We start from the raw sequence: 103,292 nt of genomic DNA, 5'->3' as shown, positions 1-103,292 counted from the left end.
AAATCGCCGCTTCGCGGTCCATGATGCTTATGTCGTCTGACTATCGGGTCGGGGACCAGCCTGCCTCCCTGCAGGCTATCCCCTCCGCCCGCTTCCCTGCGGGCGGCCCCGGTCAGCCGTCAACGCCTCATCGATTTTCAGCCGGACCCAGTCATCGCGGTGACTGTTTTGTTCTCATTTCGCCGTGGTATCGCTGTAAAAGGTCATATTACCGGGAATTCATCAGCCCTTGAGGGTGAGGCCATCAGACCGCACGCCTGCCTGACCGCACTAACCGACACGCGATCGCGCTCACATTTTTCCCCTCATTCGTTATTATTGGTTTCTACAAAATAATCAGCTAACGAATCATTCAAAGAAAAATGACAAAAACAGATCAAGGGCTTAGCCCGGCGCTGATTGCGCTCATGTCCATCGCCACGGGGCTCTCCGTTGCCAATAATTATTACGCGCAACCGCTGCTTGACGCGATTGCCCGCGCCTTTTCACTCTCACCTAATCAGGCAGGATTTATTGTCACTGCCGCGCAGCTTGGCTATGCCGCTGGTTTGCTCTTTCTGGTGCCGCTGGGGGATATGTTTGAGCGCAGGCGGCTGATTGTCACCATGACGCTGCTGGCGGCGGGTGGCATGTTGATTACGGCGAGCAGCACCACGCTGGGGATGATGATTCTGGGCACCGCGCTGACGGGGCTATTTTCGGTGGTGGCACAGATCCTCGTGCCGCTGGCTGCTACGCTGGCGACGCCGGCAAAACGGGGTAAAGTCATCGGCACCATCATGAGCGGCCTGCTGCTCGGCATTTTGCTGGCCCGAACTGTCGCCGGCCTGCTGGCAGGTTTAGGGGGCTGGCGAACGGTCTACTGGGTCGCCAGCGTGCTGATGGTAATGATGGCTATCGCCCTGTGGCGTGGGCTGCCCAGAGTCAAACAGGATAACCACCTGAATTATCCGCAGCTTCTGAAGTCCATTTTTACCCTGTTTGCAAAAGAAAAGCTGTTGCGAACCCGTGCGTTACTGGGCTGCCTCTCCTTCGCCAACTTCAGCATTCTCTGGACCTCAATGGCCTTCCTGCTCGCTGCACCGCCGTTCAATTTCTCAGAGGGCGTTATTGGCCTGTTCGGGCTGGTTGGGGCGGCGGGTGCGCTCGGCGCGCGTCCCTTTGGTGGTCTGGCTGACAAAGGGAAAGCCCATCTCACTACCACTGTCTCTCTCGCCCTGCTGTTTTTGTCCTGGCTGGTCATCGGCCTCGGGCAAAGTTCGGTGCTGGCGCTTATCGTCGGGATTCTGGTTCTGGATTTGACCGTACAGGGCGTGCATATCACTAATCAGACGGTAATTTATCGTATTAAACCGGATGCACGTAACCGGCTTACCGCCGGTTATATGACCAGCTACTTCATTGGTGGCGCAGCGGGATCGTTAATTTCTGCTTCTGCATGGCAACAGGCAGGCTGGACAGGGGTAAGTATCGCCGGCGGCTGTTTCGCTGCCCTGAACCTGCTGGTCTGGTGGCGAGGCTACCATCGCCAGTCAGACGCAGAATAAAATCGCGCCGCGATGGCTGCGATCACCAAAAAAGCGGGGTGTTAAGGCGCCCCGTAGTCTGTTAAGGTTAATGCACTATTTATCCCGGTGATTTTAACGTGGGTGATATTTAACACAGACTATGGATAGTTCAGCCACGAGTACGGAGTCCACTCCTCTCTCTTCCGCCACCTTTCTCGAAGGGTTCAAAGACAGCCTGCCCATCGTACTCAGTTACGTTCCCGTTGCCTTTGCATTCGGCCTGAATGCGACCAGACTGGGTTTCTCCCCCCTTGAAAGCCTCTTTTTTTCCTGCATTATCTACGCCGGCGCCAGCCAGTTTGTCATAACCGCCATGCTTGCGGCAGGCAGCTCACTCTGGATTGCCGCCCTCACGGTGATGGCGATGGACGTCCGCCATGTTTTGTATGGTCCCTCTCTGCGCAGCCGCATTCAACAGCCATTAAAAAAATCCAGAACCGCGCTCTGGGCTTTTGGTCTTACTGATGAAGTTTTTGCTGCCGCCACGGCTAAACTGGTGCGCGACAACCGCCGCTGGAGTGAAGCCTGGATGGCGGGCATTGCGCTAAGTGCCTGGCTCTCCTGGGTGGCAGGCACTTTTCTCGGTGCCTTTTCGGGTAATGGGCTGCTTGCGGGCTATCCGGCGGTTGAAGCCGCGTTAGGATTTATGCTTCCGGCCCTGTTTATGAGTTTCCTGCTGGCCTCCTTTCAGCGCACGCAAAGCCTGTGCGTCACCGCCTCCCTGCTCGGCGCGCTGGCGGGCGTCACCCTGTTTTCCATTCCGGTGGCCATTCTCGCGGGCATCGTCTGCGGTTGTCTGACTGCACTGGTGCAGGCGTTTTATCAGGGAGCCCCCGATGCGTAACGATGTTCTCCTTCTCGGACTGCTGGTCGGCTGCGTTAACTATCTGTTTCGCTATTTGCCGTTACGCTTGTATTCCGGGCAGCCCCGCCCGGGCAAACGCGGCGTCACCGGGGTGTTGCTTGACACCATCGGCATCGCCTCTATCTGCGCATTACTGGTGGTCTCAACCGCACCGGATGTTATCCATGATGGTCGCAGACTGCTGCCAACCCTGACTGGCTTCGCTGTTCTGGGACTGAGTTTCTGGAAGACGCGAAGCATCATCATTCCGACTTTACTCGGCGCCCTCGCGTACGGAATCGCCTGGAAACTGCTGACAGTCCCATAACTAAAGCAAATGTATTCGACCAAATAATACATTTACTTTATTTGTCACTGTCGTTACTATATCGACTGCAATTAATGAGGTTATGCCCAAATGGATAGTTCGTTTACACCCATTGAACAAATGCTTAAATTCCGCGCCAGCCGTTATGAGGATTTTCCTTTCCAGGAAATTCTGCTGACTCGCCTGTGTATGCACATGCAGGGAAAACTGCTGGAAAACCGCAATAAGATGCTGAAAGCTCAAGGGATTAACGAAACACTGTTTATGGCGTTGATCACCTTAGAGTCGCAGGAAAACCACAGCATCCAGCCTTCTGAACTGAGCAGCGCGCTGGGTTCTTCCCGCACCAATGCGACCCGTATCGCCGACGAACTGGAAAAACGCGGCTGGATTGAACGCCGTGAAAGCAACAACGACCGCCGCTGTCTGCACCTGCAGTTGACGGACAAAGGCCATGAATTCTTGCGTCAGGTACTGCCTCCCCAGCATCACTGCCTGCACCAACTCTGGTCCTCCTTAAGCAATGAAGAGAAGGGCCAACTCGAGAACATCACCCGTAAGCTTCTTACACGCCTTGATCAAATGGATGAAGACGGTGTCATTTTAGAGGCGCTGCGCTAAGGCTGAAGCTGCCCGACCATCCAGATTAATAAGAAGAATGCTGACAGGCCGGCACGTCATACTGCTGGCCTTTCTGACTAAAGAGGTCGGCCTGAGCCGATAAGAAAAAAATAAGATCGTGGAGAAAAACATGAGCGCAAATGCGGAGACTCAAGCCCCGCAGCAACCGGTCAAGAAGAAAGGTAAACGTAAAGGTGCCCTTCTGCTGTTGACCTTGCTCTTTATTGTTATTGCCGTGGCATATGGAATTTATTGGTTTTTGGTGGTGCGTCATTTTGAAGAGACCGATGATGCCTACGTGGCAGGTAACCAGGTGCAGATCATGGCGCAGGTATCCGGTAGCGTGACGAAAGTCTGGGCCGACAATACCGACTATGTAAAGCAGGGGGATGTTCTGGTGACTCTGGATGCCACCGATGCCCAACAGGCGTTTGAAAAAGCGCAGACGGCGCTCGCCTCAAGCGTGCGTCAAACCCGCCAGCTGATGATTAACGGTAAGCAGCTGCAGGCCAGTATTGAGCTGCAAAGAACCGCCCTTGCACAGGCGCAAACTGACCTTAACCGCCGTGTTCCGCTGGGCAGCGCTAACCTGATTGGTCGCGAAGAGCTCCAGCACGCCCGCGATGCGGTTACCAGCGCTCAGGCGCAACTTGACGTCGCCATCCAGCAATACAACGCCAACCAGGCGATGATTATGGATACCCGACTGGAAGATCAGCCTGCGGTGAAACAGGCGGCAGCCGAAGTGCGTAACGCCTGGCTTGCCCTGCAACGCACCAAAATCGTCAGCCCCATCACGGGCTATGTCTCTCGTCGTGCCGTTCAGCCTGGTGCCCAGATCAGCCCGACCACTGCCCTGATGGCCGTAGTCCCGGCCACCGGTTTATGGGTCGATGCTAACTTTAAAGAGACGCAGCTGGCCCATATGCGTATTGGGCAGACCGCAACCGTTGTCAGCGATATCTACGGCGATGACGTGAAGTACACCGGTAAAGTCGTGGGCCTGGATATGGGTACCGGCAGCGCCTTCTCGCTGTTACCCGCTCAAAACGCAACGGGCAACTGGATCAAAGTGGTACAGCGTCTGCCGGTACGTATTGAACTTGATGAAAAGCAGTTGAGCGAACATCCGCTGCGTATCGGTCTCTCCTCTCTGGTAACGGTGGACACCACTAACCGTGACGGTCAGGTGCTGGCAAGTCAGGTACGCACCCGCCCGGCTTACGAAAGTAATGCGCGTGAGCTGAATCTGGAGCCGGTTAACACGCTGATCGAAGAGATCGTGAAAGCCAACGCGGGTTAATCTGAGGTGCAAATGCAACAGAGAAAACCGCTCGAAGGCGCGCAACTGGTCATTATGACCATTGCGCTTTCCCTGGCGACCTTCATGCAGGTGCTGGATTCCACCATCGCCAACGTGGCTATCCCCACTATTGCCGGCAACCTTGGCTCATCCCTGAGCCAGGGAACCTGGGTTATTACCTCGTTCGGGGTGGCAAACGCCATCTCGATCCCGATTACCGGCTGGCTGGCGAAGCGGGTCGGTGAGGTCAAACTGTTCCTCTGGTCGACGGTCGCCTTTGCCATTGCCTCCTGGGCGTGCGGCGTGTCGAACAGCCTGAACATGCTGATCTTCTTCCGTGTCATTCAGGGGATTGTGGCCGGGCCGTTAATTCCTCTGTCACAAAGCCTGTTGCTGAGTAACTACCCTCCCGCAAAACGCTCCATTGCCCTCGCGCTCTGGTCGATGACCGTGATCGTGGCACCAATCTGTGGCCCGATTCTGGGTGGTTACATCAGCGATAACTACCACTGGGGCTGGATCTTCTTCATCAACGTCCCCATTGGCATCCTGGTGGTGGCATTGACGTTACAGTCCCTGCGTGGGCGGGAAACCCGTACCGAACAACGGCGTATTGATGGCGTAGGCCTTGCGCTGCTGGTGCTCGGGATCGGTAGTCTGCAGGTGATGCTGGACCAGGGGAAAGAGCTCGACTGGTTTAACTCGAAAGAGATAATCATCCTCACCATCGTGGCGGTGGTATCGATAAGTTTCCTGATTGTCTGGGAGCTGACCGATGATAACCCGATCGTGGATTTGTCGCTGTTCCGGTCGCGAAACTTCACCATCGGCTGTTTGTGTATCAGTCTTGCCTATATGCTCTACTTCGGCGCGATTGTGCTGTTACCGCAGCTGTTGCAGGAGGTTTATGGCTATACGGCCACCTGGGCAGGGCTGGCGTCGGCGCCGGTCGGGGTGATACCGGTACTGCTGTCACCGATCATTGGCCGCTTTGCTCATAAGCTGGACATGCGCCGTCTGGTCACCTTCAGCTTTATTATGTATGCCGTCTGTTTCTACTGGCGTGCCTACACGTTCGAACCCGGAATGGATTTTGGCGCATCAGCCTGGCCGCAGTTTATCCAGGGCTTTGCCGTGGCCTGCTTCTTTATGCCACTCACCACCATTACCCTTTCCGGCCTGCCGCCGGAGCGACTGGCGGCGGCATCAAGCCTGTCAAACTTTGCCCGAACCCTGGCAGGCTCTATTGGTACGTCGATTACCACCACGCTGTGGACAAACCGTGAGTCGTTGCACCATGCGCAACTGACCGAATCGGTTAACCCCTACAACCCGAATTCGCAGGAGGTATATAACCAACTGCAAGGGATGGGGATGTCGCAGCAGCAGGCCTCAGGATGGATAGCCCAACAGATAACCAATCAGGGGCTGATTATCTCTGCCAATGAGATATTTTGGGTGTCGGCAGGTGTGTTTCTGCTTCTGCTGGGGCTGGTATGGTTTGCCAGACCGCCGTTCGGCGCGGGCGGCGGAGGCGGTGGCGCCCACTAAGCAATCGGCAATACACGACATTGATAAGGGATCCTGGGATCCCTTTCTTTTTGCCTTTTCCCGCAGGTGGTTGTTTTATCATCACAAGCGGTGTATCTTTACGCCCGCCCCGAAATCTTCCATTCACCCTGACTGGTTCTGAGCATCGCGCTCAGGTTGTTTATCCCTCTGACGTCATCCACCCCTGTGCGGGTGATTCATATTCCACCACTTTTAACCTACTCAATCTGGCATTCGCACGCCGCGCGGGCGAACAATAATTACACAACAAATGATGGATTATCATGAATTCGCAACGAAAATACGGGAGAACCTGGCACTATCCATTCTCCCCCGGAACCACCAGCGATGACCGCATCAACGCCGACTACTGGCGTGACATTCAGGCATTGTCGTCGCTGATACATACCGAAAAGCTGGACGGCGAAAATAACTGCCTTAACCGCTACGGCGTTTTTGCGCGTTCTCACGCCGCCCCAACCCAGTCCGCGTGGACACATAAAATTCGCCAGCGCTGGGAATTGCTGAAAAACGATCTCGGTGACCTCGAACTTTTTGGTGAAAACCTCTATGCGGTCCACTCCATTGAGTATCACGCGCTTGAGCAGGACTTTTACCTGTTCGCCGTGCGCTGCCAGGACATGTGGCTCGGCTGGGAAGAGGTCAAATTTTATGCCGCGCTCTTTGATTTCCCCTGCGTGCCTGAGATGCAGGGACCGCAGCCTGGCATGGATGAGAAACGCTGGCAGCGTGAGTTTCTGGCGCTGACAACCGGCAGGGGGGCATTCGATCCCTGGGACACCCAGACCGGCATGCCCTGCACGCTGGAAGGGGTGGTCAGTCGCAACAGTGAACCATTCCCGGTGGATGATTTTGGCCACAACGTCTTTAAGTTCGTGCGCAAAAATCATGTTAAAACCTCCGAGCACTGGAAGCGCAACTGGCGGCGCGCCCGCATGGCATATGAATTTTCCGCAGGAGAGACACCATGATCTGGCAACTGAGCGACGACAAACGCTGGCCCACATTACGTCAACGTTTTAGCTTCGTGGAGGAGATGCATCAGGTACCGCAGGACCCTTACCATCATGCGGAAGGGGATGTGGGCATCCATACCGGAATGGTGATCAGTGCGTTAACGAGTATGCCTGACTATCAGCGGCTTCCCCTCCAGCAGCAGGAGATAATGTGGGCGGCGGCGCTGCTGCACGATGTGGAAAAGCGCAGCACCACTTATCAGGATGAAGCGGGGCGTATCCACTCGCCTGGGCATGCGCGAAAAGGAGAACTGACCGCGCGACAGATACTGTGGCGCGACATCCCTGCCCCTTTCGCGCTGCGTGAGCAGATTGTGGCGCTGGTCCGTCTGCATGGCCTTCCGCTCTGGTTGCTGGAACGTCCTGCGCCGGAGCGCTTGCTGTTAAGCGCTGCCATGCGCATTGACACCCGCCTGCTGGCACTGCTTGCGCGCGCTGACATGGAGGGACGTGAATGCCAGGATAAGCAGGAGATGCTCGACCGCATCGCCTTATTCGAACTCTTTTGCGAGGAGAATCAGTGCTGGGGGCAAGCTCGTATGTTTGCCTCCGACGCCGCGCGCTGGTACTACCTGACCCATGAGAACAGTCCGGCCGACTTTGTTCCCTGGGAGACGGACTCCTTTGAGGTGACGCTCCTTAGCGCGCTACCGGGTATGGGCAAAGACAGCTACATCCAGGCGCACTGTCAGGGCATGGCTGTCGTCAGCCTGGATGATATCCGCCGACGGCTGAGCGTGGATCCTGGCGATCGCACGGCAACCGGGCAGGTCGTTCAGCTAGCGAAAGAGGAGGCCCGGGTTTTGTTACGGCAGAAAACCCCCTTCGTGTGGAATGCCACAAACATCAGCCGACAGCTGCGAACTCAGCTCATTAGCCTGTTTACCGCCTACGGCGCGCGGGTAAAAATTGTCTATCTGGAGGTCCCCTGGTCGCAGTGGAAAGCGCAGAATGCCAACCGTCAGCATGCCGTACCTGAAGAGGTCATTATGCGTATGGCGGGCAAACTTGAGGTACCTCAACCCGACGAGGCGCATTGCGTGGAGTATCGGGTTACAGATGCATAAACTCAAAGCGCCTCTTCTTAAGAGGCGCTTTTTCGCTACTTCGTTTTTCCCGTCACTTCCAGAGTCAGTTCCGAGGCCACTCCGGGAGGAACCGTGCCAGGTATTCCTTTTTCACCATAGGCCAGTTGCCAGGGAACGGTAATTTTCACCTTCCCGCCAACGCCTAAACGTCTTATGCCCTGCTGCATGAGATCGGGCAACCTGCTGACCTGCCCGGTTCGCCGCTCACCTTTCGCCATTACTTTTCCGGTGCTGAGTTTCTCATTCAGCGTAAAGTGAATCACATCATCCGCAGCAAGCAATGGCCCGCTCCCTTTCCTCAGTACCTGATAGACCACACCGTTTGCGACTTTCTCGGCACCTTTTGCTTTCTCAGCCTGAGCAACGAACCTTTCGCTTTGCTGCTGGTTACTGGTGCTCTCGCGGCTGTGTTTTTCAGCCACTTTGCTGTCGAGCCTGGCCAAAAGAGTGTGAATGTCTGCTTGCGAGAGCTGTGGTCTGTTTTGTAACTCGTCCTCAATCCCCTGCACAAGCGCGTTGACCCTATACTGATACCCCGCCTCCTCAAGCACCTTTATTTCACTGCGTACCTGGGTGGCGTAATAGATACCCAGGGCATAGTTTGTCTGTGCGTTTTCGGAAGGTTTTTTCTTCATCGAGAACGACGGCGCGTTCGCTTTATCGCGTTCCGCTGAGGCTTTGATTTCGGCGTCCAGCGTTGTCAGCCGCTTCGCCATCTCTGAATTTTCATTGCGCGCCTGCATCACCGTCTTTTCCAGTTCAGCGATTTTCTGGCGCTTTTCTTCGCTGTCTTTCATGGCGTCATCGCGTGCCTGGGCAGTTCTGGCAAGTTCTGTTTCAAGCGCTTGAGTGGCTTTACTGTGGTCGGTACGCGCCACCTGCTGCTGCCTGAGCGCCGTCACTTCGCCCTGCGCCTCTTTTAAACGCTGGCTCAGCGTCGCGTGTGCCCGCGCCGCCTCCTCGTTCTGCTGCTCAAGTGCACGATTTCTGGCCTCCTGCGCGGTAGCTTTTTCCTGCAAAGCCCTGAGCCTGTCGGCCCATTCCTCCTTCCCTTTTTCTGCTTCCGCCAGTTTTGCCGTCAGCTGAACGAGGGTGTTATCACGTTCGGCAAGGGTCGCCTGTTGCTGCTCACAGACCGATCTGTCTGCCTGATGTCGGGCTAACGTTGCGGAAGTGCTCGCGACCCTGGCTTTCAGCTCTTCGACCTGGCGGTTGAGGGTGTCTATCTCTTTGTCATCACGGCGACGACTATCTGCAATCTGTTTTTCCGCAGCCAGAAGCTGCTGATGTAATTGTTTATTTTCATCCCTGAACGATGTCGCCTCCTCAGAGAGCGCCTGTGGCGGAGAAGCCAGCAGCGCCTGGTACTTTTTGTTGAGCGCGTTGAGCTGGTTCCGGGTTTTGCTGAGTTGCCGCTTAAGTTCGGTGAGCGCATGACCAGATGAGACTGGCGTATCCTTGACTGAAGCGGGTTTGATTTTACAAGTTGAGCTTTCAGTCGCAGGGGCTTTTTCTGGCGCGATCACAGGAGAAGGTGGAGGGTTATTTTGCGCAGTCGCCTCAGGCTGGTTAAACAGCGTTGTCGGTTCCGGTATTAACATCCCCTCGTGTTTAAGACGATCAATTAATAATTGCGCCTCAGCATGAATGAGGCCCGGAAATGTTGACCATAATAATATTACGATAACAGATAATAATTTTTTCATAATTTATTCAGTTCATTTGCGCGAGTTGCCATGCTCGTGAAGACTGCACTACGCACGCGAGCACAAACCAGATCTACTTTATTATTCAGTTCCATACTGATAATTTCAGCCGCGTCACCCTTGATAAATGCCTGATTCTTTTTGTAGACCTCATAATTGCTGTTAATGATGCTGAACTGTTGCTGGTAACGCCTGAAGGTGGCATGGTCGAGGGTTTTGAGGGCGGTAAACATCTGATAACACTGCAACTCCTTTTGCTTCTCCTGCTGCGCCAACGTTGTACTGGCCGGTTTGGGTTTCGTGCATCCTGCCAGTACACAAGCGAACATAATCAAACACAATCCATAGTGAAATGACCGCATAATTACCTCAAATTATTGCATTGCATTTTTTAAATTATTCAAAAAATGAATACGTTGATTCCGCAAGGGTTTCAAATGAAATTTAGAAAATCAAAAACTACCATGAGACCATAAAAATAACAACCAACCGCTAATAAATCCCCCCTCTCTACGTCGCAGAGCACAATGCTATTATTGAATTAAAAAAAGTAACCCCAAAATAATATTCCTTTCGCCAATGGGTTTATAAAAATGCTTATTAGGTTCTCACGTAATACCCCACTGACAGCGCGAGATAAGCTGCAGCCTGAGGGCTTATTGCCAGCGAAATTGTCCAAAACGCTATAGCTTCTGTCAGTTTTGCTAAAGCAGCGTGTTGTTATTCATTGCACGATGAAACAAAGACAACAGGAGCGCCACATGCTGCAGAATCCCGCACAAAAATATCAACCTCATCCACCTATTTCATTACCCGATCGCCGTTGGCCCGACAGGCAACTGACCCAGGCACCGCGCTGGCTCTCGACCGATCTTCGCGACGGTAATCAGGCTCTGGCGGAACCGATGGACAGCGAGCGAAAACTGACGTTCTGGGATCTGCTGCTCGGCTGCGGATTTAAAGAGATTGAAGTCGCTTTTCCCTCCGCCTCCCAGACGGATTTCAATTTTGTTCGTCAGTTAATTGAAGAAGATCGCATTCCTCGGGATGTCACGATTCAGGTGTTAACCCAGGCCAGAGAAGATTTGATTCACCGGACCTTCGAGTCGCTCAAGGGGGCACATAGCGCCACCATCCATCTGTATAACGCCACCGCACCGCTGTTTCGCAGGCTGGTGTTTGGGATGGAAAAAGCCGATGTGATTGCCCTTGCCGTTCGCTCCACGCGTTTGATTCGCGAGTGCTGCGAGGCCCGGCCAGAGACGCGCTGGCAGTATGAATATTCACCAGAAACGTTCTGCTTTACTGAACCAGAATTTGCGCTGGAAATTTGTGAGGCCGTGGCGGATGTCTGGCAGCCTTCCTCTTCACGACCGATGATCGTCAACCTGCCCGCCACGGTGGAAGTCAACACACCCAATGTGTATGCCGATCAGATTGAGTATTTTTGCCGTCACTTTACCCGGCGCAGGCAGGTCAGTATCAGCGTCCATCCGCATAACGACCGTGGCACCGGTGTCGCCAGCGCAGAACTGGCCCTGCTGGCAGGAGCGGATCGCGTCGAAGGGTGCCTGTTTGGTAATGGAGAGCGTACCGGGAACGTTTGTCTGGTGACCCTGGCAATGAATCTCTACAGCCAGGGCGTCTCCCCTGCGCTGGATTTCAGCAATATGCAGCAGATCGTAGAAGGGGTAGAACGATGTAATCAGCTTCCCGTTCACCCACGCCACCCCTGGGCTGGACGCCTCGCCTATACCGCCTTTTCCGGCTCCCATCAGGACGCCATCAAAAAAGGGTTTGATGCCCGTAACGCGGACGATCGCTGGGAGATGCCTTACCTGCCCGTAGACCCGCAGGATATCGGTTGTAGCTATGAAGCGGTGATCCGCGTTAACAGTCAGTCCGGGAAAAGCGGCAGCGCATGGCTCATCGAACAAAACCACGGCCTGAAGCTGCCCCGCGCGCTGCAACAGGACTTCAGCCAGTTTGTCCAGCAGGAGGCCGATGCTCACGGCAAAGAGATGACGCAAAACGCCGTGTGGCAACGCTTTCGGGAGCGCTATGGGTTAATGGCACAGCCGCCGATTGCGCTGGTAAATTATAAAAGCGAAAGCCAGGAGGACGGGCAGCTGCTGTTGCAGGCCACGGTCAGTTTTGATGGCGTGGAGCGAAGACTGGAAGGTCAGGGGAATGGGTTGCTTTCGGCCGCCGCCGGAGCCCTGAGCCAGGTGCTGAAAAAATCGTTCAGCATTAAGGATTATCATGAACATACGCTCGGTGAGCGTAGCGATAGCCGCTCCGTTGCTTATATTCACTGTCTCTTTCCCGATGGCACCGGGCACTGGGGAGTGGGCATCGATAATGATGTCGCACGCGCGTCGTTACAGGCGCTGCTTAACGCCCTAAACGGCGGACGTTAATTTTCAGGTGAGCGAAAGTACTCGCTGGGTGATATGCCCATCACCCGGCGAAACATTGCGGAAAAGGCGCTGTGGCTGCCATAGCCGAGATCGAGCGCCACGCGCAGTACGGAATGACCGAGCGCCAGCCGTACCAGCGCTTCCATCAATTTCGCCCGGCGTACCCACTCGCTGAACGTCAATCCCGTTTGCTGCTGGAAATGGCGGTTAAGCGTCTTTTCGCTGGTGCCTATAAGGCTCGCCGCGGCGGGCGCGCTCCAGGGCTGTACTATCGCATCGCGAATCTGCTGACAGAGCTTTCTCAGCGTGTCGCTTTGCGGTTCAGGTAACCAGAAGGGTAACGCCTGCATGCCGCGAATCTCATCCAGTACCAACTCATAAATTCGCTCATCGCGGCTACCGGGGCGATAAGCTTCTTCCAGAGAAAAAGCGGCCACGATCAGTTCGCGAAGCAGTGGGGTGATTTGCACAATCTGGCAGGAGGCGGGGAGATCTGCCCTGGCGAGAGGGTCAATAAACAGCGTTCGGGCTGCGACGTTGCCGGTAATGCGAATGGCATGCTGCGTGCCGGCCGGTAACCAGACACCGCGCCCCGGAGGCACCACCCAGCAGCCAGCGGCAGTCTCTACCCGCACGACGCCGGTGAGAATGTGCAGCAGCTGTGCGCAGTCATGATAATGCCAGGGTTCACTTTCACCGTGCACATAATCGCGGGCATAAGGGACGAAGGGTCGGTGCCGGAAGCTGAATGAAACGGTTGTCGTCATCGGTGTGAATAACCCGAACCTTCCCTCTCCCGCAGGAGAGGGAAAAGGTGCACTAGATGTGCAGTTCCTGCAGTTTTTCTTTTGGCAGCGCCAGCTCGTCATTGCTGTTCACGCGCACGTCGCGATCGAGAATATGACGGGCAATCTCCTGCGCTTCAGTCAGTGAGTGCATATGGTAGGTGCCGCACTGGTAAACGTTCAGCTCAGGGATCTGGTTCTGCTCTTTCACTTTCAGTACGTCGGCCATTGCCGCTTTCCACGCCTCAGCCACGCGCACTTCATCAGGCGTACCGATCAGGCTCATGTAGAAGCCGGTGCGGCATCCCATTGGCGAGATGTCGATAATCTCCACGCCGTTCCCGTTGAGATGATCGCGCATAAAACCAGCAAACAGATGCTCCAGCGTATGGATCCCTTTCTCAGGCATCACTTCTTTATTAGGCACACAAAAACGCAGATCGAATACGGTGATGGCGTCGCCATGCGGCGTGTTCATGGTCTTAGCAACACGAACAGCAGGCGCTTCCATACGGGTATGATCGACAGTGAAGCTATCCAACAATGGCATTTAGTCACCTCCACAGTGATTTTTTTAAAAATAAAATGAACTCTTTGAACGCATGCGAGTCTGAATCTATGAAAGACGCGCATTTGTTATCATCATCCCTGATTTAGAGATGAATATTTTGGCCACAGTAATGTGGCCTTTTTCTTTTCTGTCAGGCGTGTCTTGCCAGCAGTGCCTCGAATGGCTCCGTATCCGCTGCCTCAACCTCTTTCTGTCGGGACCAGGATGCTTCACACTCGTTGCGGAAATCGTCCTCGCGCAAAATCTCCAGCGGCTCTTCACGCAGCATCGAACGATATTCATCCGCCAGGGCTTTGCCCGTACCGCCGATACCTTGATCAATCATAGAACGCAGAATACGCGCCGAGAATGTCAGTTCCGGATCGTCAAAGCTTGCCACCAGCGCATCACAAACATTCTCGTAGTGATGATCACCGTCAAGTCCATCAAGGATCTGCGCAACCCGTTTCAGATCGCTAAACAGATCTTTACCGACCTGCTGAAGCGGGAACTGATCGGCTTCACACCCTATCCCCAGTGTCAGACCTGGTTTGCGTCCTTCCAGGATCACGCGGTTCCAGTTTTTACGGGTGCAGAGTAATTCATCACTGCTCATCTCAGGCGCATCGGCCAGTACACACCAGACCATGAAGAGATCCAGGAAGCGAACCTGTTGCTCATCCACGCCAATTGGCGTGAACGGGTTGATATCCAGTGAGCGTACTTCGATGTATTCAATCCCGCCGCGCTGCAACGCTTCAGAAGGCGTTTCACCACTACGGGTTACGCGTTTTGGACGAATCGGGGCGTAAAGTTCGTTTTCAATCTGCAGGATGTTGGTGTTGATTTGCAGATATTTGCCGTCTTTCTCCAGACCGAGCTTCGCGTACTCCCCGGAAGGGGTTTTAATGGCACGCTTAAGCGCCGCCACGTAGTCATCCAGATTATTAAAGGTGATGCCAAGATTACTTTGCGATTTATTGGTATAGCCAAGATCGCTCAAACGCAATGAGGTGGCGTAAGGCAGATAGTACATCCCGCCTGGCGTTTTCTCGAATGGCAGGGTCGTCGGCTTGCCCTGCAGGAAAGAGGGGCAGATTGCCGGAGATGCACCGAAGAGGTACGGGATTACCCAACCAAAACGGTAGTAGTTACGAATAAGACGGAAGTAGCCTGCCGATACGGAATCTTTGTCGGTGTCACCGCATTTCGCCTGCCAGAATGCCAGGGGCAGCGAAAAGTTATAATGTACCCCTGAAATGGTCTGCATTAACGCACCGTAACGGTTTTTCAGCCCCTCACGGTACAGTGTTTTCAGGCGACCAATGTTCGAGCTGCCATATTGTGCCAGTTCAATATTCTGGCCGTTCTCGATGTAGCACGGCATGCTGAGCGGCCACATACGCTCGTCGCCAATTTCACGCGCGGTATAACGGTGAACATCGCGCATGATGGTCAGCATATGCCTGATATCACCATCAACAGGCGTGATAAATTCCAACAATGCTTCCGCAAAGTCGGTAGTGATCCATTTATGGGTCAACGCGGAACCCAGCGCGGATGGATGACCGGTTGTTGCAAGGGTGCCATCCGCATTGACGCGAAGCGTCTCACGCTCAAGACCACGTTGAATCCCCTTCAGAGCCTGAGGATTTTTTTCCAGCCAGGACAATGCCTGCGATACGTCCGGGATCAAATTGACCTCCCGCCTGTAATAATCATTTTATTAAGCATAATTGTAATGGTTGACGATTAAAGGTCACTCACTCAGTCCAATTAGTGCCACCACGTCATACCCTGTAGCGTTACGATGGCCAGAAGCACATAGCGTATCGCCTTTCCAAGGCATAAAAAAAGTACTACTGGCCCCCAGGAGAGGCGCATCCACCCCGCCAGCAGGCACAGCAAATCGCCTAAAACAGGCATCCAGCTCAGTAACAGTGTGGCTGCACCATAGCGTCTTAGCCAACCTGTTGCTTTTTCCTGCCAGCGTGATTTTTCACGCAATGGAAAGAAACGCCCAAGAATAACGTTTGTCAGCCCTCCAAGGCTATTACCCATTGTTGCTATTAACACAAGTAGCCAGGGCTGACTGATTCCAGATAGCAGCATTGCCACCAGGACGACCTCAGAGTTGCCAGGTAATAACGTGGCGCTGAGGAAACTACTGGCGAACAATGACAAGAGTGACAACAGCTCACTCACAATAAGCGTACATCCACCGCGTCCATACCCGCTGCACGCGCAGCCTGCAGTCCAAAGTCCGCATCTTCAAAGACAACACAACGGTCAGGGGCGACACCCATACGTTCAGCGCACAGCAAAAAGGTGTCCGGGGCAGGTTTGTGATTTTTTACATCGTCTGCGGCAACGACGGTGTCGAAATAGTGACGCAGACCCAGGTGCGCCAGCAGCGCTTCTGCAATCGCCGTTTCACTACCGGTTCCTACGCCCAGCGGACGACGGCCATGCCACTCCTTCACAACCTCTATCAGCGGCAAAGGGCGTACGGTGTCGAGCAGCATCGCTTTGACCGCATCGGTTTTTTCACGCGCGAGGGCGTAAGGATCGAGATCGGCATGATTGAATTCAATAACAGATTGCGCAATACGCCATGTGGGCGAGCCGTTTAATGCCACCATCGCCTGTAAATCGTAACGCAGACCATAATGGCCCAGAACTTCATGCCAGGCTTTACGGTGCGTCGGTTCGGTATCCAGGATGGTGCCATCCATATCGAAAATCAGGCCATCATAACGTTGGTACATCGTGTTCTCACAAACCGGATAACGGAACGTTACTTTATCGTAAACAAGGATTTTTGTCGCTGTTAACGAAATGATGAAGCAGGGATGCTTTGAGAAAACATGTTGCTCACTGCAAGGCAGGTGCATGAAAGAATGAATGGGGGGGGTGGGAAAAAAGTGCAACCGGGGAGATGGTGCATCCGGGAGGATTCGAACCTCCGACCGCTCGGTTCGTAGCCGAGTACTCTATCCAGCTGAGCTACGGATGCATTGGGATTACTGCTTTACTGCTGATACCTGATGTTATTACTACGCCACATCAGATTAAAGATGGTGCATCCGGGAGGATTCGAACCTCCGACCGCTCGGTTCGTAGCCGAGTACTCTATCCAGCTGAGCTACGGATGCATCGGGATTACTGCTTTACTGCTGATACCTGATGTTATTACTAAAACAACAGCAGATAAAAGATGGTGCATCCGGGAGGATTCGAACCTCCGACCGCTCGGTTCGTAGCCGAGTACTCTATCCAGCTGAGCTACGGATGCATCGGGATTACTGCTTTACTGCTGATACCTGATGTCATTACTAAAACAACAGCAGATAAAAGATGGTGCATCCGGGAGGATTCGAACCTCCGACCGCTCGGTTCGTAGCCGAGTACTCTATCCAGCTGAGCTACGGATGCAAAATGGCGGTGAGGCGGGGATTCGAACCCCGGATGCAGCTTTTGACCGCATACTCCCTTAGCAGGGGAGCGCCTTCAGCCTCTCGGCCACCTCACCACACGCGCCTCTTACGAGTGCTTCGAAGAACTTGTTTCTGCTCATCGTCGCTGCGTGGCGCACATATTACTTTCTGGGACTTATAAGTCAAACAATTTTTCCTGCACCTGAATCGTTTGCACACTTCGCAGACAATTCGTCGGTTAAAAGCGCAAAAAGGATGTTTTATCAGCACATTTTAAGCGATGAGGTCAGTTCATAAGAGGCAAAGAAAAGTGTCGTAAAGCAGAAGATTCAGCGAGGAGAGCAAGCAAAATAGCATCAAGCAAAGGAAGTACTGGCAGAGTGTTGCGTCTCGCCGGGCGGCGAGACGCGGTAAAATCAAAAACTGGATTGTTGCGATTTTTCAGCCTGGATACGCTGGTAGATCTCTTCACGGTGCACAGACACCTCTTTAGGGGCATTAACGCCAATGCGTACCTGGTTACCCTTAACCCCTAAAACAGTCACCGTGACCTCATCCCCAATCATGAGGGTCTCACCAACTCGACGAGTCAGAATCAGCATTCTTTGCTCCTTGAAAGATTAAAAGAGTCGGGTCTCTCTGTATCCCGGCATTCTCCATCATATAACGCCAAAAAGTAAGCGATGACAAACACGTAAAGTGTAAGCAGTCACGGCATTACATTCTGTTAGATGTAAGTTTAGCCGATATACACAACTTCAACCTGACTTTATCGTTTTCAATAGCGTAGTGGCAAGAACGCCATAACCGCAAGGCTATGGCGACTGCATTCGCTTTGTAATTATTACAGCTTCGCGTCTACCCAGCTTTTCACGCTGGCAAGAGCAGCCGGAAGGGCTGCAACGTCAGTGCCACCGGCTTGCGCCATGTCAGGACGTCCACCACCTTTACCACCCACTTGCTGGGCGATCATTCCAACCAGTTCCCCTGCTTTCACGCGGTCGGTCACATCCTTAGACACACCCGCAATCAGAGAAACCTTACCCTCTGCTACCGTAGCCAGGACGATAACCGCAGAACCTAACTGGTTCTTCAGGTCGTCGACCATCGTGCGCAGCATCTTCGGCTCAACGCCCGTCAGTTCGCTGACAAGCAATTTGACGCCGTTGATCTCTTCAGCCTTGCCAGACAAGCTTGCGCTTTCCTGAGCAGCCTGTTGTTCTTTTAACTGTTGCAGCTCTTTTTCAAGCTGACGCGAACGTTCGAGCGCCGAACGTACTTTATCGCCCAGGTTCGCGCTGTCGCCTTTCAGCAGTTGCGCGATATCCTGCAGCTGATCGCTCTGTGCATGCAGCGCGGCGATAGCACCCTCGCCCGTTACAGCTTCAATACGGCGTACACCCGCTGCGGTACCTGATTCAGACACAATGCGGAACAGGCCGATATCACCGGTACGCGAGGCATGCGTGCCCCCACATAATTCGGTAGAGAAATCGCCCATGCGCAGTACACGCACGCGTTCATCGTATTTCTCACCAAACAGCGCCATCGCACCGGACGCCTTCGCGGCATCAATATCCATGATGTTGGTTTCGATGGGCAGATTGCGGCGAATTTGCGCATTGACCATATCTTCTACCGCACGGATCTCTGACGGTTTCATGGCTTCAAAATGGGAGAAGTCAAAGCGCAGCGCTTTGTCATTTACCAGTGAGCCTTTCTGCGCTACATGCGTACCGAGCACATCACGCAGTGCGGCATGCATCAGGTGAGTGGCGGAGTGGTTCAGGCGAATGCGCAGACGACGTGCTTCGTCAACTTCCGCTTTCACACCGTCGCCAACTTTCAGCGAGCCGGTAGCAACGCTGCCGATATGACCAATCGCCTGGCCATATTTCTGGGTATCACTGACGGTAAAGGCAAAACCATTCCCTTTCAGTTCACCCTTATCGCCAACCTGACCGCCAGATTCAGCATAGAACGGGGTCTCATTCAGGACGACAACCGCATCCTGACCCGCGCTCACGACGTCAACAGCTTTACCGTCCACAAACAGTGCCGTGACTTTCCCGTTCAGTTCCAGATGATCGTAACCTTTAAATTCTGAGCTGCCCTCAACGCGGATCATTGTGTTGTAGTCGGCACCAAAACCGCTGGACTCACGCGCACGACGACGCTGCTCTTCCATCGCGGCTTCAAAGCCCGCTTCGTCCACTTTGATATTGCGCTCACGGCACACGTCGGCGGTCAAATCGACCGGGAAGCCATAGGTATCGTACAGGCGGAATGCGGTTTCGCCGTCCAGAGTGTCGCCTTTCAGCTTCGACAGCTCCTCGTCCAGCAGAGCCAGACCACGCTCCAGCGTACGCGCAAACTGCTCTTCTTCGGTTTTCAGAACCTGTTCAACCTGCGCCTGCTGACGCTTGAGCTCTTCGCCTGCCGAGCCCATCACTTCCAGCAGCGGTCCTACCAGTTTGAAGAAGAACGTGTCTTTCGCGCCCAGCATATTCCCGTGACGAATAGCACGACGGATAATGCGGCGCAGCACGTAGCCACGGTTTTCGTTGGAAGGAATCACGCCATCGGCGATCAGGAAGGCACAAGAGCGGATATGGTCAGCAATGACGCGCAGGGACTTGTTACCAAGGTCGGTTGCGCCAGTCACCTCGGCAACGGATTTAATCAGTTTGCTGAAGAGATCGATTTCGTAGTTAGAGTTCACGTGCTGTAGCACGGCAGCAATTCGCTCAAGGCCCATTCCGGTATCAACAGATGGCTTCGGCAGCGGTTCCATAGTACCGTCCGCCTGGCGATTGAACTGCATGAAAACGATGTTCCAGATCTCAATGTAGCGATCGCCGTCTTCTTCCGGGCTTCCCGGAGGGCCACCCCAGATATGGTCGCCGTGGTCAAAAAAGATCTCAGTACATGGCCCGCACGGACCCGTGTCACCCATCTGCCAGAAGTTATCAGAGGCGTACGGCGCACCTTTGTTGTCGCCGATGCGGATAATACGCTCGCGAGGAATACCGACCTCTTTTTCCCAGATGTCGTAGGCTTCATCATCGGTTTCGTACACGGTAACCCACAGACGCTCTTTTGGCAGATTGAACCAGTTTTCACCAGTTAACAGCTCCCACGCGTACTGAATGGCATCATGTTTGAAATAGTCGCCGAAGCTGAAGTTACCCAGCATTTCGAAGAAAGTATGGTGGCGCGCAGTGTAACCGACGTTTTCCAGGTCATTATGTTTACCGCCCGCACGGACGCAACGCTGTGCTGTAGTCGCGCGGGAATAATTACGCTTATCGAGGCCAAGGAAAACATCCTTGAACTGGTTCATCCCGGCGTTGGTAAACAGTAAAGTAGGGTCGTTATTCGGCACAAGGGAGCTGCTGGCAACTACCTGGTGGCCCTTGCTATGGAAAAAGTCGAGAAACGCCTGACGGATCTCAGCGGTGCTCTTGCTCATAATTATCCTGGAATCAAGCTAGCGAAATGTCGTACCGGGCCACTGCCTTTTGTCAGACAGCAACCCGCTACTGGAAAAGTGGGAATAAGATAAGTTTTCTTTACTACGAAGTAAAATCCCGTATGCGCTCAATCGGCAAAATTTCGCCAGATTTCCTGAATATCTTCCAGTAAATAGCCGCGGTAGAGTAAAAAGCGTTGCACTTTTACTTTGCTGGCAAACTCGGTCGGTAAAGGCTCACCAAATTTGCGCAGCGCCTGCTCCCGGGCCCGTTCGCTCCAGTCGATATCGCAGTCGCGCATCGCGCTTTCTCCGATGTCCCGTGACAGCCCCTTCTGCCCCAGCTCCTGGCGGATGCGGGCAGGGCCATATCCTTTGCGGCTCCGGCTGGCAATAAACTGCCGGGCAAAACGTTCATCGTCGAGATAGCGGTTTTCGCTGCACCACTCGACAACCTTGTCGATATCTTCCTGGCTTACATCTACTTTTTCCAGGCCATTCTTACTGACTACCGGCGCCGTAAGTTTTCGCCGCAGCTCCGCTTCACTATGGTCGCGCATTGCCAGGATGCGCAAGGCGCGATCGAGCACACGGGCATAATCGGAGCGACGGGGTGCGTTTTCAGACATAGCTAAATCCCCGGGACGTTAAAAGCAAAAAGGGCTGCATCAGCAGCCCTTGATTGTCATTCAGATTATCAGAAATCTTCGTTGGTTTCTTCGACGTCGTCACCGTTATCGTCGACAGAAAAGTCCGGTTTATCGCTCGGATTGCTGAGCAGGATCTCACGTACTTTCTTCTCGATTTCTTTTGCCGTTGCCGGGTTCTCTTTCAGCCAGTTAGTCGCGTTCGCTTTACCCTGACCGATTTTATCGCCGTTATAGCTGTACCAGGCACCGGCTTTCTCAATCAGCTTCTCTTTCACGCCGAGATCAACCAGCTCACCGTAGAAGTTAATACCTTCACCGTAAAGGATCTGGAATTCAGCCTGTTTGAACGGCGCTGCGATTTTGTTCTTCACCACTTTAACGCGGGTTTCACTCCCCACGACGTTATCGCCCTCTTTCACCGCACCAATGCGGCGGATGTCGAGACGAACAGACGCGTAGAACTTCAGCGCATTACCACCGGTGGTGGTTTCCGGGTTACCGAACATTACGCCAATTTTCATACGGATCTGGTTGATGAAGATCAGCAGCGTGTTGGACTGCTTCAGGTTACCCGCCAGCTTACGCATCGCCTGGCTCATCATACGTGCCGCAAGGCCCATGTGAGAGTCACCGATTTCACCTTCGATTTCCGCTTTCGGCGTCAGCGCCGCCACGGAGTCGACGACGATAACGTCAACTGCGCCTGAGCGTGCCAGCGCGTCACAGATTTCCAGCGCCTGCTCACCGGTATCCGGCTGAGAACAGAGCAGGTTATCAATATCAACGCCCAGCTTACGTGCATAGACAGGGTCCAGCGCGTGCTCTGCATCGATAAACGCACAAGTTTTCCCTTCACGCTGCGCGGAAGCGATAACCTGAAGGGTCAGCGTAGTTTTACCGGACGATTCCGGCCCGTAAATTTCGACGACACGGCCCATTGGCAGACCGCCTGCACCCAGCGCGATGTCAAGGGAAAGTGAACCCGTGGAGATGGTTTCCACGTCCATAGAACGGTCTTCACCCAGACGCATGATGGAGCCTTTACCGAATTGCTTTTCGATCTGACCCAGCGCTGCCGCAAGTGCTTTCTGTTTGTTTTCGTCGATAGCCATTATTACTCCTGTCATGCAAGGTGAAGCGCTATGCTTCGCCATGAATTTCTGATCTGATGCCGCAATTATACTGTATGGTCATACAGTATCAAGTGTTTTGTAGAAAATGTTGCCAGAGCGTATTGAGCGCATAAATCGTGGCCTGACGGCGCACCGCTTCACGGTCTCCCTCAAAGCATTCGCGGCGGGTAATCCCCTGTCCGTTCACCCCGGCAAAGCCGAACCACACCGTCCCGACCGGCTTTTCCTCACTGCCGCCCTCTGGCCCGGCGATACCACTGACAGAGATAGCATAGTCGGCTCTCGCCGCCTTCAGCGCACCAATTGCCATCTCCACCACTACCGGTTCACTGACGGCTCCGTGTGCGGCCAGCGTTTCCGGCTTGACGCCGATCATCTGGGATTTGGCTTCGTTGCTGTAGGTAACAAACCCGCGTTCAAACCAGGCAGAACTGCCTGCAATATCCGTTATCACCTTCGCTATCCAGCCGCCCGTACAGGACTCAGCGGTGGTCATCGTTGCGCCACGCGCTTTTAACGCCAGGCCCACTCGCTCGCTTAAATGCATTAATTCACTGTCAGTCATGATGACTCCTGTCGTGCCAACACCGTGGCAGAAAGATAGCACTTTCACGACAAAGGTGGGGGCGAGGTGATGAATTTACGAGGGGGCTTCAGAAAAAAGCCAGCGTACGCTGGCTTTCACTAGTTATTTCATGCTGTTGGCAATGGTTTCAACATTATGGCGAAATGCCTGAGTGTAGGTCTCTGCCACCCCGCCTTTCTTGCTCAGTGCTTCCGGGTAAAGCTCGCCGCCTGGCTGCGCCCCGGTGGCGGTGGCTATCTGTTTAACCAGGCGTGGATCAAGCTGGTTTTCCATAAACCAGGTGTGCACGCCGTCCGCTTTAATCTGCTTAATGAGTCCGGCAACCTGCTGCGCGCTGGCTTCACTTTCTGAAGAGAGCCCTTGCGGTGCGAGGAAGGTCACCCCGTACGCGCGACCAAAATAGCCGAAGGCGTCATGGCTGGTGAGCACTTTTCGTTTTTCCTGCGGGATGCCGTTAAACTGGGTTTTCGCCCAGCTGTCAAGCGAGTGAAGTTGTTTGATATAGCCTTCACCCGTTGCCTTCAGCGCCGCCTGGTCCTGCGGGTCGGCTTTCACCAGCGCCGCCAGAATATTTTGTGCATACAGTGCGCCATTGGCGGCATCATTCCAGGCATGTGGATCGGTCACAGTTTGGCCATCTTCTTCCAGCGTATGGGTTTTTACCCCCTCGGAGGCCACCACAACACTCCCTTTAAATCCTGAGGCTTTGACCAGTCTGTCGAGCCAGCCCTCCAGCCCCAGCCCATTGACGACAACCACATCCGCGTTGTTCAACAGCGCACTGTCTCTGGCAGTGGGCTCAAAAGTATGGGGATCGCCGTCAGGTCCCACGAGCGTGGTGACATTGACGTGATCGCCACCGGTTTTCGCTGCGATATCGCCCAGAACCGAAAAACTGGCGACAACATTTAACGTTTTCGCCATTGCCCCTTGCGTCATCAGCCCCAACGCCAACGCCAGCACCACCCCTGTTTTTTTCATCCTGTCCCCTTGTCTGATGTTTGTGCACGCAGACTGCTGCGTGCGCCGAATAAAATTGAAAAGATAAAAATGGCGCTCGCCGTCAGCACAATCGACGGCCCCGCCGGTAGCCCCGCCCCCCAGGAGAGACTCAGTCCCAGCCAGGCGCATACTGCACCGGTAAGACCTGCAAACAGCAGCAGTCCCGGCAAAGTCCTCGCCCAGCAGCGTGCCGCCACGGCCGGTAAAATCATCACCCCCACGGCCATTAACGTGCCCAGCACCTGAAACCCGGCGACAAGGTTCAGCACCAGCAGTGCCAGAAAGAGACTGTGAAAACGGGCGGCCAGGCGTGGCGCATTAATGTCTAAAAAACGGCTGTCGAACGCCTCACTGACAAAGCCGCGATAGCACAGCGCCAGGCTTAGCAACGTCAGCGTGGCAACGCCCGCTACAAAACGCGCAGCATCGCGGTCGACTGCCAGCACCGAGCCAAACAACAGATGAAGTAAATCAACGCTGGAGCCTCGCAGGGAGACCAGGGTTACCCCCAGAGCCAGCGATGCGAGATAGAGCCCGGCGAAGCTGGCGTCTTCCTTAAGCGGCGTGCGACGGCTGATCATGCCTGCCACCAGCGCCACCACAATCCCTGCGATAAACCCGCCCAGGCTCATCGCCAGTAGCGACATACCGTTAAGCAGAAAACCTGCAGCCACACCCGGTAAAATGGCGTGCGACAGGGCATCCCCCATCAGGCTCATGCGCCGCAATTGCAGAAAAACCCCCAGTGCCGTGGTACTGATGGACAACGCCAGACAGACCATCAGCGCGCGTCGCATAAAGCCGAACTCAATAAACGGCTGGAAAAAGAGATGCCATATCATGACTGGCCCTCCTTCTGCATTGGCAGGGGCGTTGCGCCCCACCTGGCGCTGGCACCGTCAAGACGCAACGTCTGCGGGAAATAGCGGGAGACACGCTCGCTGTCATGCAGGACGGCGAGAATGGTCTGACCGTGCTGATGCATGTCCACAATTTGTTCCATCAGCACCTGGCTTGTGGCTTCATCGACCCCGGTAAAAGGTTCATCCAGCATCACCAGCGGCGCCTGTTGCAGCCACATCCTGGCGAAGAGCATGCGCTGAAACTGCCCGCCGGAAAGGGTGTCAATGGTATGGCCTGCTAAAGCCCGTATTCCGACGCGCTCCAGCGCCTCCGGAACCTGTTTACGCTCTTTCGAACTCAGCCCGCGGAACAGCGACACGCGCGGCCAGCTTCCCATGCTCACCACATCCTGTACGGTGACAGGAAAATGGGGATCCAGGCTTTGCCGCTGAGCCAGCCAGCCGATGACCGGACGTGACTCGGGCCAGCGCAGCGCACCGCTCACCGGAACAAGCAGACCTGCCAGCGTCTTCAGTAACGTGGATTTTCCACACCCGTTTGCGCCGACAATCGCCGTCATACTGCCGCGCTCTACGACACCACACAGCGAAGGGGTTACAGCCTGGCCACCGTAGCCCGCGACGACATGATCAAGCTCAATCATGGCAGCGCCACCGACCAGGCGGTTAAAAGCCAGAGCGCCAACAGCAGTAGTGTGGCAAGACCGAGGCGTACCCACGCCGAACAGGAAAAAAGCGTCATCTTCGTCTTCAATGTTTACTTTATGTTATAACATAACAATAACCAGTGAGCGGGAGGAAGTAAACGGAACTTTGTTGCAGGAGTGCGTCGAAATGTTTCTGTCCCCTCCCGCAGGAGGGGAACAGAATTAGCGGATACGCGCCAGTGAGACCGCCTGGCCAAGCTGCCAGACCGCCATTGCGTAGTGTGTGCTGTGGTTGTAACGGGTGATGGTGTAGAAGTTTGGTAAACCAAACCAGTATTCGTAACCGCTTCCGATATCCAGACGCAGCAGGCTGGCCTGTTGATGATTACCCAGCGGCTGCTGCGGCGTTAATCCGGCGGCCATCAGCTGCGGGACGCTGTACTTAGTTTTAAAACCGTTCTCCAGTCCTGGCGCCTGACCGTTTGCCAGTACCGCGACCGGATCGCCTTTCACCCATCCATGCTCTTTGAAATAATTGGCCACGCTGCCAATGGCATCAACCGGATCCCACAGATCAATATGCCCGTCCCCGTTGAAGTCCACCGCATACTCTTTGTAGGACGACGGCATAAACTGACCATAGCCCATCGCACCAGCGAATGAGCCGGTCAGTTCCAGCGGATCGTCGCTCTCATCGCGCGCCATTAGCAGGAAGGTCTCCAGCTCACCCGCAAAATAGTCGGCACGGCGCGGGTAGCTAAAGGCCAGGGTCGCCAGCCCGTCAAGGATACGGGTTTTGCCCATCACGCGGCCCCAGCGGGTTTCCACACCAATAATGCCGACAATGATTTCCGGCGGCACGCCGTAGACCATCCAGGCGCGATTGAGCGCGTCTTCATACTGATTCCAGAACGCCACACCGTTTTGCACATTGTCCGGGGTGATAAATTTGCTGCGATAGCGCAGCCAGGCGCCGTTAGGTCCGGTCGGCCCGGCGGTAGTCGGTGCCTGACGATCCATAAGGTCCAGCACATAGTTCAGGCGCCTGGCCTGAGAAAGAATTTCGTGCAGTTGCTGACGATCAAACCCGTGCTTGCTCACCATCGCATCAATAAATTTTTCAGCGGCGGGGTTATTGGCGAAATCGCCCCCCATCACGGTGACATTATGCTGCGGTTTAAGCAGGAATCCGCCGGAGGGGGCGCCTGCTGTCGGCGATGAGGCCGGTGCTTCTGTTTTCTGAGGTTTGCTGGTGCAGGCGGCAAGGAGCACCAGCGCAGGGAGAAGGGCTGCGTAACGACGCTTAAACATGAGACATCCATTTAACAAGACAATCGACCAGGAGGAATTATGGTAAAGCATGCGGCCTTCCACAAGGAAGCACCATCGTTCTCTTATTCTCTTATCTGAAAAGCGCACCCTTCTTCATCTCAACAATTCAGTGCAAGGTTAATGCACGACAACCGCGCCGATAAAAGCCCATCATTTTATTCGTGCGGCTACAGCACGCCAGGGGGCATCCAGGACAGGCGCGGCGTCACCCTGCTGGCGCTGGCGGCAAACGGGCCGGGGACAAAAATCGGGCGGTCATTATCTACCCTTTCAGCCCCAGACGCTTCGCCAGCCGGTGCAGGTTGGCAACGTCAATATCCAGCGCACGTGCACTTGCCGCCCAGTTATGCTGATGCTGCTCCAGCGCCTGGCTGATGATGCGACGCTGAAACGCCTCGGTGGCTTCGCGCAGGTTGGGTGTTTCCGGCAGAGCTTTCACCGTCGTCGTTACCAGTTCCGGCTCCTCACTGAAGGCGAAATGGTGAATATCCAGCACCACCTCATCACTGCTACGGGTGGCGCGCGCCAGCACAATCGCGCGGTGTATCGCATGCTCAAGCTCACGCACGTTGCCCGGCCAGCGATAATCCAGCAGCTGCGCCCGCGCCCGCGGGCTGAGCACCACGCGTCCCAGCCCCAGACGCAGCCGCACCTGCTCGCAGAAGTAGCCCGCCAGCAGCACCACATCTTCCCTCCGCTCGCGAAGCGGCGGCACAATCAGCGGGAACACGCTCAGGCGGTGGAAGAGATCGGCACGAAACCGCCCTGCCAGCACCTCTTCGCGCAGGTCGCGGTTGGTGGCCGCCAGTACACGCACGTCCACCCGCAGGCTGCGATCGTCACCCACGCGCTGGATGTCGCCATACTGCAGTACGCGCAGCAGCTTGGCCTGGAGTGCCAGCGACAGCTCACCAATCTCATCAAGAAACAGCGTGCCCTTGTCGGCCATTTCAAATTTACCGCTGCGGTGGCTGATGGCCCCGGTAAACGCCCCTTTCACGTGCCCAAAAAGCTCGCTTTCCGCCACGCTTTCGGGCAGCGCGGCACAGTTGAGGTAGACCAGCGCATCAGCAGCACGTGGCGAATTTTCATGAATGGCTTTCGCTACCAGCTCTTTACCGGTGCCGGTCTCCCCGCTAATCAGCACGTTTAAATCCGAGGCAGCAACGATCTCAATCTCTTTTTTCAGCTGCAGCATACCGTCGCACAGGCCAATCATCTCGGTATGGGCCACCTGCTCAAAGGTTGCCGCCGGACCGGGTGCCATATTCTGGCTTTCAAGCTGTTCAATCAGCAGCGCATTATTGAGCGCCCCGGCCGCCAGAGCGGCAATCAGGCGCAGTTCTTCATCACTGAAACTGTCGAACTGATCCGGTGCCATACCGTCCAGGGTCAGCGCACCGATCAGGCTCTGTCCGGCGAACAGCGGCAGCCCCACGCAGGCATGTACCTTGAGGCTTTCCTGACCGGGGATCAGCCCGTCGTAGGGATCGGGCAGTGAGCTGTCGGCCGGAAAACGCACCACATCCCCGGCGCGGGCAATGGCTTCAAGCCGCGGATGGCCTTCCAGGGTGAAGCGGCGCCCCAGCACATCCTGCGCCAGCCCGTCGATAGCCAGCGGAATAAACTGACGTGATTCGTAGCGCAGCAGCGCAGAGGCATCACACTCAAGCACCTGCCGCAGAGTGGTGATTAAACGCTGAAACCGGTCCGCATGACCAATTCCGCTCTGTAATTCAATGGCGATCCCCGCCAGCACATCCACTGAAAAACTCATTTTCGCCTCACTGTCATTTTGACAATGGATGGTGTCATATTGACCATAAAAATAGTAGTCATTATGACTACCCCTGTCGGGTTACTTAAATAAAAAATAAAATTTATCAGTCACATAAAAACTGGCACGCCTTTTGATATAGCTAACACAACTTCTTTCATTCCGAACAGGTAAGTAAAATGACTATTCATGTAAAAAATAACATTCACTGGGTTGGCCAACGTGACTGGGAAGTTCGCGACTTTCATGGCACCGAGTACAAGACGCTGCGCGGCAGCAGCTACAACAGTTATTTGATCCGTGAAGGGAAAAACGTCCTCATCGATACCGTCGATCACAAATTCAGCCGCGAGTTCGTGCAGAACCTGCGCGCTGAGATCGATCTGAACGCCATCGACTACATCATTATTAACCATGCGGAAGAGGATCATGCCGGGGCGTTAACGGAGCTGATGTCTTACATCCCGAACACCCCGATTTACTGTACCACCAACGCCATCGACTCCATCAACGGTCACCACCATCACCCGGAGTGGAACTTCCACACCGTGAAAACCGGTGACGCGCTGGACATCGGCAATGGCAAGCAACTGATCTTTGTTGAAACCCCGATGCTGCACTGGCCGGACAGTATGATGACCTACATGACCGGTGATGCGGTGCTGTTCAGTAATGACGCCTTTGGTCAGCACTACTGCGACGAACGTCTGTTTAATGATGAAGTTGATCAGGCCGAACTGTTCGAACAGTGCCAGCGTTACTACGCCAATATCCTGACGCCGTTCAGCCGTCTGGTAACGCCAAAAATCACCGAAATCCTCGGTTTCAACCTGCCGGTAGAGATGATTGCTACCTCCCACGGCGTGGTGTGGCGCGATAACCCCACCCAGATAGTCGAGCTGTACCTGAAGTGGGCGGCAGATTACCAGGAAGATCGCATCACGATTTTCTACGACACCATGTCCAACAACACCCGCATGATGGCGGACGCCATCGCCCAGGGCATTAACGAAGTCGACCCCAATGTGGCAGTGAAAATCTTCAATGTCGCCCGCAGCGACAAAAACGACATTCTGACCAACGTCTTCCGTTCCAAAGGCGTGCTGGTAGGCACTTCCACCATGAACAATGTGATGATGCCGAAAATCGCCGGTCTGGTGGAAGAGATGACCGGCCTGCGCTTTCGTAACAAGCGCGCCAGTGCTTTTGGTTCTCACGGCTGGAGCGGCGGCGCGGTCGATCGTCTCTCCACCCGTTTGCAGGACGCAGGCTTTGAGATGTCTCTGAGCCTGAAAGCCAAATGGCGCCCGGACTTTGACGCCCTGGAAGTGTGCCGCGAACATGGCCGGGATATTGCCCGCCAATGGGCGCTCGCTCCGCTGCCTGCGCCGGTAAAAGCCACGCCGGTTGAGGAGTCCGCCTGCGCCTGTGCTGCCAGAGCCGCTGCGGACCTCGGCCCTTGCATGCAGTGCAGCGTCTGCCAGTGGGTTTACGACCCGGCTACCGGCGAACCGATGCAGGATGTGGCACCGGGCACCCCGTGGAGTGATGTCCCGGATAACTTCCTCTGCCCGGAATGCTCTCTTGGCAAAGAGGTGTTTGACGCCCTGGCGACGGAGGTCGTATGAACGCAGGCATTGCGATTATCGGCTCGGGCTTTGCCGCCCGACAGCTGGTGAAAAACATCCGCAAACAGGATGCCGCCGTCCCGCTTACGCTTATCGCCAACGACAGCATGGACGACTACAACAAACCGGACCTGAGCCATGTGTTAAGCCAGGGCCAGATGGCAGGCCACCTCACCCGCCAGTCGGCGGGGGAGTTTGCCGAGCAGTTCAATCTGCGCCTCTTCCCGCACACCCGCATCACCTCAGTGGACGCGCAGGCGAAAGTGGTGAAAAGCGCCGACAACAGCTGGCAGTACGACAAGCTGGTGCTGGCGACCGGGGCGCGGACTTTTATACCGCCGGTGGCGGGCAGCGAACGGATGTTTACCCTCAACAGCCAGCAGGAGTATCAGGCCTGTGAAACCCAGCTTCGGGATGCAAACCGGGTGCTGATTGTCGGCGGCGGGTTGATTGGCACCGAACTGGCGATGGATTTTCGCCGGGCGGGCAAAAGCGTCACGCTGGTTGATAACGCGGCGAGCATTCTCGCCTCGCTGATGCCGCCGGAAGTGAGCAGCCGCCTGCAACACTGCCTCTCAGAAATGGGGGTTCGTGTATTGCTGAATGCACGTCTTGAGGCGTTGCGTAAGGCTCCATCAGGCATAACGGCACGCTTTGAGGATGGGCTGGAAGTTAACGTGGATGCGGTGGTCGCCGCCACCGGTCTGGTGCCGGAAACCGCGCTGGCGCGCGAAGCGGGGGCCAGGGTTAATCGGGGAATTGTGGTTGATAACGCGCTGCAGACCAGCCAGCCGGGCATTTACGCGCTGGGTGATTGCGCAGAGATCAACGGCCAGTTGATGCCGTTCCTCCAGCCCATCCAGCTGTGTGCCATGTTCCTCGCGAAGCATCTGCTCGGGGTGAATTCGCCGCTCAACCTGCCCGCGATGCTGGTGAAGGTGAAGACCCCGGCCCTGCCGCTGCACCTGGCTGGTGAGAGTGCACGTCGTGATCTTAACTGGCACATCACTACCGATGCGCAGGGGATGGTGGCAAAAGGGGTGGATGAACAGCAGATCCTGCGGGCGTTTGTCGTCAGCGAAGATCATATGAAAACCGCTTTCGCCCTGCTTAAAGCGCTGCACACGACCTCGCCGCAGCAGTGACCCCCAGCCCCAGGGCGATAGTGCCGTCGCCCTGGGGCTGGCGCTGCCATCGAGAGAAGTGACGATGACAGCTCACGAGAAGGTATTATCGGGAAAGTGTAATAAGCGAATCGCGTAATATTAATTCGCCCATAAAGGGCGGACGAAATTTAAAGTCGCCTCCGTCCAGCATGAAGATTAAACGCTCAATCGTTTCCTGAATCATTTCTGTTACCGGTATTTTTACGCTCGATAAGGCAGGCACAACATAGGGCGCAATAGCAATATCATCGAAGCCTATCACCGAAACCTTATCCGGAACCAGGATGCCGTTATCGTGTAATTTCTTGATGGCACCAATAGCCATATCGTCATTGCTGGCGACCAGTGCGGTAAAATGCTCGCCGCGCCCAAGCAGCAATTCCACTCCTGCCGCCCCACTCTGCGGTGTCCATTTTCCTTCAATAATCAATTCACTGCGAATTTTTATGTTTTTTTTCGTTAATGCGTCTTTGTAGCCTGACAGACGTTCAATTCCGGTAGGCGAATCGAGCGAACCGGTAATAAACGCGATATCACGATGACCCATCTCAATTAATCTACTCACTGCATTAAAGCTGGAGGCTTTTTGATCGCACCATACACAGTGGCTGCTGTTATTATGCAGACGGCGATTCAGCACCATTATCGGCTGCGCATGTTTTTTAACGATTGCATCCATTTCTTCAACGCTTAAAAAGCGTGGATAAATAATGATCGCGTCACATTTGAGATCGAGTAAATACTGAATAGCATCACGCTCCTCTTCGGCGCTATGTTTGCCGTCAGCAAGGATCAGCTGCCGCCCCTGGTCTTCAGTCATCCGCGCCGCATGAAACAGCAGCTCGCTGAAATAAACCCCGTGGTAGAGCGTGTTGGTCACCACCAGCCCTAGCGTCTGCGTCTTTTTGGTCGCCAGATTGCGTGCCAGCAGGTTCGGGCGGTATCCACTCTCTTCAATCGCCTGAAACACGCGGTCTTTTGTCTCCTGGCTGACGTAGCCGTTGCCCGACAGCACGCGCGAGACCGTTGCTTTCGATACCCCAGCCCGCTTCGCCACCTCAAGCATTGTGGTCATGTTGCTTATCCGTTTGATGATGATGCGTTGCAGTGTACTTCACCCGGATTGGAATGTCGTAACGCGAAAACCAACCCTCAAAATTAATGAGCGATCATCGTCACAAATTTTAAACAAGATGAAATTTTGACCTTGTTTGCTTTAAAAAAAGTAATCATGATTTTGTGGAACCGGTTTCCTATTCAGTGTTTCAGACCCCGTTCCACAATGGCGGTCTGAAGTCATACCTAATTGATAAAACAGGATATAACCCGATGTCGAAGAACTATGCGGCACTGGCTAACGCCGTTGTCAGCGCCCTGGGTGGGGTGGATAACGTTGCTGCCGTTACCCACTGTATGACGCGCCTGCGTTTCGTGGTCAAAGATGAGAGCAAAATCGACAGCCCCGAACTCAAAGGCATTACAGGGGTGATGGGGGTGGTGCGTAACGACAACCAGTGCCAGGTGATCATCGGCAACGCCGTATCACATGCGTATCGTGAAGTGGTAGCCCTGCTGCCGGGCGATATGCAGCCAGCCGTGCCTGCTGGAAAGCAAAAACTGACGTTACGGCGCATTGGCGCGGGGATCCTGGATGCTCTGATCGGAACCATGTCCCCGTTGATCCCGGCGATCATTGGTGGTTCGATGGTGAAACTGCTGGCGATGGTGCTGGAAATGTCCGGCGCACTGCCCAAAGGCTCCTCAACGCTGACCATCCTGACCGTGATCGGCGATGGGGCCTTCTTCTTCCTGCCACTGATGGTGGCCGCCTCTGCCGCCGTAAAATTCAAAACCAATATGTCGCTGGCAATTGCGATTGCCGGTGTGCTGGTGCATCCGAGCTTTATTGAGCTGATGGCGAAAGCCGCGCAGGGCGAACACGTTGAGTTTGCGCTGGTGCCAGTGACGGCAGTGAAATACACCTACACCGTGATTCCGGCGCTGGTGATGACCTGGTGCCTGTCATATATCGAGCGCTGGGTCGACAAAATTACCCCGGCGGTAACCAAAAACTTCCTCAAGCCCATGCTGATTGTGCTGATTGCCGCCCCGCTCGCCATCGTGCTGATTGGGCCGTTGGGCATCTGGATCGGTAGCGGTATATCGTCGCTGGTCTATACCATCCACGGCTATCTTGGCTGGCTGTCCGTCGCCATTATGGGCGCGCTGTGGCCGCTGCTGGTGATGACCGGTATGCATCGTGTATTTACGCCGACTATCATTCAGACCATTGCCGAAACCGGCAAAGAAGGCATGGTCATGCCGTCTGAAATTGGTGCCAACCTGTCGCTGGGCGGCTCATCCCTGGCGGTGGCATGGAAAACGAAAAACCCGGAACTGCGCCAGACAGCGCTGGCTGCCGCCGCCTCTGCTATTCTTGCTGGCATCTCTGAGCCGGCCCTCTACGGGGTGGCGGTGCGCCTGAAACGTCCGCTGATTGCGAGTCTGATAAGCGGGTTTATCTGCGGTGCGATTGCCGGTATCGCAGGTCTTGCCAGCCACTCCATGGCCGCGCCCGGCCTTTTTACCAGCGTTCAGTTCTTCGATCCGGCCAATCCAGTGACCATCGTCTGGGTGTTCGGCGTAATGGCACTGGCGGTGGTGCTCTCCTTTGTTCTGACGCTGCTTCTCGGGTTTGAAGATATTCCGGTCGAAGCAGAGGCGCAGAAACCGCAGGCGAAAAGGTCTGCACCCGTTCAAGAAGCACAAGCCTGAATACAAGCGAGGTAACGCATGTCAGTCTTTCCGAAAGGATTTTTATGGGGCGGTGCCATTGCCGCCAACCAGGCCGAAGGGGCCTGGCAGGAAGGCGGTAAGGGAGTGACCACCGTCGATATGATCCCGCATGGGGTTAACCGCCTGCCGGTCAAACTGGGCCAGGAGAAGCGCGTTGCACTGCGTGAGGATGAGTATTACCCAAGCCACGAGGCGATCGATTTTTATCATCGTTATAAAGAAGATATCGCCCTGATGGCGGAGATGGGTTTTAGCGTGTTTCGCACCTCCATTGCCTGGAGCCGTCTCTACCCGAATGGTGATGAAGTCACGCCCAATGCGGAAGGTATCGCCTTCTATCGCGATATGTTTGCCGAGTGCAAAAAGTACAATATCGAGCCGCTGGTGACGCTGTGCCATTTCGACGTGCCGATGCACCTGGTGACCGAATACGGTTCCTGGCGCAACCGTAAGATGGTGGAGTTCTTCACCCGCTACGCGCGCACCTGTTTTGAAGCCTTTGATGGTCTGGTGAAATACTGGCTGACCTTCAACGAAATCAACATCATGCTGCACAGTCCCTTTTCCGGGGCGGGGCTGGTGTTCGAAGAGGGGGAGAATCAGGATCAGGTGAAGTACCAGGCGGCGCACCACGAGTTGATTGCCAGTGCGCTGGCGACCAAAATTGCCCATGAAGTGAACCCGCACAACCAGGTAGGCTGTATGCTGGCAGGCGGTAACTTCTACCCTTACTCCTGTAAGCCTGAGGATGTGTGGGCGGCGCTGGAAAAAGATCGTGAGAACCTGTTCTTTATTGATATACAGGCACGCGGTGCCTATCCCGCCTACACCGCACGCGTGTTCCGTGAAAAAGGGGTCAGTATTGTCAAAGAAGCAGGCGACGATGAGATCCTGAAAAACACCGTCGATTTTGTCTCTTTTAGCTATTACGCCTCACGCTGCGCCTCGGCGGAAATGAATCAGCTGAACACTACGGCGGCGAATATCGTGAAATCGCTGCGTAACCCGCATGTTCAGGTGAGCGAGTGGGGCTGGGGTATTGACCCGCTCGGTCTGCGCATCACAATGAATATGATGTACGACCGATATCAGAAGCCCTTGTTTTTGGTGGAAAATGGACTGGGTGCGAAAGACGAATTCAATGCTGAAGGCGAAATTGAAGATGATTATCGCATCAGCTATCTGCGTGAACATATCCGCGCGATGGGCGATGCCATCGAAGATGGCATTCCGGTGATGGGGTATACCAGCTGGGGCTGCATCGATCTTGTGGCGGCATCCACTGGTGAGATGAGCAAACGCTACGGCTTTATCTATGTTGACCGGGACGATGCCGGCAAGGGTACGCTCGAGCGTAAGCGCAAAAAATCCTTCTGGTGGTATAAAAAAGTGATTGCCAGCAACGGTGCCGATCTGGAGTAAAGTGCCCGTTAAGCGCCTGGCGACTTCACGTTGCAGGCAGGCGAGGAGAACCAGCGCACCTGCAATCAAGGAGGTAACGGGTCTCTTTACCCTCTCTTTATTTGTGTCGGGAGAGGGTATTTTTCCGCCATCACCTGCGGTGTGCGAGATGGTCTCAGCGCCAGGGATGGCGTTTCATGAAAACCCTTTAAGCGCTTCCCCTGTTTCCTGTTGCAGACGTTGCATTGATATTACTGGAGCCGCCTTCCATTTCTTTACCGCCACGCTTCCATCAAGGCTGTATTTATATACAGTATTCACACAGGGTTGTCGGGTCAGACTCTGACCACTGACACTTTTCAGGATGAATAAAAGGAGCGAATTATGGATAAGAAGCGCGTTTCTTCTGCACAGCCCGTTGTCAAAGCTTTACGCCATCTGAAGGTGGGCTACGTCAGAAAACGGCATGAAGATCCTAAAACTTTTCTTGCGACCCATTTTAGTCGCCACGCCTCACTGAATTTAACCGGAGACTGGTTGCAACAGGCGGGTTTTCCTACCGGTGCCACGGTGAAGGTCTCTGTCACCCACGGGCAGTTAATTATTGAACTGGCGAACCCGTAATGGAACGAACGTCCCTGCATTTACCCTGGCGCTCAGGCCTGCCGGGAATGGTTCAACGCCAGTCGGCTGAACGCGTACTCTCTCAGCAGCAGGCGCATACGCGGGGCCAGGATGCAGCGATTATTGGGGAAGTGGTGGAACGTAAAGGGTGCGGCTGGTCGATTTGTAGGGCGTTAAACGCCTTCTGGATTTACCGCATGCGGAACTCCTGCCCCCGCATTTGTTAATCCCGGACGCCGTGACGCTCGCGGCGTGCTACTTTTTTGGCCGGTATTTCTCTGGCAGTGGCGGAACGGGGCGGCGATCGTCTATCAGATGGCGAATCGTCAGAATCGGATGTCGCCATAACATGCGCGGCCCCGCCCAGCGCATGATCTGTTTCATCTCTTCCCGTTTCGCAGGCTGATAGCAGTGTACCGGGCACTGTTTACAGGCAGGTTTCTCCTCACCGAATACGCATCTATCCAGCCGCTTATCGGCATAGGTGTTTAGCGCCTGGTAATGGGTTTTATCCTCTGTTGCCTGCGGATTGTGCTGCTGATACAGGGCGATCATTTTATGGATCGTCAGTTTTTCGCGGCGTATACGTTTACCGTTCATCGCTCCCCCTAAAAGATGCAGTAATTTTACATCTTTTACTGCGCCATGACGAAGGACTTTCTGAACCGAAGGCGTGTAGTGCCTTCCCGTTGAAAATACCCTCACGCTCTTGCGGTACAAACGTATATTATTGACGAAAGACCGGTCGCCAGATGCAATGATTCATCGGGTTTATTATCCGGAGCCGCCTCAACCTAAAGGTTGACTGTACTGGTGCCCGTAATGCCGGACCGGGGCCTGTTAAACGCCTGTCGCCGTATACGGCCTGAGGCTGACGCTGGCCGGTGCCGTACTAATAAAAGAGTGCTGAAATGAAACTGACAGTCATCACCACCGTTATTCTGCTTGCAGCGTCAGGGTATGCGCTGGCATCGCCAGCAAGTGAGGAGGCCGTCGCGGCGGCGAAAACCACCCTCGGCGAGGCATTATATAAGTCCGCGTTGTTAACAGGCGCTATGCCTGATGACACTACCAACCCGATTGAAGCAGGCAAAGCAATGGGCGCAGAGATGAGCCAGCGCCTGGATAACGTTGTGATTGGTGGCCTGAATCAAGGCGCTGACTGCGAAGATATAACTGCCAATGTTCAAAAAAGCTTCGAGATTATGCAGCGCGGTGCGGTGAATCAATTCGCCTCGTCCTCGGCCATTAAAAAAGCCCTGGATAACGTGCCCCTCAGCGCTGCGCAATATGCCTCTGCGCAGTGCCATAATCTGACGACCCAGTAAGTTCACCACCAGGCTTGAGCAATTGCTCTCGTTGAAGCCCTCCCCCGCCCAACAGGAGACCCTGCATGGTTAAATATGCCGCACTCTTTGCTATCTTACCTGCCCTGGCTTTTGCCAGTGAGCCACTTCCACTGCCGATTCAGCAGGTCGAGAAACAGGGCATCAAGATTATCAAAGAGGTAAAAACGGAAGGCGGCCTGCGAACATGGCTGGGACAGTATCAGGAGATGGGCGTCACCCTCTGGCTTACGCCGGACGGCAAACATGCCATTTCAGGTTACCTTTATGATGAAAAAGGACAAAACCTGAGCGAGCAGCTCTTTCGGGATGAACTCTATATCCCCCAGGGGCGCAAATTGTGGGAAAAACTCACTGCCGCTAAGGGCATCAGGGAGGGCAACCCGGAGGCCAGCCGTAAAGTGGTGCTCTTTGCTGACCCTTTCTGCCCTTACTGTAAGCAGTTTCGTGCAGCAGCCCAGCCGTGGATCACCGCCGGAAAAGTCGACCTGAGTACCTTACTGGTGGCCGTTATTAATCCGCAGAGTGGGCGCTACGCCTCGGCTATTCTGAGTGCTGAGGATCCGGCAAAAGCGTGGCGCACCTATGAATTATCCAACGGCAAACAACTCCCCCCTTTCCCCGAAAAAACGTCAAAAGCGGTGTTCAGCGCGGTGCAATACCATCAGCAGTTGATGGACGAAACCGGAGCGAATGCCACGCCCGCAATTTACTACATGAACGACAACCAGGAGCTCCAGCAGGTGGTGGGCATGCCGGATGAAAAACAGCTGGAAGCGATGTTTGGCCCCAGATAACCCTTTTTAACAGAGTATAAGCGCCCCGGTGAGAGACGCTTCGTTCTCGCCGCTTGCGGGAAAGTACGATCTGATTACAATTCTCGCGCCAGCACTGCACTGGCCACCTGCGATTAAAATAAAAGCATGTAAAGGAATTTGTATGATTGTTCGTCCTCCCCAGAGCTGGTTTGTCCGGCTGTTTAACTGGCACGGCTCGGTGCTGTCCATGATTATCTTCCGCCTCGGTCTGAACCTGTTTATGGCCATCGTCGCCATCATCGCCTGGCCGTACTATGAGAACCTGAACATTCATCTGACGGTAGCCCCGTTTAGCCTGCTGGGTATCGCCATCGCCATCTTTTTGGGTTTTCGCAATAACGCCAGCTATAGCCGCTACACCGAGGCAAGGATGATTTGGGGGACGGTTTCCATTACCTCTCGCAGTCTGATGCGTCAGGTCATGAGCGCCCTGCCCGCCGATCGGGAGGTACAAATGACGGTGTCGCGTCATCTCACCGCATTCAACTGGCAGTTGAACCATCAGCTTCGCGAAACAGACGCTACCAGTGACCTGCAACGACTGCTACCCGCAGAACGTGCCGCCGAGGTAAAGGGGAGTACCTCTCCTGCCAATCGCATCCTGCTGCTGCTTGCCACGTCGCTGGCGAACTTACGCCGGGAAGATAAAATCAGTGATTTTGTCTGGCAGAATATGGATGAAAATCTGAACGAACTGTCCCGCTGCCTGGGCGGTTGCGAGCGTATCGCCAATACGCCGGTGCCCTTTGCATACTCACTGATTCTTCAGCGCACGGTGTACCTGTTCTGTACCCTTCTGCCGCTGGCGCTGGTCTCCGATCTTCATCTGATGACGCCGTTCGTTTCCGTATTTATCTCGTATGCGTTTCTGTCATGGGATTCAATTGCCGAAGAGATGGAACACCCTTTTGGCACACACCCCAATAACCTTGCCCTCAACGCCATCTGCACTTCTATCGAGCGAAACCTGATGGATATGACCGGGCAGAGTCCGCTGCCACCGCTGCCGGTGCCGGATGAACGTTTTAACCTTATTTGAACAAACCTGCCGAACGTCACCGGTCACGCAGATTTTCGGCAGGGAAAGGTAGCAACCCATAATTTACTATTAAATATAGCAGTTGATTATTATTTTATTTTCAATAACGCCACAAATACCCATCAGTAGAATTTATTAAACCTGCGTAATTCAGCACCCCTGACAGGAAGGAATGCATTAAAACCGGATCAATTCATTACAGTAACTGATGAAATATCACCCTCGCCCCGGGATGAAAATACAAAGCGATACGATAAGATTTACTAATTAAAATTAGCGTCATCAATAGTTCAAAATTAAAGAGTAATCACTAAGATCAACGATGGCCTGCCAGATTGCATCGTCATGCCAAAACTGGATAATCAGCGAAGTTAATGGCCATAATGTCCGTTATCCCTAAAGATTTTTATTCCCTTGCCGATGACTATAAAATCTTTTAAGAACCCAGCGCTACTCCACATCTTTGTCGTGATTTTAGCAATGTTTATCGAATATAATGACAGTCATGGATTAGTGAGAATACGCCTCTTAAAAGTTCTTAAGCTGAGTTAACGGTTGACCAGACCCGAAGTACCTCAGACTTATTATAAGTTTCTCGTATTAATTTCTCGTTTCAATAGTGTCGATGGACAGCACACTTCCCCCTTGCACTGTGCCAGCGACAATTTAAGGATAAACCGATGGCGATTAAGTTAAACCGTAGCGCAACCTGTCTTCTTGTTTCACTGACTCTTCTTCTCAGCGGCTGTGCTAATACCGGAAGCTCCCTGTTATCGGGTACCAAACCCGATCCCCGCCTGACCAGCACGGAACAAGCGAAATTCTTTAGCGCTTCGGGCGCGCAAGGCTGTGGCGTTGGTGCGCTGGCCGGTGCAGGTATTGGCGCGCTGGCTGGCGCACTGGCAGGAGACACCAAAAAAGCTGTCATGGGTGCCGCTATCGGTGGCGCTGCAGGCTGTGCCGTGGGTCTGACCGCCAACTATTATCTGGACAGTCTGAAAAAAGATTACGCCTCTACGGCGGATCGCCTGCAAGCCATGGATAAAGACATTACTAAAGATACTGCGGACGTAGAAAAATCCTCTGCGGCGATGAAGCAGGTCATCAGCGAAAACCGTGCATTGCTAACAAAAATGAGCCTGCAGAAAGATAACGCCGGGTTTGATAAAGCCAAAGCCACTAAAGATTTGGCGCAGATCGATGCCAATATCAAAACCATGAAAGAAACCATCAAAGGAATGAAAGATAAAGATGCAGCCTATAAAGTGGCGCTGAAAGGACAGAAAACATCTAACACAGCAGATAAGGTTAAATTAGCCACGCTGGACAAAGAATACAGCAAACTTAATGGTCAAATTACCGCTCTGGAATCAGAAGCGAACGGTTTGTTCAGTCAACGTCAGGCTATATCACTGGGTTGATAATTACGGGCCGGTATTATCACCGGCCCGATTATGGCTTGTTGCAACCACCCTTTATACCGCTTCTTCTCTTCACGGATACCTTCATGAGAAAATACGCACTATTTGCTTCATTATTACTTGCTGGCTGCGCAACCTCACCCCAGGATTGTGATTTACATGCGCAGGACCCCAGCTTTTTAACGAAATTGAGCTGCACAACGTCAGGCGGTTATCGACAAAAGGTTGACCAACAGGAGCAGCAGGTTCTCCAGAGCCAGCGTGACAATAAAATTGCACATCAAGAACTGGCCGATACACAAAGCAGAGTGCAGGACTCAAGTCAAAAACTGGCAGCTGAACAGGCCAGGGTAACAGCGATGCGCTCAGACCTGACACAAACACTTAATAAACTGCAGGCGAGCAAAGTTAAGAACAAGCAAAGCCAGCAGGAAATCCAAAAACTCAAAGAGTTGCAGTTGCAAGCGCAACAGGCGAGCAGCGCCAGTGACGTGACCGCGCTTGAGCAAAAAATTGCTGAGGCCAAAACGAGAATCGCCGAGCTTGAGCAAGCTAACGCGCTTAACTAAAGGCACCGATACGAGGGTCACCCTTCATGGCCGCTATTACGCCTGATACTGACCCTCTGATAGCAGTAAATGTGACTAATACCTTTACCGATAAGTTGCCAGAGGCTCACCAGGCCTATGGGGCTGATAACAATTATGACTCTGGGCTATGCAACGATTAACACGATCTGCGCCAATTGATGATTCTGCTCTGGCAACGTATGAGGAAACGGTAGCGATTATTCATCGCCATCTTCCTCCGTCTCTGGCGCTGCTCTACGCGACCGCACGTCGCAGTACTGATGGCCATCTTGAGTGGTGGACAGAGCGTCAGGGCCTTGCCAGACCTGCGTCTACGCTGAATGAGGCGGAACAGCTTAAAGTACAGAACAAGCGGCAGCATTATCAGGACATTGTTGCGGGCCTGGTCGAACAACTTACCGCACGGGGGGAGGATAAGCCGGCCAAGGCTTTGCAAACCCTACTTAACCACTCCGGGCAATTGACCTGTTATGACGTCGGCGGCGAACCAGTATTAATCGACTGGGTAACGCCGTCTCAGATGGCATCCGTGCCCATTCCTCCAGCACCTCTCATACCGTGGTGGCGACGCTTTCTGCCCTGGTTGCTGTTGCTGCTGCTCTTGATCCTGCTGGCACTCGCAGGCTGGTGGTACTTCTGTCATAACCGCCCTGTCGCCATTCAGCCGGAGCCGCCTGTCACCGCTGCTGCGTCCTCCCCGGCGAATACCGAATTAACCCAGGACAACCCGAGCATAAACCTGGCCAAAAGAAAGGATTTCGGACGGATCAGGGCCAATCTGACCTGGCAACAAGGTGCGAACAAAACCCCTGTTGATCTGGATATCGCCGCGTTTGTCCGCTTCAAAAATGGCGACATTGGCGGGGTTGAAGCGCTCAGTAAATTTCTCGGTCACTACGATAACCCCCCCTATATGTTGCTGCAGAAGGATTTACGCGGGGGTGGCGACGAAGATGGTGAGTGGCTCGATATCAACGGTAGCCAATGGCAGGAAATTGATGAGGTGCTGATTTACAGCTTCATCTACGGCGGTACGGACAACTGGCAGGGAACGAATGCCACTATCACCCTCTATATTCCCGATCAGGCCCCCATTAGCTCCACGCTGGTTGATGGCAATGAACGTAACAACGTTGCGGCTATTGCCCGTTTAAAAAATGTGGATGGCAACATCAAAGTTGAACGGCTCGACAACTTCTTTGCCGACAGAGAATCGCTGGATAAGCATTACGGTTGGGGCTTTGAGTGGACGCCCGGCGCCAGCAAAAATTAGCCAGATACATCTTACGTGCGTTAATTAACAGCCTCAAAAGGTTTAGACAATGCGAAATTCGATTCAGGGACCTCTGTTACGTACCGGCAATAACTCCTCGTTTAAAGCGCTGGGCGAAACTGGTTATCCCGTTTTTAAGATGGCGTTTCAGCTTCGTGAAGCCATCTATCGCCTGGATGCCGGGCGCGATCTGGCCCGACACCTTGCCGTCCCGCAAAACGATCAGGGGGGCGACAGAACTGACTGGTACAGCAGTTTTCCCGGCGACGTCATTCCCTGGAGTGGAGCAAGTGAAGCCGAGCAAGCCTCTGCGCGTCAGCAATTTGAAGAGTTCCAGGTGGCAGTCCAGGCCTTAAGTGAGCAAATGCTTAATGCCGATCAAACGGGTGCAGGCGGTGACCGACGGGTATTTGCGCAATTATTAAAATCGGTGGTCCATTTTCCGGATTATGACTTTGTCTATCTGGTTAACGGGGTGCTGGTCATTACGTTTTGGGGATTTGTGCACCCCACCGGCGTACAAAGCAATCCTATGCACTGGCTACAATCCTCTTCAGTAGCCGCCGCAACGCCGTCGGCCGCCAGCGCAGCGCAGCCTGAAACGCCGCCCCGCACCTCATGGGTGCAAAACGCGCCCGCTGTGGAGACGGTGACACCTGTCCGCCGCTGGAACTGGCGCTGGTTACTCTGGCTGCTTCTGGCATTGCTGTGTCTGGCACTCTTGCTGGGTCTGCTTCGTGGCTGTGCGCCATCGCTGTCATTACCCGGGCTACCGTGGATTTCAGCGGATAAAAATCAAAGCCTGCCGACGGTAGAGGTCGGAAACGGCAAGGTTCCCGAGGTGACACTCCCGGCAGGAAACTCCGTCAATGCGCCGAAAGTGGCGACAGAAAACAACGAAACTGTCGGCACCACGACGGCCGCCCCCGACGCCAGCAGTTTAGTACCCGAGACCCCCTCCTCTGCTGCGCCTGCTGAGGCGCCTGTCCTGGATGCCAGCCCGCGTAGCGGGGAAGCGCAAAATGCGCCAGCAGGTGAAGACGCCACCGCTGCCGTTCCGCCCGTGGATGCAGTGCCGCCGATGGTTCAGGAACCTACGGTGAGCGAAGCGCAAAATCACGATGCGCAACCGCATGATGTTGCCCCTCACACTCAGCCGCCTGTTATTCCCGCGCAGGGCGAGCCACTGATTATCCCTCCCTCAGTCAGTGATGGACCGGCGCAATTTCTCAATGGGCAATGGCGCGTTAATGGCGGTATTCAGGACAAGCTCACCGGTCGCCCTTTGCAACTGCAATATAACTTCAACCAGGGTAACGGCACCGTCAGCGTCCGTCAGTCCAGTGGCGTAACCTGTACCGGAGCCGCCATGGGGAACGTCGAAAAAGGTGCGTTAAACATCTCTAATCCTGAACAGATGAAATGCAGTGACGGTTCAAACTTTATCGGCCCGACCATCGCATGCAAATCGCCTGCTTCCGGCCACGCCGATTGTGTCGGCAGCAATGATGGGGATAAAACCTTCCCTATTCGTATGCTACAACCCAATACTTAACAGGGACGAATTACATTATGTTGCCTGAGATTATTTCTTTTGATCGTCAAATCACACTGGTTGGCGATTCCGGGATCCAGTTTATGGATTTTGGTTTAACGCTTAAACGTCAGCCTGCGGGTGAATTTGTCAAACTCGCCAACGGCGTGCTTACGCGTCTGATTTACAATGAACAACGTGATTACTATTTCTATCAGCCGACAGCTGGCAACATTGAAAAGGCCAAAAGTCAGTACGATATTCCAATCGAACAGAGCCTTAAATTACTGGATAGCGTCTGGCTGCCTCTCCCCCTGTTTCGCTTCAGTCCACCGAATATTTATCAGGAAGGGCCGCTAAACTGGGCGCGTTTTCGTTTAGTGAAGCTGGATGAACCCGATTTGGATGGTCATACCCACCGTATGACGCTGGCGATTGATACCCGCATTATGGCGAAGCAGCAGGCCGCCGCCGATCTCAGCCCGAATCAAGAGGACGTGAATGCCGGTGCGACCTTTGCTGTCGCTACCGCGACCTATGCGCTTAACTGGTATCTGACTCAGGAATGGGTCAAGGACTGGCTGGTTGAAGTCTATACGGACGCCAGTAAAGGGCGGGACATTGACGAGCGTGAAGAAGAGCTTGCTCAGCAGTACCCTCTGGCGCACTACCTTAATCTTCTGTCATTGATGGCGATTCCTGTGGAAGGCCTACAAACGCAGACCGAACCGGTGATTGAACTCCCCCAGTTCAGAATGATCGCGAATCGGGAGGTCAATGCCATCAAACCTATCGCGGTTGATCTCATTCTTGATGTGGGTAATTCCCGCACCTGCGGCATTTTGATTGAAGACCATGGTCAGTCTGGTTCAGGGCTTATGCACAACTATGTGCTTAAACTGCGCGACCTCAGCTCCCCTGAACATGTCTATACAGACCCCTTTCAGAGCCAGGTCGAGTTCTCTCAAGCCTTTTTTGGTAAAGATCACTGCTCAGTACGCAGCGGCCGTCACGATGCTTTCCAGTGGCCAACCATCGCCCGTATTGGCGGTGAAGCCAGTCGTTTAGCCGCCCGCCGTCGGGGCAGTGAAGGTTCCACGGGGTTATCCAGTCCTAAACGCTACCTGTGGGATGAGAAGTTCTATGGCCAGGGCTGGCGCTTTAACGGCAGCTATGTGCAGGATACCAACCCCCTCGCCACAGCGGCCCCCTTTGCCAATCTGATCGATGAAAAAGGCGAAGCGCTGCACACCATTGAAGACGAAATGGATCGCATCCCCGTTTTCACACCACGTTACTCCCGCAGTTCTCTGATGACATTTATGCTGTCGGAAGTACTGACGCAGGCGATAAGCCAGATCAACAGCCCGGAGCAACGCATTCGTGAAGGTCATGCGGGAATCCCTCGTCAGCTCCGGCACATTATTCTTACCGTTCCGCCAGGTCTGCCGATGGCAGAGCGCTGCATTCTCGATGACAGAATGCGTCAGGCGGTGGGCTTAGTCTGGAAATCTCTGCGCTGGCATACGGGCGAAAACAATCCTTATGATGATGAAGTAGAGCCACATACCCAGGGCAATATCAAAATCCCGCTGCCAAAAATTCGCGTGGAGTGGGACGAGGCTTCCTGCGCTCAACTCGTGTATCTCTATACCGAAATCAATCAAAACTTTGCGGGTCATCCAGAAGTGTTTTTTAACACTTTGGGTCGCCCGGATCGCAAAGATCGCGAAGCCATTACCATTGCCTCCATCGATATTGGCGGTGGCACCACAGATCTGGTGATTACCGATTATCGTCTGGATCGCAACGGTTTAGCCGGGGGGGGCGCGAACGTTCACATCATTCCTCACCAGCGTTTTCGTGACAGCTTTAAAATCGCCGGTGATGATATTCTGCTGGATGTCATTCAGTCCTATGTACTTCCCGCTTTCGAACAGGCTTTACGCGAAGCGGGTGTGCACACGGTAGACACCCTGATGTCGCAGCTGTGTGGTTCACAAAATATCAGCGCAGCCGAAGCGGTGTTGCGTCAGCAGTTAAGCCTGCAACTGTTCGTGCCGCTGGCACTGCACATCCTGAGCCGCTATGAACACTTCGATCCGCTGGATGAACAAACGCATCTGCTGATAAATCAGCAGGTCAGTGAGTTACTCCCCACGGGCAGCCTCAGAGAAGAAGTAGAAGCCTTTGTGCGCCGGGAAGTGCAAAAAGCAGGCGGGCCTCAGGACTTTAAACTGGGTAACATCGTCCTGAATCTTCCGCTGGCGAAAGTGCACAGCGATTTGTGCTCCGGTAAGTTCAATATCGATAAAGTGCTGACGGCCCTGTGTGAGGTCGTCTCCTGCTATAACTGCGATTTGTTGCTGTTGACTGGACGCCCATCCCAGTTGCCAGGTATTCAGGCTATCGTACGACGGAATCTGCCGTTGCCGCCGGGGCGTATTTTAGCGCTTCATGGCTATCAGACAGGTACCTGGTACCCATTCCACAAAAACGGTCATATTGACGATCCGAAGAGCACGGCATCTGTGGGCGCGATGTTGACGCAACTGTGCGCCAACCATAGCATTCCGAACTTCCATTTCCGCACTTCGGCGCTGAAACCTTATTCAACGATTCGCCATATCGGCATCATTGATATGGATAACCTGATTCACGATGCTGATGTGGTCTATCGCCATATCGAATCTGAAAATGGTCAGATTAAGTTGCCTGTTATTACCAGCCCTGAGGGTGAAGCCACGACGCAGAGCATCGTCATGCGCGGTGACCTGCGCCTGGGGTATCGTCAACTGGATGCTGAGCGCTGGTCAGCATCCCCACTCTATACCCTACGGTTTAGCGAAGAAGGTCGCAGAAAATTTTCGGCCGCGACCTCAACGGACAACGGTTCGCCGTACCTCAACGTCAGGCTGATGATTGATAAAGGAAAAGATGCTCGCCGATTAGGACTCATCAGCGATCGTCTGATCGTTGCCGACGTCAGCAGCAACACCGATAAATCGTTCAGCAAAAAAGATATAGAGCTGGAGCTCAATACCATGCCGGATACCGGGCTCATTGACAACCGCCACTGGCTCGATAGCGGGAGCGTTAAAAAATAATGAACAACGAACAAATTTCCCTTCAACAAGGTTGGGCAGCTATCGCCAAAGGCTGCCAGGATGCACTGGGCTGGGTAGAGACAGTACGCCCCCGTTCCCGCCGCCTGGATAACGAAGCGGATAAGCTCAACTTAGGTTTATTACGCACTAAAAATCTTGCCAACAGTTTGGGCCGGGTCTCCACCACCCCCATGACGGTGGGTTTCTTCGGCATCTCACAAGCCGGTAAGTCCTATCTTATTTCGGCATTAGCCGCGGGTAGCAATGGTGAGCTGGAAGCGCTTTACGGCGATCGTAAAGTAGACTTCATTAAAGAGGTGAACCCGGTCGGCGGGGGCAAGGAAGCAACGGGGTTGGTCACCCGTTTTACCCGGCAGGTCCCTGATGCGCCGACAGGTTATCCGGTTCCGTTGCGCCTGTTCAGTGAGATAGACCTTGCAAAAATTCTTGCTAACACCTGGTTTAATGACTTTAACCACGAACAACTGTCTTACCAGTTGGATGAAAGCCGAATCGAAGAGCGCTTGCGTCCGTACCTGCAACGTTCAGGCCAGGCAAACGCACACAGTGGCGTCAGCAGTGAGGACGTTGTAGCGTTATGGGATTACCTGAACGCGTCATTCAAGAAATCAGTCGAAAAACTGGAGCATGCATACTGGCCGCAGGTGCTTAAAGTCGCCCCGATGCTCAGCCCCAATGAGCGAGCAGAACTCTTCTCTTTGCTTTGGGGGGAGTTACCTGAGCTGACCGAAACCTATCGTTCGCTCGCCAATGTGCTGGCAAAACTTAACCACGCCGAAATGGTGTTTGCTCCGCTGGAGACACTGATCGATCATAGTCGTGGCAGCATCATGAATGTCGATAGCCTTAATAAGCTTGGCTCAAATCAGAGTCACTCTGTCGAAATTCGATTCTGGAAAGAAAACCAGCAGACGGGTAGCGCCAGCTTGTCACAAGCTGAACTGGCGGCACTGACCTCTGAGCTCATTTTCCCGCTGGCAGAAGTGACCGACCAGAGCGTGACCAGGCAGGTCGACTTACTTGACTTCCCGGGCTACCGTGGACGCCTGAAGCTCACCGCTCTGAAAGATGCTGATCCGGATAACCCTGTCTCACAGCTCCTGCTTCGCGGCAAGGTTGCCTACCTCTTTGAGCGCTATACCGATAACCAGGAAATGAATGCCCTGGTCGTTTGCGCCAGCTCGTTTAAACAAAGTGACGTTGCCGATGTTGGTCCGGTGTTAACGCGTTGGGTGGACAAAACCCAGGGCAAAAATGCAGACGAGCGCGGAGGCACGAAGCCGGGGCTATTCTGGGCCATTACCATGTGTGATATGCGCATCACTGACAGTCTGAAAAAGACGGAAAGTCAGTTGAAAGAAGCCTGTGACGGCATGCTGCATATCACGCTATTGGAACGTTTTGCTCAGTATGAATGGCTAAAAGAGTGGTCGCCTGGTCAGCCTTTTAATAACTGCTTCCTTGTACGTAAACCCGGCATGGATAACCCCTTCCTGACGCTGGAAAACATCCCCGGCCAGGAGAGCCTTAAAGAAGTGGCTCTCGCCGATCGCTATCGCGGCGTACTCGATACAATGGGCACCGTCTTTGCCAGTGGTGAAAAAATTAAACGCCACGTAGCCGACCCCAGCGCGGCGTGGGAAGCCATGCTCTCCTTGAATGATGGAGGCATGCATCGCCTGACCGAAGCACTTCGTGGTGTCGCCAATCTGGAGTTCAAATTAAAACGTCTGCAAACGCAGTTGCGAGCGTGCCGTGAGAATACGGTCGAAAAACAACTGGGACGCTGGTTTGAAAAGGATGGCGAGGGCAAGATTGAGCAGAAGCAAGCCATTGCTAAAGATCTCTGGCAAGGTTTATCGGCCTGCGCACCGAGCATAGGCGAAATGATAAATCGCCTGGATCTGCCGCCGCATGAACTGCGTAACATTTATCTGAGTATCCGCGACCAGGACAATGAATCTCAGGCGGCCGGTGAGCCTCGGGCAGCGGTCTCCTTTGCAGCTAATCCATTTGGCGCTAACCCGTTTGCCAGCAATCCTTTTGCCGATAATCCTTTCGCCACTGCGCCTGCTGATGACAAAAGTGCTATGGATGAGGCAGCCGCGCCGCTGCCTGAACGCGTGGGCCGTGATGACGCCTTTGCACATGAAGTATTCAAAGTCTGGGTAGCGCATTTACGCGATTTACCGCTGCAAACCGCAAGCTGGCAGCAGTTGGGCATGAACAGCGACATGATCACGCTGCTTTGTGAAGAGCTCATCACTGCCAGTACTCGTCTGGAACTGGAGGGTAAGCTGAAACATGCCCTCGCAGGACAGGAGCAGGCAGGCACGCTTCGTAGCCAGTTGATGGCTCGCCAGGTGTTACGTGCGCAGCTGACCATCCGCGATTTTATCGCCTGGTTTGGTTACCTTTCCTTGCCTGAGGATCAGGTTCCCAATAGCTATGTGGGCGAGAAAAAGAAAGTCTTTGCCCGACAGGCAACGCTTGGGCAGGATGAGCTTCCACAACTGCCTTCTCTCGCGCCGCAACCCGGCGTCGCCTACATGGGTGACTGGTTGTCCGCGCTGATGACCCTCATTCTGGACAATGCGGGTCATAGTGCCACCCGCGATATCTCCATCGAACATAACCGGCAACTTGGCCAGATTATCGGCCAAATGAAACAAGAGAACCTGTCATGCTAGCTAAAATTTTTGCCTGTCAACCTGCCGTGCCGGGCACTGCCCAGTTGATGATCCGTTTGCGTGGTGAACAGTCTCTGCTCGCCAGCCTGACCTTTTGCCTGTGCAATAACGAACAAAACTATCTGCAACCCGACAGCAACTGGAGCCCGGCTCCCCACTGGTTCACCATTGATGGTGGTTATCCGCTAAGCAACGGCAGTGGTTTCCGTATCGGGCCGACCCTTCTGAATCCGCTGCTGGAAAGGGCAAGTCAGGTGCAAATTCAGGTCAAACTGGCGTCAGGTGAAACGCGCAGTACGACACTGCAAATGGTGCGTGATGAGCTGTTCTCATCGGATGCGCGTGGCCAGACGGGGAATTACAGCAGTAGTAGCGTGCTGTCGACACCCGCACCGGTTCCGGCCCCTGAAGCCCAACCTGAAGTGGCGCCTGCACAGCCGACGATTGCTCCTCAGCCTGTGCAGGACACGCGCCCACCAAAACGCAGCGTATCCCTTATACCGATCGTGGCCGGCATACTCATCGTGCTGCTCATTGCGGCCGGCGCGTTATGGTGGTTTATGGGACGAGACGCCTCTGCACCGACGCAGGAACCCGTGAACAGTCAGGCCGAAGCCCCAGCTCCGGCGGCCCCGGCTGAACCTGCTGCACCTGCTACCCCGGCAGCGACAGAAGCCAAACCGGAGGTCAGCGCGTGCTCAGTGGCCAATCTGAACAGCCAGAGTGAACTTGATTTCGTCCAAAACTGTGTGCAGCAAAAGCTCGACAGCGCGGCATTGTTGACCATCATTCAGGCTGCCAAAGAGGCGAAGAAGTGCGGTGTAGCGCAGCGCTTGTATGCTAACCGTGCCCAGGGCGGAGATACCCAGATCGCGCTCGCTTACGCCACTGAATACGATCCTAAAGAGCATAAGCCAAGCGAGTGCTTTAAAACGCCCGATCCCGATACTGCCGCTTACTGGTATGAAACGGTGCTGCAAACTGAGCCGGATAACCAAAAGGCTAAGCAGCGCCTTGAGGAGTTGGGCAAATGATGAAGAAACATTTTCTAAAACTGGCTTTACCGTTGTGTAGTCTGCTTTTGGCTGGTCATGCGTATGCAGCAGAGGGGGATAAGCCCCTGCTGCAGGAAGGCAAAAAAACGCTGTTTCAACGGGTGCTGACCACGCCAGGCTGCAAACTCGGCACCGCGGCAGGTGATGACAAAGGGGTACTGCAGCCTGCGTTTAGCAGTCTTTATGTTTATCAGAAAGCAGAGGCTAACGGACAAAGCTGGGTGCAGGTGGGGCCAGACAGCTATGGCAAGGTTATCGGCTGGCTGCCGCAGTCGTGCACCGTGGACTGGAAAATGCAGCTTACGCTTGCCTTTACCAACCCCGCCAACCGCGATCGCTTGATGTTTTTTAAAGAGCGAAAAAGCCTTGATGATATTCTTTCTGCCCCCGATCCGGTCTCACTGGTGGCACCGCTTCGTGCCCATCTCAAACGAGACGGTAACGCCGAGGGCGTATTAGCCCAGGAACCGGAATATTTCGTGGACCTGCAAAAGCAGTTTTACTTGTTGCCTATTTTGAGCGGTGAAGAAGTGATGACTGAAAATGGGTTCTACACGCGCTTACTCAATGTTGCCTCGGTCAGCAAAGCAGACCCTGAAGTCAAACAGGGTGATGACGTTAACCAGCTAAAGGGCTTTAATGCGACGGTCGTGTTCGTTATCGACTCAACCATTTCCATGGGTCCCTACATCGAACGCACCAAAGAAGCGGTCAATAAAATTTACGACAAAATCAAACAAGAGCACCTGCAGGATCAGGTTAAGTTTGGTCTTGTCTCATTTCGATCAAATGCCAAAGCCGTACCCGGTCTGGAATACACCACGAAGATCTACGCTGATCCTAATCAGGTAAAAGATGGCGACGATTTTCTTAAGAAAGTTGCAGGGCTGAAAGAAGCAAAAGTTTCCAGCTCACTTTACGATGAAGATGCTTATGCAGGCGTAATGTCCGCAATCGACAACGTTGACTGGAGCCCGTTTGGCGCGCGCTACATGGTGTTGATCACCGATGCGGGAGCAATTGAAGGTAGCAACAAACTTTCGGGAACCGGCCTGGATGCGAAACAGCTCAGACTGGAAGCCGGCAATCGCGGTATTGCTATTTATACCCTGCACTTGAAGACCCCTTCCGGCAAAGATGACCATGCGAAAGCCGAAGGCCAGTATCGTGACCTCTCTAATTTTGACAGCACGCAGTCTAACCTTTATCAGGCGGTGGATGCCGGTGACCTGAAAACCTTTGGTAAGCAGGTCGATGCCCTGGCGGCAGCGATTACCGAGCAGGTGAAGTCAGCCTATATGGGTGACCCGGCCATCGGCAGCGCACTCTATTCGAAAGATGAAGGGAAAAAGTCCACGCCGGAAGAGAAATTGCTTGAGGATACCGCGCTCATTGGTCACGCCATGCAGCTCGCTTATCTGGGCAAGAAGAATGAAACCCAGGCCCCGCTGGTCTTCAAAGCCTGGATCAGCGACCGCGATCTTATCAAGCAGAACATCCCAACCACGGATGTTCGCGTGCTACTGACAAAAGGGCAGCTGAGCGATTTAAGCGATGTGGTCAGCCAGATTCTGCAGGCGGCAAATGAAGGCATGATCTCTCCTGATAAGATGTTTGAGCGGCTACGTACCGTCGCAGCCACCATGGGCGCTGACCCTAACCAGCTCAAACAGAAAGAGAATAGTAAGATTAACGAACTGGGGGTCCTGGGCGAATATCTTGCAGATCTGCCGTACCGTAGTGATGTCCTGAATCTTGATGAAGAGACGTGGAAAAGCTGGGATGGCCTGTCGCAGGAGAAATTCATCCGTACCCTGTCAGCCAAACTTCGTCATTACCAGAAATACAATGCCGATGTGGACCGCTGGGTTGAGCTTGCTAAAGACAGCGATCCCCGTGAACGCGTCTATCCTGTACCGCTGGAAATGATGCCCTGATGCTGCACATTGAAAATTTGCACGTTGTTCGCGGCGAGGGTGTTCAGGCGCATCATGTTTACCTGCCGCAGCTCGTGCTGCGGCCAGGTCAGTTGGTGGCAGTGACTGGCGAAAGCGGCTGCGGCAAAAGTACGCTGCTTGAAGCGATTGGATTATTGTTGCGTCCCGACCATATCGGGCGCTTCACGCTGACGGATACCGATAAGCAGCATGATGTTGCATCGCTCCTCACTACTAATCGGCAGGCAGACCTCGCAGACATTCGTGCGCGTCATTTGGGATTTGTTCTGCAAAACGGCGGGTTATTACCTTTTCTCAGGGTACAGGACAATATCCGGCTGCCGAGTCAACTGCTCGGCATCACGCCTGATAAACCGTTGCTCGACAGAGTTATCAACACGCTCAAGCTCGGTCCGTTACTGGGGAAATACCCGTCACAACTCTCATTTGGTGAGCGACAGCGAACCGCATTTGCCCGCGCCATTGTACATCGCCCCGGACTGGTGCTGGCCGATGAACCCACCGCGGCCCTTGATCCCTACAACGCTCAACAGCTATTTAGTCTGTTTATTGACCTGGTGCAGCAGGAGAAGATGATGGCACTCGTGGTCTGCCATGACTGGCCGCTGGTGCAAAAATTCAATTTGCCCTGTCTGGTCGCCCGTCCCGACACGGATTCAGGCGAACACGCAGAATCACCGGCCCGGAGGGGAACCCATTTTGTCTTTTAACCGAACCCTACTGCTTGGCCGTCTTGCGGTACAGGATCTGTGGCACGACCGTATTATTTCTTTTTGCATTGTCTCTTCTCTGGTTGCAGTGATTGCCCCCCTCCTCCTGTTGTTTGGCCTGCGCTTTGGGGTAATCAGTCAATTGCAGGATGATTTAACGCGCGATCCCCGCAACCTTGAAATACGGATGCTCAGCAGCGGAAGCTACGATCAAGCCTGGATAGATGCTTTGCGCCAGCGCCCTGATGTGGGTTTTGCCATAGGGCAGACACGCTCCCTAAACACTCTTGCTGATTTGCAAACTGACAGCAGTCACTTCATTGAAAATGCCGAAGTAATACCGACGGATGCAGGCGATCCGCTGCTGGGTAGTCTGGAAATTCATCATGAAAATGAGATTGTTTTAACGCAGGAAGCAGCACGCAAGCTGGCCGTAAAGGTGGGCGACACCCTTACCTTACGCGTGAGCCGACAGCGCGAAGAACGCCGGGAGTGGGGGCGTAAATCGCTCACCGTGGTTGGGATCCTTGCACCGACTTATTTCAACCGGGCCGCCCTGTTTACTCAACCGGCACTGCTCCTGATGCTGGAGCGTTTTCGTGACGGTTATGCCGTGAGCGAGCTTGGTATTAGCAGCGGCAGTCAGCTTAACGACAAACCGCCCCTCTATGCGCGCGCGCGCCTGTATGCCAGCGATATCGATCAGGTTGCCAGCCTTGAGCGCGTTCTGCGCGCGCAACGCATTGAAACCACCAGCCGGCTGGCTGACATCGAAAATGTGAAAAGCATTAACCGCGTGCTGGGGGTGATTTTCAATACTATCGCGGCAACCGCGCTTATCGGGTGTGTTGCTTCGCTTATTGGCTCCTTTATCGCTAACGTCGATCGTAAACGTAGACATATTGCCGTGTTGAGATTGTTGGGATTTACCGGTCCGGCAGTCGGGCTGTATGTCATTTTACAAGGCTGCCTGCTCAGCCTGTTGGCCTATGTAGGGGGTTATGGCATTTATTTACTTGCCAGCCAGATCTTTAACCGTGCGCTGGCGGGCAGCCAGGCAACCGATCAGATGCTTTGCAAAATAACGTTACAGCATAGTCTCTTCGCCATGGCGTTGACGCTGCTCGTTGCACTGCTGGTTGCAAGTATCGGTGCCCGCCGCGCCATCAACATAGAACCTGCGCAGAGCCTGCGTGAGGTATGACCTTATATTCTTATTTTAATCACTTGATTCGCGGAGAGTGTTTGTGACCTTGACTCTTTCTTCACTGCGGTACGCTTTAGTGCTCGGCCTGCTTCCCCATATGTCTTCAGCGCTGGCGGAGCCCTGGGCCACCAATACCTGGAACCCCAATCCTGATGATGAAGATATCGTTTTGCCAATGCCTTGCGAAGGTTCAATGGCGTTTCGTCGCGTCGAGATCCCCGTGTCAGGCCCGCTGGACGATCTTCCCATCACGCTAGGGCAGGATGGAGGAGACTGGGGCGTTGTCGAACACAGTTACCCGACTTTCATTGCTGGTAGCTTTAGTGAGAGCAAAAAAAGCAAAGGTCGTTATTACCTGATGGCCAAGTACGAGCTTACGGCTCTGCAATATAAAGCCCTGATGGAAGGAACCTGCCCGACTCCGTCGCGAATGCTCAGTATGCCTGCAACCAGCATGAGCTGGTTTGATGCCATTACTGCTGCCGATAAATATAATCAATGGCTACGCACTAACGCCCTCGATAAACTGCCTCAGGAAGATGGGAAGCCTGGATTCTTGCGGCTACCGACGGAAGTAGAATGGGAATTTGCAGCGCGCGGCGGCCTCAAAGTGAATAGTGCTGAATTCCGGGATGCCCATTATCCGATGGATGATATGAAAAACTATGAATGGTTTTCTGGCGCGCAATCCTCTAACGGTAAAGTCCAGCTCATCGGGCGATTGCATCCCAACCCGTTGGGCTTGTATGACATGCTGGGTAATGTTTCAGAAATGATGTTTACACCGTTTTATCTTAACAAGCTGAACCGTCTCCATGGCCAGGCCGGGGGGTTCGTGGTGCGTGGGGGTAGCTTCCAGTCAAATCCAACCGATATTCGCAGCGCGACCCGTAAAGAAGTCAATTACTACGACAACGCCACCCCCTCGACCAGTAAAACCACCGGCCTGCGTCTGGTGCTGGTCGCCCCTACCATCACCTCTACCGATAAAGTGAAACAACTCGAAAAAAGCTGGGAAACCCTGGGGGCTGAAAATCAAAACGGCGAGAAAACTAAAGATGAAGGTAAAGATACGGCCAAAGCGCTGGGAAGTCTTGCATCTGGTATCGACGATGCGGCACTAAAACAGAAGCTAAAAGATCTCGAAAATCAACTTCGCGCCAGCAACCAGAAGCAGCAAGAAGAGCGTGCTCAGTCGATTCGCGCCAGCCTTAATTTAGGATCGTTCCTGTGCACCAAGCTGCAGGATGATGGTCGCTTCCTTGATTTCCTGAATCATAACTATGAGCTGCTCTGTAAAGATAAAGATGCCAGCGACACCAACTGCGCTAACCGTAAAAGCAAACTGGGAGAGCAATCAGACAGGCTGCAACAGCTTACGGGCTATTACGCCAGCAGTCTGGTCGACTCGGCGACCTTGTACGGTGCGGACAGTCTCAAGCATGAAGTCTCGGTATTCGAAGAAATGCTCACGATCAATAAGCGGCTCACGGGTTTGAAGCCCTTCCTGGCGGCGCATTGGCAGAATCAACAGAAGTATCTGGAAAACGGTAAGATAGATACCGCAGGTTGGCTGGAAAGCTGCAAAAAGACCGCCGGTGGGCAATAACCGTCGCTGAAATTCCAGGCGGTAATAGACAGTATTGTGAGGAAAGACGCCGTTGATTCATTAGCGGTGGCGCGTTTTTGGTACTGAATGTCGCAGCCAGACTGGCCTGCGGCATTCGGCCGGAGATTATGGGGTGTCATTTTGTGTAGCCAGCGCACGTAACTCCAACGCATCGTGGCTGCAAAAAAGGGTGATCTCATCGCCATGACGAGAGACAAGCTCCCTCAGTCGCTGTTGATTATGCCGTCTCGCCCCATTATCCATTGCCATCATCCACTGATAAAAGCGCAGCCCAGGCGTACAGTGCGGTTTCTGCCCCTGCATTTCACCGCGAAAAAACCAGGCATCTCCGCCATGCAATAGCCAGCCTTGCGGCTGTTTTATCGCAATACCGGCATGCCCCAGCGTATGCCCTGCCAGCGGCACAAGCAGGATTTCAGGCAAAAGCCCTTGCAGAGCCGTTACCGCCTCAAAGCCATACCATGTCTCACCCTGTGGCTGATAGCCTGTCCAGCCAGAAATGCCGCTCCACTGGCCGGGACGATAGCGTTCTCGCGCCAGCCAGCTATGCCGCTGCTGAGCGTTATCTATCTCTGTTTGCAATAGATGAACTCGCGCATGTGGGAAATCGGTAATGCCCCCGGCATGGTCAAAATCAAGGTGCGTCAAAATAATATGTCGAACATCTTCGGCATGAAATCCCAGCGCTTCTATTCGTGAACGGGCAGTCAGTTCTTCCCGTCGTTGAATGTTATTCAGCACGCGAAAAAAGCCAGACAGACGCTGATCTGGGCGATGTATGTCATCCTTGCCGAATCCCGTATCCACCAGCACCAGCCCATCACTGTCTGTTTCAATGAGCAGACAATGGCAGACCAGATGCGCGTGTAACCCCTTGCTGAAGCCATCGTATAACGCGCCGCCAACAGGGCACATGCAGCCGCAGTTAAGGTGATGGACCTTCATCATTTCGCCTCCGGGATGGCCTGCCGGGTCTGCTCCGCCTGTCCAAAGTGGCTGGTCTCCCCGTGGGCATGTTCTCCCGCGCCCTGCACCCGTTTGAGCTGGATAACATCGCCCTTCTGCCATGCGTTCGCTCCCTCGATAATCGGGTGCGCCACTATATCGGCACGTTCACGTTTGATGGTCTGCGTGTTGACATCAAGTCGTTTGTCCCTGTCAGCCAACAGTTGAGGATCAAGCTGCCCTTCCCCGGTAAAGCCCATCATCAGCGCCGGGATGCCAAGGGGAAGCGTCTTGTCGCGATCGGTATGCCAGGTGTGCCAGGTCTTACCATACGTATTCACAATTTTGCGCATCAGGGCCTTATCTGCCACTGCCGGTAATCCGGGTGCTATCAGACTGCCGGACTTCACTTCATACTGATGGCTGTGCCAGAGTTTTTTCTCCTCCGGCGGCAGGGTTCTGAACAGACGCTCACTGATAATGTATTCAACCCCCATCAGGCGGGCATCCTTTGTGTTGCCGTCATAAATCACCGCCTGCATGACGTCTTCATTTAGCACCGTCACATAATGGTGGGCTTCCATCTGCCCGTTTTTGTCACCGCTGTAAAAATGAAAACCGTCAAGATAAGCACTTATCGCCTCAACAGGCGGACGGGACTGCACTATCTGCGCGCCGGTTTCCAGCACCTGTAGTTCAGAAGAGGTCTTTTCACCGGGAAGTGGGGTTTGAGGCGGGGTGGTATTTGCCCCGCATCCTGCTAACGTCAGGCTCGTTAAGAGTGCAAAAAATAGAGGTTTCATCTGCTTTCCTGGTCAGGGTCGTTGTACTCAACGTAGTACATGACGCGAAAAGCGACGATAAATTTGTACCGATCCATGCAAGACGTTTTGAAGAGAACGAACTTTGCCCGCTGCGCCGGCCATAAATCAACGCAGAGCTATCCTGTTGCCAGAACCTCACTGCCGTTACGCTTAAGGTGCGCAAGCACGTGCGTTTCTCTCACTGGCGCACCTTAAAAGTGAAGTTATAAATTTGAAATACATCACACTCCTGAACGAACGGTAAAAATGTACAGCATGATCATAAACTCGCAGGTTTGCACATAATGCATTGATATAAAAAACTTAATTAATTTAACTACCACATTCCAAGCCTGGTAAAAAAGCTTAAAAATATAGCTGCGGTTTAATAAAAATCCTTACCCTTTGATTTTATGAAAGATCCGCGGCCGGCCTGACCATTATTATCATGTTAAAGGTTTAGTCTTGAAAGCCGATAAAGAAGGATATTTCCATTGGCCTTTTCAGGAATTTCTAATGACCGTCTCTAAGAAACTCACACTTATATTCAGTTTCGCGCTGCTCGCGTTGTTAATGCTTGGGATAATCAGTATTAACTCTCTGTATCAAGCACAAAATCGTTTTGAATATATTGCGAGTAACTCGTTACCAAGCATTAATCAGATAGGCATTATCACCCAGAACAGAGAAGAGGCACGACGTCAAATCCTGATGGGTCTTCTATCTAACAATAAAGAAACATTCTATAAACATCTTGATACCGCACGCCAATACTTAAATAAAGTGCAGGATGGCTTAAATTATTATAAAGACCATTTGATTACGGATGATAAAGACGCACAGGGGATAGATGCGACTAATAAATTATTCCAGGTTTATCTGGAAAAGGTTAATAAAACCGTTAATATTTATGAAACTCAAGGCAGTGATGCTGCCAGTATGATGGTCGCAGATGAAGGCGAGACAGCGGTTGCCTCGGTTGCGTTAAGCAACAATATAAAACAGCTGCTTTCCTACAATTATGAAATCGCAACCAATTTTGCAGCAGAGAATAACAAACAGTATTCGAGCACGCTTTGGTTACTCATTGGCATCATAAGTGCAGCCATAGTATTGACCGCACTTTCATCGTTTTCCATTTTGAAATATATCAAAAAGAGTCTGCATACGTTGCAAGAAAGCATGAAGCATATCAGCGAACATCTTGATATGACGCAGCGGGTTAACCTGACCAAAAAAGATGAGCTTGGCGCAACCGCAAATAATTTTAATACGTTGTTGGAAAAACTTCAGGATGTGCTGTCTGGCGTAAAAGCTGCCAGTAAAGAGGTGGATAGCGCAGCCAGCGAAATCGCCCTCAGCAATGACGATCTCTCTTCACGTACGGAATCACAAGCCTCCTCGCTGGAAGAGACGGCTGCAAGCATGAACCAATTATCTGCAACCGTGAAACGCAACCTTGATAATGCGAAGGAAGCTAATAATTTCATTAGCAACGTCCAGACGATAGTCAATGACAGTAACCGTGAATTAAGTTCACTGCAAAATTCGATCAATGATATCTCTGCTTCCTCAAATAAAATTGCCGAGATAACAAATATTATTGATGGTATTGCATTCCAAACCAACATACTCGCACTTAATGCCGCAGTGGAAGCCGCACGGGCAGGAGAACAAGGTAAAGGGTTTGCCGTGGTTGCCGGCGAAGTACGCTCATTATCGCAGCGTTCATCCGTAGCGGCGCGTGATATCAGAACCCTTATCGAGGAAGCAATCCATAACGTTGGTAAGGGCGTAGAATCTGCTGCAAATGTCACTGCACGGATGGATCAGACGCTTAGCGCTGTAAATGAAACCACTCAACTTATCAATCAGGTTAACCATTCTTCGAAAGAACAGAGCTATGGCATTGATCAAGTCAATATCGCAGTAAACAATATGGAAGGAAATCTGCAGCAAAACGCGGCGATGGTAGAACAAATGGCGTCGGCAGCAAACTCACTTAGCCAACAGGCAGGTAAGCTTTTAAGCGGCGTTAGTTCATTTAAGCTTTAACCCACACCGAAACCTGGCACAGCGTTAACAGGCCAGCAAAGCATAACCCATCGCATGCTTTCGCTGGCCTGCATGCTGCAAAATCAATCCCAATGAGCTGGCAGGATGAAGATCGGGTAATTAACCGCCCAACCTGCGCAGGCTGGCTTTATCTGGTCGGAGTGGAAAAGCGTCACTCTACCGCTCCGTTACCCTCTTCAGACGCTCGCCCGGCGAGCACTCAGATGTCTCGCAGCCCCCCCGAATGCTAAAGTCTTTGCTTACCCTTTTGCGGGGTAACGTCTTGTTAATCAGTCACACGCTTTCGTCTGAAGGCGCACGCTAAAAAAACATCTCCTATACTCTGTTACGTTTAACTGATGCTGCCCCTGCTTTTTGTGCCGGGCTTCTGTTGAGTTCCTCGCGCTAAAGCGGCCGTTCAGCCCCGGTTAAACGATATTTTGATGTTTTTTTCCGGTACTTTTTAATAAGGGACTTCCTGGTATGTTGCAATCTCAATCCTCACGCGCCGGCACGTTACTGCTGCTGTTAGCTGCAGCGATCGGCGTTGCCGTGGCGTTATATGCCTGGTTTACGCCGCTTACCGGCGTTACCGGTACTATTGGTGCGCTGGGCGTGGCAGTCGCCTGCGTCCTGCTGGCGATTCTGACCTTTCTGTTAGGTGCTGCAACCCGTCGCAGCGCGCGCCTCTTTCTGATCATTGTCATCCTTGTGGTGCTGTGTGGCACGGGCTTCGCAGCCATGCTGTTGCACCAGTACATCATTACGGTAGCTATGGTGGTCGGCCTGGCTGGTCTGATTGCGCTGAGCAGCAATTCCGTTCGTCACACTCATCGCGTCAGAGACTGAGGAGCCACCTGTGCATAAAAATAAACATTACCCGTTACTGAAAATGAGCATGACGGCGCTGGCATTACTGGTCGCTCCGCTCACGCTGCAGGCGCAGGACAAGGCTGCTGAGGCTTCTCAGGGGACGCAGGAAAAACTCAATGTGGATGCGGCCGACCAACAAGCGCCGGGGACAACCAACACCACCGATCATGCATCAACCGAAAATACCGAGGGGCAGAACGTGGCGGCGGTCAGCCAGCCCGCGACGCCGCTGGTTCCTTCTGCCGCAACCTGGGACAGTTTTCACGGGCAGCTCAATGCTCAGAAATACAGCCCCCTGACCCAGATCACGGCGGATAACGTCGGCAAATTAAAAAAAATCTGGGAGTTTCATACCGGCGACGTCTCGGATGGTAAAGGCGACACGCCCGCTACTGTCTGGTCCGCTACCCCTATTTTCGCCAACGAGACGCTTTATATTGGCACCCCCTTCGATCGCCTTATTGCCCTGGATCCGGGCACTGGCAAAGAGAAGTGGCACTATGACACTAAATCGCCCCGCGAGGCCCTGACCCAACCGGTGCTGAAGAATCGCGGCGTCTCCTACTGGCAGGCAAAAAATCCTGTCGCCGGTGAGGCGTGCCAGAAGATCGTTTATATGGGCACCGTTGACGGCAAACTCTTTGCGCTGGACGCCGATTCAGGCAAACCCTGCAAGGACTTTGCGGATAACGGGGTGCTGAATGTGAACCAGTGGAACACGGTTAATGCCAAATTCCCACTGTCCATCCTTCAGCCGCCAACGGTCGTCGGTGACCATCTTCTTGTAGGCTGGGCGGGTAAAGACTGGGCTTATGCCGAGGCGCCTCCGGGCAGTGTATTCTCAATCAATGCCCGGACCGGCAAGCGTGAATGGACGTTTGACGCTATTCCGGCCGAGATCCGCAAACGCACGGGGACGGCAAACGTCTGGACACATATGTCTGCCGATGAGGCGAATGGTCTGGTCTATCTTCCGGTTTCCTCTCCGTCTCCCAACTACTGGGGCGGTAACCGTGTGGATGCCATCCCGCTGGGTACATCCACCACTGCGCTGGATATCAACACCGGTAAAGTGGTCTGGTCCCGCCAGTGGGTGCATCATGATGTGTGGGATTACGATATCAACTCTGCACCAACGCTGATGGATATTACGGTCAATGGCAAACAGATCCCGGCGCTTATCCAGGCCACCAAGCAGGGGTTCCTGTTTGTGGTTAACCGCCTGACGGGCGAGGACGTCTGGCCTATCGAAGAGCGGCCGGTGCCTCAGGGCGACGGTTCAGTGAAGGGCGAAGTGCTCTCGCCCACGCAGCCATTCCCGACCAAACCAGCGCCACTGCTGGATCAATCGAAAAAACCAGAGATCTGGAAGCTGGCTGACGCCGTCGGTGCAGGCCAGTGTTCTCGCCTGTGGGATAAGCTCACCTATGAGGGGATGTACACGCCTCCGACCACCAAAGGCGAAGGTGCGCTGACCTATCCGGACAGCGCCGGCGGGGTCCAGTGGGGTGGTGTTGCTTTCGATCCACACAAACAAATCGCGATCGTGAATACCTCACATATTGTGCAGTATGTGAAGCTCTACAGCCGCGAGGATTATGATAAAGCGGATAAAGATGCGGGCAACGAGAGCGGCTTTGCGCCGCAGGAAGGCGCGCCGTACGGCATGCGACTGCTGGTGGCAAACAACTGGCTGGGTATGCCGTGCTGGCAGCCGCCGTTTGGTGAAATAGTCGCGCTCGATATGCATACCGGGGACGTTAAATGGCGCCGTCCGGTTGGCGCCTCGCAGCAGTATGGTTTCTTTATGCCAGAGAGCTGGGGTTCCCCCACTATTGGTGGTCCGGCTGTGACAGCGGGTGGCGTGATATTCATCGGTGCCTCAATGGATGCCAAAGTGCGTGCCTACTCGGTGGAGAGCGGCGAAGAGCTGTGGTCCGATCAGGTTGAAGCGCCTGCGGTAGCCAACCCGTCGGTCTATGAGTACAAGGGCCGTCAGTATGTGGCGTTCGTGGCCGGGGGAAATACCATTCTGAAGGACCAGGTGGGCGACCAGGTGGTGGTTTACGCACTGCCTGAATAGTTTCCCGCAAAGAGTCTGAGAAATGAGAGTGGGGCCTGCGGGCCCCATTTTTACACCGGGATGTGCACGATAATTGACTGCATGAACTTAAGCCCGGTCAACAAGCGCGGGCCATTGAACGCATTAAAGAAGGCGAAAAATGGCGGCGAGTGCTTCAACTGCGTCTTCTAACTCTTTTTCGTTGTAAGCGGCAAATCCCATCAGAAATCCAGTGCTGGCAGGCTCTGCTGCATATAACGCGGTAAGCCCGAGCATATCAATACCCTTACGACGGGCGGCAAGAGCTATCTCTGTTTCAGAGATCCCATGCCGGAGATGGCAAGGCATCTGCATTCCGCCACTCGGCTTTACATAGAAAACAAAGTCAGAAAGATAGTGGTCTATCAGCGCGGCCAGTTTGTCACGACGAGCGACATAGACACCACGCATCATGCGAACATAAGCGCCAAAATGCCCCCCTTCCAGAAACTTCGCCAGCGTCAGTTGGGTAATTGAAGCGGTATGACCGTCCATTAATGTTCTGGCTATCGTAAAGGGCTCAACCAGTTCCGTTGGTACGATCATGTACGCAATACGTAGCCCGGGAAAGAGGGATTTAGTGAATGTCCCGATGTAGATTGTACGGTTGAAAGAGTCCAGTCCTTGTACGCAGGCCATGGGCTTGCCTTCATAGTGAAACTCACTGTCGTAATCATCTTCAATGACCCAGGCCCCGTTACGGTTTGCCCAGTCGGTAACGGCAAGCCTTCTGTCAAGGGAGAGCGTGGTGCCGGTAGGATACTGATGAGACGGGGTAAGATAGATAGCCTTTGCCGCGACTGGCAGTACGTTAAGGTGTTCAATGCATAAGCCTTTTTCATCCAGGGGGACAGGAATGATATTCAGCCCGGCGGCGTTAAAGGCCTTTTGCGCCCCCTGATAGACAGGATCTTCAGTGACAATGTAATCCTTGCTATCCATCAGCACGTTTGAACAGAGGGTCAGGGCCTGCTGGGAGCTTGTCAGGATAATGATACGATCTGCGGTGGCATGGGCGCCGCGTTCCAGGTTGACATATTCTGCAATTGCCCGTCGCAGGCGTTCCATCCCCTGGGGCGGGCTTTGCTCCAGGGCATGGTGGCGATATTCTTTCAGTACCTGCCGCTGAAGACGCTCCCAGATTTGCAGCGGGAATAAGCGGGTTTCGGGAATGCCCGGAGCCAGGGGGCGGGGTAAGGAAAATTCCCGTATTCCGCCGCTCTCGTAAATCACTGTTCCCCGGGTGCTGAGCTTTGCTTCACGCGAGGTGACGTGTGCCTGGCGCTGTCTTGCGTGGGATTTCAGCAGTCGAAAACTGGCTGAAACGAAGCTGCCTTTTCCGGTATGCCTCTCGATAAAACCCTCCGCATGCAGGCGGGTGTAGGCAGCTTCGATGGTATCCCTGGAGACATCAAGCGATGTTGCCAGTGCGCGTGAGGCAGGAAGCGCCTTACCATTGGATAATACCCCCTCCAGTATTAACGTCCGTATGGCTCTCTGGATCCTTTCATGAAGCGGTAGTGACCCGTTAGCAGGATCAATCATCCACGCCTTCACCGTTTCAAGTTGCGCGTGCTTAAACATTGTTCTCCCCCCACCATGACTCTTTTCCTCATCCAGTCTAAAACAAGAGCGTCTGATGCCATACCGTTAATTGGTCTGGTTTGATTGTGTAAATTGGTGGGGCTAAACCTGCCATTCAACTTTTATACTTATCCCGCTGGCATGAACGGGTGAGGCAGCGGCTGAGTGCAGGGTCGTTCCCTGAAATCAGGATCTTAAGGTAGGCACTTTCACCCTGCCTGTTGTACTGGAACATTGCGACCGTGCGACATTGCCTGGCCACAGACGAAGATGCTCTGCAACTAACCCGTTGGCATACCAGGCGTTAATGGCAGAGTTTGCTATTTTCCTGCGCCAGCACAGAACACAATTTATTAAGAAAAACACAAGAGGTTATAAATATGAATAATGAAATTATTATTGAAGCTGCCAGCGCCACTGATTATGAAGACTGGTTGCCACTGTGGAAAAAATATCAGCAGTTTTACAACGTTGATATTTCTGATGCTGTCACTGAACGTACCTGGCAACGTTTTTTCAGCCCACTTGAGCCCGTTTTCTGCGTAGTAGCAAAACATAATGGAGCTGTCGTAGGGTTTGCTCATTATCTTTTTCACCGCTCAACCTGGGCTGACAGTGATTACTGTTATCTGGAGGATTTATATGTCTGCGAAACACTTCGCGGTAAACAGATTGGCAAACAATTAATTGAATATGTGCAGAAGGAAGCCAGAAAACGTCATTCCAGTCATCTTTACTGGCATACCCATGAAGCCAATTACCGTGGACAACGGTTATATGACTGGGTTGCGAAAAAAAGTGGAATGATTGAATACCGGATGCAGGTCAGATAATTCTCTTATGTAGTAAAAGAAAAGGCTGTTATTCCCTGTTAGCTAAATCAGCCACTTTTCATTTGTGATGCAATTTATTATCTGTTATGGCAATTTGTCTGCATAAGAATTTAGCAGATGCCGAGGTTCATTATGTTCAGGCTACTGGATAACGTAACGCTACAACTCAGGGACGCCCCCACGCCGAAAGCCGTGGGGAAATATGAAGTCCTGATGGCCGGAAAAGGGACGGGCATTATGCTTCCTGTTCAGGTTATAGAGGCGTCGGTTATGGTGGACGATAAGCGGCTGCTGTTATTTCTTACTGATGACGTGCCCTTTGAAGAAATGCTTGAAATCGCACTGCTCGATGTGAATGACGGGGTGAAAGAAATAGTGACGCTGGGTGGAGCCTACCTGACAGGCACCTTTGCTGACCTGAACATTTATCCAAATGCAGTTGAGTTCAGCTTTATTGGCGATACAACATGGCGGGTTGAAATACCCGCGATGCCCTTCATGAAACTTCCATTCATCGGTGATCCACGGGGCGTGTCGCGATCGCCCGCCTGGAAGCATTACATTAAAATCAGCGCCAGCCCCGCACCAGCACGCTTCGACGGAAGCCGCTAATCCAGGTGTCATAATCTTCGCCAGGTTCAGTCTGTAGCCCTAAAAACCCTCGGAATGCTCCATTCAGCGTTAATGTAGCGACCAGACTGCATCATTTCTGCGGCTTTAGACGAGCATGGCTTTCGCGCTTGTTTTCCTGCCATAAAGAGTCCGTTATCATGCTCCCTGCGTATTTATGACACGAAATCCAGGCATACAGCAGATCAAATGAGACGGCGTGATACTTAATCAGAACAACAAACATCACGCACTCATTAAAATTTTAAAAACGGACATTACAAACCGATGAGCACATTAGAGAATTTCGACGCCCACACCCCCATGATGCAGCAGTATCTCAAGCTGAAGGCTCAGCATCCTGAGATTTTACTGTTCTATCGGATGGGCGATTTTTACGAACTGTTTTACGACGATGCTAAACGCGCTTCCCAGTTGATGGACATCTCGCTGACCAAACGCGGTGCTTCCGCGGGCGAGCCGATTCCGATGGCGGGTATCCCGCATCATGCGGTGGAAAACTACCTGGCGAAGCTGGTCAACCTTGGGGAGTCGGTCGCGATTTGCGAACAAATCGGCGATCCTGCCACCAGTAAAGGCCCGGTAGAACGCAAAGTGGTCCGCATCGTCACCCCCGGCACCATCAGTGATGAAGCACTGCTGCAGGAACGTCAGGATAATCTGCTCGCGGCCATCTGGCAGGACGGTAAAGGCTTCGGTTACGCCACTCTGGATATCAGCTCCGGACGTTTTCGCGTCAGCGAACCGGCTGACCGGGAAACCATGGCAGCAGAGCTCCAGCGCACCAACCCCGCAGAGCTGCTTTATGCGGAGGATTTTGCCGAAACGGCATTAATTGAAGGTCGGCGTGGGTTGCGCCGTCGCCCGCTGTGGGAGTTCGAAATTGATACCGCTCGTCAGCAGTTAAACTTACAGTTTGGCACGCGTGACCTGGTGGGATTTGGCGTAGAAAATGCGCCGCGCGGCCTCTGCGCGGCCGGCTGCCTTCTGCAGTATGTTAAAGATACGCAACGCACCTCCCTGCCCCACATTCGCTCAATCACCATGGAGCGCCAGCAGGACAGCATCATTATGGATGCAGCGACGCGTCGCAATCTGGAAATAACCCAGAACCTCGCGGGCGGTATCGAAAATACCCTTGCCTCGGTGCTGGACTGTACCGTGACACCAATGGGCAGCCGTATGCTAAAGCGCTGGCTGCACATGCCGGTGCGCGACAGCAAAACGCTACGTGAGCGGCAGCAGACCATCGGTGCCCTGCAGGAGAGTACCGGCGAGCTGCAACCGGTATTGCGTCAGGTGGGCGATTTAGAACGTATCCTGGCGCGTCTGGCGCTGCGTACCGCCCGGCCGCGGGATCTGGCCCGCATGCGTTATGCCTTCCAGCAACTACCGGAACTGCGTGCGCAGCTGGAACGCGTTGACAGCGCACCGGTGCAGCAGTTGCGTGAAAAAATGGGTGAATTTACCGAACTACGTGAACTCCTGGAACGCGCGATTATTGAGGCACCACCGGTCCTTGTGCGCGACGGTGGTGTCATTGCCCCCGGCTATAACGCCGAGCTTGATGAGTGGCGTAGCCTGGCGGATGGCGCGACCGATTATCTTGACCGACTCGAAATTCGTGAACGCGAGAAACTGGGGCTGGATACGCTCAAAGTGGGCTACAACGGCGTACACGGTTACTTTATTCAGATCAGTCGGGGCCAGAGCCATCTTGCCCCTATTCACTACGTCCGCCGCCAGACGCTGAAAAACGCCGAACGCTATATCATTCCTGAATTAAAAGAGTACGAAGACAAAGTTCTGACCTCAAAAGGCAAAGCGCTGGCGCTGGAAAAACAGCTTTATGATGAGTTGTTCGATCTGCTGTTGCCGCATCTCGAAGCGTTGCAGCAAAGCGCCACGGCGCTGGCAGAACTGGATGTGCTGGTCAACCTGGCGGAGCGAGCGGACACGCTTAACTACTGCTGCCCAACCTTTATCGACAAACCCGGCATTCGTATTGTTGAAGGGCGTCACCCGGTGGTGGAACAGGTCCTGAAAGAGCCGTTTATCGCCAATCCGCTCAGCCTCTCGCCCCAGCGCAGGATGCTGATTATTACCGGCCCAAACATGGGCGGTAAAAGTACCTATATGCGCCAGACGGCACTGATTGCGCTACTGGCCTATATCGGCAGCTACGTGCCGGCGCAGAAAGTAGAAATTGGCCCTATTGATCGCATCTTTACGCGCGTGGGCGCAGCGGACGATCTGGCGAGCGGTCGTTCAACCTTCATGGTGGAAATGACCGAAACCGCCAATATTCTGCATAACGCCACCGAGCATAGCCTGGTGCTGATGGATGAGATCGGGCGCGGTACCTCGACCTACGACGGCCTGTCGCTGGCATGGGCGTGTGCGGAAAATCTGGCCAATAAAATCAAAGCGCTGACGCTATTTGCGACCCACTACTTCGAGCTGACCCAACTGCCGGAAAAAATGGAAGGCGTGGCCAATGTCCATCTTGATGCCCTTGAGCATGGCGATACTATTGCCTTTATGCACAGTGTACAGGACGGTGCCGCCAGCAAAAGCTACGGGCTTGCCGTTGCCGCCCTGGCTGGCGTACCGAAAGAGGTCATTAAGCGGGCACGCGGGAAATTGCGCGAACTTGAAAGTCTCTCTCCGGGCGCTGGCGCGACGCAAATTGATGGCACCCAGATGTCTTTACTCGCAACGCCTGAGGAGACCAGTCCTGCCCTTGAAGCACTGGAAAACCTTGATCCTGACACTTTAACGCCCCGCCAGGCGCTGGAGTGGATTTACCGACTGAAAAACCTGCTCTAACCCTCAGGCCCGCACAAGCGCTGCGGGCCGCACTCCCCGGAATAAATTTCACGAATGCCAGGCAAGCCTGTGTTCGGCTTCTATACTTTTTAATTCTCTCAATTTTTTTCTCTCAATAATGAAAGGAACGATGCGATGGCAATTCAAAAGAAAGGACAGGCTCACTGGGCAGGCGATCTTAAACGTGGCAAAGGGACCGTTTCAACTGAGAGCGGCGCGCTGAAAGAACTGCCTTATGGCTTTAACACACGCTTTGAAGGCACGCCGGGGACTAACCCGGAAGAGCTGATTGGTGCGGCACATGCTGCCTGCTTCTCAATGGCGCTCTCCATGATCCTGGGCGAAGTGGGCTATACGGCCGACAGTATCGACACTACGGCAACCGTTACCCTTGATCAGGTAGACGGCGGCTTTGCCATTACCAAAATCGCACTGAAAAGTGCCGTCAAAGTGCCAGGTGCCGACGCAGCCAAATTTGATGAAGCCATTCAGAAAGCCAAAGCCGGTTGTCCGGTATCCAAAGTGCTGAATGCCGATATCTCGCTGGAATACACCCTTAACTAACCACCGTTGAGTGCACAAACCGCCCGCAGTGGGCGGTTTTTTTTGGCCGGGTACTCAGCTCTTATCTTTCGAGTCAGCGGGGTAAACTGCCCTCGCTCCGCTTCACTCAGTCGTCCGGGGAGGGTATTTCAGTGTCAGCCCTGCCTGTACAGCTGGCGTAATGCCGGGCCGCTAAGACTTAGCATAACTTTATCCCGAGGCTTTCAGATGCAGGAAGGGACTCATGATGCCCCGCAGGAGCCTGCCATTTCGCCTTTGCTGGCGAAAGCAAACCGGTAGCAGTGACTAAAAGAGATAAAAAAAGCCGGTCAGGTGACCGGCTTTTTCGTGTTCAGGACTTATTCGCGGAACAGCGCTTCAATATTCAGCCCCTGTGCCTGCAGAATTTCACGCAGACGACGCAGACCTTCAACCTGAATCTGACGAACGCGTTCACGGGTCAGACCGATTTCACGACCCACATCTTCGAGGGTTGCGGCTTCATAACCGAGCAGACCAAAACGACGTGCCAGTACCTCACGCTGTTTAGCGTTCAGTTCAAACAACCACTTAACGATGCTTTGCTTCATATCATCGTCCTGCGTGGTGTCTTCAGGACCGTTGTCTTTTTCGTCTGCCAGGATGTCCAGCAGCGCTTTTTCGGAATCGCCGCCCAACGGAGTATCAACAGAAGTGATACGTTCGTTCAGGCGCAGCATACGACTCACGTCATCAACGGGTTTATCCAGCTGCTCTGCGATTTCTTCGGCGCTCGGTTCGTGGTCCAGTTTATGGGACAACTCACGCGCGGTACGCAGATAGACATTCAGCTCTTTAACAATGTGAATCGGCAAACGAATGGTACGGGTTTGATTCATGATCGCCCGTTCGATGGTTTGACGAATCCACCAGGTCGCATACGTTGAGAAACGGAACCCACGTTCAGGGTCAAACTTCTCGACAGCACGGATGAGACCCAAATTCCCCTCTTCGATCAGATCCAGCAGCGCAAGGCCACGGTTGCTGTATCGACGGGCAATTTTCACCACCAGACGCAGGTTACTTTCAATCATGCGGCGGCGGGATGCAACGTCACCACGCAATGCGCGGCGTGCAAAATAAACTTCTTCTTCGGCCGTCAGTAATGGGGAGTAACCAATTTCCCCAAGATAGAGTTGAGTTGCATCCAGCACACGCTGGGTAGCCCCCTGAGATAACAACTCCTCTTCGGCCACGTCGTTATCACTGGGTTCCTCTTCTACTAAGGCCTTCTCGTCGAAAACCTCTGCTCCGTTTTCATCAAATTCCGCATCTTCATTTAAATCATGAACTTTCAGCGTATTCTGAGTCATAAGGTGGCTCCTACCCGTGATCCCTTGACAAAGCACTTAGGCTTTCCGGTTTTGTATGTTGCAGCGACATCTGCGTGCTGCAACAACGAAAGAGGAAGGCTTCACTACTTTGCCGAATTATCGCTGCGGCAAATAACGCAGCGGGTTTACGGATTTCCCCTTGTAACGAATTTCAAAATGCAACCGTGTGGAACTGGTTCCGGAGCTACCCATGGTAGCTATTTTCTGCCCCGCCTTGATTTCTTGTTGTTCCCGGACCAGCATCGTATCGTTATGGGCGTAGGCACTCAGGTAATCATCGTTGTGTTTGATGATAATAAGATTACCGTAACCACGCAGTGCATTACCGGCATATACCACGCGACCATCTGCGGTCGCGACAATAGCCTGTCCTTTACTACCTGCGATATCGACCCCTTTATTACCACCTTCGGTGGCAGAGAAGTTGTCGATGACCTTGCCCTCAGTCGGCCAGCGCCACGTTGAAATCGGCGCGCTGTTTGACGTGCTGCTAACAGTCGGTTCGGTTGTACTAACTTGTGGAGCCGTAACAGGCGCTGTGACAGGGGTCGCAGGCTTATTGTTCGGCAACATCTTGTTAGCACTTTGTTCACCTGAGTCCTCAGAATACGTAATTGTCGGTTTGGACGCAACAGCCACGGTTGAATTTTGTGCAGGCTTTGTGATGATTCCTTGAGCAGATGCATCAGCCTGAGTTATAGCATTTCCGCCAGTGATTGGTGTGCCGGAAGCATTTCCAACCTGAAGCGTTTGCCCAACATTCAAGCTATACGGGGCCGCAACGTGGTTTCGCTGCGCCAAATCCCTGAAATCGTTCCCGGTGATCCAGGCGATATAAAAGAGCGTATCCCCGCGTTTTACCGTGTAAGTGCTGCCGCCAGTATAACTACCTTTCGGAATATTCCCGTACTTCCGGTTATAAACTATACGACCATTTGCGGTCTCAACAGGTTGTTGAACGACGGGCTGCACAGCGGCTGTTTGATTTGTTGGCTGAATATTTGGCTGCTGTACCGGTTGGATCTGTGGCTGCGACTGGCTGCTTGTCATGGGTGGCGGCGTGATTAACATTCCGGAACCGTTGCTGGAACCGTTGTCGCCGCCTACGGAACTGACTGGCGCAGGCGCATTGTTGGAGCTTGTACAACCCGCAAGCCAGAGTGAAACCAGTGACAGTGCCGCCACACGACGTACGGTGAATTTTGGGCTTCCCGCGCTCATTTATCCCCCAGGAATGTATTAGTTACCAATGACTTAAACACCGTGAAACCGCGGTGCGCAAATTTGCTCACCATACGCTGATAAAGCATGATTAACCCAGGAAAAATCTGTTTCTCAGGCCAGTTCACCCTTTACCAGAGGCACAAAACGCACGGCTTCGACAGTATCGATGATAAATTCGTCTCCCCGCCGACGAACACGCTTAAGTTGCTGATGTTCATCGCCCACAGGTAAAACGAGAATGCCGCCTTCATCCAGTTGCGACATGAGCGCCGTCGGAATTTCTAACGGCGCAGCCGTCACAATAATAGCGTCAAACGGGGCGCGTGCCTGCCAACCCTGCCAGCCATCACCATGACGTGTTGAAACATTATGTAAATCAAGTTGTTTGAGACGGCGGCGCGCCTGCCATTGCAAACTTTTAATACGCTCGACGGTACACACATGGTGCACAAGGTGCGCCAGTATTGCGGTCTGGTAACCGGAACCTGTGCCAATTTCCAGTACGCGCGACTGCGGAGTGAGCTCCAGCAACGCGGTCATTCTGGCAACCATATAGGGCTGAGAAATGGTTTGGCCCTGCCCTATCGGCAAGGCTACGTTTTCCCATGCCTGGAGTTCAAACGCTTCATCAATAAACTTTTCGCGCGGTACCTGCGCGATAGCTTCCAGGACATGCTCATCCGCGATGCCCAGTGTACGTAACTGATTGAGAAGCGTTTGTATGCGTTTACTCACCATTGCGTGGTGACTCCGGCACGTTCAAGCCACCCCGAAAGCACATCCTGCGCACTGTAGGCGGTGAGATCGACCTGCAGCGGCGTCACCGAGACATAACCTTCATCAACGGCGGCAAAATCGGTATCCGGCCCGGCGTCGTACTTCTCGCCCGGTGGACCAATCCAGTACAGCGTATTACCCCGCGGGTCCTGCTGCGGAATGACCTGATCGGCCGGATGCCGGCTTCCACAACGGGTAACACGAATGCCTTTGATTTCATCAAGCGGCAGATCGGGAACATTGATATTCAGGATGCGCCCCGTGCGCAGAGGCTCACGCGACAACCCGCGTAAAAGAGAGCAGGTTACCGCTGCTGCCGTGTCATAATGTTTGTGGCCATTTAACGACACGGCCAGCGCAGGAAAGCCCAGGTGACGCCCTTCCATAGCCGCAGCAACGGTGCCGCTGTAGATGACATCATCGCCCAGATTCGGGCCGGCATTAATACCAGACACCACCACATCCGGGCGCGGTCGCATCAGTGCGTTAACCCCCAGAAAGACACAGTCGGTTGGGGTGCCCATCTGCACCGCGATATCGCCATTTTCAAATGCAAAGGTACGAAGAGAGGATTCCAGCGTCAGTGAATTCGAAGCACCACTGCGGTTACGATCGGGAGCGACGACCTGAACATCAGCAAATTCCCGAAGGGCTTTTGCCAGCGTCTGAATACCCGGCGCGTGGATACCGTCATCGTTACTCAGCAATATTCGCATAATCACCCGTATTGATAATTTCCCTTACCACACTGGTAGCAAAGCTTCCCGCAGGCAGCCAGAAACGCACCTCAACGGTTACGTCATCCCACCAGTTCCAGCTCATCCGCTGCGGAAAAAGACGCATTGCGCGGCGAGCCGCTTCCACCTTTTCACGCACCAGCAAATGTTGTAATTCCGGCGCATCTGCCACGGCGGCCTGCTCGAATGCCAGCGCATCGCCTTGCGGTCCCCATTCGCCACTGCCCGGCAGTGCAGCCGTTATCATTAATTCTTTTGCATCCACACGCGCCTGCAGCGCTTCGCGCTCGTCAGCCGTTGCCACAAACCAGCTTCCGCGTCCCGCTAATTGTAGCGCATCGCCGTCAACAACTTGATTAAAGTCCGGTTTTTTCAAACGCTCGTGGACTATCTGATTAAACAACGCGCTACGCGCCGCCGACAACCAGAAACTGCGTTTATTGCGATCGCGAACCGGGGCATCGCTTTGTGCCCAGCGCTGCGCACCCAGCAGGTTACTGCCGCCCAGGCCAAAACGCTGCGCGCCGAAGTAGTTCGGCACACCCTGCTCGCTAATAGCCTGCAGGCGCACCTCGACGTCGTGGCGATCGGTGATACCCCGCAGCACCAGCGTAAAGTTATTGCCTTTAAGCGCACCTGTACGCAGCTTACGCTTATGGCGTGCGTACTCCAGCACTTTGCACCCTTCCAGCTGGAACGCGCTCAGATCCGGCATTCCATTGCCCGGCACGCGGGCGCAAAGCCACTGTTCAGTAACGGCATGCTTATCTTTCTGACCCGCGAAGCTCACCTCGCGGGCGTGTATTTTAAGGAATTTTGCCAGCGCGTCGGCAACAAAACGGGTGTTGCAGCCGTTTTTCAGAATCCGCACCAGAATATGTTCACCCTCGCCGTCTGGTTCGAAGCCTAAGTCTTCGATAACGACGAAATCTTCCGGATTAGCTTTCAACACCCCGTTGCCGGCAGGTTTGCCATGCAGGTATGTCAGTTGCTCAAAATCGGTCATTTTCCCGCCTTATGCAGAAGAGCCACCGCTTCGCAGGCGATGCCTTCACCACGCCCGGTAAAACCGAGTTTTTCAGTAGTAGTGGCTTTCACGTTAACGTCATCCATATGGCACCCCAGATCTTCTGCAATGAAGACGCGCATCTGCGGGATATGCGGCAACATTTTAGGCGCCTGGGCAATGATGGTGACGTCGACATTGCCAAGCTGGTAGCCTTTGGCCTGGATACGGCGCCAGGCTTCACGCAGCAACTCACGGCTGTCTGCGCCTTTGAACGCGGGATCGGTATCCGGGAAGAGTTTACCGATGTCGCCGAGTGCCGCTGCACCCAGCAGAGCATCGGTCAGCGCATGCAGGGCAACGTCACCATCTGAGTGTGCCAGCAACCCTTTTTCCCAGGGAATGCGCACGCCGCCAATAATGATGGGGCCTTCGCCGCCGAAGGCGTGTACGTCAAAACCGTGTCCAATGCGCATTATGCTTTCTCCTGGTATTGGGAATGGGTGAGGTAAAACTCAGCAAGTTGTAAATCTTCCGGCCGGGTGACTTTTATATTATCCGCCCGACCCACCACCAGCTCGGGGTGATAGCCGCAGAACTCCAGCGCCGAAGCTTCATCGGTAATGGTCGCGCCTTCGTGAAGGGCCCGCGTGAGGCAGTCATGCAGGAGTTCATGGGGGAAAAACTGTGGCGTGAGCGCATGCCATAAATCGTTACGATCAACAGTGTGTGCAATAGCGCGCTTGCCGGGTTCAGCACGTTTCATGGTGTCACGTACGGGGGCCGCAAGAATACCGCCTACCCGGCTGGTTTCGCTCAGTTGCAGCAGTCGGTTTAAGTCATCCTGATGCAAACAGGGGCGCGCGGCATCGTGCACCAGAACCCAGGGCGCACCTTGTGCCGCTTTCAGACCTGCCAGGACGGAGTCGGCACGCTCGGCGCCGCCATCCACCACAGTGACGGCGGGATGATGTGCGAGAGGAAGCTGAGCAAAACGCGCGTCACCTGGTGTGACGGCAATGAACACACGTTTAACGCGTGGATGCGCCAGCAGCGCCGCCACGGCATGTTCGAGGATCGTTTTATCGCCAATAGAGAGATATTGTTTGGGACATTCCGTTTGCATGCGGCGGCCAAATCCTGCGGCCGGCACCACGGCATAAACGTCCGGAAGGATTGCTGCCATGTCATTAACCCGGGATTGTTTATCGATTATTTTGCGTATTTTGTCTGTTTTGCACTGACCCCTGAGCGCGTTTAGACGCGTCTGGCACCAGACGATAGAACGTTTCGCCCGGTCTGGTCATGGTTAATTCATTGCGTGCGCGCTCCTCAATTGCCTCCTGCCCGCCATTGAGGTCATCAATTTCGGCAAAGAGTTGATCGTTTCGCGCTTTAAGTTTGGCGTTCGTTGCCTGCTGAACCGCAACGTCGTCATTTACACGACCATAATCATGAAGGCCGTTTTTGCCGAACCACAGCGAGTACTGCAGCCAGACAAGCAAAGCCAGCAACAGCAGCGTTAATTTACCCATCCTGCCCCCTGAAAAACGGCCTCATCATCCCATAACTTTTTCTCAGACTCCACACCGGGGCCGGGTGATACAGGATCACCGCGTCAGAATGTAGCATATTTGCCCGTCTTACCGAAGGTTTGTCCCCGCCGGACACATTGTCTTAACCTGCGTTACGGTTTGAAGTATGGATGGGTTTAGCCCATCAGCCACATAAACAAGCCACCAAACATGGCCACGACCATCAGCAGTGTCGAGACGATGCTATACAGCAGCTTTCCATCAAGCAGAGAATGCAGGGCAATGCCTACCACGACAGCGACAGGCATCAGTGCGAGGAAAAAGGGCCACGTATACAAGAAGAAGAACAGCGTATTCGGGCCATAGAGCAGAAACGGAATTGACAGCGCCAGCAGCCATGCGACAAAACCCACGATGGCCCCAGGGAAGGACCAGGTGGTTTCATCGCTGGTCGTTAAGTTCTCCGACCCTGAAATGGTGATGTTCTGACTGTTGCGCATATCGGACCCCATAGCCTTTTCGGCTGGCAAAACCGGGATACCCTTCAGGCATCGGTATCCACGGTGCTGTCTTAGGATCTGATAATATCGTCCCGTCTCATGAGGTCTAATAATTGACTCACTAAATTTGTTACTAATTGTTCACCTTCAAGGTGAACTTCTGGTGATTCAGGCGCTTCGTAAACCGCGTCAATGCCGGTAAAGTTTCGCAGTTCACCAGCGCGCGCTTTTTTATAGAGTCCTTTTGGGTCCCGCGCTTCACAAATGGCCAATGGGGTATCGACGAAAACCTCGATAAACCGCCCTTCCCCCAGACGCTCGCGCACCGTCTGCCGCTCCGCCCGATGAGGTGAAATAAAGGCGGTCAGGACAACCAGCCCTGCATCGACCATCAGGCGTGCCACTTCCCCCACCCGACGGATATTTTCTTTACGGTCATCATCGCTAAACCCAAGGTCACTGCACAGGCCGTGGCGGACATTGTCACCGTCCAGCAGATAGGTACTCACACCCAGCTTATGCAATGCCGCTTCCAGCGCACCGGCGACGGTAGATTTACCGGAGCCAGACAGCCCGGTAAACCACAGCACCACGCCACGGTGACCGTGGAGAGTTTCGCGTTGCTGCGCCGTCACCGGATGGTCATGCCAGACGACATTTTCGTCATGCTGCGCCATTACTTGCCTCCGAGCAGGTCGCGCGCACCCCAGTGCGGGAAATGCTTACGGACAAGCTGATTCAGCTCCAGCTCAAAGGCGCTGAACGACGAAGGAGCGGCGTTGTCATGATGATGCACCTCGCGCACCATACCGGCCCCTACGGTGACGTTGCTTAAGCGATCGATAAAGATCAGGCCGCCGGTCACCGGGTTTTCCTGGTAAGGATCCAGGGTCAAGGGCTCATCAAACGTCAGATCCACCAGCCCGATACCGTTGAGCGGCAGGTTGTCGACTTCACGTTGATGCAGATTATTGATATCGACCTGGTACTGGATCGCATCCACACGGGCGCGGGTCTTCTTACCGGCGATTTTGATGTCATAGCTCTGGCCTGGCGTTAAAGGCTGTTCCGCCATCCACACCACATCAAGCGACGCGTGTTGTACGGAAGGAACCGTTTCGCTGGCGTCCAGAATCAGGTCACCACGGCTGATGTCGATTTCATCTTTCAGCACCAGGGTAATGGCCTCCCCCGCATGGGCTTCTTGTAAATCACCATCGAAGGTCACAATACGTGCAACGGTAGACTCCACGCCTGACGGCAATACTTTTATACGTTGCCCCACGGACACAGCACCGGATGCCAGCGTGCCGGAAAAGCCACGGAAATCCAGGTTCGGGCGGTTTACATACTGCACCGGGAAGCGCATCGGCTGCGTCTCAACCACGCGGTGAATAGCCACGGTTTCCAGTACTTCAAGCAACGTAGGGCCGCTATACCAGGGGAGTTTTGCGCTCTGGGAGGCCACGTTATCGCCTTCCAGCGCGGAAAGCGGCACAAAGCGAATATCCAGATTGCCCGGCAGCTGTTCAGCAAAGGTCAGGTAATCCTGACGAATCGACTCGAACGTCTCTTCACTAAAGCCAACCAGATCCATTTTGTTCACTGCCACCACCAGGTGCTTAATACCCAGTAACGTGGAGATAAAGCTATGACGGCGGGTCTGATCCAGTACCCCTTTACGGGCGTCAATCAACAGGATGGCCAGATCGCAGGTCGAGGCCCCGGTCGCCATGTTGCGGGTATACTGCTCATGGCCAGGGGTATCCGCAATAATAAATTTACGTTTTTCGGTGGAGAAGTAGCGATACGCCACATCAATGGTAATGCCCTGCTCACGCTCGGCCTGGAGGCCATCCACCAGCAGCGCCAGATCGAGTTTTTCCCCCTGCGTCCCGTGACGCTTACTGTCGTTATGCAGAGTGGAGAGCTGATCTTCATAAATCTGACGGGTGTCGTGCAGCAGGCGACCAATCAGGGTGCTTTTACCGTCGTCGACGCTGCCGCAGGTCAGAAAACGCAGCAGGCTTTTATGCTGTTGTGCATGCAGGTAGGCTTCAACGCCGCCTTCATCGGCAATTTGTTGGGCGATAGTGGTATTCATGGCGGCTCCTTAGAAGTATCCCTGACGTTTTTTCAGCTCCATGGAGCCTGCCTGATCGCGGTCAATGACGCGACCCTGACGTTCACTGGTGGTGGAGACCAGCATCTCTTCGATGATCTCCGGCAGCGTCTGCGCCCCGGACTCCACCGCACCGGTCAGCGGCCAGCAGCCAAGGGTACGAAAACGCACCATCTGTTTTTTGATCACCTCACCTGGTTGCAAATCAATACGATCGTCATCGATCATCATCAGCATGCCATCGCGCTCCAGGACCGGGCGCTCTGCGGCCAGGTACAGCGGAACGATTTCAATATTTTCGAGGTAGATGTACTGCCAGATATCCAGCTCGGTCCAGTTGGAGAGCGGGAAAACGCGGATGCTTTCGCCTTTATTAATCTGGCCGTTATAGTTGTGCCACAGCTCCGGGCGCTGGTTTTTCGGGTCCCAGCGGTGGAAACGATCGCGGAAGGAGTAAATACGCTCTTTCGCGCGCGACTTCTCTTCATCACGGCGTGCACCGCCGAAGGCTGCGTCAAAACCGTATTTGTTCAGCGCCTGCTTCAGCCCTTCGGTTTTCATGATATCGGTATGCTTAGCGCTGCCGTGCACGAACGGGTTAATACCCATCGCCACCCCTTCCGGGTTTTTATGCACCAACAGCTCGCAGCCATAGGCCTTCGCCGTACGGTCACGGAACTCATACATCTCACGGAACTTCCAGCCGGTGTCCACATGCAGCAGTGGGAAAGGTAGCGTACCCGGATAAAACGCCTTACGCGCCAGGTGCAGCATCACGCTGGAGTCTTTGCCGATGGAGTACATCATCACCGGATTGGAAAATTCGGCGGCCACCTCGCGAATGATATGGATGCTTTCTGCTTCCAGTTGTCGCAGGTGAGTGAGTCGTTTTTGGTCCATAACCGTTCCTTAAGCCAGATTCACCACGGAGGCATCAAACGCGTCCGGGCCTGTCGAGTGTTGAAACCAGGCGAGTTGATGATGCAATTGTACAACCTCTCCCACCACTAACAGGGCAGGCATCGGCGCATCTTTCGCCAGTTCTTCAAGTTGTTGTAATGTGCCGGTTCTGACCTGCTGGTCAGCCCGTGTGCCGCGAGAAATCACTGCAACAGCGGTGCTGGCATCGCGACCATGCGCAATCAGCTGCTCGGCGATCTCTGCAGCCTTCATTGTGCCCATATATATCGCCAGCGTCTGGCGGCTCTGCGCCAGTTGTGCCCAGTCGAACGGCGTGCTGTCCGCTTTGTAGTGGCCGGTCACAAAGGTGGCGCTCTGAGCAAAATCGCGATGCGTTAACGGAATGCCTGCATAAGCCGTTGCGCCCGAGGCTGCCGTCACGCCTGGCACCACCTGGAAGGGAATGCCCGCCGCCGCCGCGGCCTGCAGTTCTTCGCCCCCACGGCCGAAAATAAAGGGGTCGCCCCCCTTCAGGCGCACGACGGTTTTACCCGCCTGTGCGGCTTCGACCATCATGCGGTTAGTGTCGTGCTGCGCAACCAGGTGCGATCCCGCGCGTTTGCCAACGCTTATCAGCTCCGCATCCCGGCGGACCAGCTCCAGAACGCCTTCGGTGACCAGGTGGTCATAGAAGACCACATCAGCCTGCTGCATGACCTGCAAACCGCGCAGGGTCAGTAAACCGGCATCACCAGGCCCTGCTCCCACCAGAATAATTTCGCCCTGGCTGCTGCCAGGTTTCGCCAGCTCATCCGCCAGTGCCTGTTCCGCCTCCGACTCTTTACCTGCCGCCATCAGGCTGGCAAAACGTCCCCGAAAAGCGACATCCCAGAAACGGCGGCGTTCATCGGTGGTTTTCCGGTACGCTTTAATACGGTTACGCCAGCGGCCTGCAACTTCAGCCATACGACCCAGGTTTGCCGGCAGCAACGCTTCAATCTTTTCCCGCAGCAGACGTGCCAGCACCGGCGCATTACCGCCAGAGGAGATGGCCACCAGCAGCGGGGCACGATCGACAATGGAAGGAAAGATAAACGAGCACAGCGGCTGATCGTCGACCACGTTAACCAGCCGGTGACGTGCGTTGGCCGCGTCGAATACCCGACGATTAAGCGCCGCATCGTCAGTTGCCGCAATCACCAGAAAAACAGCATCAAGCTGAGAGTCGTCAAAGTGGCGTGCGATGCATTTAATCTGTTGTTGGTCAGCCAGACGCTGAAGCGATGGCTCAAGTGCTTCTGCCACCACCTGTACCTGCGCCCCCGCCTTGCGTAAGAAAGTAATTTTCCGCGCGGCGATCTCTCCCCCCCCAATCACCAGCACGGGACGGTCTTTCACAGCAGCAAACAAAGGCAGGTAATCCACAGGCGTTGACTCACTCATCAGCAGGAATAGTGGGACTATAGGGGGAGCCCTCAGGCGAATGAAATTACGAATTGGAATGAGTAGTTCCGCAAAGGAATAACGCGCTGGCAATGGTCATATCAAAAAGTGCTTAAGGCCCCGGTTTTCGCAACCTTGCGAAGAAATGAAATTGTGTAATCGGGGTCACAGTTTCATACTAAGCGCGGTAAAAATTTAGCATCAAAAAGGACTCCCTATGTTTTCCGCATTGCGCCACCGTACCGCTGCCCTGGCGCTCGGCGTATGCTTTATTCTCCCTGCTCAGGCAAGAGCCCCCCATCCTGGCGAATTTGCAAGCACTCAGGCGCGCCATATTGCTACCTATTTTCCTGGCCGGATGACCGGTACTCCGGCAGAGATGCTCTCTGCCGATTACCTGCGCCAGCAGTTTGCCCGGATGGGCTATAAAAGTGACATTCGTAAATTTAACAGCCGCTATACGTGGACGGCGCAGGATAACCAGCAGAACTGGCAGAACGTTACCGGCAGTACGGTGATTGCCGCCCACGAAGGTAAGCATCCGCAACAGATCATCATCATGGCGCATCTGGACACCTATGCCCCTCGCAGCGAGGCAGATATCGACCATAATCTGGGCGGACTGAGCCTGCAGGGTATTGATGACAATGCGGCAGGACTGGGGGTGATGCTCGAACTGGCGGAACAATTGAAGTCCGTGCCAACGGATTACAGCATTCGTTTTATTGCCACCAGTGGTGAAGAGGAAGGAAGCCTCGGGGCGCAGAATGTCCTTAAGCGCATGAGTGAAGCCGAGAAGAAACATACCCTGCTGGTCATTAATCTCGATAATCTCGTGGTTGGGGACCATCTCTATTTTAATAGCGGGAAAAAAACCCCTGCCTCAGTACGTAAACTCACCCGCGACCGGGCACTGAGCATTGCCCGCAGTCTGGGGATCCCCGCCAGCACGAATCCTGGTAAACATCCTGACTACCCTAAGGGGACCAGCTGCTGTGGTGACGCAGAGGTCTTTGATAATGAAGGTATTCCGGTACTGTCAGTGGAGGCAACGAACTGGATGTTAGGCAAAAAAGATGGTTATCAGCAGCGGGCAAAATCCCGGGCTTTCCCCGACGGGGTAAGCTGGCATAGCGTTAAGCTCGATAACATTCAGCATATTGACCAGGCGCTTCCGGGGCGGATTGAACACCGCAGCCGCGATGTGATGCGCATTATGCTGCCGCTGGTAAGGGAACTGGCAAAGGCCACGAAAACATAAAGCGGCCGATAGGGTTAAAGAAGGGAGCACTGGCTCCCTTCTTCATCATTTGATGCCCATCGCCGCGTTTAACTGCTTCATGGCTTCCAGACCCTGTTTGCATCCAACATCCCGCTGCTCAGGCGGATAGCTTTCCAGCTGCTTTTTGGTTTCGGCAATCTGGGTTTTCAGCATATCAACCTGCGCTTTTGCCTCTTCGTGTTTTGAGGCCTCAGCGATGAAATTATCCACCGTCGCGAAGTATTGTTTGCATGTCTCCGTTTGTGCAAAAGAGGAGGCGCAAAGGCCCATCAGCAGTGCTGCCAGCACGATCTTTTTCATCATATTATCCCTGTTTGAAGTATTGAGGTGATGCCATCCCACATGGCGCGGGTACGATAGCAAAATCAGGCAGCGGGGAGAGGTCTGGAACCGGACTGGTTGGGGGAAGGAAGAAGGTTACTGCTGGGCTGAGGAATATATGAACCTGAGCGGCCAGCGTGATAAAGGCTGGTTTATTCCCGCTCGCGCGGGGAACACTCTTAAATTAATTCATTGATTTCTAATAAAAAAATATCACCCTTAAAATTCTACCAACTTTCCTATGTTTTTTAAGAATCTTAAGATATTGATTTTACTCACTATGTGAAATGGTGCCTGGCGCAATATCACCTTTCACCGTCAGAGCGCCCTGCCACAAATAAAAAAACGCCCGGTGGTTAGCCGGGCGCTTATTCCTATGACGCATCCACAATCTACAGTCAGCCTTCGTGCAGGCCGCACTCGCGTTTCAGGCCGAAGAAGCGGGTATCTTCCTCCGCCATGCCGGGTTCCCATTTACGGGTGGTATGGGTGTCGCCGACGGAGAGATAGCCTTCGTCCCACAACGGATGGTATTTCAGGCCGTGCTTTTGCAGGTACTGATAGACGGTACGGTTATCCCAGTCAATGATCGGCAGCACCTTAAAGACGCCACGCTGAAGGCCGAGCACCGACAGATTGGCGCGGCTCTCGGACTGTTCACGACGCAGGCCCGCAAACCAGGTTTGTGCCTTCAGTTCCTTCAGCGCACGGTTCATCGGCTCGACTTTGTTGATATCGTTGTATTTTTCAATTCCCTCAACACCCTGCTCCCACAACTTGCCATAACGCGCCTCCTGCCAGGCAGGAGTTTGCGGCGCACGGAAGATTTGCAGGTTCAGCTTGAGCTTGTCCGTCAGCTCATCAATAAAGCGATAGGTTTCCGGGAACAAATAGCCGGTATCCGTCAGGATAACCGGGATATCCGGGCAAAGCTGATTCACCAGATGCAGGCTCACCGCCGCCTGAATGCCGAAACTGGAGGAGAGCACATATTCACCCGGCAGATTTTCCAGTGCCCAGGCCACACGCTCCTCAGCGTTTTTAGCTTCCAGCTGAGCGTTAACATCTGCAAGCGCAAGCGCACTCTCCTCTTTGGACAACGCATTCAGAGCAGAGAGATCAAGTACGGACATAGGTTCCTCACTTATGAATTTATCCTCATCCTGCTTTTCCCTTAAAAGAGAGCAGGACGAGGCCAAATTAGCTTATTCCCAGAAATCACGGGCCGGGTCGAGCACCGGGCGGATAATGCCCGTGCGGACAGTAAAGTCACCAAAACCTTCCCCTGATTCACGCTCTTTTGCCCAGCGCCCCACTAGCTCATCCAGTGATGCGATAATTTCCGGCTCAGTGATGTTCTCTTTAAACATGCGCGGGATACGCGTTCCTATGCGGTTGCCGCCCAGGTGCAGGTTATAACGGCCCGGGGCTTTGCCCACCAGACCAACCTCCGCCAGCATGGCGCGACCACAGCCGTTGGGACAGCCCGTCACGCGGGTCACAATATGCTCATCCGCCACGCCGTGCTTCGCCATCACCTCTTCCACTTTATCGACGAAGGAGGGCAGGAAACGCTCCGCTTCGGCCATCGCTAACGGGCAGGTCGGGAAAGAGACGCAGGCCATTGAGTTTTCACGCTGCGGCGTGACGGCGTCCATCAGGCCGCTCTGCCGGGCGATTTTCTCAATGTCTGCCTTCTGGCTTTCCGGCACGCCCGCGATGATCAGATTCTGATTCGCGGTAATACGGAATTCGCCTTTATGGATCTTCGCGATCTCAAGCAGCCCCGTTTTTAGCGGCCGGCCGGGGTAATCCAGAATGCGTCCGTTTTCAATAAACAGCGTCAGATGCCATTTATTGTCGATCCCTTTCACCCAGCCAATGCGATCGCCTCGCCCGGTAAATTCATAAGCGCGGATCGGCTCAAACTTAATGCCCGCGCGGCGTTCCACTTCCGCTTTGAACGTCTCAACCCCGACGCGCTCAAGGGTATATTTGGTCTTGGCATTTTTACGATCGGTACGGTTACCCCAGTCACGCTGGGTGGTCACAACAGCTTCTGCAACGGCCAGCGTATGTTCAACCGGAATATAACCAAACTCACTCGCGGTACGGGCATAGGTTTTTTTATTACCGTGTTCAATGGAAAGCCCACCACCTACCAGCAGGTTAAAGCCCACCAGCTTGCCGTTTTCGGCGATCGCCACAAAGTTCATGTCGTTGGCGTGCAGATCGATATCGTTCTGCGGCGGGATCACCACGGTCGTCTTGAATTTACGCGGCAGATAGGTCTGACCGAGGATCGGCTCTTCGTCAGTAGTGGCGACTTTTTCCTGATCGAGCCAGATCTCTGCATAGGCGCGGGTGCGCGGCAAAAGATGCTCGGAGATCTTCTTCGCCCATTCGTAGGCTTCAGCGTGCAGCTCAGACTCGTACGGGTTAGAGGTGCAGAGCACGTTACGGTTCATGTCATTGGCGGTAGCCAGCGCGTCCAGCCCCACCGAGTGCAGCATCTGGTGCACCGGCTTGACGTTCTTCTTCAGAATGCCGTGGAACTGGAAAGTCTGACGGTTAGTCAGACGAATACTGCCGTAAATAGTGTTTTCTGCAGCAAACTTATCAATCGCCTGCCACTGATGGGTGGTGATCACCCCGCCCGGCAGGCGGCAGCGCAGCAGCATCGCGTGGCGCGGCTCCAGTTTCTGGGCCGCTCGCTCGGCGCGAATATCACGGTCGTCCTGCTGGTACATACCGTGAAAACGGATGAGCAGGAAGTTGTCGCCTTTGAAGCCGCCGGTCAGACCGTCATTCAAATCTTCCGCAATAGTACCGCGCAGATAATTACTCTCGATCTTCATGCGCTCGGCGTCTGCCAGCTTACCTTCGACCACTAAAGGTCCTGGATGTTTTTCGCTCATTAGTAGACATCTCGCTGATAACGGCGCTCAACGCGCAGCTCACTTAAATATTCGTCTGCTGCTTCAGCGTCCATCGCGCCAAATTCAGCAATCACGTCCAGTAAAGCCTGCTCAACGTCTTTCGCCATGCGATTGGCGTCGCCACAGACATAAATATGGGCACCGTCATTAATCCAGCGCCACAGTTCCGCGCCCTGCTGGCGCAGTTTGTCTTGTACGTATATTTTTTCTTTCTGGTCACGGGACCAGGCCAGATCGATACGGTTCAGCACGCCCTCTTTGACATAGCGCTGCCACTCGACCTGGTAGAGGAAATCTTCGGTGAAGTGCGGGTTGCCGAAGAACAACCAGTTTTTCCCCTCAGCCCCCTCTGCCGCACGTTGTTGCATAAAGGCGCGGAACGGCGCAATACCGGTGCCTGGCCCAATCATAATTACCGGGGTTTGTGGGTTGGCAGGCAGACGGAAGTTGTCGTTATGTTCGATGAACACCCGAACTTCGCCCTCTTCTTCCACGCGGTCAGCAAGGAAACTGGAGGCTCCACCCGCGCGAGCGCGGCCTTCCACGTCGTAGCGCACGACGCCCAGCGTCACATGCACTTCCGTTTCCACTTCCGCCTGGGATGAGGCAATAGAGTACAGACGCGGGGTGAGCGGACGCAGCAGGCCGGTCAGGGCCTCAGCATCAAGTTGCGCCGGGGAGAAGCGCACCATATCCACAATCGGCGTGGTAGCCGCATAATGTTGTAACTGAGCCTTATCGCCCACCAGCGGCAGCAGAGATTCACTGCGGGTCAGGGTAGCGTAGTTCTCTACGATATTGGCAGTGTTCACCGTCAGTTCGAAATGCCATTGCAACGCTTCCGCCAGCGGCAGCGTTTTGCCGTCGACCGTGACCTGCTCATCCCCTTTCAGCCAAAGCAGTTCTACAAGCTCTTTGACCAGCGCCGGATCGTTCTCGTACCACACGCCCAATGCATCACCTGGCTGGTAACGCAGGCCGGAATCGCCCAGATCGATTTCAAGGTGGCGAACATCTTTTTCTGAGTTACGCCCGGTAATTTTTTGATTAACAGAGAGCGTCGCCGTCAGCGGTTCTTCTTTTGTATATGGGCTGGTGAAGACCTCGTTTACCACACCGCTTGCTGTTACCGCAGCCTGGGCTGGGGTCTCTTCAGGCACACGCGCTTTCAATACCTCGACGATGCGGGCACGCCACTCTGCCGCGGCGGCCTGGTATTCAACGTCAGCATCAACGCGATCGAGCAGACGTTCAGCCCCGAGCTCAGCCAGCTTATTGTCAAAATCTTTGCCCACCTGGCAGAAGAATTCATAGGAGGTATCACCCAGACCAAAGACGGCAAAGGCCGCGCCATTCAGCTTCGGCGCTTTTTTCGAGAACAGGAACTTATGTAATGCGACAGCTTCTTCCGGTGCGTCGCCCTCACCCTGCGTCGAGGCCACCACCACCAGTAATTTTTCGTTGGCGATTTGTTTGAATTTATAGTCGCCCGCGCTTACCAGATTTACGTTGAGTTTTGCCGCGAGCAGATCATCGCGCAGCGCTTCTGCCACACGGCGCGCATTGCCTGTCTGAGAGGCTGAAATCACGGTAATAGTGGGTGTTTCAACAGCAGAGGCCGGTGCTGTCGCGCCAGCGCTGGCACCTGGCTGCTGGTTGAGTACGCCCCAGAAATAGCCAGAAACCCAGGCAAGCTGGGTGGGGGTGAGGTCGGTAGTGGCCGCCGTCAGGCGTGCCAGTTGCTCCGGGTTCAGCGGAAGCAAAGCGGAAGGTGGGACCTGAGTCGTCATGCGTCGTTATGTTCCAGTAAGCAAAGCTGTTTCCACGCCCTGTCAGCGCGATAAAAACAGAAGAGAAAGTAAGGTTAACGGCGGGGATAATAACAATTAAAGAAAGGTTGGAAATATCAAATAACCAAAAGAACTAACCTGTTTTAGTTATAGTTTTTAACAGTAAAACAGATTAAACAAGTGGTTGATATGTAAATAAAAGATCAAAGCAAACCACGGGTATAGCCGCTACAAACACTTTTAGCGGTTTTAGTTAATGCTAAAAAAGGTTATTCGGGCTACCATGCGGCGGTTTTTTTTCAGTCAGAGAGTAAATTATGTCTACCACCTTATTTAAAGATTTCATGTTTGAAGCCGCCCATCATTTGCCTCATGTCCCCGCCGGGCATAAGTGCGGTCGTCTTCATGGCCACTCGTTTATGGTGCGCCTGGAAATCACGGGCGAGGTGGATCCCCATACCGGCTGGATCATGGATTTTGCCGAGCTGAAAGCGGCCTTCAGGCCGACGTACGATCGCCTCGATCACTTTTACCTTAATGAGATTCCCGGCCTTGAAAATCCAACCAGCGAAGTGCTGGCAAAATGGATCTGGGATCAGGTTAAACCTGTCGTGCCGTTGCTGAGCGCCGTAACGATTAAAGAGACCTGTACGGCAGGTTGCATATATCGCGGAGAGTAGCCTTTCGGCTACGCCCTCCTCTTCTGCCTGGGCTGGGGCCCCCATACTTTTGTGAAGGTTCATCCCCGCTGGCGCGGGGAACACTTATCGAGCAACCAGCCATACTCGCCCCCCTGCGGTTTATCCCCGCTCGCGCGGGGAACACCCTAATCGCAACCTGTTGAATGATAAAAAGATTTATCAAGCGCAAAAATCTACCGATTTTTTGACACGTGTGAACAAAACTAACGTATTGATTATTATTGAAAATAAAAAACCATCCAGGCCCAAATCTTATTTCACCGACCATCGTACAAAAGCTAACAGAAGAGAAATAAAAAAGCGCCTTGCTATAACACAAGACGCTTTTTTAAGAGGTGTCGCACCAGACGCGAAAAATCAGGCGATATTGAGGTACTTGTGCGTCTGCATCGATAGCCGCCAGTTGCGAGCGATACAGGTTTCAATGCACAGACGTGTTGCATCCTCTTTCTGGCTGATAGGCTGCAAGGCAATCACCCGGTGTTTATCGTCTTTCAGTTGGGTCAGCAATTCATCCAGCGCCTCAATATCTCGCATACGCCCGACCGGGTGCTTAATTTCATCCGCGCGTTCCAGCGCCTGCTGGAGGATGTCATACCCGCCGCGCATATTCACTTTCGGCGACACGGTCACCCAGGTCGCATGCGAAGTACGTATCTCATGGGTGCCGCTGGTTTCAACCTGGCAGCTGAATCCGTGTTTTGTCAGAAGGTGGGTCAGGGGAATCAGATCATGAATGCAGGGTTCGCCGCCGGTAATCACCACATGGCGAGCCGTCCAGCCCTGACGCTCGATAATCGTCAGCAGGTCTTCGCTGGTTGCCGCGCCCCACTTATCGTTCTCTTTGGTTTTAGCCAGAATGCTGTAGAGGGAGATTTCCCGATCTTCAAGCTTATCCCAGGTGTGTTTGGTGTCGCACCAGGCGCAACCCACCGGGCATCCCTGTAAACGAATAAAAATGGCGGGGACGCCGGTAAAGTAACCCTCACCTTGCAGGGTCTGGAACATCTCATTAATCGGGTACTGCATAGTAAACTCTATTGATGGGGTGAATATAAATTATCGCAGATGTTGTGCATCAGGTCATGTGCGAGAGCTGCTTTCCTGCGCCCATAAAAAAACCCGCCGAAGCGGGTTTTATTTCTCAGGCAAGTCAGGCTTATGCCTGGCCTTTGATCTCTTTACGACCGTGGTACGGCGCTTGTTCACCCAGTGCTTCTTCGATACGAATCAGCTGGTTGTATTTAGCAACGCGGTCAGAACGGCTCATAGAACCAGTTTTGATCTGGCCTGCAGCGGTACCAACAGCAAGATCTGCGATGGTCGCGTCTTCAGTTTCGCCAGAACGGTGAGAGATAACAGCGGTGTAACCAGCATCTTTCGCCATTTTGATCGCAGCCAGAGTTTCGGTCAGAGAACCGATCTGGTTGAATTTGATCAGGATGGAGTTAACGATGCCTTTTTCGATACCTTCTTTCAGGATCTTGGTGTTGGTTACGAACAGATCGTCACCAACCAGCTGGATTTTGTCGCCCAGTACTTTGGTCTGGTAAGCGAAGCCAGCCCAGTCAGACTCGTCCAGGCCATCTTCGATGGAGACGATCGGGTACTGTTTGGTCAGATCTTCCAGGAAGTGAGTGAACTCTTCAGAGGTGAAGGCTTTGTTGCCTTCGCCAGCCAGAACATATTTACCATCTTTGTAGAATTCAGATGCTGCACAGTCCATCGCCAGTGTGATGTCAGTGCCAAGTTCGTAGCCAGCTGCTTTAACCGCTTCTGCGATTACAGCCAGTGCTTCAGCGTTGGAACCCAGGTTCGGCGCATAGCCACCTTCGTCACCCACTGCTGTGTTCATACCTTTGGATTTCAGAACTTTAGCCAGGTTATGGAACACTTCTGAACCCATACGTACGGCTTCTTTCAGGGATTTCGCGCCAACTGGCTGAATCATGAATTCCTGGATGTCGACGTTGTTGTCAGCGTGCTCACCACCGTTGATGATGTTCATCATCGGAACCGGCATAGAGTATTTGCCTGGCGTGCCGTTCAGTTCAGCGATGTGTGCGTACAGCGGCAGACCTTTGGACGCTGCAGCAGCTTTAGCCGCAGCCAGGGAAACGGCCAGAATGGCGTTTGCACCAAAGTTGGATTTGTTTTCAGTGCCATCGAGGTCGATCATGATCTTGTCGATGCCAGCCTGATCTTTTGCGTCTTTACCCAGGATAGCCTGAGCGATCGGACCATTGACCGCGCCAACAGCTTTCAGTACGCCTTTACCCAGGAAGCGAGATTTGTCGCCATCGCGCAGTTCCAGCGCTTCGCGGGAACCAGTAGAAGCACCTGACGGAGCGGCTGCCAGACCTACGAAACCACCTTCCAGGTGAACTTCAGCTTCAACAGTCGGGTTACCACGGGAGTCGATGATTTCACGACCGATGACTTTAACGATTTTGGACATTAGGATTTCCTCAGTACAAGTTAAACTAAAACTCCAGACAAACAATGCCCGCTCTTTCATTCTCCGCCCTACAACTGCGTTAGCCTGCTTGTTCACGCCGGTCACTTAGATTACTAAGCTCCCGGGGGTTCACTCACAGGCTGCCTTGTAGTAGAACGAATGCTAGTGGAGCGCCTTAAGAAGCATTGCCGTTCAAACTCTTACTTCGCCTGACGTTTCTGGAACTCACTGGCGGCTTTCACAAAACCAGCAAACAGTGGGTGCCCATCACGCGGCGTAGAAGTAAATTCCGGGTGGAACTGACAAGCGACAAACCACGGGTGGTTTGGCACTTCGATGATCTCGACCAACTGATCATCGCCGGAACGGCCTGCAACACGCAGACCCGCAGCTTCAATTTGTTTCAACAGCAGATTGTTGACTTCATAACGATGGCGATGACGTTCAACAATGGTAGGCGCGTCGTACAACCGACGGACCAGGCTGTCATCGCTGAGCTGGCATTGCTGCGCCCCAAGACGCATAGTGCCACCGAGATCGCTCTTCTCCGAACGTACTTCAATCTGGCCTTCTTCATCTCGCCATTCGGTAATGAGCGCCACAACCGGGTACTTACAGTCTGGCACAAATTCCGTTGAGTTGGCGTTATCCATGCCCGCAACGTGGCGAGCAAACTCGATGAGAGCCACCTGCATACCCAGGCAAATACCCAGATAAGGAATATTGTTTTCACGTGCATAGCGTGCGGTGGCGATCTTGCCCTCAACCCCACGGTAGCCGAAGCCGCCAGGGATCAGAATAGCATCCAGATCTTTCAGAATTTCTACACCACGGGTCTCAACATCCTGCGAATCAATCAGCTTGATGTTAACGGTCACGCGGTTTTTCAGGCCACCGTGTTTTAGTGCTTCAATTACGGACTTATAGGCGTCAGGCAGTTCAATGTACTTGCCGATCATACCAATAGTCACTTCCCCTGCCGGGTTCGCTTCTTCGTAAATCACCTGTTCCCATTCTGACAGGTTTGCTTCCGGACAGTTCAAGCTGAATCGTTTACAAATATAATCGTCCAGGCCCTGTGATTTCAACAGGCCCGGAATTTTATAAATGGAATCGACATCTTTCATTGAAATAACGGCTTTTTCAGGCACGTTACAGAACAATGCAATTTTCGCACGTTCATTGGCAGGCACCGCACGATCGGAGCGGCAAACCAGAATGTCTGGCTGAATACCGATAGAGAGCAGCTCTTTTACAGAGTGCTGAGTCGGTTTGGTTTTAACTTCACCCGCTGCGGCCATGTACGGCACCAGGGTCAGATGCATGAACAGCGCGTGCTCACGACCAATGTCGACCGCCAGCTGGCGAATGGCTTCAAGGAACGGCAGAGATTCGATATCACCGACGGTACCGCCAATCTCGACCAGCACGACGTCGTGACCTTCGCCACCCGCAATGATGCGCTCTTTAATGGCGTTAGTAATATGCGGAATGACCTGAACGGTCGCGCCAAGATAGTCGCCACGGCGCTCTTTGCGCAATACATCAGAATAGATACGACCTGTCGTGAAGTTGTTACGACGCGTCATCTTGGTACGGATAAAACGCTCATAGTGACCCAGGTCCAGATCGGTTTCAGCGCCGTCTTCAGTAACGAACACTTCCCCGTGTTGGATTGGGCTCATGGTACCTGGATCGACGTTGATATACGGATCCAGTTTCATCATGGTCACATTGAGGCCACGGGCTTCAAGAATGGCTGCGAGGGAGGCTGCGGCAATGCCTTTACCCAGAGAGGATACGACCCCGCCGGTCACAAAAATATAGTTCGTTGTCATGCTGAACCTGAGAAGTTAGGGTGAAACGATGGAATAACCAGGACGGGAAAGTAGTATACCCGAACACGACGAGCGCCACAAACTTTCATTCTCCGTCTCCTGTCTCAGCCAAAACTCGCAATGGGAGTGAGAAAATAGCCACTTTCGGCTAAATGTTTTTGACGCAAATCAAGCGCTTGTTATTTAAAAAATCACACAAATAGCGCTTGATCGCAGAAACTCGTTAGAGATCAGTTTCCTGGCGTTTTACTTCCTGCCAGACTTCTTCCATCGTTTCGAGATCAACCCCGGTCATTTCCAGACCACGTGCGGTCACGATTCTTTCCACTTCGCGGAAACGGCGCTCAAATTTCAGGTTGGCTTTTTGTAAGGCGACTTCGGCTTTTACCCCCAGGTGACGGGAAAGATTGACGGTTGCAAACAGTAAATCGCCCATCTCCTCTTCCAGTTTTTTCTCATCCACGACGGCCTGTTTTGCCTCATCCATCACTTCATCAATCTCTTCATAAACTTTATCCAGCACCGGCCCAAGCGTCGTCCAGTCAAAACCCACCGTAGAACAGCGTTTCTGGATTTTATGGGCACGCATTAACGCTGGCAGGCTATGAGGGATATCGTCCAGCGCTGAATGCTGAGATTTTTCGGCGCGTTCCGCTGATTTGATCGCTTCCCAGCGCGCCAGCACCTCGGTGCTGTTCCCGGCATGGGCGTTACCAAAAATATGCGGATGACGACGTTCCAGCTTGTCGCTTATCGCGGCACAGACATCATCAAAGTTAAACAGCGTCTTCTCCTGAGCCATCTGTGCATAGAACACGACCTGGAAGAGCAAATCACCCAGCTCACCACGCAGATCGTCAAAGTCTTCACGGGCGATAGCGTCCAGCACTTCGTAGGTCTCTTCGAGGGTGTAAGGCGCGATGGTGGCAAACGTCTGTTCTTTGTCCCACGGGCAGCCGTTTTCCGGGTCACGCAGACGCGCCATGATGCCGAGCAGGCGATCGATTTGGGTTTTATTGTTGGTAACAGTCATACAGCCTCTTCTCATTTCAACGTTCACTCATGATAACCTGTCAGCGGACAGCTTCCACCTCCATCCTATATTCGCCGAAGCAATAGCGCATTCAGGACTGCGAAAAGAATGGCGCCCAACTTGATCGTATCGTAATCAGCTATATCGTATGTTCTCAGTATCGCGTACCCATAACCGCGATAACACACCACGTCGTAGTACCCGATAATAATATGAATCGCACCGAAAAAATTTATTATTACAACAAATAAAAAACGAGATAGTCTATTTGAATAAACACAACTATGCAGACGATAGCACCCGATAAAAAAAACGATCCCAGCCAAATAATAAAGTACAACCGGAAGCCATGGTTTTGATAAGAAGATAACATCCTGCTCCATACTTAGTGCCTCAGGTCGTTTTCATTAAAAGCAGGCATCAATGATAAAACTGTCACTTCATCGCTACTGCTTGCAAGCATAAAGCCAAAGGCAATAACACCTGACTTCCGCTATAACCCCTCTTGTCCGATACACATTAATACGCATCGCAGAGGGGGCTGGGGTATTCTCAGAGACCACAAGATAGAAAGTTAAAACACCCTGCTGTTTAAACGTCATTCATAAATGACGTATTATCTCGATGAATGTTTTTTTCATCGCTTTTCTTACGAGCCGTAATGGACAATGAGTGCCAACGCTATTTATTAAAATTTAAATGTTTCAGAAATGAATATCGAGGATAGTTTAACGTTCAGAAGTGCAAAAGGGGACTACCGGATGGTAATTCAGAAATCAGCCCGCTATTAAGAAGAGGCCATTGAACAACGTTCAATGGCCTTACGCTTTTATCAACCACCATGCAGTCGACGGGCGTCAATCACATCCGGCACCTGGTTCAGTTTACTGAGCACGCGGCCCAGTACCTGCAGGTTGTAGATTTCGATATTCATATCGATGGTGGCGAGCTGCTGTCTGGTGTCACTGCGGCTGGCAACGCCCAGCACATTTACCTTCTCGTTGGCGAGAATGGTGGTGATATCACGAAGCAGGCCGCTACGATCATTGGCGGTGACACGTACCACCAGTGAGTAGCCCGCAGAGTAACTCTCCCCCCAGACAGCATCCACCAGACGCTCTGGCGCATGGGCTCGCAGTTCATGGAGTTGATCGCAATCGGCGCGATGGATAGAAATGCCTCTGCCCTGGGTGATAAAGCCCACAATTTCATCGCCCGGAATCGGCTGGCAGCAGCGCGCAATGTGGTGCATCAGATTACCGACACCCTCAACCACCACACGGCCATTATCTTTGCTGCGTGTTTGCGGGGCGTAGGTTTTCTGCTGCAACTGCTTCAACGCCGCCGCATCCTGTTCTGCCGCGCTCGGTTTATTGAACTGCGCCTGCAGGAAGTTGACCATCTGGTTGAGACGAATATCGCCGCCGCCAATGGCCGCCAGCAGCTCTTCCAGATCGTTAAAGTTGTAACGCGGGAGGAGCTGTTTTTCCGCCTCTTTCAGGCTGATACCAAGATGGGCCAGTTCATCATCAAGGATTTGGCGACCGGCAAGAATGTTTTTATCCCTGTCCTGTTTACGGAACCAGTTATGGATTTTCGAGCGCCCACGGCTGGTAGTCACGTAGCCAAGGTTAGGGTTCAGCCAGTCACGACTTGGGTTAGGCTGTTTCTGGGTAATGATTTCAATCTGATCGCCCATCTGCAGCTGGTAGGTAAAGGGAACAATACGCCCACCAATTTTGGCACCGATACAGCGGTGCCCGACATCGCTATGGATATGATAAGCAAAGTCCAGCGGTGTGGAGCCTGCGGGCAGGTCAACCACATCCCCTTTCGGCGTAAACACATAGACCCGGTCGTCAAACACCTGGCTGCGCACTTCGTCGAGCATTTCGCCGGAGTCCGCCATCTCTTCCTGCCAGGCTATCAGCTTACGCAGCCAGGCAATACGATCTTCGTGGCTGGAGCGTGGTCCCGGTGTTGCCGTCCCTTCTTTGTACTTCCAGTGCGCGGCAACGCCAAGCTCGGCGTCCTCGTGCATCTGTTTGGTACGAATCTGAATCTCTACAGTTTTGCCGCCCGGCCCCAGCACCACGGTATGGATCGACTGGTAACCATTCGGTTTTGGGTTCGCCACATAATCATCGAACTCATCCGGCAAATGGCGGAAGTGGGTGTGCACAATACCCAATGCCGCATAGCAGTCCTGCAGACGCTCGGCCACGATACGTACGGCGCGGACGTCAAACAGCTCGTCAAAAGCGAGATGCTTCTTCTGCATTTTGCGCCAGATGCTGTAGATGTGCTTTGGACGACCATAAACCTCTGCCTTAACGCCTTCGTTTTTAATTTCAGAGCGTAAGTGACCCACGAATTCGTCGATGTAATGCTCGCGGTCGATGCGGCGTTCATGCAGCAGTTTGGCGATGCGCTTGTATTCCGCAGGGTGCAGGTAGCGGAAGCAGTAATCTTCCAGCTCCCATTTGAGCTGGCCAATCCCGAGACGGTTCGCCAATGGCGCGTAGATATTCGTACACTCTTTTGCAGCCAGCACGCGCTCGTCTTCTGGCGCATCTTTGACTTCGCGTAGATGGGCAACGCGCTCTGCAAGTTTAATCACCACACAACGGAAATCGTCCACCATCGCCAGCAGCATTCGGCGCACGTTATCGACCTGTTCAGAGGAGACTGAGTCGTTATGGGTGGCTTTAAGTTGACGGATGGCTGCCATATCCCGCACGCCGTGGATGAGCTCCACGATGGCACTGCCTACACTTTCCCGCAGTACATCTTCACTGACAACATCAGCATCTGCCAGCGGGAAAAGCATTGCCGCCCGCAGGGTGTCGATGTCCATACTGAGCATGGAGAGAATTTCCACCATTTCGACGCCACGCCACAGTAGCAACTCGGCATCGGGGTGTCCCTGTGTTTGTCGAAGACAATATTCCCAGGTTTCGGTTAAGCGTTCACACGACGGCTGACTGGAGATGCCCAGACTGGCGATCCATTTTTTAGGATCGAATTCACCCGCTTTATTCAAATGCGCACTTCTTACCGCAACCATTGTCCTCTCCTTTAAGGGACCGGGCCTGCCGAAGTCAGCAAGCCGAAATTAATCACTTATGCTCGAATAAAACCATCGATTCCAGATGACCAGTGTGCGGGAACATATCCAGCATCGCCAGCCGCTGAATCTGGTAACCCGCATTTAATAGCGCTTGACTGTCACGGGCAAGCGTTGCCGGATTACAGGAAACATATACCACTTTTTTTGGTGCCAGTTTTACCACGTACTGCATGACGCCAGCCGCACCCGCGCGCGCCGGATCCAACAGTATTTTATCAAACCCCTGCCGCGCCCACGGTTGCTGAGTGACATCTTCTTCAAGATTTTCATGAAAAAATGTCACATTGTGCAACGCATTTTGCCGCACGTTCTCCTGGCCCTTCTCAACCAGCTCCGCCACCCCTTCCACACCCACCACGCTCGCCGCATGGGTTGCCAGTGGCAGGGTGAAGTTGCCCATTCCGCAAAAAAGATCCAGTACGCGCTCGTCCGGTTGCACGTCAAGCCATGCCAGCGCGGCAGCCACCATTTTCTGATTGACGCCATCGTTGACCTGAATGAAGTCGCGTGGACTGAACGTTAAGCGTAGCCCGTCAGAGCAATACCAGGGAGCCTCACCGCTAATCCTTTCCAGTATCTCGCTTTCCGGGGCGAGATACAGCATCACGCCCTCGGAATGCGAAAAGCGTTCCAGTTTTTGCCTGTCAGCGGCAGAGAGGGGGGCGGTATGGCGCAAAATCATCATCGGGCCGTTATCTGCCAGCACCAGTTCGACATGCCCTAAGTGGCGTGCCCCCTGCAGGGTATCCAGGCAATTGCGCAGTGGCACCAGTAATGCTTCAAGACGGGGCACCAGTACCGGGCAGTGCGACACGTTAACGATGGTTTTGCCATTGGCCTGGCGAAAGCCCATCTCAAGGCGCTGTGATTTCGGCTGCCAGCTAAGGCTCAAGCGCGCTCGCCGGCGATATCCCCACGGGGAGGCGGCGATGACCTCATCAACGTCACGTTTCATCATCCTGGCGAGCGCCGCAGCTTTACTCTTTTGCTGTAGCGCCACACTGGCGTGCTGCTGCTGGCACCCGCCGCACACGCCGAAATGCGGGCAGCGGGGCACAAGTCGTTCAGGACTGTCATTGTGGCGACGCTTAACTTCACCACGGGCAAACTGCCGCTTATCCTCGACGAGAACAACGTCTGCGGTCTCCTGAGGCAATAATCCCGGCACAAACAACGCTTTTCCATTATGCCGCGCAACCCCCTGTCCAAAGGGATCGAGGTCGTTTACTGTTATGGTTACTTTCTGACTTGTCGTCACACGTCGTTTTGCAGAGTAGAATTGCGCCATTGCCGAGAATTTTCTCAATTACAGATAATGGCGACATTCTCCCATAACGGAACCCCATGACCAACTACAGCCTGCGTGCGCGCATGATGATTCTGATACTCGCCCCCACGGTGCTCATCGGTGTGCTGTTGAGTATTTTCTTCGTCGTCCATCGCTACAACGACTTACAGCGTCAACTGGAAGATGCGGGCGCCAGTATCATTGAGCCCCTTGCGGTCTCCAGCGAATACAGCATGACGCTGCAGGACCGGGAGGCCATTGGTCAGTTGATTAGCGTACTGCACCGTCGTCACTCCGAAATTGTCCGTGCTATCTCCATCTATGATGATCAAAACCATCTGTTCGTGACCTCCAATTTTCAGCTTGACCCACGGGGAGTACGTCTGGCCGATGGTGCCCCCTTTCCCCGACGCCTGACCGTCACCCGAATCGGGGATCAGATGATCCTGCGCACCCCCATTGTTTCAGAGGGCTATTCCCCCGATGAGTCTGCCGTAACCGACGCGAAACCGGCGGGGAATATGCTGGGCTATGTGGCGCTGGAACTGGACCTTAAATCCGTTCGGTTACAGCAATATAAAGAAATTTTCATCTCCAGCTTGATGATTTTGTTCTGTATTAGCATCGCGCTGGTCTTTGGCTGGCGCTTAATGCGGGACGTCACCAGCCCGATTCGCAACATGGTAAATACGGTTGATCGCATCCGTCGCGGTCAACTGGACAGTCGGGTTGAAGGTTTTATGCTTGGCGAGCTCGACATGCTGAAAAACGGTATCAACTCAATGGCCATGTCGCTGGCGGCCTATCACGAAGAGATGCAACATAACATCGACCAGTCCACCTCCGATCTGCGCGAAACGCTGGAACAGATGGAGATCCAGAACGTCGAACTGGATCTGGCGAAAAAACGCGCCCAGGAGGCGGCGCGCATCAAATCCGAGTTCCTTGCCAATATGTCGCATGAACTGCGTACGCCGCTCAACGGGGTGATTGGCTTTACCCGACTGACGCTGAAATCTGAGCTAAACCCGACCCAGCGTGACCATATGCTGACCATCGAGCGTTCGGCTAACAACCTGCTGGCTATCATTAACGACGTGCTGGATTTCTCCAAGCTGGAAGCAGGAAAACTGATCCTCGAAAGTATCCCCTTCCCGTTACGCAGTACCCTGGATGAAGTGGTCACGCTGCTGGCGCATTCAGCGCATGACAAGGGGCTGGAGCTGACGCTCAATACCCGCAATGATGTGCCGGATAATGTCATCGGCGACCCTCTGCGCCTGCAGCAGGTCATCACCAATATCGTTGGCAATGCCATTAAATTTACCGAAAGCGGTAACATCGACATTCTGGTGGAAAAACGTGCCATCAGTAATAACAAGGTCCAGATCGAAGTCCAGATCCGTGACACCGGTATTGGCATACCAGAGCGCGATCAGTCGCGCCTTTTCCAGGCGTTTCGCCAGGCCGACGCCAGTATCTCTCGCCGCCACGGCGGCACCGGGCTGGGGCTGGTCATCACCCAACGCCTGGTTAATGAGATGGGCGGGGATATCTCTTTCCATAGTCAGCCGCATCGTGGCTCCACCTTCTGGTTCCATATCAACCTTGACCTTAATCCCAATGCCATTACCGAAGGGCCGGTTACCGGTTGTCTTAAAGGTAAGCGTCTGGCCTATATCGAACCCAATGCGGCTGCCGCGCAAAGTACGCTGGATGTACTGAGCACTACGCCGCTTGAAGTGATATACAGCCCGTCGTTCTCCGCTCTGCCACCGGACCACTACGACATCATGCTTATGTCAATTCCTGTTACCCTCCACGAGCCGCTCAGCATGCAGCATGAACGGCTGGCGAGGGCCAAAGCGATGACCGATTACCTGCTGCTGGCGCTGCCGTGCCACGCGCAAATCAATGCCGAAGAGCTCAAACAGGACGGTGCGGCAGCCTGCCTGCAAAAACCTCTCACCGCTACACGTCTGTTGCCTGCGTTAACCGAGTACTGCCGCTCAGCGCGGCCCACGCCGCCGGTGGATGAGAGCAAGCTGCCGATGACGGTAATGGCGGTGGATGATAATCCAGCCAACCTTAAACTTATCAGCGTACTGCTTGAAGATCAGGTGCAGCATGTTGAGGTCTGCAATAGTGGTGCTCAGGCGCTGGAGCGTGCCAGACAGATGCCGTTAGACCTTATCCTGATGGATATTCAGATGCCGGAGATGGATGGTATTCGCGCCTGTGAACTCATTCGCCAGCTGCCGCATCAGCATCAGACTCCGGTGATTGCGGTGACTGCCCATGCTATGGCAGGCCAGAAAGAGAAGCTGTTGAGCGCAGGAATGAACGATTATCTGGCGAAGCCTATTGAAGAGGACAAACTGCATACTCTGCTGCTGCGCTATAAACCGGATCCCGTCATCACTCCCGAGCCTGCGGCGGTAGCGGAACCCGTGGTCAATGAGGACGTGACGCTTGACTGGCAGCTTGCACTGCGTCAGGCGGCAGGGAAAACCGACCTCGCCCGTGAACTGTTGCAAATGCTGGTGGCGTTTCTTCCCGAAATCCGTAACCGGGTGGAAGAACAACTGGTGGGTGAAGCCCCTGAAGGTTTGATGGAGTCTATCCATAAACTGCACGGCAGCTGTAGCTACAGCGGTGTTCCGCGCCTTAAAAAACTGTGCAAACTGATAGAAAATCATTTGCGCAGTGGTGTCCCTGCAGAAGACCTGGAGCCGGAGTTTCTGGAGCTGCTCGATGAGATGGACAATGTAACTCGCGAGACGCGAAAACTGATGGGGTAACCGGTGAGAGCCTCTCCCGCAAGGCGGAGAGATGCCTGGTAATATTTGGTTTTACAGCGATAACAATGTGCATTGAGAATATAACCGTCAACGCGATGACAGGGTCCGGCTGAAAATCGACGACGCGTATCCGCAAGGCCGGGGCGCCGCGCAGGGATGCGCGGCGAGGGCGGCTTTACAGGGAGGTTTCCTCCGCCCGTCCCCGATAAGCCTGAAGGATTAAGCGAAGTGGACCGCGAAGCGGCGATTTTCGTGGCCGGGAGCCCGGGTCGCCAGGGTGGTGGCGGTGAACCACCCTGGCACGTTCACGGGTTCTGGAGCTACAGAGAAGCAAGGAACATAAGGTGAACGGAATGACCTTCAGAGTCGCATGTTCCCCTCACCCTGACCCTCTCCCCAAAGGGGAGAGGGAACTGTCCATGCTCGTATTCTTTATATGGAGATCACTCAACCTGCCGGGTGAAGGTAACCGATGAACAAACGTTACTTGCCTTGCCCGATTTTTAATACCGCCGCGATGTTACGGGCCGCCATGCGGACGTTCTCTCCCGCACTGGCCAGCGCATCATCCAGCGAACAAATTTTATATATCACGCTGAAGACCGCATCAATGCCGTGGTCGTGAACCACACCCACATCAGCCGTCAGACTTCCGGCGATACCAATAACCGGAATGTTGTAGCGTTTGGCGACCTTTGCTACGCCAACAGGCACTTTGCCATTGATAGTCTGGCTATCGATACGCCCTTCCCCGGTTATCACAAGGTCAGCATCCGCGACATGGGCATCAAGAGATAATGCCTCAGTGACTATCTCAATTCCCCGACGCAGTTCAGCACCACAAAAAGCGTACAGCGCTGCCCCCATTCCACCTGCCGCACCACCGCCCGCCAGGTTGAGTACATCCTGATCCAGGTCGCGGGCAATCAGCTTCGCATAATGGCCGAGCGCCTGATCAAGCCGGGCAATCATTTTCGGTGTCGCCCCTTTCTGGGGGCCAAAGATGGCTGACGCCCCCTCTTTCCCGGTCAGTGGGTTCGTCACATCACAGGCGACTTCAATGCGGCAGTCAGCCAGCCGTTTATCCAGCCCGCGCACATCAATGCTTACCAGCGTTTCCAGGGCGGCACCGCCAGGACCAATCTGCTGGCCCTGCTCATCAAGCAATTTTGCCCCCAGCGCCTGCACCATACCGGCGCCGCCGTCATTGGTGGCGCTGCCGCCAATGCCAATAATGATATGCTTTACGCCCGCATCCAGCGCGTGACGAATGAGCTCACCGGTTCCCCATGAGGTGGTGATCAACGGATCGCGATTGGCGGGAGGAACCAGTTCGAGGCCGCTGGCTGCAGCCATCTCAATAAAGGCACTGGTTTCATCACCAGACAAACCATAAAAACCATCAACCGGCTCACCTAAAGGGCCTTTTACCGCCACACTGACAATGCGTCCGCGGGTCGCGGCAACCATGGCTTCAACCGTCCCTTCGCCACCGTCCGCCACCGGCAATTTCACATAGTCTGCCGTGGGAAAAATTTCGCGAAACCCGCTTTCAATCGCGGTCGCCACTTCTAAGGCACTCAGACTTTCTTTATAAGAGTCTGGTGCGATAACAATCTTCATAAGCCATCCTTACGCATATTCACTGCCGCAAGCATATACCCGGAAGCCTAAGGAAACTGCCAGCCTCCGCAGAGACTGGCGATCCCATTAACGCACCATGCAGGGACGCTTGTTGTCGAACGTCCAGCCGGGGATCAGGTACTGCATCCCCATCGCATCGTCACGCGCGCCCAGACCGTGTTTCTGATACAGCTCGTGCGCCTTCATCACCTGGTCCATGTCCAGCTCCACGCCCAGACCCGGTGTGGACGGCACCTGCACCATCCCGCCTTTGATTTCAAACGGCTCTCTGGTCAGGCGCTGGTTGCCCTCCTGCCAGATCCAGTGCGTGTCAATCGCGGTGATTTTACCCGGTGCTGCGGCCGCCACGTGGGTGAACATCGCCAGTGAAATGTCGAAGTGGTTGTTGGAATGCGAGCCCCACGTCAGGCCAAACTCGTGGCACATCTGCGCCACGCGCACCGACCCCTGCATGGTCCAGAAGTGCGGGTCTGCCAGCGGAATGTCCACCGACTGCAGCGACAGCGTGTGACCCATCTGACGCCAGTCGGTGGCAATCAT

At 53.7% G+C, this 103,292-nt stretch carries 85 protein-coding genes, 5 tRNA genes and 1 pseudogene; 39 read left to right on the top strand and 52 right to left on the bottom strand.

Going from position 1 to position 103,292, the window contains the following annotated elements:
* The first annotated feature begins 362 nt into the window (after positions 1-362).
* The 8 genes from KXR87_RS12885 (at position 363) to KXR87_RS12850 (ending at position 8,319) form a co-directional block, all read left to right on the top strand.
* A complete protein-coding gene (locus KXR87_RS12885; protein ID WP_437432640.1) occupies positions 363-1,547 on the top strand; it encodes an MFS transporter in 1,185 nt (394 codons plus the stop codon).
* Positions 1,548-1,668: 121 nt separating this feature from the next.
* Positions 1,669-2,412, top strand: coding sequence for an AzlC family ABC transporter permease (locus KXR87_RS12880; protein ID WP_437432639.1), 744 nt, complete (start codon positions 1,669-1,671; stop codon positions 2,410-2,412).
* Entirely contained in the window at positions 2,405-2,740 is a 336-nt protein-coding gene (gene ygaH, locus KXR87_RS12875) for an L-valine transporter subunit YgaH (RefSeq protein WP_437432638.1), read from the top strand. The genes KXR87_RS12880 and ygaH overlap by 8 nt, the downstream gene beginning before the upstream one ends.
* Positions 2,741-2,830: 90 nt before the next feature.
* The gene (gene mprA, locus KXR87_RS12870; protein WP_437432637.1) at positions 2,831-3,361 is read left to right on the top strand and encodes a transcriptional repressor MprA; all 531 of its coding nucleotides are present in this window, start codon (positions 2,831-2,833) and stop codon (positions 3,359-3,361) included.
* A 130-nt stretch (positions 3,362-3,491) separates the two neighbouring features.
* Positions 3,492-4,664: a multidrug efflux MFS transporter periplasmic adaptor subunit EmrA gene (emrA, locus tag KXR87_RS12865; protein ID WP_437432636.1), complete on the top strand. Its 1,173-nt coding sequence runs from the start codon at positions 3,492-3,494 to the stop codon at positions 4,662-4,664.
* Between the two features lie 12 nt (positions 4,665-4,676).
* Positions 4,677-6,215 (top strand): multidrug efflux MFS transporter permease subunit EmrB, encoded by a 1,539-nt coding sequence (gene emrB / locus KXR87_RS12860; protein WP_437432635.1) that lies wholly within the window; start codon positions 4,677-4,679, stop codon positions 6,213-6,215.
* 284 nt (positions 6,216-6,499) lie between these two features.
* Complete coding sequence (locus tag KXR87_RS12855) at positions 6,500-7,207, top strand: RNA ligase family protein (protein ID WP_437432634.1); 708 nt, start codon at positions 6,500-6,502, stop codon at positions 7,205-7,207.
* A complete protein-coding gene (locus KXR87_RS12850; protein WP_437432633.1) occupies positions 7,204-8,319 on the top strand; it encodes an AAA family ATPase in 1,116 nt (371 codons plus the stop codon). Before KXR87_RS12855 ends, KXR87_RS12850 begins: the two co-directional genes overlap by 4 nt.
* A gap of 35 nt (positions 8,320-8,354) precedes the next feature.
* On the opposite strand, the gene KXR87_RS12845 is transcribed toward KXR87_RS12850, so the two are convergent.
* On the bottom strand, positions 8,355-9,941 hold the full coding sequence (locus KXR87_RS12845; RefSeq protein WP_437432632.1) for an FKBP-type peptidyl-prolyl cis-trans isomerase N-terminal domain-containing protein: 1,587 nt from the start codon (positions 9,939-9,941) through the stop codon (positions 8,355-8,357).
* A 101-nt stretch (positions 9,942-10,042) separates the two neighbouring features.
* A complete protein-coding gene (locus tag KXR87_RS12840; RefSeq protein ID WP_437432631.1) occupies positions 10,043-10,381 on the bottom strand; it encodes a hypothetical protein in 339 nt (112 codons plus the stop codon).
* Between the two features lie 426 nt (positions 10,382-10,807).
* On the opposite strand from KXR87_RS12840, the gene leuA reads away from it, so the two are divergent.
* Positions 10,808-12,466, top strand: a complete 1,659-nt coding sequence (leuA, locus tag KXR87_RS12835; RefSeq protein WP_437432630.1) for a 2-isopropylmalate synthase — start codon at positions 10,808-10,810, stop codon at positions 12,464-12,466.
* Here leuA and KXR87_RS12830 read toward each other — a convergent pair.
* The 20 genes from KXR87_RS12830 to norR form a co-directional block, all read right to left on the bottom strand.
* Entirely contained in the window at positions 12,463-13,233 is a 771-nt protein-coding gene (locus tag KXR87_RS12830; protein WP_437432629.1) for an AraC family transcriptional regulator, read from the bottom strand. The two genes, leuA and KXR87_RS12830, sit on opposite strands and share 4 nt — an antisense overlap.
* Before the next feature lie 52 nt (positions 13,234-13,285).
* Entirely contained in the window at positions 13,286-13,801 is a 516-nt protein-coding gene (gene luxS, locus KXR87_RS12825) for an S-ribosylhomocysteine lyase (protein WP_437432628.1), read from the bottom strand.
* Between the two features lie 151 nt (positions 13,802-13,952).
* A complete protein-coding gene (gene gshA, locus KXR87_RS12820; protein WP_437432627.1) occupies positions 13,953-15,497 on the bottom strand; it encodes a glutamate--cysteine ligase in 1,545 nt (514 codons plus the stop codon).
* Between the two features lie 80 nt (positions 15,498-15,577).
* Positions 15,578-16,006 carry a YqaA family protein gene (locus KXR87_RS12815; RefSeq protein WP_437432626.1) on the bottom strand — a complete coding sequence of 143 codons (429 nt, stop codon included), beginning with the start codon at positions 16,004-16,006 and terminating at the stop codon, positions 15,578-15,580.
* Positions 16,003-16,569, bottom strand: coding sequence for a fructose-1-phosphate/6-phosphogluconate phosphatase (gene yqaB / locus KXR87_RS12810; protein ID WP_437432625.1), 567 nt, complete (start codon positions 16,567-16,569; stop codon positions 16,003-16,005). Before yqaB ends, KXR87_RS12815 begins: the two co-directional genes overlap by 4 nt.
* 171 nt (positions 16,570-16,740) lie before the next feature.
* A tRNA-Arg gene (locus tag KXR87_RS12805) sits at positions 16,741-16,817 on the bottom strand.
* 62 nt (positions 16,818-16,879) lie between these two features.
* A tRNA-Arg gene (locus KXR87_RS12800) sits at positions 16,880-16,956 on the bottom strand.
* A gap of 63 nt (positions 16,957-17,019) precedes the next feature.
* A tRNA-Arg gene (locus KXR87_RS12795) sits at positions 17,020-17,096 on the bottom strand.
* A gap of 63 nt (positions 17,097-17,159) precedes the next feature.
* Positions 17,160-17,236, bottom strand: a tRNA-Arg gene (locus KXR87_RS12790).
* 4 nt (positions 17,237-17,240) lie between these two features.
* Positions 17,241-17,333: transfer RNA gene (locus KXR87_RS12785), tRNA-Ser, on the bottom strand.
* A gap of 321 nt (positions 17,334-17,654) precedes the next feature.
* Entirely contained in the window at positions 17,655-17,840 is a 186-nt protein-coding gene (gene csrA, locus KXR87_RS12780) for a carbon storage regulator CsrA (protein WP_002434672.1), read from the bottom strand.
* Positions 17,841-18,082: 242 nt separating this feature from the next.
* Positions 18,083-20,710 carry an alanine--tRNA ligase gene (gene alaS, locus KXR87_RS12775; protein ID WP_437432624.1) on the bottom strand — a complete coding sequence of 876 codons (2,628 nt, stop codon included), beginning with the start codon at positions 20,708-20,710 and terminating at the stop codon, positions 18,083-18,085.
* Between the two features lie 128 nt (positions 20,711-20,838).
* On the bottom strand, positions 20,839-21,339 hold the full coding sequence (recX, locus tag KXR87_RS12770) for a recombination regulator RecX (RefSeq protein WP_437432623.1): 501 nt from the start codon (positions 21,337-21,339) through the stop codon (positions 20,839-20,841).
* Positions 21,340-21,407: 68 nt separating this feature from the next.
* Entirely contained in the window at positions 21,408-22,472 is a 1,065-nt protein-coding gene (gene recA, locus KXR87_RS12765; RefSeq protein WP_437432622.1) for a recombinase RecA, read from the bottom strand.
* A gap of 88 nt (positions 22,473-22,560) precedes the next feature.
* Positions 22,561-23,058 (bottom strand): nicotinamide-nucleotide amidase, encoded by a 498-nt coding sequence (gene pncC / locus KXR87_RS12760; protein WP_437432621.1) that lies wholly within the window; start codon positions 23,056-23,058, stop codon positions 22,561-22,563.
* A 123-nt stretch (positions 23,059-23,181) separates the two neighbouring features.
* A complete protein-coding gene (locus tag KXR87_RS12755) occupies positions 23,182-24,060 on the bottom strand; it encodes a metal ABC transporter substrate-binding protein (RefSeq protein WP_437432620.1) in 879 nt (292 codons plus the stop codon).
* Positions 24,057-24,923 carry a metal ABC transporter permease gene (locus tag KXR87_RS12750; protein WP_437432619.1) on the bottom strand — a complete coding sequence of 289 codons (867 nt, stop codon included), beginning with the start codon at positions 24,921-24,923 and terminating at the stop codon, positions 24,057-24,059. Before KXR87_RS12750 ends, KXR87_RS12755 begins: the two co-directional genes overlap by 4 nt.
* Positions 24,920-25,588: a metal ABC transporter ATP-binding protein gene (locus KXR87_RS12745; protein WP_437432618.1), complete on the bottom strand. Its 669-nt coding sequence runs from the start codon at positions 25,586-25,588 to the stop codon at positions 24,920-24,922. The genes KXR87_RS12750 and KXR87_RS12745 overlap by 4 nt, the downstream gene beginning before the upstream one ends.
* Positions 25,589-25,813: 225 nt before the next feature.
* On the bottom strand, positions 25,814-26,902 hold the full coding sequence (gene mltB / locus KXR87_RS12740) for a lytic murein transglycosylase B (protein WP_437432617.1): 1,089 nt from the start codon (positions 26,900-26,902) through the stop codon (positions 25,814-25,816).
* A 283-nt stretch (positions 26,903-27,185) separates the two neighbouring features.
* Positions 27,186-28,700, bottom strand: coding sequence for a nitric oxide reductase transcriptional regulator NorR (norR, locus tag KXR87_RS12735; protein WP_437432616.1), 1,515 nt, complete (start codon positions 28,698-28,700; stop codon positions 27,186-27,188).
* 179 nt (positions 28,701-28,879) lie between these two features.
* On the opposite strand from norR, the gene norV reads away from it, so the two are divergent.
* Both norV and norW read left to right on the top strand, forming a co-directional pair.
* Complete coding sequence (gene norV / locus KXR87_RS12730) at positions 28,880-30,328, top strand: anaerobic nitric oxide reductase flavorubredoxin (RefSeq protein WP_437432615.1); 1,449 nt, start codon at positions 28,880-28,882, stop codon at positions 30,326-30,328.
* Positions 30,325-31,473, top strand: a complete 1,149-nt coding sequence (gene norW, locus KXR87_RS12725; RefSeq protein ID WP_437432614.1) for an NADH:flavorubredoxin reductase NorW — start codon at positions 30,325-30,327, stop codon at positions 31,471-31,473. The genes norV and norW overlap by 4 nt, the downstream gene beginning before the upstream one ends.
* Positions 31,474-31,558: 85 nt before the next feature.
* On the opposite strand, the gene KXR87_RS12720 is transcribed toward norW, so the two are convergent.
* Positions 31,559-32,569: a LacI family DNA-binding transcriptional regulator gene (locus KXR87_RS12720; protein WP_437432613.1), complete on the bottom strand. Its 1,011-nt coding sequence runs from the start codon at positions 32,567-32,569 to the stop codon at positions 31,559-31,561.
* A 254-nt stretch (positions 32,570-32,823) separates the two neighbouring features.
* Between KXR87_RS12720 and ascF the strand changes: the two genes are divergently transcribed.
* From ascF to KXR87_RS12700, 4 genes and pseudogenes are all read left to right on the top strand, one after another.
* The gene (gene ascF, locus KXR87_RS12715) at positions 32,824-34,269 is read left to right on the top strand and encodes a PTS cellobiose/arbutin/salicin transporter subunit IIBC (RefSeq protein WP_437432612.1); all 1,446 of its coding nucleotides are present in this window, start codon (positions 32,824-32,826) and stop codon (positions 34,267-34,269) included.
* 18 nt (positions 34,270-34,287) lie between these two features.
* Positions 34,288-35,712 (top strand): 6-phospho-beta-glucosidase, encoded by a 1,425-nt coding sequence (locus KXR87_RS12710; RefSeq protein ID WP_437432611.1) that lies wholly within the window; start codon positions 34,288-34,290, stop codon positions 35,710-35,712.
* Between the two features lie 363 nt (positions 35,713-36,075).
* A complete protein-coding gene (locus tag KXR87_RS12705) occupies positions 36,076-36,315 on the top strand; it encodes a SymE family type I addiction module toxin (protein ID WP_437432610.1) in 240 nt (79 codons plus the stop codon).
* A gap of 50 nt (positions 36,316-36,365) precedes the next feature.
* A pseudogene (locus tag KXR87_RS12700) lies at positions 36,366-36,529 on the top strand (hydrogenase expression/formation protein HypE); the annotation flags it as partial.
* Between the two features lie 41 nt (positions 36,530-36,570).
* Here KXR87_RS12700 and KXR87_RS12695 read toward each other — a convergent pair.
* Entirely contained in the window at positions 36,571-36,915 is a 345-nt protein-coding gene (locus KXR87_RS12695) for a nitrous oxide-stimulated promoter family protein (protein ID WP_437432609.1), read from the bottom strand.
* 311 nt (positions 36,916-37,226) lie between these two features.
* On the opposite strand from KXR87_RS12695, the gene KXR87_RS12690 reads away from it, so the two are divergent.
* The 14 genes from KXR87_RS12690 (at position 37,227) to KXR87_RS12625 (ending at position 56,693) form a co-directional block, all read left to right on the top strand.
* A complete protein-coding gene (locus KXR87_RS12690) occupies positions 37,227-37,643 on the top strand; it encodes a hypothetical protein (protein ID WP_437432608.1) in 417 nt (138 codons plus the stop codon).
* Positions 37,644-37,708: 65 nt separating this feature from the next.
* Positions 37,709-38,458 (top strand): thiol:disulfide interchange protein DsbG, encoded by a 750-nt coding sequence (gene dsbG / locus KXR87_RS12685; RefSeq protein WP_437432607.1) that lies wholly within the window; start codon positions 37,709-37,711, stop codon positions 38,456-38,458.
* 142 nt (positions 38,459-38,600) lie between these two features.
* Complete coding sequence (locus tag KXR87_RS12680; protein WP_437432606.1) at positions 38,601-39,518, top strand: bestrophin family protein; 918 nt, start codon at positions 38,601-38,603, stop codon at positions 39,516-39,518.
* 680 nt (positions 39,519-40,198) lie between these two features.
* Positions 40,199-40,939 carry a hypothetical protein gene (locus KXR87_RS12675; protein ID WP_437432605.1) on the top strand — a complete coding sequence of 247 codons (741 nt, stop codon included), beginning with the start codon at positions 40,199-40,201 and terminating at the stop codon, positions 40,937-40,939.
* 86 nt (positions 40,940-41,025) lie between these two features.
* On the top strand, positions 41,026-41,508 hold the full coding sequence (locus KXR87_RS12670) for a hypothetical protein (protein ID WP_437432604.1): 483 nt from the start codon (positions 41,026-41,028) through the stop codon (positions 41,506-41,508).
* Positions 41,509-41,656: 148 nt separating this feature from the next.
* Entirely contained in the window at positions 41,657-42,802 is a 1,146-nt protein-coding gene (locus KXR87_RS12665; RefSeq protein ID WP_437432603.1) for a tellurite resistance domain protein, read from the top strand.
* Between the two features lie 49 nt (positions 42,803-42,851).
* Positions 42,852-44,357, top strand: a complete 1,506-nt coding sequence (locus tag KXR87_RS12660) for an SrfA family protein (RefSeq protein WP_437432602.1) — start codon at positions 42,852-42,854, stop codon at positions 44,355-44,357.
* A gap of 17 nt (positions 44,358-44,374) precedes the next feature.
* Complete coding sequence (locus tag KXR87_RS12655) at positions 44,375-47,443, top strand: virulence factor SrfB (RefSeq protein WP_437432601.1); 3,069 nt, start codon at positions 44,375-44,377, stop codon at positions 47,441-47,443.
* Positions 47,443-50,154 carry a putative virulence factor gene (locus KXR87_RS12650; protein WP_437432600.1) on the top strand — a complete coding sequence of 904 codons (2,712 nt, stop codon included), beginning with the start codon at positions 47,443-47,445 and terminating at the stop codon, positions 50,152-50,154. The genes KXR87_RS12655 and KXR87_RS12650 overlap by 1 nt, the downstream gene beginning before the upstream one ends.
* The gene (locus tag KXR87_RS12645; protein WP_437432599.1) at positions 50,148-51,188 is read left to right on the top strand and encodes a hypothetical protein; all 1,041 of its coding nucleotides are present in this window, start codon (positions 50,148-50,150) and stop codon (positions 51,186-51,188) included. The genes KXR87_RS12650 and KXR87_RS12645 overlap by 7 nt, the downstream gene beginning before the upstream one ends.
* A complete protein-coding gene (locus tag KXR87_RS12640) occupies positions 51,185-53,146 on the top strand; it encodes a vWA domain-containing protein (protein ID WP_437432598.1) in 1,962 nt (653 codons plus the stop codon). Before KXR87_RS12645 ends, KXR87_RS12640 begins: the two co-directional genes overlap by 4 nt.
* Positions 53,146-53,877 (top strand): ABC transporter ATP-binding protein, encoded by a 732-nt coding sequence (locus KXR87_RS12635; protein ID WP_437432597.1) that lies wholly within the window; start codon positions 53,146-53,148, stop codon positions 53,875-53,877. Before KXR87_RS12640 ends, KXR87_RS12635 begins: the two co-directional genes overlap by 1 nt.
* A complete protein-coding gene (locus KXR87_RS12630) occupies positions 53,867-55,081 on the top strand; it encodes an ABC transporter permease (protein WP_437432596.1) in 1,215 nt (404 codons plus the stop codon). The genes KXR87_RS12635 and KXR87_RS12630 overlap by 11 nt, the downstream gene beginning before the upstream one ends.
* 43 nt (positions 55,082-55,124) lie before the next feature.
* Positions 55,125-56,693 carry a formylglycine-generating enzyme family protein gene (locus KXR87_RS12625; RefSeq protein WP_437432595.1) on the top strand — a complete coding sequence of 523 codons (1,569 nt, stop codon included), beginning with the start codon at positions 55,125-55,127 and terminating at the stop codon, positions 56,691-56,693.
* 126 nt (positions 56,694-56,819) lie between these two features.
* Here KXR87_RS12625 and KXR87_RS12620 read toward each other — a convergent pair whose 3' ends face one another.
* Together KXR87_RS12620 and KXR87_RS12615 are read right to left on the bottom strand one after the other, a co-directional pair.
* Entirely contained in the window at positions 56,820-57,662 is an 843-nt protein-coding gene (locus KXR87_RS12620; protein WP_437432594.1) for an MBL fold metallo-hydrolase, read from the bottom strand.
* Complete coding sequence (locus KXR87_RS12615; protein ID WP_437432593.1) at positions 57,659-58,462, bottom strand: OBAP family protein; 804 nt, start codon at positions 58,460-58,462, stop codon at positions 57,659-57,661. Before KXR87_RS12615 ends, KXR87_RS12620 begins: the two co-directional genes overlap by 4 nt.
* 516 nt (positions 58,463-58,978) lie before the next feature.
* Between KXR87_RS12615 and KXR87_RS12610 the strand changes: the two genes are divergently transcribed.
* The 3 genes from KXR87_RS12610 (at position 58,979) to KXR87_RS12600 (ending at position 63,473) form a co-directional block, all read left to right on the top strand.
* Positions 58,979-60,517 carry a methyl-accepting chemotaxis protein gene (locus KXR87_RS12610; RefSeq protein WP_437432592.1) on the top strand — a complete coding sequence of 513 codons (1,539 nt, stop codon included), beginning with the start codon at positions 58,979-58,981 and terminating at the stop codon, positions 60,515-60,517.
* Between the two features lie 483 nt (positions 60,518-61,000).
* Positions 61,001-61,366, top strand: a complete 366-nt coding sequence (locus KXR87_RS12605) for a hypothetical protein (protein WP_437432591.1) — start codon at positions 61,001-61,003, stop codon at positions 61,364-61,366.
* A gap of 10 nt (positions 61,367-61,376) precedes the next feature.
* Positions 61,377-63,473: a pyrroloquinoline quinone-dependent dehydrogenase gene (locus tag KXR87_RS12600; protein ID WP_437432590.1), complete on the top strand. Its 2,097-nt coding sequence runs from the start codon at positions 61,377-61,379 to the stop codon at positions 63,471-63,473.
* Between the two features lie 123 nt (positions 63,474-63,596).
* Here KXR87_RS12600 and KXR87_RS12595 read toward each other — a convergent pair whose 3' ends face one another.
* Complete coding sequence (locus tag KXR87_RS12595; protein ID WP_437432589.1) at positions 63,597-65,075, bottom strand: PLP-dependent aminotransferase family protein; 1,479 nt, start codon at positions 65,073-65,075, stop codon at positions 63,597-63,599.
* Between the two features lie 380 nt (positions 65,076-65,455).
* Between KXR87_RS12595 and KXR87_RS12590 the strand changes: the two genes are divergently transcribed.
* The 4 genes from KXR87_RS12590 (at position 65,456) to KXR87_RS12575 (ending at position 69,931) form a co-directional block, all read left to right on the top strand.
* Positions 65,456-65,908 (top strand): N-acetyltransferase family protein, encoded by a 453-nt coding sequence (locus KXR87_RS12590; RefSeq protein WP_437432588.1) that lies wholly within the window; start codon positions 65,456-65,458, stop codon positions 65,906-65,908.
* A gap of 117 nt (positions 65,909-66,025) precedes the next feature.
* Positions 66,026-66,520, top strand: a complete 495-nt coding sequence (locus KXR87_RS12585) for a hypothetical protein (protein WP_437432587.1) — start codon at positions 66,026-66,028, stop codon at positions 66,518-66,520.
* 285 nt (positions 66,521-66,805) lie between these two features.
* The gene (gene mutS, locus KXR87_RS12580) at positions 66,806-69,367 is read left to right on the top strand and encodes a DNA mismatch repair protein MutS (protein WP_437432586.1); all 2,562 of its coding nucleotides are present in this window, start codon (positions 66,806-66,808) and stop codon (positions 69,365-69,367) included.
* Between the two features lie 135 nt (positions 69,368-69,502).
* The gene (locus KXR87_RS12575) at positions 69,503-69,931 is read left to right on the top strand and encodes an OsmC family protein (RefSeq protein ID WP_437432585.1); all 429 of its coding nucleotides are present in this window, start codon (positions 69,503-69,505) and stop codon (positions 69,929-69,931) included.
* A gap of 338 nt (positions 69,932-70,269) precedes the next feature.
* Here KXR87_RS12575 and rpoS read toward each other — a convergent pair whose 3' ends face one another.
* From rpoS to cysG, 13 genes are all read right to left on the bottom strand, one after another.
* Complete coding sequence (gene rpoS, locus KXR87_RS12570) at positions 70,270-71,262, bottom strand: RNA polymerase sigma factor RpoS (protein WP_437432584.1); 993 nt, start codon at positions 71,260-71,262, stop codon at positions 70,270-70,272.
* Between the two features lie 117 nt (positions 71,263-71,379).
* Positions 71,380-72,468, bottom strand: coding sequence for a murein hydrolase activator NlpD (nlpD, locus tag KXR87_RS12565; protein WP_437432583.1), 1,089 nt, complete (start codon positions 72,466-72,468; stop codon positions 71,380-71,382).
* Between the two features lie 150 nt (positions 72,469-72,618).
* A complete protein-coding gene (locus tag KXR87_RS12560) occupies positions 72,619-73,245 on the bottom strand; it encodes a protein-L-isoaspartate(D-aspartate) O-methyltransferase (RefSeq protein ID WP_437432582.1) in 627 nt (208 codons plus the stop codon).
* The gene (surE, locus tag KXR87_RS12555) at positions 73,239-74,000 is read right to left on the bottom strand and encodes a 5'/3'-nucleotidase SurE (protein ID WP_437432581.1); all 762 of its coding nucleotides are present in this window, start codon (positions 73,998-74,000) and stop codon (positions 73,239-73,241) included. Before surE ends, KXR87_RS12560 begins: the two co-directional genes overlap by 7 nt.
* Positions 73,981-75,027, bottom strand: coding sequence for a tRNA pseudouridine(13) synthase TruD (gene truD / locus KXR87_RS12550; protein ID WP_437432580.1), 1,047 nt, complete (start codon positions 75,025-75,027; stop codon positions 73,981-73,983). The genes surE and truD overlap by 20 nt, the downstream gene beginning before the upstream one ends.
* Entirely contained in the window at positions 75,024-75,503 is a 480-nt protein-coding gene (gene ispF / locus KXR87_RS12545; RefSeq protein WP_437432579.1) for a 2-C-methyl-D-erythritol 2,4-cyclodiphosphate synthase, read from the bottom strand. Before ispF ends, truD begins: the two co-directional genes overlap by 4 nt.
* The gene (gene ispD / locus KXR87_RS12540; RefSeq protein WP_437432578.1) at positions 75,503-76,213 is read right to left on the bottom strand and encodes a 2-C-methyl-D-erythritol 4-phosphate cytidylyltransferase; all 711 of its coding nucleotides are present in this window, start codon (positions 76,211-76,213) and stop codon (positions 75,503-75,505) included. The genes ispF and ispD overlap by 1 nt, the downstream gene beginning before the upstream one ends.
* 19 nt (positions 76,214-76,232) lie before the next feature.
* On the bottom strand, positions 76,233-76,562 hold the full coding sequence (gene ftsB / locus KXR87_RS12535; protein WP_437432577.1) for a cell division protein FtsB: 330 nt from the start codon (positions 76,560-76,562) through the stop codon (positions 76,233-76,235).
* 176 nt (positions 76,563-76,738) lie between these two features.
* Complete coding sequence (locus KXR87_RS12530; RefSeq protein WP_437432576.1) at positions 76,739-77,062, bottom strand: DUF3561 family protein; 324 nt, start codon at positions 77,060-77,062, stop codon at positions 76,739-76,741.
* A 71-nt stretch (positions 77,063-77,133) separates the two neighbouring features.
* Positions 77,134-77,739 carry an adenylyl-sulfate kinase gene (gene cysC, locus KXR87_RS12525; protein ID WP_437432575.1) on the bottom strand — a complete coding sequence of 202 codons (606 nt, stop codon included), beginning with the start codon at positions 77,737-77,739 and terminating at the stop codon, positions 77,134-77,136.
* The gene (gene cysN / locus KXR87_RS12520) at positions 77,739-79,166 is read right to left on the bottom strand and encodes a sulfate adenylyltransferase subunit CysN (protein ID WP_437432574.1); all 1,428 of its coding nucleotides are present in this window, start codon (positions 79,164-79,166) and stop codon (positions 77,739-77,741) included. Before cysN ends, cysC begins: the two co-directional genes overlap by 1 nt.
* A 9-nt stretch (positions 79,167-79,175) precedes the next feature.
* Positions 79,176-80,084, bottom strand: coding sequence for a sulfate adenylyltransferase subunit CysD (cysD, locus tag KXR87_RS12515; RefSeq protein ID WP_437432573.1), 909 nt, complete (start codon positions 80,082-80,084; stop codon positions 79,176-79,178).
* Between the two features lie 9 nt (positions 80,085-80,093).
* Complete coding sequence (gene cysG, locus KXR87_RS12510) at positions 80,094-81,500, bottom strand: siroheme synthase CysG (RefSeq protein WP_437432641.1); 1,407 nt, start codon at positions 81,498-81,500, stop codon at positions 80,094-80,096.
* A gap of 244 nt (positions 81,501-81,744) precedes the next feature.
* Here cysG and KXR87_RS12505 point away from each other — a divergent pair, with 244 nt between their 5' ends.
* The gene (locus KXR87_RS12505) at positions 81,745-82,788 is read left to right on the top strand and encodes an aminopeptidase (RefSeq protein ID WP_437432572.1); all 1,044 of its coding nucleotides are present in this window, start codon (positions 81,745-81,747) and stop codon (positions 82,786-82,788) included.
* A 45-nt stretch (positions 82,789-82,833) separates the two neighbouring features.
* On the opposite strand, the gene KXR87_RS12500 is transcribed toward KXR87_RS12505, so the two are convergent.
* From KXR87_RS12500 to cysJ, 4 genes are all read right to left on the bottom strand, one after another.
* A complete protein-coding gene (locus tag KXR87_RS12500; protein ID WP_437432571.1) occupies positions 82,834-83,112 on the bottom strand; it encodes a DUF5339 domain-containing protein in 279 nt (92 codons plus the stop codon).
* 416 nt (positions 83,113-83,528) lie between these two features.
* Positions 83,529-84,263: a phosphoadenosine phosphosulfate reductase gene (gene cysH / locus KXR87_RS12495; RefSeq protein WP_437432570.1), complete on the bottom strand. Its 735-nt coding sequence runs from the start codon at positions 84,261-84,263 to the stop codon at positions 83,529-83,531.
* A gap of 72 nt (positions 84,264-84,335) precedes the next feature.
* Positions 84,336-86,048, bottom strand: a complete 1,713-nt coding sequence (gene cysI / locus KXR87_RS12490) for an assimilatory sulfite reductase (NADPH) hemoprotein subunit (RefSeq protein ID WP_437432569.1) — start codon at positions 86,046-86,048, stop codon at positions 84,336-84,338.
* Complete coding sequence (gene cysJ / locus KXR87_RS12485; protein ID WP_437432568.1) at positions 86,048-87,859, bottom strand: NADPH-dependent assimilatory sulfite reductase flavoprotein subunit; 1,812 nt, start codon at positions 87,857-87,859, stop codon at positions 86,048-86,050. Before cysJ ends, cysI begins: the two co-directional genes overlap by 1 nt.
* Positions 87,860-88,176: 317 nt before the next feature.
* Here cysJ and queD point away from each other — a divergent pair, with 317 nt between their 5' ends.
* Positions 88,177-88,539: a 6-carboxytetrahydropterin synthase QueD gene (gene queD / locus KXR87_RS12480; protein ID WP_437432567.1), complete on the top strand. Its 363-nt coding sequence runs from the start codon at positions 88,177-88,179 to the stop codon at positions 88,537-88,539.
* A gap of 378 nt (positions 88,540-88,917) precedes the next feature.
* On the opposite strand, the gene queE is transcribed toward queD, so the two are convergent.
* The 6 genes from queE to rlmD form a co-directional block, all read right to left on the bottom strand.
* Positions 88,918-89,589 (bottom strand): 7-carboxy-7-deazaguanine synthase QueE, encoded by a 672-nt coding sequence (queE, locus tag KXR87_RS12475; RefSeq protein WP_437432566.1) that lies wholly within the window; start codon positions 89,587-89,589, stop codon positions 88,918-88,920.
* 130 nt (positions 89,590-89,719) lie between these two features.
* On the bottom strand, positions 89,720-91,018 hold the full coding sequence (gene eno / locus KXR87_RS12470) for a phosphopyruvate hydratase (protein ID WP_437432565.1): 1,299 nt from the start codon (positions 91,016-91,018) through the stop codon (positions 89,720-89,722).
* 200 nt (positions 91,019-91,218) lie between these two features.
* Complete coding sequence (gene pyrG / locus KXR87_RS12465; protein ID WP_437432564.1) at positions 91,219-92,856, bottom strand: glutamine hydrolyzing CTP synthase; 1,638 nt, start codon at positions 92,854-92,856, stop codon at positions 91,219-91,221.
* A 223-nt stretch (positions 92,857-93,079) separates the two neighbouring features.
* A complete protein-coding gene (gene mazG, locus KXR87_RS12460) occupies positions 93,080-93,889 on the bottom strand; it encodes a nucleoside triphosphate pyrophosphohydrolase (protein WP_437432563.1) in 810 nt (269 codons plus the stop codon).
* 832 nt (positions 93,890-94,721) lie between these two features.
* The gene (gene relA, locus KXR87_RS12455; protein ID WP_437432562.1) at positions 94,722-96,956 is read right to left on the bottom strand and encodes a GTP diphosphokinase; all 2,235 of its coding nucleotides are present in this window, start codon (positions 96,954-96,956) and stop codon (positions 94,722-94,724) included.
* Between the two features lie 52 nt (positions 96,957-97,008).
* A complete protein-coding gene (gene rlmD / locus KXR87_RS12450) occupies positions 97,009-98,307 on the bottom strand; it encodes a 23S rRNA (uracil(1939)-C(5))-methyltransferase RlmD (protein ID WP_437432561.1) in 1,299 nt (432 codons plus the stop codon).
* 56 nt (positions 98,308-98,363) lie between these two features.
* Here rlmD and barA point away from each other — a divergent pair, with 56 nt between their 5' ends.
* Complete coding sequence (barA, locus tag KXR87_RS12445; RefSeq protein ID WP_437432560.1) at positions 98,364-101,108, top strand: two-component sensor histidine kinase BarA; 2,745 nt, start codon at positions 98,364-98,366, stop codon at positions 101,106-101,108.
* 483 nt (positions 101,109-101,591) lie between these two features.
* Here barA and KXR87_RS12440 read toward each other — a convergent pair whose 3' ends face one another.
* On the bottom strand, positions 101,592-102,731 hold the full coding sequence (locus KXR87_RS12440) for a glycerate kinase (RefSeq protein WP_437432559.1): 1,140 nt from the start codon (positions 102,729-102,731) through the stop codon (positions 101,592-101,594).
* 87 nt (positions 102,732-102,818) lie between these two features.
* On the bottom strand, positions 102,819-103,292 hold a 474-nt coding region (locus tag KXR87_RS12435), incomplete at its 5' end, for an enolase C-terminal domain-like protein (protein ID WP_437432558.1).

Source organism: Yokenella regensburgei (assembly GCF_051486985.1).
GTDB lineage: Bacteria > Pseudomonadota > Gammaproteobacteria > Enterobacterales > Enterobacteriaceae > CBFFRJ01.
This window is presented reverse-complemented; position numbering and strand designations above follow the sequence as displayed.

Coding starts and splice junctions, on each gene's coding strand:
- KXR87_RS12885 (WP_437432640.1), top strand. CDS start 363: ATGACAAAAACAGATCAAGGGCTTAGCCCGGCGCTGATTGCGCTCATG.
- KXR87_RS12880 (WP_437432639.1), top strand. CDS start 1,669: ATGGATAGTTCAGCCACGAGTACGGAGTCCACTCCTCTCTCTTCCGCC.
- ygaH (WP_437432638.1), top strand. CDS start 2,405: ATGCGTAACGATGTTCTCCTTCTCGGACTGCTGGTCGGCTGCGTTAAC.
- mprA (WP_437432637.1), top strand. CDS start 2,831: ATGGATAGTTCGTTTACACCCATTGAACAAATGCTTAAATTCCGCGCC.
- emrA (WP_437432636.1), top strand. CDS start 3,492: ATGAGCGCAAATGCGGAGACTCAAGCCCCGCAGCAACCGGTCAAGAAG.
- emrB (WP_437432635.1), top strand. CDS start 4,677: ATGCAACAGAGAAAACCGCTCGAAGGCGCGCAACTGGTCATTATGACC.
- KXR87_RS12855 (WP_437432634.1), top strand. CDS start 6,500: ATGAATTCGCAACGAAAATACGGGAGAACCTGGCACTATCCATTCTCC.
- KXR87_RS12850 (WP_437432633.1), top strand. CDS start 7,204: ATGATCTGGCAACTGAGCGACGACAAACGCTGGCCCACATTACGTCAA.
- KXR87_RS12845 (WP_437432632.1), bottom strand. CDS start 9,941: ATGTTAATACCGGAACCGACAACGCTGTTTAACCAGCCTGAGGCGACT.
- leuA (WP_437432630.1), top strand. CDS start 10,808: ATGCTGCAGAATCCCGCACAAAAATATCAACCTCATCCACCTATTTCA.
- KXR87_RS12830 (WP_437432629.1), bottom strand. CDS start 13,233: ATGACGACAACCGTTTCATTCAGCTTCCGGCACCGACCCTTCGTCCCT.
- luxS (WP_437432628.1), bottom strand. CDS start 13,801: ATGCCATTGTTGGATAGCTTCACTGTCGATCATACCCGTATGGAAGCG.
- yqaB (WP_437432625.1), bottom strand. CDS start 16,569: ATGTACCAACGTTATGATGGCCTGATTTTCGATATGGATGGCACCATC.
- csrA (WP_002434672.1), bottom strand. CDS start 17,840: ATGCTGATTCTGACTCGTCGAGTTGGTGAGACCCTCATGATTGGGGAT.
- alaS (WP_437432624.1), bottom strand. CDS start 20,710: ATGAGCAAGAGCACCGCTGAGATCCGTCAGGCGTTTCTCGACTTTTTC.
- recX (WP_437432623.1), bottom strand. CDS start 21,339: ATGTCTGAAAACGCACCCCGTCGCTCCGATTATGCCCGTGTGCTCGAT.
- recA (WP_437432622.1), bottom strand. CDS start 22,472: ATGGCTATCGACGAAAACAAACAGAAAGCACTTGCGGCAGCGCTGGGT.
- pncC (WP_437432621.1), bottom strand. CDS start 23,058: ATGACTGACAGTGAATTAATGCATTTAAGCGAGCGAGTGGGCCTGGCG.
- KXR87_RS12755 (WP_437432620.1), bottom strand. CDS start 24,060: ATGAAAAAAACAGGGGTGGTGCTGGCGTTGGCGTTGGGGCTGATGACG.
- KXR87_RS12750 (WP_437432619.1), bottom strand. CDS start 24,923: ATGATATGGCATCTCTTTTTCCAGCCGTTTATTGAGTTCGGCTTTATG.
- KXR87_RS12745 (WP_437432618.1), bottom strand. CDS start 25,588: ATGATTGAGCTTGATCATGTCGTCGCGGGCTACGGTGGCCAGGCTGTA.
- mltB (WP_437432617.1), bottom strand. CDS start 26,902: ATGTTTAAGCGTCGTTACGCAGCCCTTCTCCCTGCGCTGGTGCTCCTT.
- norR (WP_437432616.1), bottom strand. CDS start 28,700: ATGAGTTTTTCAGTGGATGTGCTGGCGGGGATCGCCATTGAATTACAG.
- norV (WP_437432615.1), top strand. CDS start 28,880: ATGACTATTCATGTAAAAAATAACATTCACTGGGTTGGCCAACGTGAC.
- norW (WP_437432614.1), top strand. CDS start 30,325: ATGAACGCAGGCATTGCGATTATCGGCTCGGGCTTTGCCGCCCGACAG.
- KXR87_RS12720 (WP_437432613.1), bottom strand. CDS start 32,569: ATGACCACAATGCTTGAGGTGGCGAAGCGGGCTGGGGTATCGAAAGCA.
- ascF (WP_437432612.1), top strand. CDS start 32,824: ATGTCGAAGAACTATGCGGCACTGGCTAACGCCGTTGTCAGCGCCCTG.
- KXR87_RS12710 (WP_437432611.1), top strand. CDS start 34,288: ATGTCAGTCTTTCCGAAAGGATTTTTATGGGGCGGTGCCATTGCCGCC.
- KXR87_RS12705 (WP_437432610.1), top strand. CDS start 36,076: ATGGATAAGAAGCGCGTTTCTTCTGCACAGCCCGTTGTCAAAGCTTTA.
- KXR87_RS12695 (WP_437432609.1), bottom strand. CDS start 36,915: ATGAACGGTAAACGTATACGCCGCGAAAAACTGACGATCCATAAAATG.
- KXR87_RS12690 (WP_437432608.1), top strand. CDS start 37,227: ATGAAACTGACAGTCATCACCACCGTTATTCTGCTTGCAGCGTCAGGG.
- dsbG (WP_437432607.1), top strand. CDS start 37,709: ATGGTTAAATATGCCGCACTCTTTGCTATCTTACCTGCCCTGGCTTTT.
- KXR87_RS12680 (WP_437432606.1), top strand. CDS start 38,601: ATGATTGTTCGTCCTCCCCAGAGCTGGTTTGTCCGGCTGTTTAACTGG.
- KXR87_RS12675 (WP_437432605.1), top strand. CDS start 40,199: ATGGCGATTAAGTTAAACCGTAGCGCAACCTGTCTTCTTGTTTCACTG.
- KXR87_RS12670 (WP_437432604.1), top strand. CDS start 41,026: ATGAGAAAATACGCACTATTTGCTTCATTATTACTTGCTGGCTGCGCA.
- KXR87_RS12665 (WP_437432603.1), top strand. CDS start 41,657: ATGCAACGATTAACACGATCTGCGCCAATTGATGATTCTGCTCTGGCA.
- KXR87_RS12660 (WP_437432602.1), top strand. CDS start 42,852: ATGCGAAATTCGATTCAGGGACCTCTGTTACGTACCGGCAATAACTCC.
- KXR87_RS12655 (WP_437432601.1), top strand. CDS start 44,375: ATGTTGCCTGAGATTATTTCTTTTGATCGTCAAATCACACTGGTTGGC.
- KXR87_RS12650 (WP_437432600.1), top strand. CDS start 47,443: ATGAACAACGAACAAATTTCCCTTCAACAAGGTTGGGCAGCTATCGCC.
- KXR87_RS12645 (WP_437432599.1), top strand. CDS start 50,148: ATGCTAGCTAAAATTTTTGCCTGTCAACCTGCCGTGCCGGGCACTGCC.
- KXR87_RS12640 (WP_437432598.1), top strand. CDS start 51,185: ATGATGAAGAAACATTTTCTAAAACTGGCTTTACCGTTGTGTAGTCTG.
- KXR87_RS12635 (WP_437432597.1), top strand. CDS start 53,146: ATGCTGCACATTGAAAATTTGCACGTTGTTCGCGGCGAGGGTGTTCAG.
- KXR87_RS12620 (WP_437432594.1), bottom strand. CDS start 57,662: ATGATGAAGGTCCATCACCTTAACTGCGGCTGCATGTGCCCTGTTGGC.
- KXR87_RS12615 (WP_437432593.1), bottom strand. CDS start 58,462: ATGAAACCTCTATTTTTTGCACTCTTAACGAGCCTGACGTTAGCAGGA.
- KXR87_RS12610 (WP_437432592.1), top strand. CDS start 58,979: ATGACCGTCTCTAAGAAACTCACACTTATATTCAGTTTCGCGCTGCTC.
- KXR87_RS12605 (WP_437432591.1), top strand. CDS start 61,001: ATGTTGCAATCTCAATCCTCACGCGCCGGCACGTTACTGCTGCTGTTA.
- KXR87_RS12595 (WP_437432589.1), bottom strand. CDS start 65,075: ATGTTTAAGCACGCGCAACTTGAAACGGTGAAGGCGTGGATGATTGAT.
- KXR87_RS12590 (WP_437432588.1), top strand. CDS start 65,456: ATGAATAATGAAATTATTATTGAAGCTGCCAGCGCCACTGATTATGAA.
- KXR87_RS12585 (WP_437432587.1), top strand. CDS start 66,026: ATGCCGAGGTTCATTATGTTCAGGCTACTGGATAACGTAACGCTACAA.
- mutS (WP_437432586.1), top strand. CDS start 66,806: ATGAGCACATTAGAGAATTTCGACGCCCACACCCCCATGATGCAGCAG.
- KXR87_RS12575 (WP_437432585.1), top strand. CDS start 69,503: ATGGCAATTCAAAAGAAAGGACAGGCTCACTGGGCAGGCGATCTTAAA.
- rpoS (WP_437432584.1), bottom strand. CDS start 71,262: ATGACTCAGAATACGCTGAAAGTTCATGATTTAAATGAAGATGCGGAA.
- KXR87_RS12560 (WP_437432582.1), bottom strand. CDS start 73,245: ATGGTGAGTAAACGCATACAAACGCTTCTCAATCAGTTACGTACACTG.
- surE (WP_437432581.1), bottom strand. CDS start 74,000: ATGCGAATATTGCTGAGTAACGATGACGGTATCCACGCGCCGGGTATT.
- truD (WP_437432580.1), bottom strand. CDS start 75,027: ATGACCGATTTTGAGCAACTGACATACCTGCATGGCAAACCTGCCGGC.
- ispF (WP_437432579.1), bottom strand. CDS start 75,503: ATGCGCATTGGACACGGTTTTGACGTACACGCCTTCGGCGGCGAAGGC.
- ispD (WP_437432578.1), bottom strand. CDS start 76,213: ATGGCAGCAATCCTTCCGGACGTTTATGCCGTGGTGCCGGCCGCAGGA.
- ftsB (WP_437432577.1), bottom strand. CDS start 76,562: ATGGGTAAATTAACGCTGCTGTTGCTGGCTTTGCTTGTCTGGCTGCAG.
- KXR87_RS12530 (WP_437432576.1), bottom strand. CDS start 77,062: ATGCGCAACAGTCAGAACATCACCATTTCAGGGTCGGAGAACTTAACG.
- cysC (WP_437432575.1), bottom strand. CDS start 77,739: ATGGCGCAGCATGACGAAAATGTCGTCTGGCATGACCATCCGGTGACG.
- cysN (WP_437432574.1), bottom strand. CDS start 79,166: ATGAATACCACTATCGCCCAACAAATTGCCGATGAAGGCGGCGTTGAA.
- cysD (WP_437432573.1), bottom strand. CDS start 80,084: ATGGACCAAAAACGACTCACTCACCTGCGACAACTGGAAGCAGAAAGC.
- KXR87_RS12505 (WP_437432572.1), top strand. CDS start 81,745: ATGTTTTCCGCATTGCGCCACCGTACCGCTGCCCTGGCGCTCGGCGTA.
- KXR87_RS12500 (WP_437432571.1), bottom strand. CDS start 83,112: ATGATGAAAAAGATCGTGCTGGCAGCACTGCTGATGGGCCTTTGCGCC.
- cysH (WP_437432570.1), bottom strand. CDS start 84,263: ATGTCCGTACTTGATCTCTCTGCTCTGAATGCGTTGTCCAAAGAGGAG.
- cysI (WP_437432569.1), bottom strand. CDS start 86,048: ATGAGCGAAAAACATCCAGGACCTTTAGTGGTCGAAGGTAAGCTGGCA.
- cysJ (WP_437432568.1), bottom strand. CDS start 87,859: ATGACGACTCAGGTCCCACCTTCCGCTTTGCTTCCGCTGAACCCGGAG.
- queD (WP_437432567.1), top strand. CDS start 88,177: ATGTCTACCACCTTATTTAAAGATTTCATGTTTGAAGCCGCCCATCAT.
- queE (WP_437432566.1), bottom strand. CDS start 89,589: ATGCAGTACCCGATTAATGAGATGTTCCAGACCCTGCAAGGTGAGGGT.
- eno (WP_437432565.1), bottom strand. CDS start 91,018: ATGTCCAAAATCGTTAAAGTCATCGGTCGTGAAATCATCGACTCCCGT.
- pyrG (WP_437432564.1), bottom strand. CDS start 92,856: ATGACAACGAACTATATTTTTGTGACCGGCGGGGTCGTATCCTCTCTG.
- mazG (WP_437432563.1), bottom strand. CDS start 93,889: ATGACTGTTACCAACAATAAAACCCAAATCGATCGCCTGCTCGGCATC.
- relA (WP_437432562.1), bottom strand. CDS start 96,956: ATGGTTGCGGTAAGAAGTGCGCATTTGAATAAAGCGGGTGAATTCGAT.
- rlmD (WP_437432561.1), bottom strand. CDS start 98,307: ATGGCGCAATTCTACTCTGCAAAACGACGTGTGACGACAAGTCAGAAA.
- barA (WP_437432560.1), top strand. CDS start 98,364: ATGACCAACTACAGCCTGCGTGCGCGCATGATGATTCTGATACTCGCC.
- KXR87_RS12440 (WP_437432559.1), bottom strand. CDS start 102,731: ATGAAGATTGTTATCGCACCAGACTCTTATAAAGAAAGTCTGAGTGCC.